The sequence below is a fragment of the Nocardia sp. MDA0666 genome, from assembly GCF_003023875.1.
In the GTDB taxonomy this organism is placed as follows: domain Bacteria; phylum Actinomycetota; class Actinomycetes; order Mycobacteriales; family Mycobacteriaceae; genus Nocardia; species Nocardia aobensis.
Genome location: NZ_PYHT01000016.1, coordinates 1 through 115,343 on the forward strand (window position 1 = coordinate 1; position 115,343 = coordinate 115,343).

71 protein-coding genes and 1 tRNA gene (1 of these 72 running past the window's edge) are annotated in these 115,343 nt (G+C 68.9%); 29 read left to right on the forward strand and 43 right to left on the reverse strand.

Annotation, left to right across the window (positions count from 1 at the left end; all coding sequences use genetic code 11):
* The 5 genes from C8258_RS21375 to C8258_RS21395 form a co-directional block, all read right to left on the reverse strand.
* Window positions 1-4,745: type I polyketide synthase (locus C8258_RS21375; RefSeq protein WP_146161300.1), on the reverse strand; the 4,745-nt coding region annotated here is incomplete at its 3' end.
* Window positions 4,746-4,747: 2 nt separating this feature from the next.
* Window positions 4,748-14,479 (reverse strand): type I polyketide synthase, encoded by a 9,732-nt coding sequence (locus C8258_RS21380; RefSeq protein WP_106956743.1) that lies wholly within the window; start codon window positions 14,477-14,479, stop codon window positions 4,748-4,750.
* Window positions 14,480-14,533: 54 nt separating this feature from the next.
* A complete protein-coding gene (locus tag C8258_RS21385) occupies window positions 14,534-20,020 on the reverse strand; it encodes a type I polyketide synthase (RefSeq protein WP_106956744.1) in 5,487 nt (1,828 codons plus the stop codon).
* On the reverse strand, window positions 20,017-33,672 hold the full coding sequence (locus C8258_RS21390; protein WP_255420436.1) for a type I polyketide synthase: 13,656 nt from the start codon (window positions 33,670-33,672) through the stop codon (window positions 20,017-20,019). Before C8258_RS21390 ends, C8258_RS21385 begins: the two co-directional genes overlap by 4 nt.
* 706 nt (window positions 33,673-34,378) lie before the next feature.
* Window positions 34,379-34,452, reverse strand: a tRNA-Met gene (locus tag C8258_RS21395).
* Window positions 34,453-35,070: 618 nt separating this feature from the next.
* Here C8258_RS21395 and C8258_RS21400 point away from each other — a divergent pair.
* Window positions 35,071-35,610 (forward strand): transglycosylase family protein, encoded by a 540-nt coding sequence (locus C8258_RS21400; protein WP_106956745.1) that lies wholly within the window; start codon window positions 35,071-35,073, stop codon window positions 35,608-35,610.
* Window positions 35,611-35,797: 187 nt separating this feature from the next.
* Here the strand turns inward: C8258_RS21400 and C8258_RS21405 are convergent, their stop codons facing one another.
* A complete protein-coding gene (locus tag C8258_RS21405; RefSeq protein ID WP_199195800.1) occupies window positions 35,798-38,812 on the reverse strand; it encodes a UPF0182 family protein in 3,015 nt (1,004 codons plus the stop codon).
* A 134-nt stretch (window positions 38,813-38,946) separates the two neighbouring features.
* Between C8258_RS21405 and C8258_RS21410 the strand changes: the two genes are divergently transcribed.
* Window positions 38,947-39,594, forward strand: a complete 648-nt coding sequence (locus C8258_RS21410) for a PPA1309 family protein (protein ID WP_369974795.1) — start codon at window positions 38,947-38,949, stop codon at window positions 39,592-39,594.
* Here C8258_RS21410 and C8258_RS21415 read toward each other — a convergent pair.
* A complete protein-coding gene (locus tag C8258_RS21415; RefSeq protein ID WP_199195801.1) occupies window positions 39,591-40,616 on the reverse strand; it encodes a PDZ domain-containing protein in 1,026 nt (341 codons plus the stop codon). The two genes, C8258_RS21410 and C8258_RS21415, sit on opposite strands and share 4 nt — an antisense overlap.
* Window positions 40,617-40,666: 50 nt before the next feature.
* On the opposite strand from C8258_RS21415, the gene C8258_RS21420 reads away from it, so the two are divergent.
* Window positions 40,667-42,160 (forward strand): zinc-dependent metalloprotease, encoded by a 1,494-nt coding sequence (locus tag C8258_RS21420; protein ID WP_106956748.1) that lies wholly within the window; start codon window positions 40,667-40,669, stop codon window positions 42,158-42,160.
* A gap of 30 nt (window positions 42,161-42,190) precedes the next feature.
* On the opposite strand, the gene C8258_RS21425 is transcribed toward C8258_RS21420, so the two are convergent.
* Window positions 42,191-43,171: a MaoC family dehydratase N-terminal domain-containing protein gene (locus C8258_RS21425; RefSeq protein WP_106956749.1), complete on the reverse strand. Its 981-nt coding sequence runs from the start codon at window positions 43,169-43,171 to the stop codon at window positions 42,191-42,193.
* Window positions 43,172-43,406: 235 nt separating this feature from the next.
* Here C8258_RS21425 and C8258_RS21430 point away from each other — a divergent pair, with 235 nt between their 5' ends.
* The gene (locus C8258_RS21430; protein ID WP_106956750.1) at window positions 43,407-44,312 is read left to right on the forward strand and encodes a TOMM precursor leader peptide-binding protein; all 906 of its coding nucleotides are present in this window, start codon (window positions 43,407-43,409) and stop codon (window positions 44,310-44,312) included.
* A gap of 116 nt (window positions 44,313-44,428) precedes the next feature.
* Here the strand turns inward: C8258_RS21430 and C8258_RS33705 are convergent, their stop codons facing one another.
* From C8258_RS33705 to C8258_RS21455, 4 genes are read right to left on the reverse strand one after another with little or no spacing between them, the layout of a single operon-like run.
* On the reverse strand, window positions 44,429-45,259 hold the full coding sequence (locus tag C8258_RS33705; RefSeq protein ID WP_369974797.1) for an NUDIX hydrolase: 831 nt from the start codon (window positions 45,257-45,259) through the stop codon (window positions 44,429-44,431).
* Window positions 45,260-45,268: 9 nt separating this feature from the next.
* Window positions 45,269-46,531 carry an adenylosuccinate synthetase gene (locus tag C8258_RS21445; RefSeq protein WP_106956751.1) on the reverse strand — a complete coding sequence of 421 codons (1,263 nt, stop codon included), beginning with the start codon at window positions 46,529-46,531 and terminating at the stop codon, window positions 45,269-45,271.
* Between the two features lie 36 nt (window positions 46,532-46,567).
* Complete coding sequence (locus C8258_RS21450; protein ID WP_233225236.1) at window positions 46,568-47,551, reverse strand: hypothetical protein; 984 nt, start codon at window positions 47,549-47,551, stop codon at window positions 46,568-46,570.
* Between the two features lie 5 nt (window positions 47,552-47,556).
* On the reverse strand, window positions 47,557-48,573 hold the full coding sequence (locus C8258_RS21455) for a hypothetical protein (protein ID WP_106956752.1): 1,017 nt from the start codon (window positions 48,571-48,573) through the stop codon (window positions 47,557-47,559).
* A 242-nt stretch (window positions 48,574-48,815) separates the two neighbouring features.
* Between C8258_RS21455 and C8258_RS21460 the strand changes: the two genes are divergently transcribed.
* A complete protein-coding gene (locus C8258_RS21460) occupies window positions 48,816-50,159 on the forward strand; it encodes an AarF/ABC1/UbiB kinase family protein (RefSeq protein ID WP_233225237.1) in 1,344 nt (447 codons plus the stop codon).
* Between the two features lie 121 nt (window positions 50,160-50,280).
* Here C8258_RS21460 and C8258_RS21465 read toward each other — a convergent pair whose 3' ends face one another.
* From C8258_RS21465 to C8258_RS21485, 5 genes are all read right to left on the reverse strand, one after another.
* Window positions 50,281-50,592 (reverse strand): WhiB family transcriptional regulator, encoded by a 312-nt coding sequence (locus C8258_RS21465; protein WP_083871097.1) that lies wholly within the window; start codon window positions 50,590-50,592, stop codon window positions 50,281-50,283.
* 620 nt (window positions 50,593-51,212) lie between these two features.
* Window positions 51,213-53,366: an ATP-dependent DNA helicase UvrD2 gene (locus C8258_RS21470; RefSeq protein WP_369974798.1), complete on the reverse strand. Its 2,154-nt coding sequence runs from the start codon at window positions 53,364-53,366 to the stop codon at window positions 51,213-51,215.
* A 99-nt stretch (window positions 53,367-53,465) separates the two neighbouring features.
* The gene (locus tag C8258_RS21475) at window positions 53,466-53,936 is read right to left on the reverse strand and encodes a MarR family winged helix-turn-helix transcriptional regulator (RefSeq protein ID WP_233225238.1); all 471 of its coding nucleotides are present in this window, start codon (window positions 53,934-53,936) and stop codon (window positions 53,466-53,468) included.
* Window positions 53,933-54,385, reverse strand: coding sequence for an EVE domain-containing protein (locus tag C8258_RS21480; RefSeq protein WP_106956755.1), 453 nt, complete (start codon window positions 54,383-54,385; stop codon window positions 53,933-53,935). The genes C8258_RS21475 and C8258_RS21480 overlap by 4 nt, the downstream gene beginning before the upstream one ends.
* A 41-nt stretch (window positions 54,386-54,426) precedes the next feature.
* Window positions 54,427-54,864, reverse strand: a complete 438-nt coding sequence (locus C8258_RS21485; RefSeq protein ID WP_106956756.1) for an SRPBCC family protein — start codon at window positions 54,862-54,864, stop codon at window positions 54,427-54,429.
* Between the two features lie 102 nt (window positions 54,865-54,966).
* Between C8258_RS21485 and C8258_RS21490 the strand changes: the two genes are divergently transcribed.
* A complete protein-coding gene (locus tag C8258_RS21490; RefSeq protein WP_269750196.1) occupies window positions 54,967-55,218 on the forward strand; it encodes a mycoredoxin in 252 nt (83 codons plus the stop codon).
* A 22-nt stretch (window positions 55,219-55,240) separates the two neighbouring features.
* Here C8258_RS21490 and nudC read toward each other — a convergent pair whose 3' ends face one another.
* Together nudC and C8258_RS21500 are read right to left on the reverse strand one after the other, a co-directional pair.
* Window positions 55,241-56,167: an NAD(+) diphosphatase gene (gene nudC, locus C8258_RS21495; RefSeq protein WP_106956757.1), complete on the reverse strand. Its 927-nt coding sequence runs from the start codon at window positions 56,165-56,167 to the stop codon at window positions 55,241-55,243.
* Window positions 56,168-56,234: 67 nt separating this feature from the next.
* Window positions 56,235-57,293 carry a TrkA family potassium uptake protein gene (locus tag C8258_RS21500; protein ID WP_036504378.1) on the reverse strand — a complete coding sequence of 353 codons (1,059 nt, stop codon included), beginning with the start codon at window positions 57,291-57,293 and terminating at the stop codon, window positions 56,235-56,237.
* Window positions 57,294-57,607: 314 nt separating this feature from the next.
* Here C8258_RS21500 and C8258_RS21505 point away from each other — a divergent pair, with 314 nt between their 5' ends.
* On the forward strand, window positions 57,608-58,000 hold the full coding sequence (locus tag C8258_RS21505; RefSeq protein ID WP_106956758.1) for a hypothetical protein: 393 nt from the start codon (window positions 57,608-57,610) through the stop codon (window positions 57,998-58,000).
* A gap of 13 nt (window positions 58,001-58,013) precedes the next feature.
* Here the strand turns inward: C8258_RS21505 and C8258_RS21510 are convergent, their stop codons facing one another.
* Both C8258_RS21510 and C8258_RS21515 read right to left on the reverse strand, forming a co-directional pair.
* A complete protein-coding gene (locus C8258_RS21510) occupies window positions 58,014-61,745 on the reverse strand; it encodes an ATP-dependent DNA helicase (protein WP_106956759.1) in 3,732 nt (1,243 codons plus the stop codon).
* The gene (locus C8258_RS21515; protein ID WP_106956760.1) at window positions 61,742-65,191 is read right to left on the reverse strand and encodes an ATP-dependent DNA helicase; all 3,450 of its coding nucleotides are present in this window, start codon (window positions 65,189-65,191) and stop codon (window positions 61,742-61,744) included. The genes C8258_RS21510 and C8258_RS21515 overlap by 4 nt, the downstream gene beginning before the upstream one ends.
* 351 nt (window positions 65,192-65,542) lie before the next feature.
* Here C8258_RS21515 and C8258_RS21520 point away from each other — a divergent pair, with 351 nt between their 5' ends.
* The 5 genes from C8258_RS21520 (at window position 65,543) to C8258_RS21540 (ending at window position 71,695) form a co-directional block, all read left to right on the forward strand.
* On the forward strand, window positions 65,543-66,295 hold the full coding sequence (locus tag C8258_RS21520; RefSeq protein ID WP_106956761.1) for an alpha/beta fold hydrolase: 753 nt from the start codon (window positions 65,543-65,545) through the stop codon (window positions 66,293-66,295).
* Entirely contained in the window at window positions 66,295-66,594 is a 300-nt protein-coding gene (locus tag C8258_RS21525; protein ID WP_106956762.1) for an MGMT family protein, read from the forward strand. Before C8258_RS21520 ends, C8258_RS21525 begins: the two co-directional genes overlap by 1 nt.
* 117 nt (window positions 66,595-66,711) lie before the next feature.
* The gene (locus C8258_RS21530; RefSeq protein ID WP_036504385.1) at window positions 66,712-67,449 is read left to right on the forward strand and encodes a VOC family protein; all 738 of its coding nucleotides are present in this window, start codon (window positions 66,712-66,714) and stop codon (window positions 67,447-67,449) included.
* A 105-nt stretch (window positions 67,450-67,554) separates the two neighbouring features.
* Entirely contained in the window at window positions 67,555-69,288 is a 1,734-nt protein-coding gene (locus C8258_RS21535; RefSeq protein ID WP_106956763.1) for an NTP transferase domain-containing protein, read from the forward strand.
* 109 nt (window positions 69,289-69,397) lie between these two features.
* Complete coding sequence (locus C8258_RS21540) at window positions 69,398-71,695, forward strand: arylsulfatase (protein WP_106956764.1); 2,298 nt, start codon at window positions 69,398-69,400, stop codon at window positions 71,693-71,695.
* Between the two features lie 10 nt (window positions 71,696-71,705).
* Here C8258_RS21540 and C8258_RS21545 read toward each other — a convergent pair whose 3' ends face one another.
* Entirely contained in the window at window positions 71,706-72,863 is a 1,158-nt protein-coding gene (locus tag C8258_RS21545; RefSeq protein ID WP_106956765.1) for a VCBS repeat-containing protein, read from the reverse strand.
* Between the two features lie 123 nt (window positions 72,864-72,986).
* The gene (locus C8258_RS21550) at window positions 72,987-73,433 is read right to left on the reverse strand and encodes a hypothetical protein (protein WP_106956766.1); all 447 of its coding nucleotides are present in this window, start codon (window positions 73,431-73,433) and stop codon (window positions 72,987-72,989) included.
* A 323-nt stretch (window positions 73,434-73,756) separates the two neighbouring features.
* On the opposite strand from C8258_RS21550, the gene C8258_RS21555 reads away from it, so the two are divergent.
* The 6 genes from C8258_RS21555 to C8258_RS21580 all read left to right on the forward strand — a co-directional run bounded on the left by C8258_RS21555 (window position 73,757) and on the right by C8258_RS21580 (window position 83,008).
* Window positions 73,757-77,569 carry a nitrate reductase subunit alpha gene (locus tag C8258_RS21555; protein WP_106956767.1) on the forward strand — a complete coding sequence of 1,271 codons (3,813 nt, stop codon included), beginning with the start codon at window positions 73,757-73,759 and terminating at the stop codon, window positions 77,567-77,569.
* Window position 77,570: 1 nt separating this feature from the next.
* Window positions 77,571-79,274 (forward strand): nitrate reductase subunit beta, encoded by a 1,704-nt coding sequence (gene narH / locus C8258_RS21560; RefSeq protein WP_106956768.1) that lies wholly within the window; start codon window positions 77,571-77,573, stop codon window positions 79,272-79,274.
* Between the two features lie 43 nt (window positions 79,275-79,317).
* Complete coding sequence (gene narJ, locus C8258_RS21565; RefSeq protein ID WP_106956769.1) at window positions 79,318-80,067, forward strand: nitrate reductase molybdenum cofactor assembly chaperone; 750 nt, start codon at window positions 79,318-79,320, stop codon at window positions 80,065-80,067.
* On the forward strand, window positions 80,064-80,801 hold the full coding sequence (narI, locus tag C8258_RS21570; RefSeq protein WP_106956770.1) for a respiratory nitrate reductase subunit gamma: 738 nt from the start codon (window positions 80,064-80,066) through the stop codon (window positions 80,799-80,801). Before narJ ends, narI begins: the two co-directional genes overlap by 4 nt.
* 57 nt (window positions 80,802-80,858) lie before the next feature.
* A complete protein-coding gene (locus tag C8258_RS21575) occupies window positions 80,859-81,815 on the forward strand; it encodes an LLM class flavin-dependent oxidoreductase (protein ID WP_106956771.1) in 957 nt (318 codons plus the stop codon).
* An 86-nt stretch (window positions 81,816-81,901) separates the two neighbouring features.
* Window positions 81,902-83,008 (forward strand): NADH:flavin oxidoreductase, encoded by a 1,107-nt coding sequence (locus tag C8258_RS21580; protein ID WP_106956772.1) that lies wholly within the window; start codon window positions 81,902-81,904, stop codon window positions 83,006-83,008.
* Window positions 83,009-83,062: 54 nt separating this feature from the next.
* Here the strand turns inward: C8258_RS21580 and C8258_RS21585 are convergent, their stop codons facing one another.
* Window positions 83,063-83,224, reverse strand: a complete 162-nt coding sequence (locus C8258_RS21585) for a hypothetical protein (RefSeq protein ID WP_199195802.1) — start codon at window positions 83,222-83,224, stop codon at window positions 83,063-83,065.
* 115 nt (window positions 83,225-83,339) lie between these two features.
* Here C8258_RS21585 and C8258_RS21590 point away from each other — a divergent pair, with 115 nt between their 5' ends.
* The 3 genes from C8258_RS21590 (at window position 83,340) to C8258_RS21600 (ending at window position 85,714) form a co-directional block, all read left to right on the forward strand.
* Window positions 83,340-83,855, forward strand: a complete 516-nt coding sequence (locus C8258_RS21590) for a DUF1772 domain-containing protein (protein ID WP_106956773.1) — start codon at window positions 83,340-83,342, stop codon at window positions 83,853-83,855.
* A 139-nt stretch (window positions 83,856-83,994) separates the two neighbouring features.
* Window positions 83,995-84,411, forward strand: a complete 417-nt coding sequence (locus tag C8258_RS21595; protein ID WP_036504404.1) for a YciI family protein — start codon at window positions 83,995-83,997, stop codon at window positions 84,409-84,411.
* A gap of 13 nt (window positions 84,412-84,424) precedes the next feature.
* The gene (locus tag C8258_RS21600; RefSeq protein ID WP_106956774.1) at window positions 84,425-85,714 is read left to right on the forward strand and encodes an RNA polymerase sigma factor; all 1,290 of its coding nucleotides are present in this window, start codon (window positions 84,425-84,427) and stop codon (window positions 85,712-85,714) included.
* Window positions 85,715-85,832: 118 nt separating this feature from the next.
* Here the strand turns inward: C8258_RS21600 and C8258_RS21605 are convergent, their stop codons facing one another.
* Genes C8258_RS21605 through C8258_RS21615 form a run of 3 tightly spaced genes read right to left on the reverse strand, consistent with a single transcriptional unit; the run spans window position 85,833 to window position 90,321 of the window.
* Entirely contained in the window at window positions 85,833-87,572 is a 1,740-nt protein-coding gene (locus C8258_RS21605; RefSeq protein ID WP_106956775.1) for an amidohydrolase family protein, read from the reverse strand.
* A gap of 39 nt (window positions 87,573-87,611) precedes the next feature.
* Entirely contained in the window at window positions 87,612-89,264 is a 1,653-nt protein-coding gene (locus C8258_RS21610) for a class I adenylate-forming enzyme family protein (protein ID WP_106956776.1), read from the reverse strand.
* Window positions 89,265-89,280: 16 nt separating this feature from the next.
* Window positions 89,281-90,321: an NAD(P)-dependent alcohol dehydrogenase gene (locus tag C8258_RS21615; protein WP_106956777.1), complete on the reverse strand. Its 1,041-nt coding sequence runs from the start codon at window positions 90,319-90,321 to the stop codon at window positions 89,281-89,283.
* A gap of 113 nt (window positions 90,322-90,434) precedes the next feature.
* Here C8258_RS21615 and C8258_RS21620 point away from each other — a divergent pair, with 113 nt between their 5' ends.
* The gene (locus C8258_RS21620; protein ID WP_063001431.1) at window positions 90,435-91,055 is read left to right on the forward strand and encodes a TetR/AcrR family transcriptional regulator; all 621 of its coding nucleotides are present in this window, start codon (window positions 90,435-90,437) and stop codon (window positions 91,053-91,055) included.
* A 23-nt stretch (window positions 91,056-91,078) separates the two neighbouring features.
* Here the strand turns inward: C8258_RS21620 and C8258_RS21625 are convergent, their stop codons facing one another.
* Window positions 91,079-91,414, reverse strand: a complete 336-nt coding sequence (locus C8258_RS21625; RefSeq protein ID WP_062963465.1) for a TfoX/Sxy family protein — start codon at window positions 91,412-91,414, stop codon at window positions 91,079-91,081.
* A gap of 137 nt (window positions 91,415-91,551) precedes the next feature.
* Between C8258_RS21625 and C8258_RS21630 the strand changes: the two genes are divergently transcribed.
* From C8258_RS21630 to C8258_RS21640, 3 genes are all read left to right on the forward strand, one after another.
* Window positions 91,552-93,252 (forward strand): metallophosphoesterase, encoded by a 1,701-nt coding sequence (locus C8258_RS21630; RefSeq protein ID WP_233225240.1) that lies wholly within the window; start codon window positions 91,552-91,554, stop codon window positions 93,250-93,252.
* Between the two features lie 107 nt (window positions 93,253-93,359).
* Entirely contained in the window at window positions 93,360-94,247 is an 888-nt protein-coding gene (locus C8258_RS21635) for a TIGR03619 family F420-dependent LLM class oxidoreductase (protein ID WP_106956824.1), read from the forward strand.
* Between the two features lie 7 nt (window positions 94,248-94,254).
* Window positions 94,255-94,671: a nuclear transport factor 2 family protein gene (locus C8258_RS21640; protein WP_106956778.1), complete on the forward strand. Its 417-nt coding sequence runs from the start codon at window positions 94,255-94,257 to the stop codon at window positions 94,669-94,671.
* Window positions 94,672-94,683: 12 nt separating this feature from the next.
* Here the strand turns inward: C8258_RS21640 and C8258_RS21645 are convergent, their stop codons facing one another.
* The 3 genes from C8258_RS21645 to C8258_RS21655 form a co-directional block, all read right to left on the reverse strand.
* Window positions 94,684-95,667: an alpha/beta hydrolase family protein gene (locus tag C8258_RS21645; RefSeq protein ID WP_106956779.1), complete on the reverse strand. Its 984-nt coding sequence runs from the start codon at window positions 95,665-95,667 to the stop codon at window positions 94,684-94,686.
* Window positions 95,668-95,837: 170 nt separating this feature from the next.
* Complete coding sequence (locus C8258_RS21650) at window positions 95,838-96,284, reverse strand: VOC family protein (protein WP_106956780.1); 447 nt, start codon at window positions 96,282-96,284, stop codon at window positions 95,838-95,840.
* A gap of 104 nt (window positions 96,285-96,388) precedes the next feature.
* Complete coding sequence (locus C8258_RS21655) at window positions 96,389-97,219, reverse strand: helix-turn-helix domain-containing protein (protein WP_106956781.1); 831 nt, start codon at window positions 97,217-97,219, stop codon at window positions 96,389-96,391.
* Between the two features lie 117 nt (window positions 97,220-97,336).
* Between C8258_RS21655 and C8258_RS21660 the strand changes: the two genes are divergently transcribed.
* Window positions 97,337-98,401: an aldo/keto reductase gene (locus C8258_RS21660; RefSeq protein WP_106956782.1), complete on the forward strand. Its 1,065-nt coding sequence runs from the start codon at window positions 97,337-97,339 to the stop codon at window positions 98,399-98,401.
* Between the two features lie 74 nt (window positions 98,402-98,475).
* Here C8258_RS21660 and C8258_RS21665 read toward each other — a convergent pair whose 3' ends face one another.
* The 6 genes from C8258_RS21665 to C8258_RS21690 all read right to left on the reverse strand — a co-directional run bounded on the left by C8258_RS21665 (window position 98,476) and on the right by C8258_RS21690 (window position 106,493).
* Window positions 98,476-99,192: a sirohydrochlorin chelatase gene (locus tag C8258_RS21665; protein WP_106956826.1), complete on the reverse strand. Its 717-nt coding sequence runs from the start codon at window positions 99,190-99,192 to the stop codon at window positions 98,476-98,478.
* Entirely contained in the window at window positions 99,189-100,415 is a 1,227-nt protein-coding gene (locus C8258_RS21670) for a uroporphyrinogen-III synthase (protein ID WP_233225241.1), read from the reverse strand. The genes C8258_RS21665 and C8258_RS21670 overlap by 4 nt, the downstream gene beginning before the upstream one ends.
* The gene (gene nirD / locus C8258_RS21675; protein ID WP_036504441.1) at window positions 100,412-100,804 is read right to left on the reverse strand and encodes a nitrite reductase small subunit NirD; all 393 of its coding nucleotides are present in this window, start codon (window positions 100,802-100,804) and stop codon (window positions 100,412-100,414) included. Before nirD ends, C8258_RS21670 begins: the two co-directional genes overlap by 4 nt.
* A gap of 65 nt (window positions 100,805-100,869) precedes the next feature.
* Window positions 100,870-103,425 carry a nitrite reductase large subunit NirB gene (gene nirB / locus C8258_RS21680; RefSeq protein WP_106956783.1) on the reverse strand — a complete coding sequence of 852 codons (2,556 nt, stop codon included), beginning with the start codon at window positions 103,423-103,425 and terminating at the stop codon, window positions 100,870-100,872.
* A 26-nt stretch (window positions 103,426-103,451) separates the two neighbouring features.
* Entirely contained in the window at window positions 103,452-104,930 is a 1,479-nt protein-coding gene (locus C8258_RS21685; RefSeq protein WP_233225252.1) for a NarK/NasA family nitrate transporter, read from the reverse strand.
* A gap of 315 nt (window positions 104,931-105,245) precedes the next feature.
* Window positions 105,246-106,493, reverse strand: coding sequence for an MFS transporter (locus tag C8258_RS21690; RefSeq protein ID WP_233225242.1), 1,248 nt, complete (start codon window positions 106,491-106,493; stop codon window positions 105,246-105,248).
* A gap of 65 nt (window positions 106,494-106,558) precedes the next feature.
* On the opposite strand from C8258_RS21690, the gene C8258_RS21695 reads away from it, so the two are divergent.
* Together C8258_RS21695 and C8258_RS21700 are read left to right on the forward strand one after the other, a co-directional pair.
* On the forward strand, window positions 106,559-107,239 hold the full coding sequence (locus tag C8258_RS21695; protein ID WP_106956785.1) for a FadR/GntR family transcriptional regulator: 681 nt from the start codon (window positions 106,559-106,561) through the stop codon (window positions 107,237-107,239).
* A gap of 170 nt (window positions 107,240-107,409) precedes the next feature.
* Window positions 107,410-108,876 carry an MFS transporter gene (locus C8258_RS21700; RefSeq protein WP_106956786.1) on the forward strand — a complete coding sequence of 489 codons (1,467 nt, stop codon included), beginning with the start codon at window positions 107,410-107,412 and terminating at the stop codon, window positions 108,874-108,876.
* Window positions 108,877-108,930: 54 nt separating this feature from the next.
* Here C8258_RS21700 and C8258_RS21705 read toward each other — a convergent pair whose 3' ends face one another.
* The 3 genes from C8258_RS21705 to C8258_RS21715 form a co-directional block, all read right to left on the reverse strand.
* The gene (locus tag C8258_RS21705; protein WP_036504447.1) at window positions 108,931-109,782 is read right to left on the reverse strand and encodes a TIGR02569 family protein; all 852 of its coding nucleotides are present in this window, start codon (window positions 109,780-109,782) and stop codon (window positions 108,931-108,933) included.
* Between the two features lie 170 nt (window positions 109,783-109,952).
* Window positions 109,953-111,152, reverse strand: coding sequence for an adenylyltransferase/sulfurtransferase MoeZ (gene moeZ / locus C8258_RS21710; RefSeq protein WP_036504450.1), 1,200 nt, complete (start codon window positions 111,150-111,152; stop codon window positions 109,953-109,955).
* A gap of 221 nt (window positions 111,153-111,373) precedes the next feature.
* On the reverse strand, window positions 111,374-112,378 hold the full coding sequence (locus C8258_RS21715; protein WP_233225253.1) for a DUF3152 domain-containing protein: 1,005 nt from the start codon (window positions 112,376-112,378) through the stop codon (window positions 111,374-111,376).
* A 402-nt stretch (window positions 112,379-112,780) separates the two neighbouring features.
* Between C8258_RS21715 and C8258_RS21720 the strand changes: the two genes are divergently transcribed.
* Window positions 112,781-113,443: a TetR/AcrR family transcriptional regulator gene (locus C8258_RS21720; protein ID WP_030515992.1), complete on the forward strand. Its 663-nt coding sequence runs from the start codon at window positions 112,781-112,783 to the stop codon at window positions 113,441-113,443.
* A gap of 216 nt (window positions 113,444-113,659) precedes the next feature.
* On the opposite strand, the gene C8258_RS21725 is transcribed toward C8258_RS21720, so the two are convergent.
* The 3 genes from C8258_RS21725 to C8258_RS21735 form a co-directional block, all read right to left on the reverse strand.
* Window positions 113,660-113,887 (reverse strand): DUF3107 domain-containing protein, encoded by a 228-nt coding sequence (locus C8258_RS21725; protein WP_036504454.1) that lies wholly within the window; start codon window positions 113,885-113,887, stop codon window positions 113,660-113,662.
* Between the two features lie 123 nt (window positions 113,888-114,010).
* A complete protein-coding gene (locus C8258_RS21730) occupies window positions 114,011-114,709 on the reverse strand; it encodes a ferritin-like fold-containing protein (protein ID WP_036504456.1) in 699 nt (232 codons plus the stop codon).
* 129 nt (window positions 114,710-114,838) lie between these two features.
* Window positions 114,839-115,343 carry the 3' end of an alpha/beta fold hydrolase gene (locus tag C8258_RS21735; RefSeq protein ID WP_106956788.1) on the reverse strand. It continues 545 nt past the right edge of the window, so 505 of the gene's 1,050 nt are visible here — the last part of the coding sequence; its start codon lies off the right edge, out of view — the gene reads right to left on this strand; the stop codon is at window positions 114,839-114,841.

Here is a 115,343-nt window from a genome sequence, read left to right on the forward strand (position 1 = left end):
TCCCACAGGCCGAAATCTATGGCGGTCGCGGGCAGACCCGCGGCACGACGATGAACAGCCAACGCATCCAGAAACACGTTCGCCGCAGCATAATTCGCCTGACCCGCCGCCAGCACCAAACCACCAGCCGACGACACCAACACGAACAACGACAACGACCGCTCACACGTCAACTCATGCAGAAACCACGCCGCATCCACCTTCGGCGCGAACACCGAATCAACACGCTCCGCCGTAATCGACTCCACCACACCGTTATCCGCAGCACCCGCCGCATGCACCACACCCACCAACGGAAACTCACCCGAAATACCGTCGACCAACTCGGACAACGCGTCACGATCCGACACATCACAGGCAACAACACGCACCCGCGCACCGAGCTCTTCCAACTCCTCACACAACCGCCCAGCACCAGGCGCAGCCGAACCCCGACGCGACGCCAAAAGAAGATGCGTCACACCGTGATTCACCACCAGATGCCGAGCCAGCAACGCACCCAGACCACCCGTCCCGCCGGTCACCAACACCGTGCCCGGCTGTAGGCGAACCGCGTCGCCGGCAGGGTGACGGGTCAAGCGCGGCACCGTGACGACCGCACCACGCACGGCGACCTCGGGCTCCCCCGGGACAGCGGCGGACAGCGACGCCACAGCCAATGGCTCGCGAGTCTCGTCGGAGCCGTCCGGGTCGTCCAGGTCGAGCAGGTGGAATCGATCCGGATGTTCGGCCTGCGCGGCCCGGACCAGCCCCCACACCGGCGCCTGCGCCAGATCCACCGTCTCCGAATCATTCACGGCCACAGCGTTTCTGGTGACGACGACCAAGCGTGACGCGGTGAAACGCGGATCGCTCAGCCACCGCTGCACGGTGTCGAGAACGCCGGTGACGACCTGCCGGGCCGCGGTCGGCGGCGCGCCCTCGCCCCGAGGACATTCGACGACGACGATCTGCGGAACGACCGGTTCCGTGGCCGCGTCCAGATCGGCGATCAACGCCTCGAGGTCGCGGTATCCGCGTATCTCCCCCGGATCGCGACCGGCGCCCAGCACCGCCACCCGGTTCGGGTCGAGGGGCACCGGCACACTCGGAACCGCGATCCACTCCACACCGAACAGATCCTGCGACACCCGGTTCGCGTCGAGATGCCGGGCCGTCACCGGGCGGGATACGAGGGCGGCCACCGACAGGACCGGTTCGCCCTGCGCATCGGCGATCCGCACGCCGAACTTCTCACCGTCCACAACGATCCGGACGCGCACCACCTCGGCCCCGGCCGCATGCAACGCCACGTTGTTCCAGGTGAACGGCAACGCCGGGGAGGTACCCCCTTCGCTGCGCAGGCCGTGCACGATCCGCACGTGCAGTGCGGCGTCGAACAGGGCCGGGTGGATGCCGAAGCTTCCGGCCTCCGCGGAGTCGGGCAGCGCGACCTCGGCGAACAGTTCGTTCCCGCGCTGCCATGCCGCTCGCAGACCTCGAAACGCGGGTCCGTAGCCGTAGCCGAGGTCGAGCAGTTCGTCGTAGACGCCGTCGATATCCAGCGGCCGCGCTCCGCTGGGCGGCCACGACCGGAGATCGAAATCGGGGACGACCCCACCCGTGGCGAGAGTGCCTTCGGCATGAATCACCCACGGTTCGTCCGTGGAGGGCCGCGAATGGATACTCAGTCGCCGCCGACCGGTGTCGTCGGCGGCGGCCACCACCACCTGCACCGACACACCGCCCTGGGCGGGCAGCGTCAACGGCGTGTGCAGCACGAGTTCTTCCAGCACATCGCAGCCCAGCAGGCCGCCGACGTGACCCGCGAGTTCGACGAATCCGGTGCCGGGCAGCAGGACCACGCCGAATACGCTGTGGTCGGCCAGCCACTCGACGGAATCCACCGTCCAGCGGCCGGTGAAGCTCACTCCGCCCGATTCCGGATGCGGTACGGCGGCGCCGAGCAGGGGATGTGACACGGCGTCGAGGCCGACGGCGGTGACCCCGCCCAGTTCGGCTCCCAGCCACGATTGCGCCAGCACCTGCCGCACGTCGAGCCAGAAGCGTTCGTGCCGGAAGGCGTAGGTGGGCAGGTCGATGCGCCGAGCTCCGGTCCCGGTGTACCAACCGGCCCAGTCGACATCGGCGCCGGTGACGAACAACCCGGCGACACCGGCCGACACTGTCGCGGCATCGGTACGGTCGCGGCGCGCCAATGCCACTACCGCCGGTGCACCGGTACGGGTGTCCTCGAGGCTCTGGGTGACCATGGGGGCCAGCACCGCATCCGGCCCGACCTCGGCGAAACGGGACACCCCCAACTCCGCCATCGCCGCCACCGCATCGGCGAACCGCACCGAATCCCGAACCTGATTCACCCAGTAGGACGGGTCGCACATGTCATCGGTCACCCTGGTACCGGTCACCGTCGATATCACAGCCACGCGCGGCCGCTCGAACACCACAGTGCTTATCGCCGAGGCGAACTCGGTGAGCATCGGCTCCATCAACGCCGAATGGAACGCGTGCGAGACGCGCAATCGCTTCGTCCGCCAACCACGACCGGAGCACATATCGGCCACCGCCAGCACATCGGCTTCGACACCGGACAGCACCACCGAGGACGGACCGTTCACCGCGGCGATCGACACCCCCGCGCTCAGCAGCGGCAATACGTCGGCCTCCGACGCACCCACCGCGACCATCGCCCCACCCGCAGGCAGCGCCTGCATCAGGCGACCACGCGCTCCCACCAGCACACACGCGTCCTCGAGGGACAACACACCCGCGATATGGGCGGCGGCAACCTCACCGATCGAATGACCCGCCACCACATCCGCACGGAACCCCCACGACTCGAGCAGCCGATACAACGCCACCTCGAACGCGAACAACCCCGCCTGCGCGAACACCGTCCGGTCGACCAGATCTTCGTCCGCCAACGCCTCCACCAGCGAAACAGTCTGTCCCAGAGCCGGATCCAACTCGGCCACAATGCGGTCGAAATGCTCGGCGAACACCGGATACACGCGCAGCCCGGCAGCCATCCCCGCCCACTGCGCACCCTGACCCGAGAACACCACACCCGTCGAACCCGGCACCACCCGACCCGACACCACACCGGACACCGACTCGCCCGCCGCCAGCGCACGCACTCCCGCGAGCAGATCCTCGCGGCCGCCGGCCAGCACGACGGCACGATGCTCGAAGACGGCACGCGTGGACGCCAGCGAGAAGCCGACATCGAGCGGATCCTGTTCTTCCGCAGCCGATTCCGGATTTCCGATGTGGGCCGCCAGGCGTGTGGCCTGATCCGCGAGTGCCGGACCACTGCGCGCCGAAATCACCCACGGCAGCAACCCGCCCACGGGTGCGGTCCCCGACGCCGGCTCGGCCACCGTGTCGGTCGCCGGTGCTTGTTCGACGATCACGTGCGCGTTGGTGCCGCTGATCCCGAACGAGGACACACCCGCGCGCCGCGGCCGATCCACCTCCGGCCACGGCACCGGCTCGGTCAGCAACTCGATACTGCCTTGCGCCCAATCGACCTTCGTACTCGGCCGATCCACATGCAGAGTCCTCGGCAACACACCGTGACGCATCGCCATGACCATCTTGATCACACCACCCACACCCGCAGCGGCTTGAGCGTGACCGATATTGGACTTGAGCGACCCCAACCAGAGGGGACTGCCGGCGTCCCGGCCCTGGCCGTAAGTGGCGAGCAGCGCCTGGGCCTCGATCGGATCACCCAAAGTCGTTCCGGTGCCGTGCGCTTCGACCGCATCCACATCCGTCGGCGACAGCCCCGCATTGGCCAGGGCCTGCCGGATCACCCGCCGCTGCGAGGGACCGTTGGGCGCCGTCAAACCATTGGACGCACCGTCCTGATTCACCGCCGAACCGGCGATGACCGCGAGAATTCGATGGCCGTTGCGCTGCGCATCGGAAAGGCGTTCCAAGACGAGAACTCCGACGCCCTCGGACCAGCCCACACCGTCGGCCGCGTCCGCGAACGACTTGCACCGGCCGTCCGGAGCCAAGCCGCGCTGGCGGCTGAATTCCACGAAGGTCTCCGGTGTCGCCATCAGCGTCACACCGCCGGCCAGCGCCAGATCGCATTCCCCGGACCGCAGCGATCCCGCGGCCAGATGCATCGCGACCAGCGACGACGAACACGCCGTATCGACCGTGACCGACGGGCCCTCGAAGCCGAACACATACGACACCCGGCCCGACGCAATGGATCCCGCATTCGCGTTGGCCGGATAGTCGTGATACATCATGCCGGTGAAGACGCCGGTCGCGCTGCCGCGCAGCGACCCCGCGTCCACACCGGAGCGCTCCAGAGCTTCCCACGACGTCTCCAACAGCAAGAACTGCTGCGGATCCATCATCGCGGCCTCGTTGGGGCTGATGCCGAAGAACGCGGGATCGAATTCACCGGCCGAATGCAGGAAACCACCCTCGCGGGTGTAGGTGCTGCCCGGCGTTTCCCCGGTCCGATCGTAGAGTCGCTCGACGTCCCACCCGCGATTCACCGGGAACTGCGAGGTGGCGTCGCCCCCCTCGGCTACCAGCCGCCACAGATCCTCCGGCGAATCCACCCCGCCCGGATACCGGCACGCCATTCCGACGATCGCGATCGGCTCCCGGAGGGCCGCGTCGAGTTTGCGATTGCGCGCCCGCAATCGCTCGGTTTCCTTGAGCGAGACCCGCAGCGCCTGCGCCAGCTTCTGCGTCTTGTCATCGGGATTCGTCATTCTCAGTCCTCTGATGAGCCGTTGTAGGCCAGGTCGATCAGGTCGTCGATGTCCAATTCGTCGATGGACTCGTCCACGACGCCTCGATCGGTGTCGTCTGTTTCAGCACGCGGTGTGTCACCGTCGCGCGCGAGTTCCAGGAGCGCGTCCAGCAGCCCCGCCGCCCGGAGCCGGGAGAGCGGGATCGTCCGAAGTGCCTGCCGAATCTCGTTCTCCGGCAATGTGTCCGGCTCATTCAGGTCGTTCTCGGTGAGCATTTCGACGAGATGGCCCGCGAGTGCCTGTGGCGTCGGATAGTCGAAAACGAGGGTCGCGGGCAGCGGCAGGCCCGTGACGGTTTTCAGGACGTTGCGGAACTCCACGGCGGTGACCGAGTCGAATCCCAGCTCGTTGAACGCCTTGTCCACATCCACGGCATTCGCGTGGGCGTGGCCCAGAATCGCTGCCACCTGCCCGCGCACGATCTCCACCAGCACGGCGGGACGTTCGTGGTCCGGGGTGTCGGCCACGCGGGCACGCAGTGCCGCGGCCGCACCCGACGCCGCGGTGCGTCGCTGCGGGACCAGGTCGGCGAACAGCGGTGGGACAGTTTCCGCACCGCGCAACGCATCCAGATCCAACCGGGCCAGCACCAGCGTCGCGGCATCGATGCGCGTGGCGGCATCGAACAGGGCGAGGCCGTGTTCGGCCGCCAGCGGCAGCACACCGGAGCGAGCTATCCGTTGCCGTGCGGCGGCATCGAGTTCGGCGGCCATACCGCCCTCGGCCTCCCACAGACCCCAGGCGAGGGATTGCCCGCACCGGCCGGATGCCCGCCGCTGCGCGGCCAGCGCATCCAGGCAGGCGTTGGCCGCGGCGTAGTTCCCCTGCCCGGCATTGCCGAATGGTCCTGCCACCGAACCGAACAGGACGAACGCCTTCAGCGGGAGGTCGCGGGTCAGGTCGTGCAACTGCAGGGCGGCGTCGACCTTGGGGCGCAGCACCGCGTCCAACCGGTCGGGGGTGAGCGAACCGATCGCACCGTCGTCGAGCACACCGGCCAGATGGAAGACGCCGGTCACCGGATGATCGGCCGGAACCGTGGACAATGCCGCGGCCAGGGCATCGCGGTCGGCGGCGTCACAGGCGGCGAAGTCGACTCGGGCCCCGAGGTTCTCCAGCTCGGCACGCAATGTCGTTGCGCCGGGGGCGGATTCACCCCGGCGGCTCAGCAGCAGCAGCCGGCGCGCACCGCGCGCGGTGACCAGGTGCCGGGCGAACAGGCCGCCGAGGTACCCGCTCGCACCCGTGACCAGAACGGTGTCGTCGGCGGTGAAGGGTTCGTCCGGGACAGTCGCCGCCGTGGGTGGGACTCGGGTCAGGCGGCCGGCGTAGGCCTGTCCGGCGCGGACGGCGATCTGTGGTTCGCCCGCGGCCACCACCCCGCCCGGCACGCCGGAGTCGGTATCGAGCAGGACGATCCGGCCCGGATGTTCGGTCTGCGCGGAACGTACCAGACCGCCCACCGCGGCGCCCGCGAGGTTCGTGATCGCCTCGCCCGCAACCGATATCGCGCCGCCGGTGCGGACCACCAGCACCGAATCGGCGAAGCGGGAGTCGGTCGTCCACGCCTGGAGGACGTGCAGCGCCTCATGCGTCGCCGCACGGACGGCGGTGGGATCGTCACCGGCCGGGCAGTCCCACACGACGAGGCCGGGGACGTCGTCGCCCAGCTCTGCCCATCGGGCCGTGGTCACCTCGGCATCGGGGAGCGCCACCGGTGTCCACCCGACCTCGAACAACGCATTCCGACCGGCGGCTCCCCCGGCGGTGAGCCGGGCCGGATCGATCGGCCGAGACGCGAGGTGCCGGACCGACGCCACGGGCATACCCGTCGAATCGGCGAGGTCCAGCGCGACGCCGTGGTCACCCTCCGGAGTGAGCCGGACCCGCAGCGAATCGCCCCCGCCCGCGTACACGGTGACGCCCGACCATTCGAACGGCAGTGCGATTTCCGTCGTGGGCATATCCGATGCCGAACGCACGGCGTGCAGCGCCGCATCGAGCAGTGCGGGATGCAGCCCGAATCCGGCCGCGTCGGCGCGCACGGATTCCGGCACCGCCACCTCGGCGTAGATTCCGCCGTCCTCGCCGCGCCAGACCGCGGTCAATGCCTGGAATACGGGCCCGTATCGGTAGCCCAGGGCATCGAGTGCGTCGTACACACCGTCGATGTCGACCGCAGTGGTGCCCGCCGGGGGCCAGGAGATCAGGTCGAAATCAGGCGCCGTGCCGGCTTGTGCGACAACGCCTTCGGCGTGCAGCGTCCAGGAGGGTACGGAATCGACCTCCCCGTCGGGGCAGGAGAAGATCCGCACGGCGCGGTGTCCGGTCTCGTCCGGTTCACCGACCGCCACGCGGATCGCGACGCCACCGGTCTCGGGTAGCGCCAGGGGCGCCCGGAGCACCAGCTCGTCGAGAGTAGGGCAGCCGACCTGCTCGCCGGCGTGCCGCGCGAGTTCGACGAATCCGGTGCCGGGAAACAACACCGTATCCATCACCCGGTGATCGGCCAGCCACGGCTGGGTCGGCACCGAGAGACGACCGCTGAGGGTGACGGCGCCGGAGTCGGGCTGCGACACCATCGCCGACAGCAAGGGATGTCCGGTGTCGACGAATCCCAGTGCCCGAGCACCACCGTCAGCGGCAGTGGTCCCGGCGTTCACCCAGTACCGCTGATGCTGAAAAGCATAGGTGGGCAGCTCGATTCGCCGGCTTCCGGTGCCGGCGTAGAGCCCGGCCCAGTTCACCTCGGCGCCGGTGACGAACAGCCCGGCCACACCGGCGATCACGCTCGTGGCATCGGCCCGGCCCCGATGCGCCAACGCCACCACGGCCGGGGCGTGGGGTGCTGCTCGTCCGTCCAGAGTCTGATCGACCATCGGATACAGCACGGCGTCCGGCCCGATTTCGGCGAAGCGGGACACTCCCATATCCGCCATGGCGGTCACCGCGTCGGCGAATCGGACCGCGTCGCGAACCTGCCCCACCCAGTACGCCGGATCGCACATCTCATCCACGACCTGCCTACCGGTCACGGTCGACACCAGTAGGACGGCGGGACGCGCGAACATGAGAGCCGCTATCGCCGAAGCGAATTCGCTGAGCATGGGTTCCATCAGCGACGAATGGAACGCATGGGAGACGCGCAGCCGTTTCGTCCGCCATCCGCGCTCGGCGCTCGCCTCGAGCACGGCGGTGACAGCGGCTTCGGCGCCGGACAGCACCACCGACGCGGGGCCGTTCACCGCGGCGATCGACACGCCCGCGCCCAGCAGCGGCAATACGTCGGCCTCCGACGCACCCACCGCGACCATCGCCCCACCGGCGGGCAACGCCTGCATCAGACGCCCGCGCGCGGCCACCAGCACACAGGCATCCTCGAGGGACAACACACCCGCGATGTGCGCGGCGGCGACCTCACCGATCGAATGACCGGCCACCACATCCGCACGCATACCCCACGACTCCAGAAGCCGGTAGAGCGCCACCTCGAACGCGAACAACCCCGCCTGCGCGAATACCGTGTGGTCGACCAGGTCATCGTCCGTCAGTGCGGCGGACAGCGAAACCTGCTGTCCCAGAGACGGTTCCAGCTCGCTCAAGATCGCGTCGAAGTGCTCGGCGAATACCGGGTAGGCACGGTGCAGTTCGGCGGCCATCCCGGCCCACTGCGCCCCCTGCCCCGAGAACACCATGCCGGTCGTCCCCGGCATCGCTCGGCTCGACACCACACCCGGGCCCGGCTCGCCGCGCCCCAGCGCTCGGATTCCGGCCCGCAGGGCGTCGCGCTCGGCCGATACGACCACCGCACGGTGGTCGAACATCGCTCTCGTCGCCAAGGAGAAGCCGATGTCGGCCGGATCATGTTCACGGGCGGCGAGATGTGATGCCAGCCGCCGGGCCTGGTCGGCGAGCGCCACACCGGTGCGCGCAGTCACCACCCACGGCAGTACGGCATCGGCCGGCACCGTCGTTACCGGTCGCGAACCGGTGTCCGGGGCCTGTTCGAGAATGACGTGCGCGTTGGTGCCGCTGATTCCGAACGAGGACACACCCGCGCGACGCGGGCGACCCACCTCCGGCCACTCGACCGGGTCGGTCAGCAACTCGATACTGCCTTGGGACCAGTCGACCTTCGTACTCGGCCGGTCGACATGCAACGTCTTCGGCAGCACGCCGTGGCGCATGGCCATGACCATCTTGATCACACCACCCACACCGGCAGCAGCCTGGGCATGACCGATATTCGACTTGAGCGACCCCAACCACAACGGCCGATCCGCAGCACGATCCTGACCGTAGGTGGCAAGCAACGCCTGAGCCTCGATCGGATCACCCAACGTCGTACCCGTACCGTGCGCCTCGACCGCATCCACATCCACCGGAGACAGACCCGCATTGGCCAACGCCTGCCGGATCACCCGCCGCTGCGACGGACCGTTCGGCGCCGTCAAACCATTCGACGCACCATCCTGATTCACCGCCGAACCCGCGATGAGCGCCAGCACCTGATGGCCGTTGCGCTGCGCATCGGACAGCCGTTCCAGCACGAGCACACCCACACCCTCAGCCCAGCCAACACCATCGGCCGCATCCGCGAACGACCTACACCGGCCATCGGGCGACAACCCGCGCTGACGACTGAACTCCACGAACGTCTCCGGCGTCGCCATCACCGTCACACCACCGGCCAACGCCAGATCACACTCACCGGACCGCAACGACTGCGCGGCCAGATGCATCGCCACCAGCGACGACGAACACGCCGTATCGACTGTCACGGCAGGGCCTTCGAAGCCGAACACATACGACACCCGGCCGGACGCAATGGATCCCGAGTTCGCACTGCCGGGGTAGTCGTGAAACGACATTCCGGCGAACACCCCGGTGGAGCTGCCCCGGAGCGAGGCCATATCGACACCCGATCGCTCCAGCGCCTCCCACGAGGTTTCGAGCAGCAACCGTTGCTGCGGATCCATCGCCCTGGCTTCATTGGGACTGATCCCGAAGAACTCGGCATCGAAATCGGCTGCCGTATAGAGGAATCCGCCGGTGCGGGCGTATGTCTTGCCCGGCGTGCCCGGCTCCGGGTCGTAGAGGGATTCGATATCCCAGCCGCGATCGACCGGCAGGTCGCCGTTGGTATCGACGCCGTCCGCCACCAGTCGCCACAGATCCTCGGGTGCGGACACCCCACCGGGATAGCGGCAACTCATCGCCACGATCGCGATCGGATCGTCGCCGGCGCGAGGGCGATCGGCTACGGTCTCGTCGACGCCGACGACGCCGGTCAGCTCCGCGGCGAGGAATCGGGCCACGACATGCGGGGTCGGATAGTCGAAGACGAGCGTGGCCGGGAGGTGCAGGCCGACCGCGGAACCGAGCTTCTTGCGCAATTCGACGCCGCCGAGAGAATCGACACCCAACTGCTGGAACGTGCGCCGCGGATCGACCTCGTCCGCCGACGTGTGCCCGAGAACTTCGGCGGTCACCGATCGAACGAGGTCGAGTGCCGCCGGCTCATCCACCGGAGCTCCACCCGCGATGCGGGCCGGCGCCCGGTCGCGAGCGGACGAGGGAGCGATGTCCCGTAGTAGTGCCGGAAGTTCGTCGCCGCGGTCGCGGAGGGCCGCCGTATCGATCCGCGCCGCCACCACCTGAGCGGAGTCGGTGGTGATCGCCAGATCGAACAACGCCAGCCCCTCGGCCACGGTCAGCGGGGGCAGACCCTGCCGCCGAATCCGCGCGACATCCCCGTCCGACAGTAGTGCGCCCAGGCCGGTCGCTTCCCACAGGCCGAAATCTATGGCGGTCGCGGGCAGACCCGCGGCACGACGATGAACAGCCAACGCATCCAGAAACACGTTCGCCGCAGCATAATTCGCCTGACCCGCCGCCAGCACCAAACCACCAGCCGACGACACCAACACGAACAACGACAACGACCGCTCACACGTCAACTCATGCAGAAACCACGCCGCATCCACCTTCGGCGCGAACACCGAATCAACACGCTCCGCCGTAATCGACTCCACCACACCGTTATCCGCAGCACCCGCCGCATGCACCACACCCACCAACGGAAACTCACCCGAAATACCGTCGACCAACTCGGACAACGCGTCACGATCCGACACATCACAGGCGACAACACGCACCCGCGCACCCAACGCCACCAGCTCATCACGCAACCGCTCGGCACCAGGCGCAGCCGAACCCCGACGCGACGCCAGAACAAGATGCGTCACACCGTGATTCACCACCAGATGCCGAGCCAGCAACGCACCCAGACCACCCGTCCCACCGGTCACCAACACCGTGCCCGATCCGAGCGCCCGGACCACCGTCGCCGCATCGTGGCGACGCAGCCGCGGAACCGACAGAGCTTCGCCCCGCAGCGCGATCTCGGGTTCTCCGCCCGTCGAAAAGGCGTATGTCGCAACTCTTCTCGCGCTCTGTTCCCAGACATCGTGATCCACGTCGAGAAGCTGGAAGCGGCCCGGATGCTCGGCCCGCGCGGCCCGCACCACACCCCACACCGGCGCCTGCGCGAGATTCACCGGGTCGGACGCATCGACGGAGACGGCACGGTCGGTCACCACGACCAGCCGCGAGCCGGTGAGCCGCGCATCGCGCAACCACAGGTGCACCGTCTCGAGCAGCTCGGCGACGATCCGCCGAGCCGCGAGCGGCGGCGCTCCCTCGAACGTCGGGCACTTCCACAACACGATGTCCGGGACGGCGGACTCGGCCGCGGCATCCAGGTCGGCGATCAGCGCCGCCGCATCGGGGTAACTCCGCACGTCCGCCGCGTTCCAGCCCACCACCGCGATGCGTTCCGGATCGACGGTGCGTGTCGAGCGCGCGGCAGCGGTCCACTCGACGCGCAGGAGCGATTCGGGGATCCCGTCGAGATTCCCGACCGGAGCAGCTGCGCCCACACCGGCTGGGCCACGGGAGGTTTCGAGCCAGAAGTGCCGGCGGTCGAAGGCATAGGTCGGCAGTTCCACCTGCCGCGGGTTCCGCCCGGTGAAGATCTCATTCCAGCGCACCGGCACTCCCCGGACGAACAGCCGTGCCGCGGCGGCCAGGATGTCGGCGGGTTCGTCCCGGTCGGCACGCAGTACGGGCACCGTGGCCGCGCCCTCGGGCAGGCAGTCGGCCGCGGCCGCGGACAGGACCGCGTCCGGCCCCACCTCGAGGAAGGTGTCCACGCCCTGCGCCCAGGCCGCGGCCGCGGCGTCGGCGAACCGGACGGGCAGGCGCACCTGATCGACCCAGTATCGCGGCGAGCACCACAGCTCGGGATCGGCCATCGCGCCGGTCACCGTGGAGATCACCGGAATTCGCGGCGGGTCGAACCGCAGGGTCTCGACCACCTCGGCGAAACGCTCCAGCATCGGTTCCATGAGTGCGGAGTGGAACGCATGACCGACACGCAACCGTTTGACGCGCCGCCCACGCGCTCGCAGGAGCTCGGCGAGTTCGTCCACGCGCTCCGCGTGGCCCGAGATCACTACTGCCGCAGGCCCGTTCACCGCGGCCACGTCCACGCCGTCCAGACCGTCGAGCAGTTCGGCGACCTCGGAAGCACCGGCCTGTACCGCGAGCATCGCTCCGCCGGAGGGCAATTCCTGCATCAACCGTCCGCGCGCCGCCACCAGCGCGCAGGCGTCGGACAGGTTCAGCACACCGGCCACGTGCGCGGCGGCGATCTCACCGATCGAATGCCCGAACACGACCTCCGGTGTGACACCCCATGTTTCGAGGAGCCGATGCAGCGCCACCTCGACCGCGAACAGCGCCGGCTGGGTCAGCCAGGTCCGGTCCAGGTCGGTTCCGGAGTCGATCGCCTCGCGCAACGAGCATCCGAGCAGCGGATCCAGGTGGGCGCAGATTTGGTCGAACACCTCCGCGAATGCAGGGAATCGCTGATACAGCTGCTGGCCCATCGCGGTCCGCTGCGATCCCTGACCGGCGAACATGACGGCCACCCGCGCCGGCTCCGCGACGCCGGTGGCGATTCCGGAACCCGGCTCACCGGCGGCCACCGTGGCCAGGCGACGCAGCATCGAGGCGTGGTCGTCTCCCAGCACCACGGCGCGATGGTCGAAGACCGCGCGGGTCGAGACCAGGGAATACGCCACATCGGCCACCGACAGGGCGGGATCGGCGATCAGGAATTCGCGCAGGCGCTCGGCCTGTGCCCGCAACGAGGTCTCCGACTTCGCCGACAGCACCCACGGAAATGCCTCGGCGACACCGCTTTCCGGGCCCACATCAGCGGCCTCGGCGGATTCGTCGGTGGCCGCCTGTTCGAGGATCACGTGCGCGTTGGTGCCGCTGATACCGAACGAGGACACCGCGGCCCGGCGGGGCCGGTCCGGTTCGGCCGGCCAATCCCGGCGCTCGGTGAGCAGTTCGACGGCACCGGCCGACCAGTCCACGCGGGGTGTCGGCTCGTCGACGTGCAGGGTGGGCGGCATCGCGCCGTGCCGCATGGACATGATCATCTTGAGTACGCCGCCCACACCCGCCGCGGCCACCGAGTGACCGATATTGGATTTCAGCGAGCCCAGCCACAGCGGACGGTCCGGCTCGCGGCCCTGCCCGTAGGTCGACAACAGAGCCTGTGCCTCGATCGGGTCACCCAGTACGGTGCCGGTGCCGTGTGCCTCCACCACGTCGACGTCGCCGGGCGACAGTCGCGCATCGGCCAGCGCCGCGCGGATCACCCGCTGCTGCGCGGGACCGTTCGGCACGGTCAGGCCGTTGGACGCACCGTCCTGATTGATCGCCGTGCCCCGGATCACCGCCCACACCCGATGCCCGCGCTGTCGCGCATCCGACAGTCGTTCCAGCACCAGCATTCCCGCGCCTTCGGACCAGCCGGTGCCGTCCGCGGCCGCCGCGAACGACTTGCACCGTCCGTCCGGCGCGAGCCCTCGCTGCCGGGAGAACTCCACGAACATTCCGGGTGAGCCCATGACCGTCACACCGCCCGCCAGCGCCATCGCGCACTCCCCCGAGCGCAACGCCTGTACCGCCAGATGCACCGCGACCAGCGACGAGGAACACGCGGTGTCCACCGAGACCGCCGGGCCCTCCAGCCCCAGGGCATAGGCCACGCGGCCGGAGACGACGCTGCCGGTGGTACCGGTCAGCAGGTAGCCGCGCAGGTCCACCGGGCCGTCGTGCAGCAGATCGGCATACTCTCCGTTCGCCGCGCCGGCGAAGACGCCGGTGTCGCTGCCCCGCACCGTCGACGGGTCGATACCGGCGCGTTCCAGCGCCTCCCACGACGTCTCCAGCAGAAGTCGCTGCTGCGGGTCCATCGCCAACGCCTCACGCGGCCCGATCCCGAAGAATTCGGCGTCGAATTCCGCCGCGTCGTAGAGGAATCCACCCGATCGGGTGTACGACTTCCCGCGCGCCTCGGGGTCCGGATCGTAGAGGCCGTCCACATCCCAGCCGCGATCGACCGGGAAGTCGCCGATCGCGTCGACACCGTCCGACACCAGGCGCCACAGATCCTCCGGAGACGCCACCCCGCCCGGAAAGCGACAGCCCGCACCCACCACCGCGATGGGTTCGGATTTCCGATCCTCTATCTCTCGCAGGCGTTGACGGGTGTGGCGAAGTTCGACGGTCAGCCGCTTCAGGTAATCGAGGTGCTTGGTGTCGTCGGCCATCTGAATAACCCAGAATCTTTCTACGCTAACGGAATTCGAGCCTGAAACCGGTGATCAGGCATCCAGTTCCCGGTCGAGAATCGCAAAGAGCTCCGCTTCGGAAGCGTTTTCCACATCGTCTTCGGGCAGGCCACCGTCGGGGTCGGTTCGAGCCGCCCAACTCGCGGCGACGGACTGCAACCGAGCCACGATCCGCCGCTTCTGCCCGTCGTCCCAATCGCCCAGTGCCAGCGCGGATTCCAAGTCGTCGAACACGGCGTCGATCGGCCGTGGCCGAACGTCCACGGGTGCGCCGGCCAGTTGTGTGTGCAGATGGCCGGCGAGCGCCTTCGGTGTCGGATAGTCGAAAACCACTGCGGCCGACAGCGACAGACCGGTGACGGATTTGAGCCGGTTGCGCAACTCGACCGCGCCGAGCGAATCGAACCCCAGATCCTGGAAGGTGCGATCGGGTGCGATCGCGGCCGCACCGTTGAGCCCTAGCACGGCCGCGATGTGGTCGCGCACGGTCTCGAGCACCATCTGCCGTTGCCGATCGGCGTCGAGTCCCGTAAGACGCCGCGGCAGTGGGGCAACCGCAGATGCGACTTCCTTCGTGGGGCGCGGGGCCGGCGGGGCCAGCGTCCGCAGCAACGGCGGCAGCATGCCGGCAGCGGCCCGGGCCCGGATCGCGGCGGTGTCCAGCGCCACGATCACCGGATGGGCCGTGCCGCGCGCGAGCGCCGCATCCCACCCGGCCAGCGCGGCCTCGTCCGAGAGGGCGGTGAATCCGGCCCGGTTCATCCGCGCCACATCGCTCGCGTCGAGGTGTCCGGCCATACCGCTCGTGCGCGCCCACGGGCCCCACACCACCGACTGGGCGGCCAGTCCACGGGCCCGGCGGTGGGCCGTCAGACCGTCGAGGAAGGTGTTCGCGGCGGCGTAGTTGCCCTGTCCCGGACCACCCACCGTGCCGGACACCGACGAGAACACCACGAACGCGGCCGGCTCGAGGTCCGCGGTCGCCTCGTGCAGGTACCAGGCGGCATCCACCTTGGGCGCCAGCACGGTATCGATGCGCTGCGGGGTCAACGAGGCGACAACTCCGTCGTCGAGCACGCCCGCGGCATGCACCACACCCGACAGTGGCCACCGTGCCGGCGCGTGGGCCCGCAGCCCGGCCACGGCGCCGGCGTCGGCGACATCGCAGGCGACCACCTTCACCTGCGCGCCCGCCCGCTCCAACTCGTCGCACAACGCCGCCGCACCGGCGGCCCGCATGCCGCTGCGGCTCACCAGCAGCAGCGACCGCACCCCGTGCGCGCGCACCAGATGCCGGGCCACAACGGCGCCCACGCCACCGGTGCCGCCGGTGATCAGCACCGTGCCCGCACCGAATACCGACGTGTCGCCGCCCGGCGCGGACGCCGGAGCGGAGCGGGTGAGCCGAGCGATGTGCGGGACACCGGCGCGCACCACCACTTCGGGTTCGCCCACCGCCAGCACCGTCGAGGCGAGGTGCTCGTCGACGCCGGAGTCGGTGTCGGCCAGCATGATTCGCCCCGGATCCTCCGCCTGCGCGGACCGCACCAACCCCCACACCGCCGCACCGGCGAGATCGGTCAGGTCCTCGCCCGGCAGCGCCACCGCGCCGCGGGTGACGACCACCAGGGTGCTCGACGCGAACCGGTCCCCAGCCTGCCACTCCTGCAGCACGCCGAGGACGCGGGCGACCTCGGTATGCGTGGCGGCCACGACGTCGGCGCCGGCGGTGCGCCCGGCCTCGACGACCACCACCGCGGGTACCGGCGCTTCCGGCTCCAGCCGATCCCACCACCCCACGCTCGCCTCGGCCGCCCCGGCTTCGGCCGTGGCCGGCGACCACACCAGCTCCAGTACCGGATCGGCGGCGGCCGCTGCCGCGAGCTGCGCCACCGGAGTCGCCCGCATGGTCACCGATCCCGACAGCACCGGCCGCCCGTGGCCGTCGGTGACTCCGATCGAGACCGACGATCCGCTCACGGTCAGGCGCACCCGCAGCAGCGACGCCTCGGTGGTGGCCAGCGACACAGACTCCCACGAGAACGGCAACACCACCTGTCCGCCACCGATCTCGAGCACATCTGCCAGCAGTCCCGCCTGCAGCGTCGCGTCGAGCAGTGCCGGGTGGATGCCGAATCCGTCGGCGCGGACACCGGTGTCCGCGCCGACGGCGATGTCGGCGAACACTTCCTCACCGCGTCGCCACAGGGCCCGCACCCCTCGAAAGGCGGGCCCCAGGGCGTAGTCGCGCGAGAGGAATTTGCCGTAGTCGATGTCGACGGCGGTGGCCGCGGCGGGCGGCCAGATCTCCGGAGCGGGCGCAGCCGCATCCGTGGTGGACAGCAGACCCTGGGCGTGCAGCACCCACTCGCCGTCGTGGTCGTGGGCACCGCGCGAGTAGATCGAGACCGGGCGCCGCGATGAATCGGATTCGGTTGCGCCGACGACTATTTGGATCGGCACACTGTCCGTCGCGGACAGTACCAGTGGCGACCGGAGCGTCAGTTCGTCCACGACGGGGCAGCCCGCCTCCGCGCCGGCACGCAGGGCGAGCTCCACGAACCCGGTCCCCGGCAACAACATGACCCCGCCGATGACATGGTCGGCCAGCCACGGTTGCGCCCGCGGCGACAGCTGACCGGACAACACGAGGCCGCCGTCCGCCATCGGCAACACCGCCTCCAGCAGCGGATGATCGATCGCGCGGAAACCGGCCGATTCGCCCCCGCCGGCGCCGGGCGCGGACGGGAGCCAGTAGCGCCGACGCTGAAAAGCGTAAGTGGGCAACGACACTCGCTGCACGTCCCGGCCTGCGAAGAATACGCTCCAGTCGACCTCGGCACCGGCCGTGTACATCTGCGCCAGGCAGTGCGCGAACTGCTCGACCTCGCCGCGCCCGCGACGCGCGGCCGCGACGACGGTCGGCTCCCCGTCGAGATCCTCCGGCAGGCATTGCGCGGTCATCGCCGTCAGCACCGCGTCGGGCCCGATTTCGACGAACCGCCGAACACCCGCGGCGACCAGGGAGTCGACTCCGGCCGCGAACCGGACGGGCTCGCGCACCTGGCGCACCCAGTAACCGGGGTCGAGCACTTCCTCGCCCGCGATCCGGCCGGACACATTCGACACGAGGGGAATCCGCGGGCGCTGGTACTCCACTTGCCGTGCGACGGACTCGAATTCGGCCAGCATCGGATCCATGCGATGGGAGTGGAAGGCATGTGAGACGGTCAGCTGTGCGGTCTTGTGGCCACGGTCGGCGAACCGCGCCCGATACGCCGCCACCGCGTCGTCGCCGCCGGAAATCACCACTGCGCCAGGCGAATTCACCGCCGCGACGGACACGCTCCGGTCTCCGGCGATCATCTCGGTCACCTCGGGTTCGGCCGCCGCGACGGCCAGCATGGCGCCACCCGTCGGCAACTGCCCCATCAGGCGACCGCGGGCGGCGACCAGACGGCAGGCGTCCGGCAGCGTCCACACACCGGCGATATACGCGGCGGCCAGCTCGCCGATCGAATGTCCGATCAGCACATCGGGTGTCACGCCGAACGAGTTCAGCAGCCGGTACAGCGCGACCTCGTAGGCGAACAGTGCGGGCTGGGTGAATTCGGTGCGATCGAGAACCGTGGCGTCTGCGCCGGTGACCATCACCTGCCGCAGCGACACCCCCAGCAGTGGATCGAACTGTGCGCAGATCTCGTCCAGCGCGGCGGCGAATGCCGGGAACGCCTCGTAGAGTTCACGTCCCATTCCGGCGCGCTGTGCGCCCTGGCCGGTGCACAGCAGCGCCGTCCTGCGCGTCACCGCCCGCCCCGTCACGACGGGCGAGCTCGCCGCACCCGGTTCCGCGAGGTCGGACAGCGCCGCGCGCAACGCGTCGCGACCGTCCGCGAGCACCGCGGCCCGCCATTCGAATCGGGTGCGGGTCGTGAGCAGGGAATAGGCGAGGTCGTCGACGGTGAGGTCGGGGTGTTCGTCGACCCATCGCACGAGGGCGGCTGCCTGCCCCCGCAAACCCTCCTCGGATTTCGCCGAGATCAGCACCGGGGTGAGGCCGGATGCGACCGCATCCTGTTCCGGGGCCGGATCCGCGGGTTCGGCAGCGGGCTCCGGTGCGGGCGCCTCCTCGAGAATCACATGCGCGTTGGTTCCGCTGGCGCCGAAGGAGGACACACCGGCGCGCCGGACCCGGTCCCCGGCCGGCCACGGCTCCGCGGCGGTCAGCAGTCGCACCGCTCCGGCCGACCAGTCGACATGCGGTGTCGGCGCATCGACATGCAATGTCGCGGGCAGCATTTCGTGCCGCAATGCCTGCACCATCTTGATCACACCGCCGACACCGGCCGCGGCCGAGGTGTGGCCGATATTCGATTTCAGCGAGCCGATCCGCAGCGGATCACCGGCCCGGTCGCGGCCGTAGGCGGCGATCAGCGCCTGCGCCTCGATCGGATCGCCGAGGGTGGTGCCGGTGCCGTGCGCTTCGACCGCGTCGACATCGGCAGGTGCCAGCCCGGCGTTCGCCAGCGCCCGCGCGATCACCTTCTCCTGCGCCGGACCGTTCGGTGCGGTCAACTGGTTGCTGGCGCCGTCCTGGTTGACCGCGCTGCCGCGCACCACCGCGAGGATGCGGTGGCCGTGGCGGCGAGCATCCGACAGTCGCTCGACCGCCAGCATGCCGAGGCCGTCGGAGAATCCGGTCCCGTTCGCCGCCGCGGCGAAGGCCTTGCACCGCGCGTCCGGGGACAACGCCCGCTGGCGGCCGAAGGCGATCAGCAGACCGGGATCCGACATCACGGTGACCCCGCCGACCAGGGCGAGCGAGACATCGCCCTGCCGCAATGCCTGGCAGGCCAGATGCAAGGCCACCAGCGAGGACGAGCATGCGGTGTCCACCGAGAGCGCCGGACCCTTTAATCCGAAGGTGAACGCGACGCGGCCGGAGAGCACACTGGCCGAAACCCCGAGGAACGCATGACCTTCCGTCTCGGCGGTGAGCCCCGGTGAACCGACGCGCGGCCCGTAGTCCTGGTGGATCACACCGGCGAACACGCCGGTGTCGCTGCCGCGCAGCGATGCCGGGTCGAGGCCGGCGTCCTCCAGCGCCTCCCAGGCCGCTTCGAGGAACAGGCGCTGCTGCGGATCCATCGCCTCGGCCGCGCGCGGCCCGATGCCGAAGAAGGCCGCGTCGAAATCGCCTGCGGTGTCGAGGAATCCGCCTTCCCGGGTGTAGACGGTGCCCGGTGCGTCGGGATCGGTGTCGAACAGGCGCTCGAGGTCCCAGCCCCGGTCGGCCGGGAAGGGGCCGATCGCGTCGGCGCCGGCGGCGACCAGATCCCACAGCCGATCCGGAGTGTCGGCGCCACCCGGATAGCGGCAGCTCATGCCGACGATCGCGATCGGTTCGCCGGCGCGGTCCTCCAAATCCCGGATCTGCTTCTTGGCGGCGCGCAGGTCGCCGGTCAGCTTCCGCAGATACCGGCTGAGCCGTTCCTCGTTGCTCGTATCGGGGGTGCTCATGCGGGGCCAAACTCCTCGTCGATCAGGTCGAACAGCTCACTGTCGGAAGTGAATTCGAGATCGTCGTAATCACCGTCCGACGACGTGCCCCCCAGAAAATCGCGCAGGCGCTCGCTGACGCCCCGCAGGCCGGCCACCGTCCGGTCGCTGTCGTCACCGCCGGTGATGATGCGCTCGAGCAGCGCCTCGAGCCGCGCGATGTCGTCGGGCGCCGCCGCCGAGGTCGGCGACTGCGGCGCCGTCACGGTGGTTTGCGCCAGCAGATAGTCGGCGACTTCGGCCGCCGTCGGATAGTCGAAGACCAGAGTCGAGGGCAGCGACAGCCCCGTCACCTTCGACAACCGATTGCGGAACTCCACGCCGCCGAGCGAATCGAAGCCGAGTTCGCTGAAACCGCGGTCGGCGCCGATATCGTCGGCCGAGCCGTAACCCAGTACCGCCGCGACGTTCTCGCGCACGAGATCGAGAGCGACCCCGCGCCGCTTCTCCTCCGCGACCTCGTGCAGACGCTCCCCGAGCGAGACGTCACTGCGCGAGGCGGTGGCCGTCCGGCCGGACGTGCGCACGAATCCGCGCAGCACCGCCGGTACCGAGCCGCTATGTGCCTCCATGCGCAGCGTGTCGGTGTCCAAGTACACCAGCACCGGCGCAGGTTCGGCCGCGGTGAGCGATTCGTCGAACAACCGCAGCCCCTCGGCGCGGTCCAGCGGAGCCAGCCCCAGACGTTCCAGCCGCGCCAGCGCGGTGCGGTCCAGCACCCCGGTCATGCCGATGTCCTGCTGCCACGGCCCCCACGCGAGCGACAGGGCCGGCAATCCCTCGGCGCGGCGCCGGACCGCCAGGGCGTCCAGGAAGCTGTTGGCGGCGGCGTAATTCGCCTGTCCGGCCGAGCCGATCGACCCGGCGATCGATGAGAACAGCACGAACGCGGACAGATCCATCTCTCGGGTGAGTTCGTGCAGATGCCACGCCGCCTCGGCCTTCGCCGCGAGCACCCGGTCGACGCCCGCGTCGGTGAGGGTATGGAACGCGCTGTCGTCGAGAACGCCCGCGGTGTGGACGACGCCGGTGAGCGGATGGTCGCGCGTGTCGTCGGTCAGCAGATCACGCAGTGCGGCACGGTCACTCACATCGCACGCGGCGATCCGCACCTGCGCGCCGAGCCCGGACAGGTCCGCCGACAGTTCCGCCGCGCCGTCCGCACGGTCACCACGCCGGGAGACCAGCAGCAGTCGCCGCACCCCGTGTGCGGTGACGAGATGCCGCGCCAGCAGGGCACCCAGTCCCCCGGTGCCACCGGTGATCAGGACCGTGCCGGCGCCGAACGACACCATCTCGGCCGGGTACGCGGACAGCGGCTCGAGCCGCGGCGCCAGGAAGCGATCGCCGCGAACCGCCAGCTGCGGCTCGCCGGTGGTGATCGCAGCCCGGACGGATTCGGCCGAAATCACCGTTTCATCCGTATCGAGCAACACGATCCGTCCGGGGTACTCGGTTTGGGCGCTCCGGATCAATCCCCACACCGCCGCCGCCGCGGCGTCGGGGATCTCGCCGGGCAGCGCCGCCGCACGGGTGGTCACCACGACCAGCTGCGACGGTGCGACACGCTCGTCGGCCAGCCACTCGCGCACCACCCGCAGCGCGCTCTTCACCCGATCGCCCGTGGCCGGAGATGAATCATCCTGTGTCACAGCATGTTCGGACCACACCACCACGTCGGGAGCCGTCGCACGGGCGGCGATCGCCGCCTGATCCGGATAACGCTCCTCGATGCCGGACACCCCCGTCGCGCCCAGCAGAACCGTACTTCCGTGCGTTGGGGTCGCCGGGACATCGACTGTCGTCCATCGCATTCCGTATCGCGCGGCTCGCCCGCCCGAGAGCGTGGCCCGGAACTGCTGGACGTCGTAGGAGCGCATGACCACTTCGTCGATGGTCACCACCGCATTGCCGTCCCGGTCGGTGGCCACGACACTGATCGCCTCGCTGCTGCGCCGAACCGCCATCACCCGCAGGGAGCCGACCGGCGCGGTGCGATGGATCTGCGTTGCGCCCCAGCGGAACAGGAGTTTGCCCTCGGCCGGATTGCCCTGGTGGTCCGGCCAGATCAGGCAGGCGAGCCCGGCATGCATGACCATGTCGAACAGCGCCGGATGCAGCCGGAACCGCTCGGCCGGAACCTCCCCGTCCAACGCGACCTCGGAGAAGACGGTGTCCCCGCTGCGCCAGGCCGCCTCGACGCCGATGAACGAGGGTCCGTATTCCAGTCCGGCGGCCCGCGCCACCTGCGCCGGAATCCAGTCGGTGTCCACCGGTTCGGCGTCGGCGGGCGGCCACGGCTCGGTGCGCAGCATGTCCACGAGTCCGATGTCGGTGAGCTGCTCGGCGCTCAGCACGCCGCTGGCGTTCCGGGACCACTCGCAATCGGGCGCCTCGGCCAGGCGGTAGTGGACTGTGAACGAACGGCGTCCCGTGGCGTCCGGTGCCCGCACCAGCACCTGGAGTTCGACCTCGCCCTCGGCAGGGGGCAGGATCGGCGCCTCGAGCGTCAACTCCTCCACCGCGGCACAGCCGATGCGCTCACCGGCGACCAGCAGCATCTCCATCAGCGCGGCACTCGGTACCAGCACGACACCGTAGGTGGTGTGGTCGGCGAGCCACGGATGGGTGCGCTGCGCGAGCCGCCCGGTGAACAGCCATTCGTCGCGGTCGGCCACCCGCACCACCTCGGTGAGCAGCGGATGCTCCGATGCGGCCGGACGATCCGCACGCGGCGGCTCGAGCCAGTACCGGCGATGGTCGAATGCGTAGGTGGGCAATGCGGTTCGTGACGCCGGGCGGCCCGCGAACAGCCGATTCCAGTCGACGGCCAGCCCGGCGGTGTGGGCATGGGCGAGCATCGTCAGGAACTGCTCGACCTCGTCGTGGTCGCGGCGGGCCGCCGCGGCGACCACGGACCGCTGCTCGACCTCCTCGGTGAGCGTCTGCCGCGTCATCGCCGCCAGCACCGCGTCGGGCCCGATTTCGAGGAACCGGCGCGCACCCGCGGCCACCAGTGCGTCGATACCCGGCGCGAACCGCACCGCGGCACGCACCTGCGACACCCAATAGCCCGGGTCCACGATCTCGTCGCCGGCGAGGGCACCGGAAACATTCGACACCAACGGGATTCGCGGCGCCCGGAAGGTGACGCCGTCCGCGACGGCACGGAATTCGGCCAGCATCGGCTCCATCCGAGCGGAATGGAACGCGTGCGACACCCGAAGACGACTGGTCTTGCGTCCCTCGCCGGAGAACTGCCGATCGAGCTGCGCGACGACGTCCTCGTCGCCCGAAATCACCACGGCGCCGGGGGAATTCACCGCGGCCAGGGATACCCGGTCACCGAATGCCTCGATCGCCGTGGCCACGTCGGCTTCGGGCGCGGCGATCGCCAGCATCGCCCCGCCCGTCGGCAGCGCGTCCATCAACCGGCCACGCGCCGCCACCAGTGTGCAGGCATCGTCGAGCGACCACACCCCGGCGACATATGCGGCGGCCAGTTCACCGATCGAATGCCCGATCAGTAGATCGGGGACCACGCCGAACGACTCGACGAGCCGGTACAGCGCCACCTCGAACGCGAACAGGGCCGGCTGCGTCAGCCGGGTCCGATCCAATACCCCGTCCGGTGCGGCTGCGTCCCGATCGTCCGCACGGCCGGTGAACATCACCTGCCGCAGCGAACATCCCAGCAGCGGATCGAATCGGGCACAGACCTCGTCCAGCGCCGCGGCGAAGACCGGGAACGCCGCGGCCAGTCCGGCGCCCATACCGGCGCGCTGCGCGCCCTGACCGGTGAACAGGAATGCGGTCTTTCCGGAGCGCGCCGAGCCGGAAACCACTGTAGGAGTGATATTTCCGGCCGCGAGCCGGGTCAGCGCGGTGAGCATTTCGTCGCGCTCACCGCCGAGCACCACCGCCCGGAACTCGTGATGGGTACGGGTGGTGAGCAGCGAATAGGCCACGTCCACGGGGTCGGCGCCGGCGTGGTCGTCCAGCCACTGCCGCAGTTTCGCCGCCTGTGCTCCGAGCGCGGTCTCGCTCTTGGCCGACACCAGCCAGGGCATCGGCAGGTGCGGGCCGTCGGCGACCGGCGCCGAGACCGGGGGGCGCGGGGCCGGTGCCTCCTCGACGATCAAGTGGGCGTTCGTACCGCTGACACCGAAGGAGGAGACGCCCGCCCGCCGAACGCTCTTCCCGGCCCGCCAGGGTTCCGCACGGGACAGCAGACGCACGTCTCCCGCAGACCAATCCACGTGCGGCGACGGCGTTTCCGCGTGCAGGGTCGGTGGCAGGGTTTCGTGGCGCAGCGCCTGCACCATCTTGATCACGCCACCGACACCGGCGGCCGCGACGGTATGACCGATATTCGATTTGATCGAACCGATGCGCAGCGGCTCGCGGTCCCCCCGGTCGCGACCGTAGGCGGCGATCAACGCGTTGGCCTCGATCGGATCGCCCAGTGGCGTACCGGTTCCGTGCGCCTCCACCGCGTCCACATCGGCGGGTGTGAGGCCGGCGGCCGCGAGGGCCTGGCCGATCACTCGCTCCTGCGAGGGGCCGTTCGGCGCGGTCAGGCCGTTGCTCGCACCGTCCTGGTTGACCGCGCTGCCCCGGATCACCGCCAGGATCTCGTGACCCTGCCGCTGCGCATCCGACAACCGCTCCAGCACCAGGACGCCGACACCCTCGGAGAACGCGACACCGTCGGCCGCTGCGGAGAACGCCTTGCACCGGCCGTCCGGTGACAGGCCGCGCTGCCGCGCGAAATCGACGGAGAGATAAGGAGTGGCCGCCACGGTCACACCACCCGCCAGCGCCAGCGACGTTTCGCCCTGACGCAGCGCCTGGCACGCCAGATGCAACGCCACCAGCGACGACGAGCAGGCGGTGTCGATCGTGACCGCCGGCCCCTCCAACCCGAAGACGTAGGCCACGCGCCCGGAGACCACGCTGTGGGTGGTGCCGGTCAGCCGGAAACCCTCCAGATCGCCGGTCACGTGATCGACATAGCCCGAGGCGCAGGCGCCCGCGAAGACACCGGTATCGCTGCCGCGCAACGTCATCGGGTCGATGCCGGAGTGTTCCAGCGCTTCCCAGGACGTTTCCAGCAGCAGCCGCTGCTGCGGGTCCATCGCCAGCGCCTCACGCGGGCTGATGCCGAAGAATCCGGCGTCGAAATCGCCTGCGGTGCCGAGGAACCCACCACCGCGGCTGTACACGGTGCCGGGCTTGCCGGGATCCGGGTCGATCAGCCGCGCCAGGTCCCACCCGCGATCGTCCGGGAATTCGGTGGTGGCATCGGTTCCCGAGGACACGAGATCCCACAACTGTTCGGGGCTGTCGACACCACCCGGGAATCGGCAGCTCATGCCGACGATCGCGATGGGTTCGTCCGCGCGGGCCCGCCGGGGCGCGCGGACCGGGCGGGCGGAGTCGGTGCCCTCGATCTTGGCGCGCAGCAGGGCGGCGACCGCGTCGGCGGTCGGGTGATCGAAGACCAGGGTCGACGGCAGCTGCACGCCGGTGGCCTTCGACAGCCGGTTGCGGAATTCCACGCCGCCGAGCGAATCGAATCCCAGGGCGTCGAAACGCGCCCCGGGGTCGACGTCCGCGGCGGAAGTGTGCCCGAGCACGGCGGCCGCGTGTTCGCGGACCAACTCGAGCACCACCTCCGCGCGGGCGCTGTCGGGAACCTCGCTCAGGCGGGCGGCCAATGCGCCGGATGCGGCTGCGGGCCGGTCGGTTTTCCGTTCCGCGGTCCGGGGCAGGAAGCCGCGCAGCGCCGCGGGCACCACACCGTGGCGGGCTTCGCGCCGCAGCTGCGCCGGATCGAACCGCATCGCCACCGCGTACGCGTCCCCGCGACCGATGGCGGTGTCGAACAGTCGCAGACCTTCGGCGTCGCCGAGCGGGCGCAGGCCGAGCCGCTCCCAGCGTGCGACCGCGCTGCGGTCGAGGTCGCCGGTCATCCCGCCGGCGGAATTCCACGGTCCCCACGCCATCGACACCGCGGGCAGCCCCGCGGCCCGCCGGGCGTGGGCCAGCGCGTCGAGACAGGCGTTGGCGGCGGCGTAGTTCGCCTGGCCGGCCGATCCGATCGTCGCAGCGACGGAGGAGAACAGCACGAATGCTGTCAGGTCACTGGTGAGTTCGTGCAGGTGGTGGGCGGCGGCGGCCTTCGCGTCGAATACCCGCCGCAGCTGTTCGGCGTCGAGTCCGGCCAGGGTGGCGTCGTCGAGCACACCGGCCGCGTGGATGACCGCGGTCAGCGGATGCTCGGGCGCGATCGAGCCGAGCAGACCGCGCACGGCCGCCCGATCGCCGACGTCACAGGCCGCCACCTCGACGGTGGCGCCGGCCTCCGCGAGTTCGTCGGCCAATTCCGTTGCACCGGGGGCGTTCTCGCCTCGCCGCGAGACCAGCAGCAGCCGACGGACGCCGTGCCGGGAGACCAGGTGACGGGCGACAAGCGCACCGAGACCGCCGGTGCCACCGGTGAGCAGAACGGTGCCGTCGCCGAACGCGGGCTCCTGCCGGTACTCGTCGCGCACCCGCGCCAGCCTGGGCACGAGTACCGCTCCGCGTCGCGCCGCGACCTGGGGCTCGTCGGCCGCGAGCACCGCATCGAGGACCGTCCGCGCGTCCCGGCCCGCGGCCGTCGAGTCGTCGGCGTCGACGAGGAGGAACCGGCCCGGATATTCGGATTGGGCGCTGCGGATCAGCCCCCGGAGGGCAGCGGCGGCGGGATCCGGTGTCTCGCCCGGCAGCGCGGCGCCGTTGCCCGTGGTCACGATCAACCGGGTCCCGGCCAGGCGTTCTTCGGTCAGCCAGGACTGCACCGTCGCCAGCACCGACTCCAGGTGCGTGCGGACGGCCGCCGGGTCGCCGGATGCGGATCCGATGTCCGGACGCCAGACGACGGTTTCCGGAATCGGCTGTGCGGCGGCGACTTCCGCGGGCGTCGCATAGCACGCGTCGATGCCGGCGAGCGGCTCGGAACCGAGTACGGCCATCCGGTTCGCGGAGACGCTCGTCGGCGCCGCCATGGGCGTCCACTGCAGCTCGTAGAGACCGGCGTCGTCCGCGGTCATGGTGCCGCGCAGCTGTAGCACGTCGTAGGGCCGCATGACGACCGCGTCTACGGAGACGACCGGCCGGCCCGAATCGTCCACGGTCGCCACCGAGATCGTCTCCGGCCCGGAGGCAACGGCGATGACACGCAACCGCGTCGCCTTGACCAGCGGCTGATGCAACCGTGCCCCACCCCAGCGGAACAACAGCCGGCCGGTGTCCGGGTCGCCGTCCTGATCGCGCCAGACGAGTCCGGCCAGACCGGCGTGCATCACCAGATCGAGCAGCGCCGGATGCAGATCGAACCGTTCCGGATCGGATGCGGCCACGGTGTCCAGGGCGATCTCGGAGAAGACCGTATCGTCCCGCTGCCACGCGGCCTCGACCCCGAGGAACGCCGGACCGTACTCGAGGCCGGATCCGGTGGCGATCTGCTCGGGAATCCAAGCGGTATCGAGCGTTTCGGCGTCGGCGGGGGGCCACGGCTCGTCGCGCAGGCGGTCCAGCAGCGCGTCGCCGCCCTCCCACGCGGGGGCCAGCACGCCACTGGCATTGCGCACCCACTCCCCCGCTCGACGGAAGTGGAAGACGAACGACCGTCGCCCGCTCGGATCCGGCTCCCGCACCGACACCTGGAGCTCGACCTCGTCGTCACCCGACGGCAGGATCGGCGCCTCCAGGGTGAGCTCGTCGAGGACACCGCATCCGATACGGCCGCCCGCGACCAGCAGGAATTCCACGAGGGTCGCGCTCGGCAACACGACGGTGCCGTAGGTCATGTGGTCGGCCACCCAGGGATCCGACGACAGCGAGAACCGGCCGGTGAAGACGAATTCGTCCGTACCGGCCACCGGCACCACGCCGGTGAGCAGCGGGTGGGCCGAGGGGTCGCCGGCGGTCTCCCGCGGCGGCAACCAGAAGCGCTGGTGCCGGAAAGCGTAGGTGGGCAACGGAACTCGACGTCGCGGCCGGTGCCCGAACAGGGGCGTCCAATCCACCCGCACGCCCGCGACGTGCGCGTGCGCCAGCATGGTCAGCAACTGCCGGATTTCGTCGTGATCGCGGCGCGCGGCGGCGGCCACCGTGGCGTCCGCGGTCTCCGGCAGGCTCCGGCGGGTCAGCGCCGCCAGCACCGCATCCGGTCCCAACTCCAGGAATCGGCGCACGCCCGAGGTTGCCAGCGTCTCGATCCCCGGCGCGAATCGCACCGCGGCCCGCACCTGCCGCACCCAGTACGCCGGTTCCAGTATCTCGTCCCCGGCGAGCTGACCGGACACATTCGACACCATCGGCAGCCGGGGCCGATGGTAGGTCAATTCCGCTGCTACCGACTCGAATTCGGCCAGCATCGGGTCCATCCGATGCGAGTGGAAGGCATGGCCGACCCGCAACCGCGTCGTCTTCGCGCCCCGCTCGGCGAATCGCGCCTCGATCCGCTCGATCGCCTCCTCGTCCCCCGAAACCACCAGGGCTCCAGGCGCGTTCACGGCGGCAACCGACACCCGGCCCGGATGCTCGGCAACGGCGTCGTTCACCTCCGCCTCGGTCGCCGCGACCGCCGACATCGCGCCACCGGCGGGCAGGGCGCCCATGAGCCGGCCCCGCGCCGCCACCAACCGGCAGGCATCCGCGAGCGACCACAGCCCCGCCAGATGCGCCGCCGCGAGTTCGCCGATGGAATGGCCGATCAGCACATCCGCTGTGACACCGAACGATTCGAGCAGGCGATACATCGCCACCTCGAAGGCGAACAGGGCCGGCTGCGTGAACTCGGTGCGATCCAGCAGTGCGGCGTCGCCGAACATGACCTCACGCAGCGAACGGTTCAGCACCGGGTCGAACTGCGCGCACACCGAATCCAGCGCCTCGGCGAAAACCGGGAACGCCTCGTACAGGCCCGCGCCCATACCGATCCGCTGGGCGCCCTGACCGGTGAACAGGAACGCCGTCCGCCCCGAACCGGCGACGCCGTCGACGATATCGATCCCCGGACGCGCCGCGGCGAGATCGGCCAGACGCGCGAGCACATCCTCCCGATCGCGGCCGAAAACCACACTGCGCGAATCCAAGTGCGCACGGTCGGCGGCCAGCGCCTGGGCGACCTCGGCGATATCGGCCTGCGGACGCTCCGACAACCAGGTGTGCAGCGTCGCCGCCTGTGCCCGCAGCCCCGCCTCCCCCCTGCCCGAGATCAGCAACGGGATGCTCGCGACGTCGGTAACCGGCTGTGCCGCAGCACTTTCGACACTCTGCGGGGCCGGCGCTTCCTCGAGGATCACGTGAGCGTTGGTGCCGCTGATCCCGAACGACGACACACCGGCCCGGCGCACCCGATCGCCGGTGGGCCACGGTTCGGCGTCGGTCAGCAGCCGCACCGCACCGGTCGCCCAGTCCACGTGCGGGGACGGCGTGGCGGCGTGCAATGTGCGTGGCAACCGCTCGTGGCGCAGCGCCTGCACCATCTTGATCACACCCGCCACTCCGGCGGCGGCCACGGTATGACCGATATTCGATTTCAGGGACCCGATCCGCAACGGTTCCCCACGGTCGCGTCCGTAGGCGGCGATCAACGCCTGCGCCTCGATCGGATCACCCAGCGTGGTGCCGGTGCCGTGCGCCTCGACGGCGTCGACGTCGCCGGCCGATATTCCCGCATTGGCAAGGGCCTGCGCGATCACCCGTTCCTGCGACGGACCGTTCGGGGCGGTCAGACCGTTGCTCGCACCGTCCTGGTTCACCGCACTGCCGCGGACGACGGCCACGATGTCGTGGCCCAGCCGCTGTGCGTCCGACAGTCGTTCCAGCACCAGCACGCCGGAACCCTCCGACCAGGCCACACCGTCGGCGGCGGCGGAGAACGCCTTGCATCGGCCGTCCGGTGCGAGACCGCGCTGCCGCGAGAAGTCGACGTACAGGTAGGGACTGGCCGCGACGGTGACACCACCGGCGAGCACCAGCGAACTGTCGCCCTGACGCAGCGCCTGACAGGCCAGGTGCAACGCCACCAGCGACGACGAGCACGCGGTATCGACCGTCACCGCCGGACCTTCCAGGCCGAACACGTAGGCGACGCGGCCGGAGATGACACTGTGCGACGTGCCGGTCAGCCGGAAACCCTCCAGGTCGCCGGTCACCCGTCCGGCATAGCCCGACGAGCAGGCGCCGACGAACACACCGGTATCGCTGCCGCGCAGCGAGGTCGGGTCGATACCCGCGTCCTCCAGGGCTTCCCACGATGTTTCGAGCAGCAGGCGCTGTTGCGGATCCATCGCCAGCGCTTCCCGCGGGCTGATCCCGAAGAACGCCGGATCGAAATCGGCTGCGCCACTGAGGAATCCACCGTGGCGGGTGTAGACCGTACCGGGTTTTCCCGGATCCGGATCGAAGAGCCGGTCCAGGTCCCATCCGCGATCGGTGGGGAATTCGCCGATCGCATCCCGGCCCGCGGCCACCAGATCCCACAGGTCCTGCGCGGATCGCACCCCGCCGGGGAAACGGGCGCTCATGCCGACGATCGCGATCGGTTCGTCCGCGGTACCGCGCCGCGCCGCCCGCCGGTGCCCGCGCTCGACGCCGGTGATCCGTTCCCGCAGCAGTGTGGCGACCGCGGTCGCGGTCGGATGGTCGAAGACGAGCGACGCCGGCAGGGGAATTCCGGTGGCCCGCGTCAACCGATTCTGCAGTTGCACGCCGCTGACGGAGTCGAAGCCGAACTCGGTGAACGGCAACGTGGGGTGGATCGCCTCGGCCGACTCGTGACCGAGGACGGCCGCGGCCTGCTCGCGAACGATGTCGAGAACGAGGGTGTCGTACTGATATTCGGGAACGTCCCGCAGTCGCCGCGCCAGCGGTGTGTCATCCCAGGCCGCCGTCTGTTCGTCACCGTCGGCCTCGGCCTCCGGAATCCGTCCGGCGGTCGCGGCGCGGGCGACCGGCGTACCGGACGCGACCGTGCGACGCTGAAACGCGTACGGCGGCAAGTCGACTCGCGATCCCCCCGGCACCAGCGCTCGCGGCGCCACGGGCATTCCGGCGCAGAATGCCTGGGCCAGCGAGGCCAGGAACCGTTCCGGCCCGCCCTCGCCGCGGCGCAACGACCCGACGACCGCTACCTCCGCGCCCGCACCGGCCGCTTCGGCGGTCACCCCCACACCCATGGTCAGCACCGGATGCGGACTCGTCTCGACGAAACCGTCGACACCGTCGGCGATGAGCGCGGTGACGGCATCGGCGAATCGAACCGGCTCCCGCAGGGACCGGTACCAGTAGTCGGCATCCAGTTCCGCGGTATCCACCCGATCGGCGGTCACCGTGGAGAACATCGGCACCGCCCCGGTGCGCGGGCGGATGGGCGCGAGTTCCGTGAGCAGCCGCGCGCGGACCCGCTCGACCGCCTTCGAATGTGATGCGTAGTCCACCGGAATCCGGCGGGCCCACACTCCGTCCCCCGCACAGGCGGCGACGAACTCCGCGACCGCCTCGACGTCACCGGCGATGACACTCTGGGCGGGCCCGTTCACCGCGGCCATCGACAGCCGATCGCCGTACGCGGCCAGGCGTTCGCGCAGCGCGTCCGCGCCGAGCCCGATCGAGGCCATCGCGCCCTGCCCGGCCAGTTCCTCGGCCACCGCCCGCGACCGCAGCGCCACCACCCGCGCGGCGTCGGACAGCGACAGCCCACCGGCGATGTGCGCGGCCGCGATCTCACCCTGCGAATGACCGATCACCACATCCGGTTCCACACCGGCCGCGCGCCACATCCGCGCCAGCGAGACCATCACCGCGAACAGCACGGGTTGCACCACGTCCACCCGGTCCAGTGGGGGCGCGTCGTGCGCACCACGCAGCACGGCCGTCAGCGACCAGTCCACGTAGGGCGCCAACGCCGCGTCGCATTCGGCGATCGACTCCGCGAACGCGCCGCCCGCGTCCAGCAGGCCCAGCGCCATACCCTCCCATTGGCTTCCCTGTCCTGGGAAGACGAAGGCGATCCGCCGTGGCGCGGCCCGCCCGACAGGGGGTTCGATCGCCACCGCGGGCGCGGCCGGGTCGGCCAGGGCCGCCAAGCCCGCCAGCAGGTCGTCACGGTCCCGGCCGACGACGCTGCCGCGCCATTCCATTCGGGCGCGCGTGGTCAGCAGGGAGAAACCCACGTCGGCCGCGGTCGGCTCCGGATGGCGCAGCAGCCATTCCCGCAGCCGGGCCGCCTGTGCCCGGACGCCGCCCTCGCTCCGAGCCGAGACCACCCACGCCACCGCGCCGGTGTCGTCGTCCGCCGTGGCCGGGCCGGGTCCGGGCGCCTCCTCCACGATCACGTGGGCATTCGAGCCGCCCATGCCGAACGACGACACCCCGGCCCGGCGCACTGCGGCCGCGGGCCAGTTCTCGGTATCGGTGACGACGCGTAAAGCCAAGTCGCCGAGAGGAATTCGCGGATTCGGCGTCTCGAAGTTCAGGCTGGCGACCAGTTCCCGGCGGGATAGGCAGAGCACGGTCTTGACCAGGCCCGCGATACCCGAAGCGCCCTCCAGGTGACCGATATTGGTCTTGACCGAGCCGACGGCCAGCGGGGTGTCGCGATCCGGGCCGTAGGTGTCACCGAGCGCGGCCGCCTCCACAGGATCACCGGCCGGTGTTCCCGTGCCGTGCAGTTCGACGTACTGCACCGACGGCGCGTCGACACCCGCCGCGGTCAGCGCCGCGCGGATCGCCGCCGCTTGCGCGTCACGGCTGGGCGCGCTCAGCACGCGACGCTCGTTACCGGTCGCGACCGCACTGCCGCGGATCACGGCATGGATCCGGTCGCCGTCGGCGATGGCGCGGTCCAGCGGTTTCAGCACCACCATGGCGCCGCCCTCACCCCGGACGAAGCCATCGGCCCGCGCGTCGAAGGTGTAGCAGGCGCCGAGTGCCGACTGTGCGCCGAACTGCTCGATCCGCTCGCTGCTGGTCGGCGACAGAATCAGATTCAGACCGCCGGCCAGCGCCAGCTCACTTTCCCCGCTGCGCAGGCTCTCGCAGGCCAGATGCACCGCGACCAGCGACGACGCCTGGGCGCTGTCGACCAGGACGCTCGGGCCGCCGAAACCGAAGTAGTTCGAGACGCGGTTGGCGATGATGCCGCGCCCGACTCCCCACAGCGAGTGGCGGCCGACGCCCGGGCCACCCTGCGAAGCGAGGAGTTCGGCGAAATCGCTCCCGGTACAACCCAAGAACACGCCGTGCCGCCGGCCGTCGCTCGGCGCGGCGGTCAGGCCGGCGTCCTCGAGCGCCTCCCAGCCCAGTTCCAGTGCCAGCAGTTGCTGTGGATCGATCGCCCGCGCTTCGTTGGGCGAGATCCCGAAGAAGTCCGCGTCGAAATCTCCTGCGGTACTCAGGAAACCGGCGCGCTCGGTGATGTTCTCCCGCCCGGCCGGCGCCGCGCCGATCGCGGCGCGCCCGTCTCTGAGCAGCTGCCAATAACCGTCGAGATCGGCCGCCCCCGGCATTCTGCAGGACATACCGACGATAGCGACGGCATTTGCCGATCCGGTCACCTCTGAAATTCCTTCCTCGATGAACGCGCGAACTCGCGAACGCCCTCACCATTGCCCGGGAGGGTACGAATTCTGCTTCTATACAACGTTTTTCGACGCGTTCACGGCCCAGCGAAGAGTCCCGAACGATATATGAGCGTCATCCACACGTAGCCGGATTCGCCTCGGAGCAGACGAGGCCGTCCGCTCCGATATGACGGATTCCGTACGGCAACCGATCCGCGCGCAACCGAAAACGGGAGCGCCGGAAGGTAGGCCGGAGTGTCGAGGCGCGCGGAGAAGAGGTAGTGCCCGAGCGGGATGCGTACGCCGCATCTACGCGACGGCGCCGTGATCTATCACAAGGATCCCTTTCGGGGTTCGTACAACAGCACAGGACTCATAGTTACTGAACAGTATTTGGCCGTTCCTGGTCTTACCAGCAGTGGGAATAGTGTGATGTGCGCCGCTGCCCTGCGATCGGTATCGAGGCCGAAAACCGCGCACTGCCTGCGGGTTCGCCGTGTCGGAGCGACAACGCCCCGGCGCCTCGCGCGCCGTGAACCGTCGACGCGCCGCCACCGGTCCGCGCCGAGTCGCTGTGAGGTCACACAGGGCCACAGCGAGAACACACAAAGCCCCAGCAGGAACACCCCGGCAGGAAAACAGACCCCGATGGAAACGAAAAAGGTCCCGGAACCTTCTGGTTCCGGGACCTCTTCACTAGTAGCGGGGACAGGATTTGAACCTGCGACCTCTGGGTTATGAGCCCAGCGAGCTACCGAGCTGCTCCACCCCGCGTCGGTGAACACAACATTACACACGAGTCGACAGACGTAGCAAATCCGGTGGTCAGGACCAGTTTCGACGAGCAATCGACGCGATCTCGACCATCGGCCGCCACAGCTTCCCGCCCGCGAAATACCGTCCGGCCACGCTCGCAGATCGCATCGCCACCGACCACCCAAATCTCACACACGAAGCCCGAATCGGACGAACCGGCGACTCGATACAGAAGCCTCGCAACACCTCGAATGGGGAGAACTCGCTTGGGAAACGCGCGCGTTTCCAAAAAGCGGGCCAGAAAAACGTGACCCAGACCACTATTTTCACGTGATTCACCGCACATAACGACCACATAACGAACGACCGGAATGCTCGAACACTGCATAGCCAACCTGCATCGACGCTCGAATCCGGTTATTCGCTTCATGCAATTGTCTCTGTTATCAAGACGTGATCTGCCGAGATCTGTTCGTTATGGTCGAGTGCGGCCCGGATCGAACCCGTGATGGGCATCCAGACCCGAACCGCTGCACACCGGCAACCCTGCCCCGCGGTTCGGGGATCCCCGACCTCCTGGGGGCAGGGACGCGGCGGAACATCGCCGGGCCGGCGGGCGCAGGGAGGGACACCACCATGAACAAGAACCGGAAGATCAGCAGTCGCGCCCTCGGCTTCGCCGCCGTCGCCGGCGCCCTTGTTGCCGTCCCGTTCGCAGCTTCCACCACTGCTTCGGCTGCGCCCGCCCACGACTGGGACGGTGTCGCGCAGTGCGAGAGCGGCGGCAACTGGAATATCAACACCGGCAACGGCTACTACGGCGGTCTGCAGTTCACGCAGTCCACCTGGAGCGCCAACGGCGGCAACGGCTCGCCGCAGAACGCGAGCAAGGACGAACAGATCCGCGTCGCGGAGAACGTGCTGCAGACCCAGGGCCCCGGCGCCTGGCCGGTGTGCGGCCAGTACCTGCGCTACGCGCCCGCCGAGGAGGCCCAGCCGGCCCCGGCCCCGCAGCCCGAGCCGGCCGCTCCGGTGCAGCTGCCGAACGATCGCCAGGACCTGATCAACAAGGCCACCGACGCCGGCCAGCAGGCCGCGCAGCGGTTCGGTGTGGGTCACCAGTTCCAGCAGATCCTCGAGCAGAACAGCGGTCTGATCGACTCCCTGGGCCGCTGAGCCGCGGCGCGGTAGTTCCGCGCACGCTGCGACCCGAACACATTCGGCGCTGCCATCCTCGTGATGGCAGCGCCGAAAGTCGTTGTGGGACGAATGTCGTTGTGGGACGAATGTCGTTGTGCAGGCCCTACACGAACGGCGCCCCGGATGATCCGGGGCGCCGTCGTCGTCGATCACCGGCCAGCCGCTAACCGCCGGCCTTGTTGTAGGCGTCGATGGCCTTCTGCAGGCCTTCCAGCGCCTTGCCCAACTGCCCGAGATCACCGGACTTCTGCGCGTCCTCGACTCCCTTCAGGGCGTCGTTGAGCTCCTTGACCGCAGCATCCTTGCCCGCCGACCCGGTCGTCGGCGGCGGCGCCGTCGAGGAAGGCGGCGGAGTGTTCTGGTTCGACGGCGGTGGTGAGGTACTGCCCTGCTGGCCGGGCGGGTTGATCGCCGCCTGCCCGGGCTGCTGGGTCGTCGCGGCGCCCAATCCGTCCTGGACGTCGTTGAGGGCATCGCCCAGCGTGGACTGATAGCCCACCTTGTCGCCGTAGGAGGCCAGGACCTTCACCAGCTGTGGGAACGACGCCGTGGTCGGCCCGCTGTTGCGCTCCAGATACCAGGGTTCGACGTAGAGGATGCCGCCCTCGCCGATGGGCAGGGTGAGCAGATTCCCGTATTTGATCTTGTTGGTGTTACCACCGGTCAGCAATGTCCGGTCGTTCGAGACCCGGGCATCGGTGGTCATCGACGTCTGGACCTGTTGCGGGCCGGGTGTCTGCGAATCCGTCGGCAGCTTGAGCACCGTGAACTTGCCGTAGTTCTCCGGATCCGACGCCACCTGGATGTAGGCCGCGAGGAACTGGCGTTTGAAGCCGACCATCGCACTGGTCAGATTGAACTGCGGCCGACCGGTTTTCGGATCGCCGATGAGCACGTAGTACGGCGGCTGATGGGCGTTGGTCGGGGTGTCGGAGGTCGGATCGTTGGGGACCGACCAGAACGCGTTGTTGGTGAAGAACTCGCGCGGATCGTTCACGTGGTAGCGCGCCAGCATCTCGCGCTGCACCTTGAACAGATCCTCCGGATACCGGAAGTGCGCGGCCAGCTCCGGCGAGATCTCGCTCTGCGGCTTCACCGAGTTCGGGAACACCCCGCGCCAGGCGTTGAGCACCGGATCGGTGGGATCCACGTCGTAGAGGTTGACCGTGCCGTCGTAGGCGTCGACCGTGGCCTTGACGGAGTTGCGGATGTAGCTGACTTCCTTGCGCGGCAGCGTGCGACCGGTGTTCTGGTCGATGCTGTCCTCGACCACGCCTTCCAGCGAGGTGCGTTGCGCATAGGGGAAGTTGTCCAGCGTGGTGTAGGCGTCGACGATCCAGAGGATGCGCCCGTTCACCACCGCCGGATACATGTCACCGTCGGTGGTCAGCCACGGTGCCACCTGCTGCACGCGGCTGCGCGGATCGCGGTTGTAGATGATCTTCGAATCCGAGCCGATGGCGCCGGAGAACAGGATGTTGCGTTCGGCGTACTTGGCGGCGAAGGCGAGCCGGTTGAACCAGTTGCCGATCGGGACACCGCCCTTGCCGGTGTAGGTGTACTGATCGGTGCCGGTGTCGTATTCGCGCGGCGGCTGGTTGTTCCCGCCCACGATGGCGTAGTCGGCATCGGATTTGGAGATCATCTCGCCGTAGTAGATGCGCGGCTGATCGACCGGGATGGCCTGCTTGTCCTTGGGCGTGAACAGATCGCTCACCGTCGACTTGTCGCCGACGTTGAAGACCGGATATCCGTACCCGCCGCTGGAGCTGCTGGTGCCGGCGCCGGTGGCGGCCTGCTGAGTTTCCTTCGGCGGGGCCACGTTCACCCGGTTGGCCGGGGACGCGACGAAGCCGTCGCCGTGGGTGTAGACGGTGTGCTTGTTGATCCAGTCGGTCTGGTTACCGGACAGGTTCTGCGGCACCAGTTCGCGGGCGGCGACGATGTAGTCCTGCTTCTCGCCGTTGATGGTGTAGCGGTCGATGTCCAGCGGGTCCGGGAAGCCGTAGAAGTTCTGCAGCTGCTGGCGCTGGATGAACGTCTGGGTCAGCAGATTCGGATCCAGCAGCCGGATATTGCCGATGGTCTGCTGATCGGCCGGAATCGATCCCGGATCCTTGGTCTGCGAACCCTTGTAGTCGACGTAGGAGACCTTGTCGTCGGTGAGCCCGTAGGCCTGCCGGGTCGCCGTGATGTTGCGTTCGATATAGGTCGCTTCCTTGGTGGCGGCGTTCGGGCGCACCTCGAACTGCTCGACCACCAACGGCCACACCGCGCCGACCAGGATCGACGACAGCAACAGCAGGGCGGCCGCCATCGCGGGCACGCGCAGATCGCGCAGCACCACCCCGGCGAAGAACGCGACGGCGCAGATGATCGCGATCGACATCAGGATCAGCTTGGCCGGCAGCACCGCGTTGATATCGGTGTAGGAACCACCGGTGAAGGTGGGCTCCTTGCGGGTGCTCGACAGCAGCGAGTACCGGTCGAACCAGTAGGCGACCGCCTTCAGCACCACGAACGTGCCCGCGATCAGCGCGAGCTGGATGCGGGCCGGGCGGGTCAGTGTGCCCTCACGACCGGACAGCCGCAGCCCGCCGAAGATGTAGTGCGTGACGAGATTCGCGAAGAACGCGATCACCACGGCCACGAACAGCCAGTTCAGCAGCAGCTTGTAGAACGGCAGATCGAAGGCGTAGAAACCGACGTCGATGTGGAACTGCGGATCCTTGATCCCGAACGAGCCGCCGTGCAGGAACAGCTGCACCGTGACCCAGCTCGACTGGGCGACCAGACCCGACAGCAGGCCGACCAGTACCGGGATGCCGATGCCGAACAGTCGCAACCGGCCCATCACGGTGGTGCGGTAGCGCGCGATCGGATCGCTGGGACCGGACACCGGGACGAAGACCGGGCGGGTGCGATAGGCGGCCAGCAGCGCCAGCCAGACCAGTGCCCCGACCACGACCGCGACGATGAGGAACAACAGCAGCCGGGTGACGAGCACCGTGGTGAACACTTGGCGGAAGCCGACCTCGCCGAACCACAACCAGTTGGTGTACGCGTCGGTCAACCGCGGGCCGACCAGCAGCAACGCCGCAATCACGAGCGCGGTGATCAGCAATATCCGGCTGCGTCGAGACAGCGAAGGTAAGCCTGTCGGGGGGCGCATGCCCACGATGCCACTCTCCCAGGTCCGGCGGCGTACCGAAGCGATTGTCGGCCGATACACCGCAGTCCGATGATGCGTCCGGTCCCTGCGGACCGTCTCTCGCGCCCCACTCTACGTAAAACGGGACGGCTTGGATCGCGATGGCTCCGGTATGCCGTGGCGGGGACGCGGGCGCTCGTGGTGGACGTACAGTGTCGGCCGTGACTGTGGACAATCCCTCCTCCGCCCTGTACCGCTGTATCCGGGACGTGGCCGAGTTCGCCGACGCCGAGGGCTGGGATCAGCCGCCGCAGTTGTTCGCGCTGGTACCGACCGCCGACCTGGTGGCCGCCGAGCCGACGCTCGAGGATCAGCTCGACGACGGGGCCGCCTTGACTCCCATTGCCCAGGAACCGCTTCCCGACGATCTGAGCGGCGATCCGATGGCCCTCGACGAATTCCTCGCCACCACCAGCTGGCCGCCCGCCGTCGAGGGGGTGGTGCTGGTCCAGCAGATCGTGGTGCTGCCGCCGAACGCCGAACACACGCTCGACGAGGCCATCGCACCGCTGCTGGCCGACCGCGACGCCGCCGACCGCGCCGGTCGCGACGCCGCGCAGACTCATCCCGAGCGCCGCGACGCCCGGCTCTACGCCGGTGTGCTGCGCGACGGAGTCGCGTTGTGCCTGTTGCAGTTACGCCCCGAAGAGGACGAGGCGTTCCCCGATCTGGATCTGCGCACCGCGCCGAATCTGGCCCCCAACCTGATCGACGCGCTGCGCCACACGCTCGAGAACGAGCCGGACTAACCGCAACTGGGGGCGGGACGTCCGGCGTTGATGTCGTCGAGCGACTGCACCGCGGTGGACAACGTGTCGACCTTCACCAGTTTCAGGCCGTCCGGGGTGCGCTGGCGAGCCTCGTTGCAGTTGTCGGCGGGGACCAGGAACGTCTCCGCACCGGCGTCACGGGCCGCGATCATCTTGTACTGGATACCGCCGATGGGGCCGACCTTGCCCTGCGGATCGATGGTTCCGGTACCGGCGACGAAGCGTCCGCCGTTGAGCTCGCCGGGGCTGAGCTTGTCGACCAGGGCCAGGCTGAACATCAGACCGGCCGAGGGGCCACCGATATCGGCGAGGTTGAAATCGACCTGCAGCGGACCGGCAGGCACCTCCTGCGGGGTGACGCCGAGGTAGGCCTTGTTCGAATCGTCCGGGCGCGCACCGAGTTTCACCTCGACCGTCTGTTCCACGCCGCCGCGGCGGATCACCATCGGGATCGTCGTGCCCGGGGCGGCGCCCTGCACCGCGTCGATCACGTCCTTGGAGGTCGTGATCGGTTTCCCGTTCACGCTCACCAGTTCGTCACCCTTCTGCAGCACCGCTTTGGCCGGGCCGTCGTCGGCCACCACGCGCACCTGGACCTTGGTCGGGTACTTCAGGAAGTTCAGCGCGGCCAGTTCGGCGTTGTCCTCGGACTCCTTGAAATCGGCCTGGTTGGACTTGTCCACCTGGTCGCGAGGAACGCCGGGCGGGTAGACCTCGGCGCGCGGCACCAAGCCGTAGCGGCCGTCCACCCACAAGCCCATCGCCTCGAATATATTCAGCCCGTCGCGAACGGACACCGTCGTCATGTTCAGGTGTCCCGAGGTCGGATCCACCGCGGCACCCTGCACCGCCACGACCTGCTTGCCCTCCACCTCACCGAGGGTATTGAAGGTGGGACCAGGGCCGAGAGCGACGAACGGCACCGTCACCGCACTGCCCACCACACCGAGGACGAGCACGGGCACCAGAGCCGCTATCAAGGTGATGATCCGACGATTCACCCGGCCCACAGTAGCGGCTCCACGATCACCATCCGCGTAGCCTTGGGGGCATGAGCGACGTGCCCTTCGGATTCTCGAACCGCGACGACGATCCCGACCGTGACAAGCGTGACGATCAGGCCGGTTCCGGAGCGAACAACCCCTTCGCCTTCGGTATGGGGTCTTCGGGCGCGGCCGGATTCGATCCCGCCGCCTTCGGGCAGATGCTGACCTCGCTCGGGCAGATGTTCTCCACCATGAGCCAGCCGGGCGGCCAGGCGAGCCCGGTCAACTACGACGTCGCCAAGCGGCTGGCTCGCCAGCAGTTGGGTTCGACGGTCGCGCCGATCTCCGACGGTGCGCAGCGCGCAGTCAGCGATGCCGCGCATCTGGCCGAGCTGTGGTTGGACGCGGCGACGACGCTGCCCGCCGGGGCCACCAAGACGGTCGCGTGGTCGCCCAACGATTGGATCGAGCAGACACTGCCGACCTGGAAGCGGCTGTGCGATCCGGTCGCCGAGCAGGTCTCGGGTATGTGGAGTTCGACACTGCCGGAGGAGGCCAAGCAGTTCGCCGGGCCGATGCTCGGCATGCTCGGGCAGATGGGCGGTCTAGCCTTCGGCTCGCAGCTGGGGCAGGCGCTGGGACAGCTCGCCCAGGAGGTCCTGACCTCCACCGATATCGGGCTGCCGCTGGGTCCGGCCGGAACCGCGGCGCTGCTGCCCAGCGCGATCAGCGAATTCAGCAAGGGCCTGGAGCTTCCCGAAAGCGAGATCCTGGTTTATCTGGCCGCCCGCGAGGCCGCCCACCAGCGATTGTTCGCCCACGTGCCGTGGCTGCGGCAGCAGGTGCTGGGCGCGGTCGAGGATTACGCGCGTGGCATCCGGATGGACTTCTCCGCGATCGAGGAGGCCGCGCAGAACATCGATCCGATGTCGCTGACCGATCCGTCGAAACTCGAGGAACTGCTGTCGCAGGGCACCTTCGAACCGCAGACCACCCCCGAGCAGAAGGCCGCGCTGGAGCGGCTGGAAACACTGCTGGCGCTGATCGAGGGCTGGGTTCAGGTCGTGGTGGCCGAGGCCGTCGGCGACCGGCTGCCCGGTGCGGGCGCGCTGGCCGAGACGCTGCGGCGCCGCCGCGCCACCGGGGGTCCGGCCGAGCAGACCTTCGCCACCCTGGTCGGCTTGGAGCTGCGTCCGCGCAAGCTGCGGGAGGCCGCCACGCTGTGGCAGCGGCTGACCACCGACGCGGGGATGTCGGCGCGCGACGCGGTGTGGGCGCATCCGGATCTGCTGCCCAGTTCCGAGGATCTCGACAAGCCGAGCGGTTTCATCGACGGTGTGATCGGGGGTGGCGCCAACGTTTTCGACGATCCGCTGGCGCAGCTGGCCGAGACCGAGGCGCGTGAACGCCGCGAAGGCGCTGCGGCGCAACAGGAGCGGCCGAACAAGGACGCGGACGGCGGCAAGGACACGGAAGGCACTGCCGCCCAGGGCGATTCCGCTTCGGGCGCGAATCCGTCCGACGCCGACGACGAGCGCGGCGACAACGAGGATCGCTGACCGTCTTCGGCGCAGTCCGGGCGGCGCGGTTCAGCCCAGTCGCGCTTCGGCGGTCGCGTAGCCGAACAGCTTGCGCCCCTTGGACAATGCGTCGACCACGACGGTCACCATGCGGCGACGTGAACTGAGCCAGCCGACCTGACCGCCGAACAGTATCGACGCCGGAGCGTCGGAGTCGACGGGCAGATAGTGCATCTTGGGCGCGTACTGCACCCGCAGTTTCGTCAGTGCGGTCGGATCGCCGAGCCAGCGGCCGAGATAGCCGGCGACCAGCCCGAGCGTCAGCATGCCCGGCACCGCCCCCGTCGTGGTGCCGGACCGGTGCGGATCCACGACGCCGGCGTGGCGCACCACATCGTCGGCCGCGACCGTGACGGTATCGGCGGGCAGATCCGCGCCGACCGCCAGCGGGCCGAGGTCGACGATCGGACGCGGTAGCGACGGTTGGATCCGGTCCCGTTGCGGCGTGCGCAGACGCCGCTGCGCCGGGACCGGTTCGAGATCGTGCGGCCGTTGGGGCGCACCGGATCGCGCACAGGTTCCGGGCTGGGTGTGCACCAGCAGGGTGGAGGAGCCGCTGGTCACGACCTGACCGTCGTCGTCGCGCAACAGGGTGGTCACCGAGACCACGTCGTAGTCGCGGTAGTGGCGGAAGGATTCGAATCCGATTTCGCAGCTGATGCGGTCGCCGGCCAGCAGCGGGCGCACGATTTCCAGCGTGCGGTCGGCGTGCACGACACACCCGCCGTGAAAACCCGGCACGAGTGCGTCCAGCGTGCGTTCCTCGGCGCGCATCCACACCGTGGTGGCGAAGGTCGGCGGGGCTACCAGGGCATCGAATCCGCGCGCGGCGGCGGCACGTTCGTCGCGGTGGATGGGGTCGGTGGCGCCTATCGCCCGGGCGTACTCGCGAATCGCGTCCGCGGCGATCGGCCCATCGCCGCGGGTTCGAAACCGATGTTCGCCGTGCAGCGACGCCACCGGTGGCACGCCGAGGGATGCGCTGACCATATTGCTCCTTTAACCGACCCGAATCGACCCGATTGTCGGCCGCCGGTGGCCGGGCGTTAGCATTCTCCGCGCCGGTCTGGAAAATTCACGGCGAGTCGTCGGCCGGATTTGTGAAACGGTGCGTTCACACTCACGCCGCGACATCACCCGAAGCGCCCTGTGGACAACGCCGAACCTGTGGATAACCAGCAGTTTTCCCGCGGCCGTGCCTCGGCCCGCCGACAATACTGAGCCCATGACGTTGTCACACGCACGTGGACCGATGTTGCATCCGCGGGTGGCGGTTCTGCGCCGGCCCTCGGGAGCGGTGCAATTGGGATGGGATCCCGAACGCGCGGTACTCCTGCACCCGCCCGCCGTCGACACCGATGCGGTCGTCGCGTTCGTCCGGCTGCTCGACGGTCTGCACAGCCATCCCCAGCTCCTGTGGGAGGCCGGGCAACTCGGCCTCGGTGGCGTGGCCCTGGAACTACTACGAGATATCGACGCGGCCGGACTGCTGATCCGGCCGCAGGCCCGCCGCACTCGCGTGCGAACGGTGCATGTGCACGGCCGCGGGCCCCTGGCGGATGCGCTGCACAGCGGTATCCGGCAACTGGGCATCACGCCGACGCGGTCGAGCGAATATCGCAGCGGCACATCGGATTCGCTGCCGACCTCCGATCTGGTGATTCTCACCGACGCGCTGGTCCCGGTGCCGGAGCTGGTCAGCATGCTGCTGGTGCGCCGAATCCCGCACCTGCAGGTCCGCATCCGCGACGGGCACGGTGTGATCGGGCCGCTGGTACTACCCGGCGGCACCAGCTGTCTGCGCTGCGCCGATCTGACCCGCACCGAATTCGACGCCGAATGGCCGCATCTGGCGGCGCAGCTGCTCGGCCGGACCGGCTACGCCTCCCCCGCCACCATTGCCGCCACCGCCGCCCTGACATTGCGCGAAATCGAATCGATCATCGAGGGCGCCGCCGACGACCCGCCCCGAACCCTGGACACCACACTGGAATTGGATCCGCACACCAGGCGCATCGCCCGGCGTCGCTGGACACCACACGCCGACTGCGCCTGCCGCCGAATCGCAGCCACGGGGGCAGGAGCGCCGGACGGCGCTCGCACGGTCTCCGTCGCCGGAGGACAGGTATGAGCGCGACGAAGGTGGCCCGGGCGGTGACAGAGTCTCGCCTCAGTGATACCGCCGATGTTGCGCACGAGGGCCGGGCCGTTGTCGCCTCGTCCGCGAGGTGGGTTGGTGTCGTCGGCTCAGCGCTCGTCGAAGGCCGAGTCGGTGAAAGACCAGACTGCCGCGGGGCGTCCGGTGGCCTTAATTCGCATCCGTTCCCCGGTGCGGGTGAGCCCGGGGATCGCGGCCAGGGTGCGGTTGAGGTTGCCCGGGTCGGGACGAGTGCCCGACAACGCGGTCGCGAGGGCGACCGCGCGCGTTGCGGGAAACTGCTCGCCGATCAGCGGGCGGGTGAACGCGAGGTCTTTCCACAGCATGTCGGCGAGTCGTACCCGGGCGACCTCGACGATCATGTTGTGGTCGAAGGCCAGCGGCGGAACGTCGTCGAACGGAACCCATCGCACACCGAGAAAGGGTGCGATGCTGCCGGTTTCACCATTGTCCGGTCCGTCGGCACCGCCGGAGACATCGCCGCTCATCTGCTGAGCACCAGCAGAAGCATCCGGCCCGGGCTGCTCGGCGATGGCGGACTCCCAGCCGTTCGATTGCTCGAAACCGGCCGAATCATCAGTTCTCGATTGCTCGGCACCCGCAGCTGCTGCGGCGTGACCGAGAACCGCCCACATCGCGATCGAGAGCGTCGGACCGCGTGGATCGCGATTCGGCTCGTCGAACGTGACCAGCTGCCCGACGGCGAGGATCGCATCGTCGGGCACACCCAGTTTGCTGTGTACCGCGCGGCGCGCCGCCGTCGCGAGCCGCTCACCGCGGCCGAGCAGCACACCCGGCAGGGCGAGCTCGCCCGCGAACGGATCCCACTGCCGGGGCGCCACTGCGAAGGTCACGGTCGTGTCGTCGTCGCCGAACCGAAGCGCGACGACATCGAGCGATACGGCGGATTGCTGCTCCACGGCGAACCATCATGCCGCAGCCGCGACCCGGGCCACGCGATCGGCACGATCGGGCCCGTGCCCGGTCAGCACCACGGGCGCGCCCAGCCGGCGTTCCAGGAATTCCGGAACATCCGCCGGCAGCGGTACGAGATCCGGAGTGCTGTGCGCGACGAGGCCGGTCAACCACCGCTGATGGTCCAGATCCCGCCAGGGACCGCAATCGAGCCGATCCCGATATCCGTCCGGGGCGAAATACCCTGCGGCGGTGCGCATATCGTCGCGGGCCGCCACCAGATCCAGATGGTTGACGGCGAGCGCGTCGATTCCCCCGCACGCCTCCACGGCATAGCGTAGCAGGATCGGATCCAGATGCCCGACGCGGAAGACGCCCTGATATGGGCCGGTGGCGTTGTACGGCTCAGGGATCGACAATGCCGCATCCTCGGTCGGAAAGGGGCCCGCGCCGTGGCGAGTCTGGTACGCACGTGTCACTCCAAGTACGGTGCCCGGTTGCCCGATGCGCGCCAGCATGGCGCGGGCATGGCGGGGCTCCACCGTCGACCAGGTGGTGTAGGGATGCAGGCCCCGCCACTCGTCGAGCAGCACGCCCTGGGCGCCCTCGAAGATCAGCCGGCCCGCGGCGGCGAATACCGCGAGTTGCTCACCCGGCACCAGCGCCACCGACCGCGCGAATTCCGTATAGGCCTCGATCAGGGCGTCGATCGGTTCGTGGCCGTGCCGCCCGCTCGCCAGCAGCGGTGCGAAGTGCCGCTCCAGCGCGATCAGTTTGCGGCGCAGGATATCCGGAGTGCGACAGTCCCGGACCAGGGGCGCATCGTGGTCGAGGGCGTAGCGCACGGTCTCCCCGATGCCCATCCCGCAGGAACCGTGCCGGGCGGCACCCCGCGCATCCTCGCGGCAGCGGTTGGCGGCTCCGTGGATCGGAGTGGTCAGCAGCGCCCGCTCGTCGACGAAGATCGAGCCCAGCGGATCGGCGAGGCCCAGTGCGGTCAGCGCTTCGGCCTCGGCGGCCAGGGCGATCGGATCCACGAGCACGTGCCGCGACAGAACTGTCGGTACGCCCGACAGCGTGCCCGATCCGAACTGCCGGAAGGTGTGTCGCCGGCCGTCGGCGATCACGGTGTGCGCGGCCTGCGCGCCACCGTTGAAGCGCACGACGGCCGCGACGTCCGAGCCGGCCTGTGGCGAGCACAGCCAATCCACGGTGGCGCCCTTCCCGGCGTCGCCGAATCCCAGATCGACCACGATCACATGCCGGTCGCCGAACATGGTGATTTCCCTTCGCTTTTCGGATCGGATTCGCGGTCAGAACCGGACGTCGTCGTCGCCCGGGGTCGCCGCCGGCAGCGCGCCCGCGGTGCGAGGACCGACGGGAGTACCGATCGGGGCCAGTGCGTTACCGACGACGTCGGCGGCGTCGGCGGACCCGATATCGCGCAGATCGGCCAGCCCGGCACCCAGATCCACGCGGTCCTCGCCGATGCCGATCGTCAGGGCGATGAGTTCGCACACCGCCGCCGGATCGTCCAGGCGCAGGACCCGCTCCCCGAGCACTCCCCGCCAGTGCTCGAGGATTTCCGGATCGGTGTAGTAGTGGGATTGATTCGGCAGGATGTAATACACGTGCCACCGATCGGCCAGCTCGCGGTAGATCGAGGGAACCGAAATGTCTCGGGGCACATCGTCGCCGATCACCCGGCGCACGTGCCCGGCGGCGAGGCGCGGCTTGTTCAGCTCGTCGCCCACGATGAACAGATACCCCTTGCGTCCGCGCTTGTCCCACGCATCGGTCGCCGTGTGCCGAGCCATGAAATACGCTGCCAGCTCGTAACTTTCGGATTTCTGCCCGCCTCCGCCGCCTTCGAGCAGAATCAGCCGCAACTGTTCGTCCATCCGATTGTCGGATTCGAACTGCCCGATCTGCAGCGGCACCCGATCACAGTCGGCATCGCCGATCCCGCCGAACAGAATCTGCGGATCCTCGGCGTACCCCTTGCGCTGCAGCAGTCCGTGCAGGGTAGCCAGCTTCTCCTGCATGATGCGCGGGACCCGCCCCATCGACCCGGTGACGTCGAACAGCACCGCGATCGGCAGCGAGGCCCCGTGCTCGGCGGAGTCGCGCGACTCACGCGCTCCGACGCCGAAGGGGTCGAGCAGCGGATGGGCGACCCATTCCGTACAGGGCTTGGCCCGCATGTCGGCGGTATAGCCGAAGTCGTCGAGTCCGCGGGCGGCGCGGAAGGTGCGGGCGGCGTTGTAGGCGCTGTCGTCCCACTGTCCGTATCCCATGGTGATCACTGTCCTTTCGGTAGTTCGAACGGCCGGAAGCGGCGGGGGCCGTACAGCCGGTCGAGCAGGTCGTCGAATTCGTCGAGCAGGGTGCGGGCGTCGGGCCGCAGCCTCGGTGCCGATTGCAGACATCCCTCGGCGAAGGCGCGCATCGGCGCGGGCGCGCGGGCGCCGAGCATGGTGAGCAGCAGCCGGTGGGCCAGATACACATCGGTACGCGGGCAGACCCCGGTGCCGATCTCGGGCGGATAGTCGATCGAGGCCGGCGTGGCGGCGGGCACCCGCCCGGGCCGGGTGGCGAACGACCAGCCCACCAGCACCACCCCGTGCAGTCGCGGATGGATGAGCACGTTCTCCGCGGAGACCGCGGTGTGCACCCAGTGCGCGGTCGCGGCACCGGCCAGGCAGCGCAGCAGCCGCCGGTGCATCCAGGCGTAGTCGCGCGGATCGAGCCCTCGCGGAAAGGCGGCGCGGACCTGGGTCAACGGCACGAACCCCTCGGTCAGCGCGTCGAGCACATCGATCGCGCGAACCTCGCCGGAGGCGGTATCGGTGTGGTCGACGGTGTCGATCAGGCGCGGAAAGTACGGCGCCAGCCACTCGTGCTCCCCGGTGAGTGCGGCGATATCCGTCAGCGCGTTCCGCTCGTTCGCCAGCAGCGAATTCGCGGCCGAGCGCCGTGCGATCTTCACCACTGCGGCCGAATCGGTGCGGTACACATCCGCGACGGAACCCCGGGCATGTATCGCGCCGAGGCGATACCGTCCCCGCACACCACACACCTCGAAGGCCTGCCCGGCCGCCAGCCAGCTCCGGTACAACTCGCCGAGGCGAACGAAAGCCGCGGTTGCCCGCTCGGCCTCGGCGGCGGGCACCCGATCCGGATGCAGCGCGGCGGCCAGCCGCAGATACGTCCGATGCGCGGTGCGGCGAGCGGCGGAATCCGTTGTCGCCGCGCCGAACAGATCTTCCGCGCGTCGCACCTCCCGAATGGCCGCCGCGACCTCTCGCGTTGTCGTCATAGTTTTAGTCTATACGACTAAAACACCTCCGGCCAGACCTCCGGGCCAACTTTTAGTCGAAGCCACTAAAACTTGTGGCGGCGGCCCGCCGACCACCACGGATGAGCCGTTTCCCATGCGCTCGCGCGCACCGATGATTACTGAGACCAGCCCCACTGTGACCGATGACACGTCTCGGTCCGGGGGTGGAGTTCACGCAATTCACATGGCACGCGACACGGTGGGTCAGCCATGATGGGGGTGTGTCTGAGATCGTGCGCCGTAGCTCATCCCGCAACGCCAAGTTGGCGAAGATTCCACTCGGTATCGCGGGACGGGCCGCTGTGGGGTTCGGCCGCAAACTCGCCGGCGGCGACAAGGGCGAGATCAATGCCGAGTTGAACCAGAAGGCCGCCGAGCAGATTTTCTCCGTTCTCGGCGAGCTCAAGGGCGGCGCAATGAAATTCGGGCAGGCGCTGTCGGTGATGGAGGCCGCCGTACCCGAGGAGTTCGGCGAGCACTATCGCGAGGCGCTGACCAAACTGCAGGCCGCGGCCCCGCCGCTGCCTGCCGCCGCGGTGCACCGCGTCCTGGATCAACAGCTGGGCACGGCGTGGCGCAAGCGCTTTCGCTCCTTCGACGACGCGCCCACCGCCTCGGCCAGTATCGGACAGGTGCACAAGGCCGAATGGTCCGACGGCCGCACGGTGGCGGTGAAGGTCCAATACCCCGGTGCCGACGAGGCGCTGCGCGCGGACCTCAAGACTCTCAACAGGATGGCCGGGATGATCGGCGCCGTCGTCCCCGGCGCCGACGTCAAACCCATCCTCGCCGAGATCACCGAACGGACCGAGGAAGAGCTCGATTACCGCACCGAGGCCGCCAACCAGCGCCGTTTCGCCAAGGCCTTCGACGGCCACCCGCGGTTCCTGGTGCCCAAGGTGGTGGCCGGGGCGCCGAAGGTGATCGTCACCGAATGGCTCGATGGCACCGCAGTGTCCAAAATCATCAAACGAGGCCAGGAGGATCCGGCGGGCACGGTCGAGCTGCGCAACCGCGTGGCAACGCTGATGGGTGAATTCCACTTCTCCTCCCCCGCCCTGGCCGGACTGCTGCATGCCGACCCACATCCCGGCAATTTCATGATGCTCGACGACGGCCGGTTGGCGGTGCTGGATTTCGGCGCCTGCGCGCCGCTGCCCGACGGGTTCCCGCCGGTACTCGGCCAGATGGTGGCGATGGCGGTCGAGGATCGGTTCGAGGAACTGACCGATCTGATGTACAGCAATGGCTGGGTGATTCCCGGCCGCACCGTCACGCATGCGGAGATCGCCGACTATCTGCGTCCGTTCACCGATCCCATCCGCGAGGATTCGTTCCACTTCACCCGCGAGTGGATGCAGCGCGTGGCGGGCAGGGCCACCGATGTGAGTAGCCCGGAGATGAAAACCGGTATGTCACTGCAACTTCCGGCCCAACACATCATGGTGTTCCGGGTGCTGATGGGTTCGATCGGCATCTGCGCACAGCTCGACGCCGAGGTGCCGTTCATGAGGCTGATGCACGACTGGGTGCCGGGCTACGCCGAATACCGCAGCGCCAGTTGATCCTTCGCCCCGCCGGGCGCCGAATATGGGACAAGCCCCGCATCCGACATCGGATGCGGGGCTTGTTCGTGTTCCCAGAAGTGGCCGAGGCGGATCCGCGCTCGGCCCGAACCGGCGCCGATCACGCCAGTGCGACCTTCCGCGGGCGGCCGCGCGGCCGCTTGCGGGCGATCACGACGCCCTGTTCGAAGATCTCGCCACCCCAGACGCCCCAGGGCTCACCGCGATCCAGGGCGGCGGCGAGGCAGCCCTTGCGGATCGGGCAGGAAGCGCACAGTGTCTTGGCCTCTTCCAGCTGGGTGGGGCTTTCGGCGAACCACAGGTCCGGGTCACCGACTCGGCAGGGCAGCGCGAGCGCGACACCGCGGGTGCGGGCCGGCCTCGAGGCCTGGGTCGATCGGCATGTCGCGCGAGTAACGGTCGCGGTGGACACGTCTTGCTCCTTCAGCTCGTGCAGCGGTCGTTTCGTTGTCTTCCGCGAAACCGGTGCCGGTGGCTGGAGGCCGAAAAAGAACTGTGGCCACGGTTTCGCTTCGGGCGATCCGTGGCCAGGAGGCTGCGGTAGCTGGTGCTACCTGAACCGACTTCGATGTCGGCTACTGATCACGGTCGCTGGGTGTGCGTTGCGGAGGCGGACTGCCTGCAGATTCGCCGTCATACGATCGGCTTCCACTGCGAAGGCGTCGGCTGCGTCGGTGTGGAAACCGATGTGTGCCTGATGCCAACCCCACTCGGACTTGTCTGCGGCAATTGCATATGCGGGCGCTTGCGGTCGAGCACCGATAATGCTGGCGACAGACAGACCGGTCCCCTGCAAGGCGAGGACCCCCCGGGAGGCGGACACGACAGAAACCACCGGTGCCACAACGCTTCTCGAAGCGAGAGTCACGATGTTGTTCATTTTGTCTACCTCCCTCCTACTCGTTATCCGACTGATCACTGTGCGCACCGGAATGCCCTCCCAGCGCGTGATCACCACCCTACGGGTGCGATACACAACCGCACAACCTATTTTTCACCTGCGGTTTTGTCATTCGCGGCACGCCCGCCGGATCACCGGTTGCGCACCCGTGATCGCACGATCGCCAGTAGCTCCGGACCGAACTGCTGCGACTTCTGTTGTCCGATGCCCGGAATCGCGGCCAGCGCGTCCTCGTCCATCGGCACCTGTTCCGCGATCGCGGTCAGCGTTTTGACGCTCACCACCGCGAACGGTTTGATCTGCAACTCCTCGGCCCGCTGCCGCCGCCATTCCTGCAGCGCGCCGAGCAGTTCGGTGTCGACCTCGGCCGGACAGCCCGAACACCGACCGAGCAGCGTGTCGGTGGAATTGAGCAGCGAACGCCCGCACACCCGGCAGACCGGCAGCCGGCGGCCGCGACCGCCCCGCGGCCCCGCCTGCTGAGCGACCATCGACGCCGGGGAATCCTCCGGCACCAGCCCGGTGAGGAATCGGCTGCGGCGCCGGTTGCGCCGCCGGCCGTCGGCGCGCGACAGCGCCCAGGACAACCGCAGATGTTCGCGTGCGCGGGTCACGCCCACGTAGAGCAGCCGCCGTTCCTCCTCCAGCGCGGCCTCGTCGGTCACCGCGCCGCCCTCACCGAGCACATGGGCGATGGGCAGGGTGCCGTCGGTCAGCCCGACCAGGAAGACCGCATCCCATTCCAGCCCCTTGGCGGCGTGCAGCGAGGCGAGGGTGACGCCCTGTACGGTCGGTGGGTGGCGGGACTCGGCGCGGACGGCCAATTCCCGTAGCAGCCCGGCGAATTCGAGGGCGGGATCGTGGGCGGCGAGTTCCTCGGTGAGCTGTACCAGGGCCACCAGCGATGACCAGCGCTCGCGAGCCTGCGCACCGGCCGGCTCCTCGGCGGTGAGTCCCAGCCGGGCGAGGACGGCGCGCACGAGCGTCACGACCTCGGGACCGCGGGCCTCGGGCAGGTCGTCGCGGGCTCCGGCCTGGCGCAGCGCCTGCACCGCCTGCCGGACCTCGGCCCGCTGGAAGAACCCCTCGCCGCCGCGGACCTGATAGGCAATGCCCGCCTCGGTCAGCGCCTGCTCGTACACCTCGGACTGGGCGTTGATGCGATACAGCACGGCGATCTCGGCGGCCGGAACACCCCGCCCGAGCAGGCCGGCGATGCCCTTGGCGACGGCGGTGGCCTCGGCGACCTCGTCGTCGTATTCGGCGAAGGACGGTTCCGGCCCGTCGGCGCGCTGCCCGACCAACTGCAGCCGGGTCCCCGCGATGCGGCCGCGCGCGGCGCCGATCACACGATTGGCCAGCGACACCACCTGCGGCGTCGACCGGTAGTCCCGTTCCAGCCGGACGACGGTGGCGTCGGGGAACCGGCGGGAGAAATCGAGCAGATAGGCCGGGCTGGCGCCGGTGAACGAGTAGATCGTCTGGTTGGCGTCGCCGACCACGGTCAGGTCGTCGCGATCGCCGAGCCACGCGTCGAGGACGCGCTGCTGCAGCGGGGTGACGTCCTGATATTCGTCGACGACGAAGCACCGGTAGCGACCGCGGAACTCCTCGGCCACGGCCGGGTAGTCCTCGAGCGCGGCGGCGGTGTGCAGCAGCAGATCGTCGAAATCGAGCAGCAGACCGTCCGGGGTGTTCTTCAACGTCTCGTAGCCGGTGTAGACGACCGCGATCTTGTCCGCCTGATACGGAATGTCGCGGTGGTGACGCTGGGCGGCGCCGGCGTAGTCCTCCGGCGCGATGAGCGAGGCCTTCGCCCATTCGATCTCGCCCGCCAGATCACGCACGTTCTCCGTCGCCGTCGGCAGGCCCACGCGCTGGGCGGCCTGGGCGACGACCGCGAATTTGGAGTCGATGAGCTTCCACGGCACATCGCCGACGATCTGGGGCCAGAAGTACTTCAGCTGCCGCAGCGCCGCGGCGTGGAACGTGCGTGCCTGGACCGTCTGCGCGTCACCACCCAGGCCGAGCGCGCGCAACCGGGCCCGCAGCTCACCGGCCGCCCGGGCCGTGAAGGTCACCGCCAGCACTTGGTCGGCGCGCACATGCCCGGCCGAGACCAGATGCGCGATGCGGTGGGTGATGGTCCTGGTCTTGCCGGTGCCCGCGCCCGCGATCACACACACCGGCCCGCGCGGCGCCCGCACCGCGGCGGCCTGCTCGGGGTCGAGCCCGTCGAGCCGCAGGCTGGTCGATGAGGTCGGGGCAGGCACGCGCTCCATCATGACAGGCACCACCGACATCCGCGCCGCCGCGACGACGCCCCTCGGTTGCCCGGTGTCACGGGCGCGCGGCGCGTTGCCCTCGGCCGGCGCGAGCGTCGCTCAACTCCGCGCGTCGCGCAGCGTCCGCAATGCTGCGGCGAAGCCGGCGGTCCGAGCCTGCAAGGGACCGAAGAAGGACCGGTCGCAGTCCTCCACCGCGACGATCGCGCGATTCACCAGTGCCACACCGGCTTTCGTGGGTACCAGGGATTTCGCGCGCCGGTCGTGCGGATGATCGCGCCGCTCGATCAGGCCCTTCTGTTCGAGGGCGCGCAGTACCTGGGAGGTCATCATCGGGTCGGTGGCGGCATGGGCGGCCAGATCGCGCTGCGTGATGGGGGTGTCGGCATTCGATCCGCCGAACCACGTCAGCGCGGCCAGGAGAACGAACTGCACGTGAGTGAGGTCGAACGGGGCCAGCGCCGCGCGTACCGCCGCCTGCCACCGGTTGGTCACCTGCCACAGCAACAGGCCCGGACTCTCGTCGGCACTACCGAATTGCGTTCGCAGCGAGTGAGTTTCGTCGCTCACCGGGCCGCCCTCGACCGCTCGCCCGCGTCCTCTCCCAGCATGGCCTGCGAGATGACCGCGAAATCGTGCGCGCTCAGTTCCACCACACCGCGCCGCAACACGATTCCCCAGTTGGGGACGCTGGTGAGATCGAGATCACCGCGTACCGTATCGATCGCGACGTCGTGCGCGTCCGGGCGATAGGTCACCGCGCGCCGCCACGGCCGGAAGCAGCCGCCCGGATCCTCCGCCTGCCACGCGGGCCCGTCGTCGACCGTGCCGATCGCGGTGAACGACTTGACCGGCTCCCCCTCGCGCATACCGGTTCTGGGCGAGTAGTAGACGAGCCCGTCACCCGGTCGCATCCGTTCGACCGCGGCACGCTTGCCGTGATTGGCCTGCACGATGCCGAGCGCCACCCCGCGACGCACGTGATCGCGGGAGACGACGGCCAGCCAGTACTTGTTCATGATGTCCTCCTCGAACGATTCAGTGAGTGCCCGGAACCGATTCAGTGGGCGCCCGGAACGACGGGGCGCGCCTCGGCCGTCTCGACCAGCGCCGCGAGGTCGCGATGGACGGAGTCGGCCAATCCGCCGCCCATCAGCGCCGACCACAGCCGGCGCAGCGGGCCGGTCATCGAGATGGTCACCGTGAGCTCGGTGCCCGCGGCCGTCCGCACCACGCGATGGGCGAAGGTCAGCCGAGCGCCGAACAGTCGCGAGACGTCGACGAACTCCTCATCGGTCAGCTTCTCGACCACGAACGCGACCTTCGGTCCACCTTTCGGCTTCAAGGTCCCCGTGGCGCCCTCGACGAAGGGACCGTCCAGCCGGACCCACTCGGTGTCGGCGTTCCATTCCGGCCAGGCGGCCATATCGGCCCAGACCGCGAAGAAGTCGGCGGGCGCGGCGGTGGATACGGCGTGAGCTGCGGCGATCTGTGTCATGTATTTAGTATGCGCGCTTACTATCTGTTTGACAAGCCCCCTCCGGCAAAGGTCACAACCAGCCGTGGGAACACGGAAAACCGATTGGATGTTCAATCAGGCGTGACTGCTACTGACCTGACCATGTACTCGACGACCTGGTGCGGATACTGCCGCCGCCTCAAGAAGCAACTCGACGAGGCGGGGATCACCTACACCGTCGTCGACATCGAACAGGACCCCGAAGCGGCCGAATTCGTCGGCAGCGTGAACGGTGGCAACCACGTGGTGCCGACCGTCAAGTACTCCGACGGATCCACTGCCACCAATCCGAGCCTCGCCCAGGTGAAGACCGCGCTCGCCGCGATCGGCTGACCGGCGGCGAGTCGCGGGCGAATCAGCCTGCCGCAGCCCAGGATTCGACGATGGTGCGGGCGATGGAGATGGAGCCCGGCAGCAGTAGCCGCTGCTGCTCGGCATTTCCGGTGTCGCCGGTGACCGAACCCCACGCACCCGCGGCCAGCGCCGTGCGCACCTCGTCGCGGGTGAACCAGTGGGCCTCGGCGATCTCGCCGTCGGAGAAGACCAGCGGCGCGTCGGGATCGGCGACCGCGGCGAACCCCAGCATGAGCGAACGTGGCAGCGGCCACGGCTGGCTGCCGAGATAGCGGATATCGCGCACCGCGACGCCGACCTCCTCGCGGACCTCGCGCTCGACGCAGCGTTCCAGCGACTCCCCCGCCTCCACGAAACCGGCCAGCAGCGAGAACATCTTCTCCGGCCAGTTCTGCTGACGGCCCAGCAGGACCCGGTCGCCGCCGTCGTGCACCAGGCAGATGATGGCCGGGTCGATACGCGGGAATTCCTCGTGCCCGGAAGCGTTGACGCGCGACCAGCCGGCATTGGACACCGTGGTCGGGCTGCCGTCGATGGCGCTGTAGCCGGCGCGGTCGTGCCAGTTCAGCAGCGCCAGTGCGGTGGACAGGATGCCGAGGATCACATCGTCGAGGTGCAGCGCGCTGCCCACCACCCGCAGATCCATCAGCTGACCGTCGAGTTCGCTGTCGCGAACCGCCCAGATGTGCGCGCCGTCGACCACACCCAGCAGAACCGCCTCCGGCGCCGGCTCGGCCGCATAGTTCAGCGCCGCTTCCAGGACGAGCTGATCACCGTCGATCCGGACCTGCCCCCGCCGGTTCATCCGCACCAGTTTGGCCTCGGCCCACCCTTGTTTCAGCGCCTGCTCGTCCGAGCGCAACGTCTCGGCCCGATCGAGGGCGGAACGCGACAGCAGGGGAAGACCATTCAGTTCGAATACCGACACGCTTCGAGCGTATCGCGCTGGTCGCGCGGGCCCGGAGGAGGAACCCTGCCGGGCGCCGCCGTCCGGGCTATTTGTGCACGCGGCGGATGTAGAGCAGTTTGTCGCCGGTTTCCAGGGCGTCCACCTCGGGCTCGTCGACCCGGATCAGCGTGCCCTCCCGGACCACGCCGAGCACGATATCGCGCAGATGCCGCGGCGAGCCGCCGACCTCGTCGGATTCCACGTCCCGCTCGGCGATCGCGAAACCGGCCTCGGGGGTGAGCAGGTCCTCGATCATGTCGACGACGCTGGGGGTGGTGGTCGCGATACCGAGCAGCCGGCCCGCCGTCTCCGAGGAGACCACGACCGAATCGGCACCGGATTGCCGCAACAGATGAGTGTTCTCGGCCTCGCGGATCGAGGCGACGATCTTGGCCTTGGCGTTGAGTTCCCGTGCGGTGAGCGTGACCAGCACCGCGGTGTCGTCGCGGTTCGCGGCGATGACCAGAGAGGCCGCGTGCTGGGCTCCGGCCAGCCGCAGCACATCCGATTGCGTCGCCGAGCCGTGCACCGTCACCAGCCCGGCGTTGGCCGCGGCCTCCAGCACGGTCGCGTCGGTGTCGACCACCACGATCTCGGCCGGTTGCACCCCGTCGCCGAGCATGGCGTCGACCGCGGTCCGGCCCTTCGTGCCGTAACCGACGACCACGGTGTGATTACGCACCTTCTGCCTCCATCGCTGAATTTTGAACGCCTGTCGTGACCGCTCGGTGAGCACCTGCAGGGTGGTACCGACCAAGACGATCAGGAACAGCACGCGCAGCGGGGTGATGACGATCGTGTTGACCAGCCGCGCCTGCTCCGTGATCGGGGCGATGTCGCCGTAGCCGGTGGTCGACAGCGAGACCGTCGAGTAGTAGGCGGCGTCGAGCAGGGTCAGCTCCTCGCCGCGGTTGTCGTGATATCCCGCGCGGCCGAAATAGACCACCAATGTCGCCGCCACCAGCAGCAGTACCGCGAACGCGACCCGGCGGGTCAGCGAGACCCAGGGACTGGTCCGGATCTCCGGAATACGCAGAATGCCGACCAGCGCGTAATCGGGGCGTTCCGTCAAACGGCCCAGACCTCGTGAGCTGTCACCGAACACGGCATCCCCCGGACATGTCGTTGCTCACCTGTGCCACAGATCGGCAGCGTACCGGCCGGATGCCGACTCCACGGACTGGGCACGCGAGTGGGAACTGCCCGGCGTGAGTGGGCGGGAGCGGAGGCGGCAGCGGAGCGTTTCCACGGAGCGACCCCACTCACGCCGAAAACAACACAGCGTGAGTGGGCGGGAGCGGAGGCGGCAGCGCGAGAGCGTGAGTGCGCGGGGGCGGATGCGGCAGCGTAGCGTCACCACGGAGCGACCCCACTCGCGGCGGAGAGAGCGCGGCAGCCGGGGCGAAGAAAGGACACAGCATGAGTGACGCCGGTCGAACCTCGCAGCGGCGAGCGGTGCTGATGAGTACCGCGCTGTTCGGCATGGGCGCCCTGCATTTCGTGGCGCCCAAGCCCTTCGATTCGATCGTGCCGCCCGCTCTCCCGGGCCGGGCCCGGACCTACACCTACGCGTCGGGTGTGGCCGAAATCGGTGTGGCGGCCGCCTTGGCGGCTCCGCGCACCAGGCGACTCGGCGGCCGGCTGGCGGCGCTGTTGTTCCTGGCGGTCTTCCCGGCCAACATCCAGTTCGCCGCCGATTCGGTGCGAAATCCGAAGGCGGCCAAGGCGATCAAGTGGGTGTCGGTGCTGCGGTTGCCGTTCCAGGTGCCGATGATCACCCAGGCCCTGCGCATCAGCCGCGACGCCGCCTGAGCGGCAACGACTTTCACCCGGGCGGGTAGTCCGGGTCGAAATCGGCGTCGGACACCGGGTCCGGCGGCAGCTCGTCGCCGTACTCCTCGTCGGGCGGAAGGTCGTCGGCGGGTTCCGGACCGGACCGATCCCGCGGGTCAGCCGGCGGCGCCCAGGCGGGCGCGACCTCGGCGATGAGATCGGCCAGCTCGGCCGGCCCCGGCAGTTCGGCGGGCGCGACCGTCCGGCCGCTGCGGACGTAATGGAAGGCGGCGCCGACCTTGTCGAGGACGAGCTCTTCGGCTTCCCCGGTCTGCGCGGCCATCATGCGGGCCCAGGCCACCCGGTAGACGGCCAGCTGCATCGCGACCGAGCGTTCTTCCGCGCGTGACGGTTCCGCGCCGGTCTTCCAGTCCACGACCAGCCAGCGGCCGCCGGGTTCGCTGAACACCGCGTCCATGCGGCCGCGAATGAGGGTGCCGCCGATGCTGGTCTCGAATCCCACTTCGACGTCGATGGGGTTGCGGTCGGCCCAGGGCGAAGCCAGGAACGCCTCCTGCAATCGGATCAGGTCGGCGTCGCCCGCACCGCTGTCGGCCGCGCCGGGCAGTTCGTCGAAATCGAGCAACCCGACCGCACCGAACCAGCGCTGCAACCAGGCGTGGAAGGCGGTGCCGCGCCGGGCCAGCGGGCTCGGCGGGTACGGCAGCGGCCGCCGCAGCCGGGCCGCGAGCTTGGTCGGATCGGCCCGCATATCGACCAGCGCGGTGGCGGGCAGCTGCGCGGGCAACTCCACTTCGTGGATGCCCTCGACCGTCGCGAAATGCTCGGTGAGCAGGGCGTCCACATCGTCGGCCCAACCTTCGGGATCCGGATCGTGGTCGGGTGCCGCGCCGTCCTCCGATCCGTTGCCGCCGGACGCCGTGCCGTCCGCGCCGGGGGTCGCCGGGTCGTGCGTCAGGTCGGCGAACAAATCCAGCTGGCGCGGGGATTCGAGTTCGCTCGTGGCGTCGTGGGCCCGGCGGGAGGGAACCGGGGGGATCTCGGCCCGGGCGGGAGCGGTTCGGCCATTCGCCGGCTGTGTGCGATGCTCTCGAGGTTCGGGCGGAAGGTGTGCGAGCGCGGTGCGGACCAGGGCCGCACCCGCTTCGACCGCTTGCCGCCGCACGCCGAGCGGGTCGCGGGGCCAGTCGGCTACGGCGGGATTGTCGGTGAAGGGATTGGGTGCGTCGGGGGGTGGTGGGTCGGCCCAGAGGTCGACGCGCACGGTGCCGTGTCCGGGGGACTGCGGATGTTCGGTCCACCGTTTCAGTTCGAGCAGGAAATCCGAGGGCCCCTTCGGCGTGGAACCGGTCTCGGCCCAGTGGTGGGCCGAAACGAACAGTGCGCGTTCGGTTCTGGTGAGCGCGACGTAGAACAGGCGGCGTTCCTCGTCGAGGCGGCGGCGGGCCAGCGCCTCCTTGTGCTGTTTGATCGCCCGTTCCAGATCCGTGCGGTCGTACAGTTCGGTGAGGTCGAGGACCGGAACCCCGTCGCACACGGGCGCGGAATCCGGTGTGTCGCCGTCGTTGTCGCGTTGCCGGTCGCCACGCAGCGAGGTGGGGAGTTCGGCGAGTGCGCCGAGCCAGGTCGCGGCGGCGTTCCCGGAGGGGAACAGGCCGCGCGATACGTGCGGTACGGCCACGACCTCCCATTCCAGCCCCTTGGCCGCGTGCACGGTGAGCACTTGGACGCGGTCGTGCGCCACCTCGACTTCGCCCGGCTCCAAACCGTTCTCGACCTCTTCGGCGGCGGCGAGGAAGCTCAGCAGGCCGGGCAGGGTCGCACGGTGGTCACCGGCATATCCCGCGACCACGTCGGCGAAGGCGTCCAGATGTTCGCGCCCCGCACCGGCGCCCGCGGCCGCGCGGCGGGTCTGGGTTTCCACACCGACCCCGATCGTGCGTTCCACATCGGCGACCAGTTCCGGCAGCGACTGACCGCTGCGTTCACGCAGCGCCGCCAGCTCCCGCCCCAGTGCGACGATGCGCGCGTGGCCGAGCTCCGAATACCGTTGCGCCGGACCGGGGTCGGCGATCGCATCCGCGATGCCGGCTTGTTCGGCGGGTTCGGGTGCCACGGCCCGCAGCGCATCCGTCAGCCCCGCGGCGTCGGTGATCGGTTCCGCGCGGCCCGGCGTCCCGGCGATCGACAGCTCCCGCGCCCGCGCCGACAACGCCTTCAGATCACTCACGCCCAACCGCCAGCGCGCGCCGGTGAGGATGCGCATCGCGGCGCTGCCGGCCGAAGGATCGGCGATCAACCGCAGGGTGGCGACGATATCGGCCACTTCCGGGGTGGCGAGCAGGCCGCCCAGGCCGACGATCTCCACCGGCAGCCCCCGGGCGCGCAACGCCTCGGCCAGCGGCGCGGCGTCGGCGTTGCGGCGCACCAGGACCGCGGAGGTCGGGGGCGGCCGTCCGGCGTCGGCACACTGCTCCCATTCCGCCGCGATCCGTTCGGCAACCCACTTCCGTTCGTCGGCAACGGTTTCGGTGAGAGCCAGCGCGACGGTTCCGGCCGTAGCCTGGGGCCGGGGGCGCAGCGCGTCGACGCTGACCCCGCCCTCGGCGCCGCGCAGTGGTTCGGCGACCAGATTCGCCAGATCCAGCGCCTCCGGCGGATTGCGCCAGCTCGTCAGCAGTGGCAACACCGGCGCGGCGACCTTCGGGGCGGCCGGAAAATCGGTGGTGAAGCGGGGCAGGTTGGCCGCCGACGCACCGCGCCAGCCGTAGATGGACTGCATCGGATCGCCGACCGCGGTCACCGCCGGGCGGGTGGCGAAATCCGTCTCCGGCGCCTCGCCGATACCGACCGCGCCGCGGTCACCGAACAGTGCCGCGAGCAGAATGCGCTGGGCGTGACCGGTGTCCTGATATTCGTCCAGCAGCACCAGGCGAAACCGCTCGCATTCCGCCGCACCGACCTCGGCGTGCGTGGCAGCCAGCCGCGCGGCCAGCGACATCTGCGAGCCGAAATCCAGTGCGCCCCTGCGCCGTAACTCCTCGCCGAGCCGCGCGACCAGCGGCAGCAGCGCCACCCGGTCCTGCTGGGCTTTGACGATCCCGCGCAGCTCCTGATTCGGGCCGCCGCGCTGGCGCGGACCGGGAGGCAGCGTTTCCACCAGCCGTTCCAGCTCCCGATGCGCCACCGCCAACTGCTCGGGTGCCACCAGATGTTCGGCGAGCTGACCGGACAGCGCGAGCACCGCCTCCGTGACCGATACCGGGGTGCGCTCGGTATCGAGATCGCCGTCCCACCCGGTGACCACGCGATGCGCGAGCTGCCACAGCTGGGTTTCGGTGAGCAGTGTGGCCGAGGGCTCCACGGGCAGCAGCAGACCGTGTTCGGACAGCAGCCGCCCGGCGTAGGAGTGGTAGGTGCTGATCTCCGGCTCGGATCCGACCAGGGTCGCGCGCAGCCGCCCGGTGCTGTCGATCTCGCGCAGCAGCGGCGATCCGGCCAGCCGCGCCAGGCGGGTGCGAATGCGAGTCGTCAACTGCTGCGCGGCTTTTCGGGTGAACGTCAGCCCCAGCACCGCGTCCGGTGCCACCAGCCGGTTGGCGACCATCCAGACCACCCGCGCGGCCATCGTCTCGGTCTTGCCCGCGCCCGCACCGGCCACCACGAGGGTCGGGCCGAGCGGTGCGGCGATGACGGCGGACTGTTCGTCGGTGGGTGGCGGCAGGCCCAGTGCGTGCGCCAACTGCTCCGGCGTGATCGTCATCGATCCGTCACCTGGCGGCCCGTGTCCTGCACGGGGCAACTGCCGGCGACCTGGCAGTGCCGGCAGCCGTCGTTGCGCATGGCCAGGAAGCCGGGCCCGCGGGTGGCTGCCGCCGCATCGTGAATGGCCTTGCGCCACTGGGCGATACCGTCGGAATCGAGGGCGGCCTGCAACCGCTCGGTGGCTCCGTCGCGGCTCGGTTTGGCCACGTAGACGAGTCGGGCGCCGCCCGGTTCGATCCGGTCGCCGTCCACCTCCGCCGAGAACCCGCCCGCCCCGGCGGCCACCTGGTAGGTCGCCAGCTGGGCGTGATCCTGCGCGGCCTGTTTGGAGATCGGGGTCTTGCCGGTCTTGACGTCGACGATGACGAAACGGCCCAGCGCGTCACGCTCCACCCGGTCGACGCGGCCGCGGATCCGCACCGGCACCTCGTCCGGGTCACGGGCCGGCAGAACGCAGTCCACCGGCACCTCGACACCGACCTCGGCCAGCTCGGCCCGGGTGTTGCGCAACCAGGCGAGGAAGGTGTCGACCATCGATTCGGTGCGGCGCAGTTCCAGCCGGGAGTGCCAGCTGTGCGGGCCGTCCTCCCCGGAACTCGGGTCGACGGCCTTCCAGGCCTTGACCAGCGCCGCCTTCACCTGTTCCTCGGTCACTCGCCCGGCCAGCGCCTGGACCAGCGTGTGCACCAGATTGCCCTTGACGGCATGCGGATTGTCCCCGTCGCTGCCGCCGTGTCGTTCCAGCGCCCAGCGCAGCGGACAGGTCTGCAACAGCTCGACCGTCGACGGCGACAACGCGACCGGCCCGTCACCGTCGTCCCACAGCGCCAGTTCCGAACTCGGGTCCGCGATGCCGTACCACTCGTCCGGATGGGCGCCGCGCACACCGGCCGCGGCCAGACGGGCCAATTGGGTGGCGGCCCGGTCCCGGCGGGCCGGATCGGCGCCGTCGTCACAGACCACGCCGCGCAATTCGGCGATCAGGGCCTGTGCGACCAGTGCGCGCCCCGGATCGACCGGCGGCGGAATACGTCCCGGCTCCCCCGGTTCCGCCTCCGGATCGAGTTCGGCCAGGAATCGGGACGGCACCAGATCGCGGTCGCCGGTGACGGATTCGACCGCTGTCACCAGCAGGCTGTGCCGGGCCCGGCTGCACGCCATCAGCAGCAGCCGGCGCTCCTCGGCGAGGATCGGCGCGGCCCGGCTGACCTGTTCCCCCGGATCGGCCACGCCCCCGATGAGGTCGACCAGTTCCTCGATGCCGAGCAGGGTCCCGCGCGGACGCAGGTTGGGCCAGATGCCCTCCTGCACTCCGGCGACGGCCACCACATCCCATTCCCGGCCGGCCGCGGCGTGCGCGCTGACGATCGCCACCGCGTCACCGGGTTCGGTCAGCGGAGCCGAATCCTGGTTGATCTCCTGCTGTTCCAGATATTCGACGAATCCCTCGACGGATGCGCCGGGCAGCCGGTCGACGTAGGCGGCAGCGGCATCGAACAGACCGACGGCGGCATCCAGGTCGCGGTCGGCCTGCACGGCACCGGCGCCGCCGCGCTCGGACTGCGCCACCCAGCGCTTCTCCAGCCGCGACGCGGTCCACAACGCCCACAACGCATCCTCGACCCCGGCCCCGCGCCGCAGCGCCCGCCGCGCCCGGTCGACCGCCCGCAGTACCCGCACCAGCGGCGCCACCTCGACCTCGGTGAGCCGATCGAGCAGGGTGCGATCACCGACTCCGGTGATGAGGTCGCGCAGTACGACCGCCGAGGACCGGTCGAGTTCGGAGTAGGGCGCGAGGGCCTCCGGCGACTCCTCGACTGTCGATGAACCGCGCGCCGGCTCGCCGTCGGCGCCCGGCTGCGCATCGTCGGGGCCGCCAACCCTCGACTCCGTCCGGGGATACCCGCGCTCGATCAGCGCGCGGCGAACGCCGCGGCGCAGTCGTCGCAGACTGATCTGATCGGCTCCACCCAGCGGCCCGAGCAGCAGATCGAGCGCATCGTCCTCGGAGAACATCTCCGGGCGCCCGCGTTCGACCACGAGCAGGGCGCGCAGCGACTGCAGCATCCACGCCGCGCCGCGCCGCCGGGCCAGCGGGGTGTCCGGTTTCGGTTGCAGTACCGGCACTCCCGCGGCGGTGAGCGCACGGCGCAGCGGGCCCAGCGACAGCGGCACCGAGCGCACGACGACCGCCATCCGCGACCACGGCACCTCCGCGGTGAGATGCGCCCGCCGCAGGTGGTCGGCGATCAGCGCCGCCTCCTTGGCCGGGGTGGTGAGAACCCGCACCAGCGCCTGGCCGTCGACGGCGGGATCGCCGAGAAGATGGGGTCCGCCGGTCCGCACGTCGAAGCGGTGTTCGGTCCGGCCCGGCATGCGGGCGGCGATCCGGGCGACCGCATCGTGCACCGCCGGGGCGCAGCGATGATCGTCGTGCAGGACGATCCGGCGTTCGGGTGGGGCGTCGGGTTCGGTGACGAAACGGGTATCCGCACCCCGGAAACTGAAGACCGCCTGATCCGGGTCGCCGGCCACGACGGTGGTCGCCGGGCCGGATCCGATCGCGCGAATCAGTTGTGCGGCAAGCGGATCCACATGCTGGGCGTCGTCGACCAGCAGGGTGCGGATGCGCTCGCGCTCGGCGGTGAGCAGTTCCTCGTCCTCGATCAGCACGTCCAGTGCGGCGCCGACCAGTTCGGCGGCGTCCAGGGCGGGGGCGCTGGCCTCGGGCGCTTGGACGCCGACCGACCAGCGCAACAGCATCGACTGTTCGTAGCGCTGCGCGAACGATCCGGCCGCCTCCCATTCCTCGCGTTCGTGCAGGCGCCCCAGTTCGATCAGATCCTCGGGTCCCAGATCGCGCTCGGTGGCGCGCAACATCAGGTCGCGCAGTTGCTCGGCGAAACCGTTGGTGCCGAGCGCGGCGTGCAGGCGCGGTGGCCACAGCACCTCGGCGCCGGACGACATGTCGGCGAGTTCGCCGCGCAACATCTCGCGCAGCACCACGTCCTGCTCGGCGCCGGTCAGCAGCCGCGGCGGCGGATTGCCGCGGGCGGCAGCGTGCGTGCGCAGGATCGCGAAGGCGTAGGAGTGCACCGTGCGCACCATCGGCTCACGTCCGGCGCCCGGCACCCCGCCGAGTTCGGGTGCGAGCGCGGTCAACTGCCGGGTGAGAGCGTTGCGGACCCGTAGCGCGGCCTGTTTGGAATGGGTGAGTACCAGCACCGATTCCGGATCGGCGCCCGCGACGATGCGATCGGCGGCGAGATCGGTGAGCAGCGCGGTTTTCCCGGTGCCGGGCCCGCCCAGCACCTGCCAGGGCCGCCAGCCCGGGTCCGCGCCCGACCCACCCGCGAACAGCGTTCGGACATCGGCACCCCATTCGCGTAACCGGGGTGCGGTCTCACTGCGGCGCACCAGTCGCACCGAGCTATCCGATCGCATCACACGCGCTATTTCAACAGACACCCCCGACAGGATCGAATTCCGTGACAGCAAACGCACCCCGTGCATCCGATGTGTCCGTGTTGTGATCGGCGCCACGCCTGCCCGGGCGATATTCACGAATTCGCACCGGTCTCTGCCTGCGGTCGATAATGCCTGGTAGAGAGCTTGTGCGTCGTGCCGCACCGCATCGCGTCGGGGCCGCTGCGAATATCGGGCCGAAAATCCCACCGCCGCAGTCGTTCCCCGGCGGTTCACCGGCGCGGCCAGCGCCCGGCAATCCCCGTGCCCGATTCTCGAGAACGGAACGCACCGGTCGCACCGCCGCGGCGCCGACGGCACAATGATCGGGTGCCCGACGCCCATATTCATCGATTCGGCCCCGCCGACGGTCCGCTCGTCCTCGCCCTGCACGGCCTGACCGGACACGGGCGGCGGTGGAGCGCGCTGGCCGACGGGCAGCTGCCCGAGGTTCGCGTCGTCGCTCCCGACCTGCGTGGCCACGGGCGGGCGAGTTCGCTGCCGCCGTGGACCTTCGAGCAGATCGTCGACGATCTGGTTCCGCTGCTCACCGAACCGGCGGTGGTCGTGGCGCATTCGTTCGGAGCGGCGGTCGCCGTCCATCTGTCCCGCCACCGCCCCGATCTGGTCCGCGCACTGGTGCTGCTCGATCCCGCGATCGGCCTCGATCCGGTTCTGCTTCACGACATCGCCGAGGCGGGGCTGGCGCGACCGGACTACGCCGACATCGCCGAGGCGCGCCACGACAAACTCGAGACGGCCTGGGCCGATGTGGACCCCGAACTCCTCGACGCCGAACTCGCCGAACACCTGGTCGATACTCCCGAGGGCCGGGTCACGTGGCGGATGAGCCTGCCCGCCGTCACGTCCTACTGGAGTCAGCTGGCGCGCGAGCTGGTCCTGCCGCCGCCGCACATTCCGACCGTGCTGGTCCGCGCCGGTAAATCCCCGTTCGTCACCCCCGCGACCGTCGAGGCGTTCGCGACGCTGCCGGATTTCACGTTGCGCGAATTCGATTGCGATCACATGGTCGCCCAGGCGCGTGCCGCCGAGACCGCGGCCGTAATCCGGTCGGTGCTCTGATGCCCACGACGGACGCCGAGATCGAACGGGTGCGGGAACTGGTCGCGGCCATCCCGCCCGGCCGGGTCGCCACCTACGGTGATATCGCGGCGGCGGCCGGACTGTCGACGCCGCGAACCGTCGGCTGGATCATGCGCACCGACTCCGCCGATCTGCCCTGGCATCGGGTGCTGCGCGCCGACGGCACCCCGGCGAGCCATCTGGTCCAGCGCCAGTTGCGCAGGCTGGCCGAGGAGGGCTGCCCGATCCGCGGCGACCGCGTGGACCTGGCCGCCGCCCGCCACCGATTCGACAACTGACGGCATCGTCGGCAATCCGACAGTGACGGCATCGCCGGATCCGGCTGTCGACCTCGGCGTCGGCCCGTCGATATCCGAATTCGCCCATTACTCCGGTTCGGCGGTTACCGTGGAGGAATGACCACCCGTCTGGCGTGCGTGGTGTTCGATGCGATCCGGCCACGGAACGTGGCGCGGTTCTGGGCGGAGTTGCTCGACTGGCAGATCACCGTGGACCGTCCGCACGCGGTCGAGGTGGCTGCTTCCGATCCGGATGCCGCCGATGTGTCGTTGATGTTCGTGCCGACGGCCGGACCCAAGTCCGGGAAGAACCGCATCCATCTCGATGTGGTGGGTCGTTCGCTGGATCATCAACGCGTACAGGTGGATCGGGCGCTGGCGCTGGGCGCGCGGCCGATCGATATCGGCCAGGGCGCGGTGCCCTGGACGGTGCTCGCCGACCCCGAGGGCAACGAATTCTGTGTTCTCGAACCGCGCGAGGAATATGTGGATACCGGCGCGGTCGCCGCGATCGTCGTCGACACTCCGCATCCCACCCGGCTGGCCCGGTTCTGGGAGACGGCCGCGGGCTGGCCGCTGACCCACGACGAATCGCGAATGGCCGGCATCCGCTCGGCCACCGGTCAGGGTCCGTGGCTGGAATTCCTGCGCACCCAGGTCGCGGCCCGCGAATGCGATCGCGTCCACCTCGATGTGGTCACCTATTCCACCGGTGATCCCGCGGACGAGGTCGCCCGGCTCACCGCAGCCGGTGCCGTCCCCTGCCAGGGCGCCGCGGTGCACCCACCGGCCCAGGCGATGCTGACCGATCCGGAGACGAACCGCTTCCGGTTGTTGCGTGCGCCCTGCGATTGACGTGGTCGCGAGCAGACGACGGGCCTGCGCCCGTCGTCGTGCCGTTCGCCGTCCGATGTGGGCGGTTTACCATCGGTCCATGATCAACCTCCCGGGTGAGCCGCTGTGACCACTGTCGACGCGATCGTGCTGGCCGGTGGGCGGGCGACCCGGATGGGCGGGGTGGACAAACCCGCGATCGCGGTCGGCGGGCGGGCGATGCTCACCGTGGCGCTGGACGCGGTCGCCGACTGTGTGCGCACGGTGGTGGTCGGCCCGCATCGGCCCGAACTGGCGCCCGAGATCCGGCAGGTGCAGGAGGTGCCCGCCGGAGCCGGCCCGGTCGCGGCCGTCGCCTGCGCGGTCCGCGCCCTCGAGGAATGTGATTTCCCGGCCGATCTGGTCGTGGTCCTGGCCGCCGACCTGCCCTTTCTCACCGCCGCCGTGATCGGCGAATTGATCGGGCACGCAACGACTTCCGATGCCGATGCGGTGTTCGCGACCGACGAATCCGGCCGTCCGCAATATCTGGTCGGGGTGTGGCGGCGGACGGCGCTGCTGTCGGCCCTGCGGCAGCTGGATTCGGTGACCAATCAGCCGATGAAGGCGCTGGTCCCGGTCGACACCCTGATGGTGACGCTGCCCGGTATCACCGATTGCGACACCCCGGAACAGGTGCGCGCGGCCCAGGCCGCCGCCCCGGCGTTGCCCTTGGCGCAGGCACGCGACCTGCTGCGCACCGCCATCACCCGGCTGCCGGTGCACGAGGCCCGGCCGGCGGCGGTGCGGGGTGCGGCGTTGGCGGCCCCGCTGCGCGCCGCCTCGCCGCTGCCCCGCTTCGATGTGTCGGCGATGGACGGTTACGCGGTGTCCGGCGAGGAACCGTGGCGCCTGCGCCACGATGTGGGCTTCGCGGGTGGTGAGCGACCGGTGGGCCTGCTTGCCGGTGAGGCGGTCCGCATCGCCACCGGCGCCCACGTCCCGGAGGGCACCGACACCGTGGTGCGCGACGAATTCGTCCGGCTCGACGACGGGCTGCTGCGGCGGCTACCCGAGGCGCCGATCCGCGACGATGTGCGCCACCGCGGCGAGGATTGGCACAGCGGCGACATCGTCGCCGCCGAGGGCACCCCCGTCAACGCGGCACTGATCTCCGTCGCGACCGCCGCCGAGGTGGTCACCGCGCAGGTCCGCGGACCCGTGCGGGCACGAATCGTGATGACCGGCGACGAAATTCGCAGCGAAGGTCCGCTGCACAGCGGCCAGACCCGCGATTCGGTCGGCCCCGTCTTCCCGGAGTTGTTGTCCTGGCACGGAATCGAATCGTCGGACCGGGTGCATCTGCGCGACACGCCCAACGGCTTCGACGATGTGCTCTCCGATACGACCGACGACCACCTGCTGGTCGTGGTCGGCGCGACCGGTGGTGGCGCGGCCGACCAACTGCGCGGTGCACTGGATCGGGCCGGGGCGCGAATTCTGGTGCACCGCTTGCGGATGCGACCGGGCGGCTCCACGGTGGTCGCCGAATTGCCCAGCGGCCCTGTGGTGCTCGGGCTTCCGGGTAATCCCTATGCGGCGGTCGCGACGCTGTGGGCGCTGGCCCCGGCCATCGTCTCCGGTCTCACCGGCCGCATACCGGCACGGGTGCGGACCGGACCGCTCCTGAACGCCGGCGACGTCTCGGGCCCGGTGCCGCGCATCCTGCCCGCGCGGGCGGCCGAGACGGGCGGCTGGGTCGCCGACGGCCATATCCGCACCGCACATCTGGCCGGGCTGCTCGACCGCGACGGTCTGGTCGTCGTCCCCGCCGGCGCCGTCGACGGCGAGCCGGTCGAATATCTGCCCCTGCCCGGCTGACGCCGCGCGGACCGGGAATTCCGCCGACCCCTGTCCCCGGCCGGCACCGGTTGCGCGCACAGTGCGCCGAACCCTGGTGGCAGCACGCCGCGGCGGGTTCCCTGGTCGTATGCCAGTGCCCGAGTATGCCCGCGGATACGATGCCTTCACCGGCGAGATCGGCCGTACCACCGCCGAATCCTCCCCGGCGTGGGACCATCCGACGAGCGCCCCCGCGGGAGCGCCGAACATCATCGTGGTGCTGGTCGACGATATGGGCTACAGCGATATCGGCCCGTTCGGCTCCGAAATCGAGACGCCGACCTTGAACCGGCTGGCCGAACGCGGCGTCCGGCTCACCAATTACCACACCACCCCGCTGTGTTCGCCCTCGCGCGCGGCCCTGCTGACCGGCCTCAATTCCCATCGCGCCGGATTCGGCTTCGTCGCCAACGCCGATCCCGGCTACCCGGGCCTGCGCCTGGAACTCGCCGGCGATGTGCTGACCCTGCCGGAGATATTGCGCGCCGGCGGCTACGCCACCTACGCGGTCGGCAAATGGCACCTCGTGCGCGACGCCACGATGAACCCTGCGGCACACCGTGATTCGTGGCCGACACAGCGCGGCTTCGATCGGTACTACGGTTCGCTGGAGGGTTTCAACTCGTTCTTCTACCCGAACCAGATCGTCTCCGACTCCTCCGTGGTGGATATCGAGCAGTACCCGGACGACTACTACGTCACCGACGACCTGACCGACAAGGCGATCACCTACCTGAAGGATCTGCGCGCCCACGACGCGGACAAGCCGTTCTTCCTCTATTTCGCCCACGTCGCCATGCACGGCCCGCTGCAGGCCAAGGACGTCGATCTGGCGAAATATCGCGGACGATACGCACAGGGCTGGGACGCGGTGCGGCAGAGCCGATTCGCCTCCCAGCTGGCGCAGGGACTCTTCGCGCCGGGAACCGAACAGCAACCGCGCAACACCGAACCGGGTTATGAAGCGCAGGAATGGGATTCGCTGAGCGCCGAGCAGCAGCGCCGCTTCGCCCGGTACATGGAGGTGTACGCCGCGATGGTCGACAGCATCGACCAGAGCCTCGGGCGTGTCCTCGACACCGTCGAGCAGTTCGGCGAACTGGACAACACGATCGTGGTGTTCACCTCCGACAACGGCGGCACCGCCGAGGGCGGCCCGGTCGGCACCCGCAGCTATCTGGCCGAATTCGCGCACGTCGACGATCCGGACTGGGTGGGCGATGTCCCGCACGACGAGGATCTGATCGGCACCGCCCGTCTCGGCGTGCACTATCCGCGAGGCTGGGGGCAAGCGTCGAACACGCCGTTCCGGTTCTACAAGGGACAGACCTTCGCCGGCGGGGTACGGGTGCCGTTCATCATCTCCTGGCCGAAGGGACTGCCGGACAACGCGATTCGTGACAAATACGTATACGTCACCGACTTGGCGCCGACCCTGCTGGAACTGTCCGGAGTGTCGCGTCCGTCGGTGCGAAACGGACTGCCGGCCAAGGATTTCGACGGCGTTTCGGCGGCGCCGGTACTGCGGGACCTCGATGCCCGCTCCCGGCATGTCGAGCAGTATTCGGAAATGACCGGCCATCGCGGCTTCTACCGGGACGGCTGGAAACTGCTCGCGTTGCACGAACCGGGCGGCGAGGTGGACGCGCCGAACTGGCAGCTATTCGACGTGCGGACCGATCCCACCGAATTGCACGATGTCGCCACCGAATTTCCCGGCAAGGTGCGTGAACTGGCCGCGGCGTGGGACGAGGCGGCCTGGCGCAATACCGTCTTCCCGCTGCTGACCCGCCGGGATCTGGCGCGCCGGCGCCCCGAGGAAGCCCGGCTGTCCGAGCCCTTACGCATCCTGCCCGGGACGCCGACGCTCGAGCGGTATCGCTCGCAACGCCTCATCGCCTACCGCGATTTCACCGTCACCGCCGAACTCGCGGGCTACCACGCCGGCGGCGAAGGGGTACTCGTCGCTCACGGCGACCCGCAGGGAGGCTATCTGCTCTACATCGAGGACGGCCGAATCGTGTTCGGCTTCAACTCGTTCGGCCGGTATACCGAGGTGTCTGCGCTCATCGCCCCCGGCGCCCGGGAGGTCACCCTGGCCGCGACGGTACGGCCGCGCCTGCGCTGGGACTTCGCCCTCTCCGTCGACGGCACCTCCGTCGCCGCCCTCACCGACCAGGTCCAGCTCGTCGGCATGGCCCCCTGGACCGGTATCTCGGTCGGCGTGGACGCCCGCGGCCCTGTCGCCTGGGACCTGCGACAGCGCCGCGGGGCGTTCCGCTACACCGGGTCACTGCGTGCCGTCACCTACACCCCGGGGCCGCTACAGGTACCGGAGCAGGTGGTGCGGGCGGTGGAGTCGGAGGCAGAACTCGTGGCCGAATAGGGGGACCGGGTTACGCCGGATAGTCGACGGCCGGCCCGAAAGTGCCGTCCCCGTTGCCGTCTCGCAGTGTGATGTTGCCCGTGAGGGTGTTGCCGATGACCACGTCGAGTTTCCCGTCACCGTTGAAGTCGGCGAGCGCCGGAGTGGACAGCGGGACCAGACCGCCGGAGGGGTAGACGGCTGCCGGCGGGTCGAAGGTGCCGTCGCCGCGGCCGTGCAGGACGGCGATGCTCGAGGTGCCGCCGTTGGCTACGACCAGGTCGGGTTTGCCGTCACCGTCGACGTCGGCGACGTCGAAGCACTGCGGCAGCAGTCCTCCGGTCGGGTAGGCGACGGCCGGCGAGAATGTGCCGTCGCCCCGGTTCGTGAGGACCGAGACGGTCGCGTTGACGAGGTTGGAGAACAAGATGTCCGGTTTGCCGTCCCCGGTGACATCGCGCGCCATTCCGTACCACGCGGTCGACGCCCCCGAGTCGAAAGTGACCGGCGCGGCGAAGGTTCCGTTCCCGTGGCCTCGGTAGATCTGGATCGTGCTGTTGACGTAGTTGCCGCGCAGCAGGTCGAGATTGCCGTCACCGTCGAAATCGGCGACATCGGCCGAACCGGATCCGACACCACCGGCGGTGGATATCGTCACCGCAGGCGAGAAGGTGCCGTCGCCGTGGCCGCGCAGCAGCGACCACGACGGCGCTTGGTTCGAGGTGGCGAGATCGAGGTTTCCGTCGTGATCGAAATCGGCGGCGACCAAGGCGCCCGGCGCGAAGTCGGTGGCGTAGTTGACCGCGGGCGCGAAGGTGCCGTCGCCGCGGCCCAGCAGGATCGAGACGTCGCTCGAGGCGAAGTTCGTGACGGCCAGATCCACTGTGCCGTCGTGGTCGAGGTCCGTGATGGCGACGTAGTCGGCTTGGCCGCCGGTGGCGTAGTGCACGGCGGGCCGCAAGCCACCTCCCGGCTTGCCCAGGAAGACCGACACACCCCCGCCGAGAAGGTAATCACTGAAGACGACATCCGGCACACCGTCAGCGTTGATGTCGGCGATCGCCGGTACCGCCGGTCCCATCAGATTGGGCGGTACCGGATCCGCTTGCGCCACAGTGCCTGCGACCACCGCGTGAGCGGCGAGTGCCAGCGGCACGAGAACGCTGACAACGGAAATAGAGCGCGACATCGGTTCTCCTGTTGTTGGATTCGGGGGCAGCCTATGGTCTTCCCGCCCTTGGCGGCATCGCTGTGGCTACCCTCGATCTCCTTCGACGAGAACCTGATCGGCATCGCTCGTCGCGGCGGAGAGCTACTCCGCGCGCACGTATCGAGCCGCTGCCGCGACCGCGCCCATATCGATGACCACACCTGGATTCGCCTGCTGGACTTCGAGCATCTCCAACGCCACGTCGATCACCGTCGTCCGGCGGGCCGAGGTGATCAGCTCCTGCCGGATGTAGGCGCTCAGCGGCATTCCGGCGGCGCCCGCGCGACGCGCGAGAACGCTCCAGGTTTGCGCCGGAAGGTCGTAGTCACGGATCACGGCCATGGCGTCGGCGTCGATGCCGGAATCGTGACGGCCGGGACGCTCGGCATCCAGAAATTCCACGACAGCGTCCAGTGGAACGCGCCGACCAGCGAGCCCGATCAGTTCGCCGCGAATATGGGCGTTCATGGAGAGACCTGCTGCGCGCGCCCGGCGCCGCAGGACGTCGGCCGTCGGGGTGGGCAGGTCATCGGTCGGAATCATCGCCATCGTGACACCGTAGCCACGTGGCCGGGCGGGCGGTGCGATATTCGGCGCCGCGCGGATGTGTTAACAAATGTAAAACGCCCGCGAAGCGCCGGTTTCCAAAGCATCACCGAGCGCGTGGACGGCGGCTCTGCGCCGACGGCCCGGCACCGCGGGAATCGGTATCGCCGCAGGTCGGGTTGGAATCACCCCGCGCGACCGGCAATTGCCCAGTGACCGGCACGTTTCCCCCACCTCACAGCTCACCGGCGGCTCGCGCGCGGTGTGAGCGGATCGTTTTGCCGCCCCCGCGAGCGTCCTTACTCTCGGACTGGTCAGCCCGGTTCATGTGTCTCGATGGGGGCGTTGTGGTCATATCGCACAAAAAGGGTTCGGCCCCCTCATCAGAGTCGAACGGCGTAGCCGCGGTGTCGAACGGCGCACCCGAGTCGGCGGCCGATGCCTTGCTGAAGGTGGGCCGCTACTTCCAGCGCGGGGAGGTGTCGGGTGATCTTCGCACCGTGCACAAGGTCGGCGGGCGTGAGGCCGACGAGTTCTACCGCGACCGCTGGGCCCACGACAAGGTGGTCCGGTCCACGCACGGCGTCAACTGCACCGGCTCCTGCTCCTGGAAGATCTACGTCTCCGACGGCGTGATCACCTGGGAGTCCCAGCAGACCGACTATCCCTCGGTCGGCGCCGACAAACCGGAGTACGAGCCGCGCGGCTGCCCGCGCGGGGCCTCGTTCTCCTGGTACACGTATTCCCCTGCGCGCGTACGTTATCCGTATGTGCGCGGAGTCCTGCTCGAGATGTACCGCGAGGCGAAGGCCCGGTTGAAGGATCCGGTGCTGGCCTGGGAATCCATCGTCGAGGACCCCGAGCAGGCCAAGACCTACAAATCCGCGCGCGGCAAGGGCGGATTCGTGCGCGCGGAATGGTGGGAGGCCGCCGAAATCGCCGCCGCGGCACACGTTTACACCATCAAGCAGTACGGGCCGGACCGCATCGCGGGTTTCTCACCGATCCCCGCGATGTCGATGGTCTCGCATGCGGTCGGCGCCCGGTTCATCTCCCTGCTCGGTGGTTCGATGCTGTCGTTCTACGACTGGTACGCCGACCTGCCGGTCGCCTCGCCGCAGGTGTTCGGCGACCAGACCGACGTCCCGGAATCCGCGGACTGGTTCGACGCCGGCTATCTGATCATGTGGGGTTCGAACGTCCCGGTCACCCGCACCCCGGACGCGCACTACATGACCGAGGCCCGCTATCGCGGCCAGAAGGTGGTGGTGGTCTCCCCCGACTACGCCGACAACACCAAATTCGCCGACGAATGGGTCCCCGCCCGCCCGGGCACCGACGCCGCGCTGGCGATGGCGATGGGCCATGTGGTGCTGCGCGAATTCTTCGTCGACCGGTCCACCGCGCGATTCGACGACTACATCAAGCGCTACACCGATCTGCCGTTCCTGATCACGCTGGACGAGCGCGAGGGCGGCTGGAACGGCGAGGGCGAATATCGCGGCCACACCTGGCTGCCCGGTAAGTTCCTCACCGCCGCCGACCTCGCCGCCGCGGGCCTCCCCGGTTTCGACGTGGACAACGCCGAGCACAAGACCGTTCTCCTGGACGGCGACGGAAATCCCGTGGTGCCCAACGGCACCCTCGGCGACCGGTTCTCCGAATCCGGCGCCGGGCGATGGAATCTGGACCTCGGCGACGTCGATCCGCTGATGACTCTGTACGGCCGCACCGACGATGCTGCGGCCGTACAGTTCCCCCGCTTCGACGGCGAGACCGGCACGGTCACCCGTTCGGTGCCGACCACCGTCGTCGCCGGACGCCGCGTCACGACCGTCTTCGACCTGCTGCTCGCGCAATACGGCGTCGGGCGCCCGGAACTGCCGGGCGACTGGCCCACCGGCTACGACGACCCGAGTGCGCCCTACACTCCCGCCTGGCAGGAGTCGATCACGGGAGTGCCTGCGGCACAGGCCATTCGCATCGCCCGCGAATTCGCCGACAACGCCGATCGCTCCGGCGGCCGGTCGATGATCCTCATGGGCGCCGGGACCAATCACTGGTTCCACTCCGATCAGATCTATCGCGCCTTCTTCACCCTGACGCTGCTCACCGGCTGCCAGGGCGTCAACGGCGGCGGCTGGGCGCACTACGTGGGCCAGGAGAAGTGCCGCCCGGTCACCGGCTGGTCCACGCTGGCATTCGGCCTGGACTGGCAGCGGTCGCCGCGGCAGATGCAGGGCACGGTGTTCTGGTATCTGACCAACGACCAGTGGCGCTACGACCCCTTCACCTCCGAATCCTTCGCCTCCCCACTGGGTTCCGGCGCATTCGCGGGGCGCACGGCCGCCGACAATATCGCGCTGGCCTCGCGGCTGGGCTGGATGCCGACGTATCCGACGTTCGACCGCAATCCGCTGGATCTGGTCGACGCCGCCGAGGCCGCGGGCCAGACGCCGCAGGACTATGTCGTGGGCAACCTGAAATCCGGCGATCTCGAGTTCGCCTGCGAGGATCCCGACGCGCCCCGGAACTTCCCCCGCGTGCTCACCGTGTGGCGGGCCAATCTGCTCGGCTCCTCGGGTAAGGGCAACGAGTACTTCCACCGGCATCTGCTCGGCGCGGATTCCAATCTGCAGGCCGACGATTCGGCCGGGGTGCCACCGCAGGAGGTGCGCCGACCGGAACAGGCGCCGACCGGAAAACTGGATCTGCTGGTGTCGCTGGATTTCCGGATGACCTCGACGACCCTGTTCTCCGATATCGTCCTGCCCGCCGCCACCTGGTACGAGAAACACGATCTGTCCTCGACGGATATGCATCCGTTCGTGCACGCCTTCTCCCCCGCGATCTCCCCGCCGTGGGAGGCCAAAACCGATTTCGAGGCCTTCCACCGCATCGCGCGCGGCTTCTCCTGGCTGGCCGAGAAACATCTCGGCGTCCGCAAGGATCTGGTCGCCGTTCCGCTGCAACACGATTCGGCCGACGCGCTGGCGCAGGCGCGGGGGCGGGTGCTGGACTGGAAAGCCGGTGAATGCGAACCCGTTCCGGGCCGGACCATGCCGAAACTCGTTGTCGTGGAACGGGACTACCCGAAGCTGGCCGAGAAGATGGCGGCGCTGGGCCCGCTGATCGAAACGCTCGGGGTCACCACCAAGGGCGTCACGACCGTCCCCGACGCCGAGGTCGAGTATCTGCGCGGAGTCAACGGCACCGTGGTCTCCGGCGTCGCGCAGGGCCGCCCGTCGCTGGCCAAGGACGTGCACGCGGCGGAGGCCGTCCTGGCGCTGTCCGGTACCACCAACGGCCGGTTGGCGGTGGAGGGCTTCCACGCGCTGGAGCGCCGCACCGGCACCCGGCTCGCGGATCTGGCGGCCGAGCACGAGGGCAAGCGGATCACCTTCGCCGATACGCAGGCGCGGCCGGTGCCGGTGATCACGTCACCGGAATGGTCCGGATCCGAAACCGGCGGCCGGCGGTACTCCCCGTTCACCATCAACACCGAACGGCTCAAGCCCTGGCATACGCTCACCGGACGCCAGCACTTCTATCTCGATCACGACTGGATGATCGAACTGGGCGAACAACTTCCGATCTTCCGGCCACCGCTCGACATGTCGGTGCTGTTCCGCGAACCCGGCGTCGGGGCGGTCGGCGAGCGGGGCGTCACCGTCCGCTACCTCACTCCGCATTCGAAGTGGTCCATCCACTCCGCATATCAGGACAATCTGCATATGCTCACCCTCTCGCGGGGCGGGCAGGCGATCTGGATGTCGGATCGCGACGCGGCGAAAATCGGTGTGGCCGACAATGATTGGATCGAGGCGGTCAACCGCAACGGTGTGGTCGTCGCCCGGGCGATCGTCAGCCACCGCATGCCCGAGGGCACCGTCTTCATGTATCACGCCCAGGACCGCGCGGTCGACGTACCGCGCATCGAGGGCACCCCGGACATGCGGGCGGGCCGAGGCAAACGGGGCGGCATCCACAACGCGCTCACCCGGATCATGATCAAGCCCACGCATCTGATCGGCGGATACGCCCAGCAGTCGTTCGCCCTGAACTACCACGGGCCCACCGGAAATCAGCGTGACGAGGTCACCACGATCCGGAGACGCTCACAGGAAGTGGAGTACTGATATGCGTGTCATGGCACAGCTGGCCATGGTGATGAACCTGGACAAGTGCATCGGCTGTCACACCTGCAGCGTCACCTGCAAACAGGCCTGGACCAACCGGGGCGGCACCGAGTACGTCTGGTTCAACAACGTGGAAACCCGGCCGGGACAGGGATATCCGCGGCAGTACCAGGATCAGGAGAAGTGGAAGGGCGGCTGGACGCTGGACCGCCGCGGCCGCCTCACCCTGAAGTCCGGGTCGCGCATGAAGCGGCTGCTCAACATCTTCGCCAATCCGGATCTGCCGACGGTGTCGGACTACTACGACCCCTGGAGCTACGACTACGACAATCTGCTGTCGGCGCCGGCCATGGACACCACCCCGGTGGCACGGCCCAAATCGCTGATCACCGGCGAGGATACGAAGGTCACCTGGGGCGCGAACTGGGACGACGACCTCGGCTCGGGACCGGAACAGGTCGGCCGCGATCCGTTGCTGGCGCGGCTGTCGGACCAGGTCAAGCTCGAGTTCGAGCAGACCTTCATGTTCTATCTGCCCCGCATCTGCGAACACTGCCTGAACCCGTCCTGCGGTGCCTCCTGTCCCTCGGGTGCGATCTACAAGCGTGCCGAGGACGGCATCGTGCTGGTCGACCAGGACAAATGCCGCGGCTGGCGGCAGTGCATCACCGGCTGCCCGTACAAGAAGATCTACTTCAACCACAAGACCGGCAAGGCCGAGAAATGCACGTTCTGCTATCCGCGTGTGGAGGTCGGTATCCCGACCGTCTGCTCGGAGACGTGTGTGGGGCGGCTGCGCTACATCGGCGTCATGCTCTACGACGCCGACGCGGTCCTCGAGGCGGCCTCGGTGACCGATCCGGAGCAGTTGTATCCGTCGCAGCTGGGCGTATTCCTCAATCCGCACGATCCGCGGGTGATCGCCGAGGCCGAACGCGCCGGAATCTCGCCGGAATGGATTGCCGCGGCGCAGGATTCGCCGGTCTACAAGCTGATCGTCGACTACAAGATCGCGTTGCCGCTGCATCCGGAATACCGGACCATGCCGATGGTCTGGTACGTGCCGCCGCTGTCGCCGGTGGTGGATGTGCTGTCCGAGACCGGGCACGACGGTGAGGATGCCGGAAATCTGTTCGGCGCCATCGATTCGCTGCGCATTCCGGTGGAGTATCTGGCCGAGTTGTTCACCGCCGGGGATATCGGGCCCGTGCGCGCGGCATTGCAGCGGCTGGCCGGGATGCGGTCGTTCATGCGCTCGATCAACCTCGGCCAGGAACCCGATCTGGCGATTCCCGGCGCGGTGGGCCTGGAACCGGAGGAGATCGAGGCGATGTACCGGCTGCTGGCCATCGCCAAGTACGAACACCGGTACGTGATTCCGTCGGGCGCGACCTCCCGGGCGCACGAGCTGGATTCGCTGGCGACGGGGTGCAGTCTGGACGGCGACGGCGGGCCGGGGATGACGGCCTTCGATGTGACGTCGGAGAAGTTCGCGCTCGTCGACGCCAATTCGGCTGCGCCGGAGCAGAAGTCGTCGCGGATCAATCTGCTGAATTGGGACGGCGGGTCGACCGAGGGGCTGGTGCCGGAACGCAACGGCAACGGTGCCGCCGACGGGCATCCGGAGACGAACGGGCACGAGAACGGTCCCGCACACGACGTAGTCGACGACACGCTGCCCGAACCGAGCGGAGCGAGCCGATGAGGATGTGCCACCGCCTCGGTTCCGCACGACGAGAGGTGCGGTCATGGGACTGCTGACGTTACGAAAGCGCCCCGCGCCGGTCGTCCCGATGTCCGAACGGGATCGCCGGCTGATCTGGCGGATCTCAGCGCTCCTCCTCGATTACCCCGGCGCGGACACGCTGGCGATGCTCGCCGATTTGTCCGAGGCGGTGGCCTCGCTCCCGGAGCCGGTGCGCGCCGATCTCGATCGGCTGCTCACCCACCTGACCGGCACCGCACCGCTGACCCTGGCGCGCGACTACGTCGACACCTTCGACCTGCGCCGGCGCGCCAGCCTGCATCTGACCTATTACGCCTACGGCGACACCCGCAAGCGCGGTATGGCGCTGCTGCGGTTCAAGCACGCCTATCGGCACGCCGGGGCGGAGTTGTCGGATCGCGAACTGCCCGACCATCTTCCGGTGCTGCTGGAGTTCGCCGCCACCGTCGACCCGATCGGCGGTGAACGACTGCTCGGCGAACACGTGCCGGTGCTGGAGATGTTGCGGCTGTCGCTCACCGACAGCGATTCACCGTATGCCGGCGCCCTCGCCGCCGTCCTCGCCACCCTGCCCCCGCCCACCACGGCAGATCGCCGCCGGATCGCGGAACTGGCCGCGCAGGGACCGCCGGACGAGGACGTCGGGCTGGAACCGTATTCGATGAACGGCGAGTCGACGCATCCCGCCATGAACCCCGACCTGTATTCGCCGCCCGTCGCCGGAACCTCCGCCACCGCAGGGCTTTTCGCCGGATCCGGAGATCGACGATGACATCCACCGTCTGGGCCACCCTGCCCTACATCGCCTTCACCTCGTTCGTGCTGGGCCATCTCTGGCGCTACCGCAACGACCAATTCGGCTGGACCACACGGTCTTCGCAGATCTACGAATCCCGGCTACTGCGCCTGGGCAGCCCGCTGTTCCACTTCGGCATGCTCGGTGTGATCGGCGGACATGTGCTGGGCGTGTTGATTCCGGAGTCGTGGACCGACGCCGTCGGCATCTCCGAGCACCTCTATCACGTGGTCGCCGTCTCCGCGGGTACGGTGGCGGGCGTCGCGGTGATCGCCGGTATCGCGATCCTCGCCTATCGCCGCGTGCGTGTCCCGGCCGTGCGCAAGGCGACCACCACCAACGACAAGTTCATGTACGTGCTGCTCGCCGCCGCGCTGATCACCGGGCTGCTCAATACCGTCGGCAGTAATCTGCTGTGGGGCACGTACAACTATCGCGAGACCGTATCGCCGTGGTTCCGAAGCCTTTTCACGGCCCATCCGCAGCCGGACCTGATGGTCGGCACCCCCTGGACCTTTCAGGCGCACGGGCTCATCGTGCTGACGCTCATCGCCGTCTGGCCCTACACACGGCTGGTCCACATGTTCAGCGCCCCGGTCGGCTATCTGGTGCGCCCGTACGTGGTGTACCGCAGCAAACCTGTCGATATGGCGAACAAGAAGAAGTACGCGCGGGCCTGGCAGAGCCCGGTGCTGCCACCGTCGCGCTGATTCGCCCGTTCGGCAGCCCTTGACCTGGAGCGCACTCCACGGACTAGCTTCGCCGGTATGAGCGATTCCCTCGGGCCCGCACCGAGTTTCGGCATCAAGACGACACCCGCGCACGTCGGCTACGCGGACATCCTGCGGGTGTGGTTGGAGGCCGACGACATACCCGAGATCGAGCATGCCTGGTTGTACGACCATCTGCTGCCGCGGGCGGCGGTCGGGCTGGCCGGGCACGACGGCGATTCGACGGGGAGCCTGTCGGCGGGCCCGGTCCTCGAGGGCTGGACGCTGCTGGCGGCGCTGGCGGCGCGGACGCGACGACTCCGGCTCGGATTGCTGGTGTCCAACAACCGGATTCGACATCCGGCGCTGCTGGCGAAGATGGCCGCCACCGTCGACGTGATCTCGGGTGGGCGACTGGAGTTCGGGATCGGCGTCGGCGGGTTCCCGCGCAACGATCCCCGCTTCGCGACGATGGTGGCGCCCGAGTACGCGGCGTACGGCATTCCGGTCGGCACGTGGCGCGATGCGGTGAGCAGTTTGGGCGAGGCCTGCGTCCTGATCCGGCGGATGTGGACCGAGGAGGTGTTCGACTTCCCGGGCGAACACTTTCCTCTCACCGGCGCCCAATGCGATCCGAAACCCGTCCAGCGGCCCCACCCGCCGATTCTGCTCGCCGGTGCGGGCGCGTCGACGCTGCCGATCGTGGCCGCCCACGCCGATCTCTGGAATGTGATCGGACCCCCGCTGACCGGTGTCGACACCCTCCGCGAACACAGCCGTACACTCGACGACCACTGCGCGGCGATCGGCCGCGATCCCGCACACATCACCCGTTCGGCGCAACTGCCCATCTCCTACGACGCCCCCGGCCGCATACGCGAGACGCTGCTCGAGCTGATCGACGCCGGTTTCACCCACCTGGTCCTCAACCCGCCCGCCCCGTACCCGGACGGAGTCGCCCACTGGATCGCCGACGAAATCATCCGCCCGACCCTGGACGCCGCCCCGCACTGAGCGGTTCTCCTCCGGAATTCCCGTCGCGGCGCCGTTGTTGCCGGGATCCGAGGGCCGAGTTGTCGAATCGGAAGGGAATGTGCCGCATGTCACAGGGTTTGGTCGAGGAGCCGGGGATTCGCCTGGACGAATTGTTCACCGAATTTCACGCGGGATCGTTGCGGTTGCGGAACCGGTTCGCGATGGCTCCGATGACGCGGGCAAAATCGCCGGACGGTATTCCGAATGGGGAGAATATCGACTACTACCGCGAACACGCGGCCGGAGGTGTCGGTCTCGTCATCACCGAGGGGACCTACGTCCGGGGGCCGGCGGCCGGGCCGATCCGGAAGGTGCCGCGGTTCTACGGCGACGAGAGTGCGGCCGGGTGGCGGGCGGTGGTCGAGGCCGTGCACGCCGAAGGAGCGGCCATCGTGCCGCAGCTGTGGCATACCGGCGTCGATCGCGGGAACGAACCCCGCTTCGAGCCGGAGACGCCGACCGTGAGCCCCTCCGGAGTGGACTTCACCGGAGCGCCGGTGGGACGTGCGCTGACGACCGGCGACCTGGACACGCTCGTCGACTCGTATGTGGAGTCCGCGCTCCTGGCCCGGGAGCTGGGATTCGATGGCATCGAACTGCACGGCGCGCACGGCTATCTGCTCGATCAATTCTTTTGGGCCGCAACCAATCACCGTGACGACGACTACGGCGGCTCCCTCCGGCGGCGCGCCGCCTTCCCGGCTCGGGTGGTCGCCGCCGTGCGCGCGGCCGTCGGACCGGATTTTCCGATCATCTACCGCTTCTCGCAGTGGAAGGGCGTCGACTACAGCGCGCGCATCGCCGAGAGCCCGGCGGAACTCGAAGAGTTGCTGACCCCGCTCGTGGAAGCGGGTGTCGACATCTTCCACACCTCGCTGCGTCGGCACTGGCTACCCGAATTCACCGACGCCGCCGACGATCTCAGCCTGGCCGGCTGGACCAAGAAGATCACGGGGCTGCCGGTGATCACCGTCGGTTCGGTCGGCGTGGACAGCGTCTTCCGCGGCGACACCATCGACGAAACGCAGGCGCAGCGCTTCACCCTGCTGCGCGAGCAGTTCGAACGCGGCGAATTCGATGTCGTCGCGCTGGGCCGGGCACTGCTCGCCGACCCGGAATGGGTGAACAAGATGCGGGCCGGGCGACTCGCCGATATCACTCCGTTCCGCTGACCTCGGCCGCTCCCGGCGACACTCCCCGGACCACTGCCGCTTCGATGGCTCGTTTCATCTCCGCGGCGCCGTATTCGATACGGATCCGGACTTCGGGGGCGCGTTGGCGACCCGGCCGGGTAGCAGGCGCTCGTGCACGGCGCCGATATCGCGCAGTACGTCCCAGATGTGTTGCGGTGGTGCGTCGATCGCGATGTCGTGGCGGATGGTGGCCATGGATCGACGCTACCCGGGGCCGGCTCCGCCGGAAACCGGATCTCGTAGACGCTCGCGTATGGGAGCGAGCGTCCGGACCATGGGAACGCTCACCGTTTCCCGGTGTACTGAGTGCATGACAGCGACCACCGCCACCGCCACCTCGACCACCTCCGGCTTCGCGACCGGCTCCCTGATCGGCGCGACCGTCACCACCGGCCTGCTGGCCGGTGTCTTCTACGCCTACGCCAGCTCGGTGATGCTCGCCCTGCGCCAACTCGACGACCGCACCTTCGTGGACGTGATGAACCGCATCAACACCGTCATCGTCAACCCGGTCTTCATGCTGAGCTTCCTCGGTTCGGTCGCCTTCACCGGCCTGGCCGCCGTGCTGTACTGGCGCACCGATCAGCGCGCCGTGCTGTGGTGGGTCCTGCTCGCCCTGGCCCTCAACGTGATCAGTTTCCTCATCACCTCGGGCGGCAACGTCCCCCTGAACAACCAGCTGGCCGACACCTCCTCGGGCGATTTCGCCACCCTCCGCCACCAGTTCGAAGGCCCCTGGATCACCCTCAACATCCTGCGAGCCCTCGCCAGCACCGGCGCCCTCGGCGTCCTCGCCTGGGCCCTGCGCACCACGAACAAGGGGTAGGGGGCCCAACGACCTGCGATAATGCGGGCGGGAAAAAACTTTCGGAAAATTTCGGTGGCCGTGTCGATCCATAGTGGTTGTCGTTCGACCTAGGGGTGAGAGGGTCCGGAGGGGATCCGCGAGACGAAGGAGACACACCATGAAGTACATGCTGATCATGCGCGCCACGGACGAGGCCTACGCGAGTATGGGCGAGGTCGATTTCGGCACCATGCTGGAGACGATGGGCAAGTTCAACGACGAGTTGATCCGGGCGGGCGTGCTGCTCGCGGCGGAGGGGCTCGACCCCGCCGAGAGTGTGGTGGTCGATTACGACGGGGAAACCCCGGTCGTCACCGACGGTCCGTACGGCGAGACGAAGGAACTGTTCGGCGGGTTCTACCTGCTCAACGTGGCCTCGAAGGAGGAGGCGGTCGAGTGGGCGAAGCGGATGCCGGTCATCGTCAAGGGGTGCAAGACCGAGATCCGGCGGGTGCCCACGATCGACGAATTTCCGCAGGACAACGTCTGGATTCAGAAGGAGCGGGCGTGGCGCGAGGCCACCGGGCAGCTCTGAACGGAACATCCGGATGACGGCCGATCCCACCGGACGCGAGGCGGTCGCCGCGGTGTGGCGGATCGAATCCGCGCGCATCGTCGGCGCGCTCGCCCGCTACACCGGCGATTTCGCCCTCGCCGAAGATCTGGCGCAGGAAGCACTGGCCGAGGCGCTGGTCACCTGGCCGCGGGAGGGGACACCGCACAATCCGGCCGGTTGGTTGCTCACGGTGGGGCGGCGGCGCGCGATCGACACCTTCCGCCGCCGGTCCGCCCTCGACGATCGCTACGCCGCCCTCGCCCACGACTTGGGTGAGGGCGGCGCGCTGACCGGCGGGCCCGGTGCGGATCCGATGCGTTCGGGAGCGGAACCGCTGTGGGATCCCGATCGCATCGACGACGACGTGCTGGCGCTGATCTTCACGGCATGTCATCCGGTGCTCTCCCGGGAGGCGCGGGTGGCACTGACACTGCGTGTGGTCGGCGGTCTCACCAGTGACGAGATCGCCAGAGCATTTCTCGTTCCGGCCGCGACGGTTCAGGCCCGGATCACCCGGGCGAAGAAAACCCTTGCCGCGGAACATATTCCGTTCGAAGTACCGGAGGCGGGTGAGCGTGCTGCCCGGCTGAATTCGGTGCTCAGCGTGATCTACCTGATCTTCACCGAAGGTTCGTCGGCGAGTTCGGGCACCGAACTGATCCGCTTCGATCTGGCCGGGGAAGCACAGCGACTGGCTCGGGTGCTGTCCCATCTCGTGCCGGACGAACCGGAGGTGTACGGACTGCTGGCGCTGCTCGAGCTGACCGCGGCCCGCTTCCCGGCGCGGACGGGCCCCGACGGCGAGCCGGTGCTGCTGGAGCATCAGGACCGGCGGCGCTGGGACCGTGCGGCGATCCGGCGCGGCCGCGCCGCCCTGACCCGCGCCGGACAGGTCGGCCGCGGGCTGGGCTATTACGGCGTGCAGGCCGCGATCGCCGAATGCCACGCCGTCGCCGGCTCGATCACCGACACCGACTGGGAGCGCGTGGTGAGCCTCTACGAAGCGCTGGGCCGCCTCGCCCCGTCACCGGTGGTCGAGCTGAACCGGGCGGTCGCGGTCGCCATGGCGCAGGGTCCGGACGCCGGACTCGCGATCGTGGACGGTCTGCGCGCCGAGGGCGCACTGCCGAATTCCCACCTGCTGCCGACGGTCCGGGGCGAACTGCTGACCCGCCTCGGCCGCACGAGCGAGGCCCGCGAGGAGTGGGAGCTGGCGGCGCGCTGGTGCGGCAACGACCGAGAGCGAGCCGTCCTGCACCGCAAGCTCGACCAGCTCGGCTGAGCACCACCCGCATCCGGGCGGAGATTCGACACGTCCGGCGCTAGCCTCACCGGCGCAAACCCCACCGGCGATACCGGTATCGCGGAAGCGAACCCGGGCGGTCCGTCGGCCGACCGTGTCAGGCGGCGGCGAGAAAGCGCCCGGTGCGCTGCGACCCCAGCACCGGCGCGGCCACACCGTTGCCGAAAACATAACGGCCACCGACGAATACGGCATTCACCGTGTCGTCGTTGCGATTGACCATGCGCGACAGATTGCCGAAGTACGGCATCGTCTGTTCGGTGTAGCGCTCGAGTCCCGCATCCAGCCGGGCCGGGTCGATCACCACCGCGTCGGCGCGGTCTCCGACGCGCAGATGTCCTGCGTCGAGCCCGTACCAGTCGGCCAATTCCCCGGTGAGCCGGTGCACCGCGTGTTCCACCGACATGAACGGGCGCCCCGCCAGTTCGGCATCGCGCACCCGGCGCAGCAGCCGCAGCCCGAAGTTGTAGAAGGCCATATTGCGCAGGTGCGCACCGGCGTCGGAGAAACCCAGCTGCACGCCGGGGTCGGCGGCGAAGCGATCCAGCACGCGCGGCCGATGGTTGGAGATCGTGGTGCGCCAGCGCACCTTGGGCCCGTACTCCACCACCAGATCGAGGAACGCGTCGACCGGATGCACTCCCCCACGTTCCACGCCGACCTGACCGAAGGTCTTGCCGACGACCGAGCTGTCCGGACATTCCACGATCTCGGCGTCGAAGAAGTCGCGATGCCACACCCGCGGGCCGAACTTGCGGTCGTAATCCTTGCGGAACTGACGGCGATAGCTTTCGCTCTGCAACATCCGGTGGCGTTCGTCCAGCTGATTCGACAGATGCAATGCCGCTGCGCCGGAACCGAATTCCTCGAACACCACCAGGTCGATACCGTCGGCGTACACCTCGAACGGCACCGGCAGATGCTGGAAACGGAAATCACCGCCGACTGCGTTGATCGCCCGCGCCAGGGCCGGAAACACATGCGCCACCAGGGGAATCGCCTTGATATCGGCCGCCGAGAGCAGACTCACCTTGAGCGGCGGCTGCCCGATACCCAGACTCGACAGCGCCATCGCCACCAAGCTCTGCGGTCGCGCCACATCCGGCCCGCCCTGCAGAGCGCGCCGCCGAGCCCGCAGGATCGCGTTGAGCTGATGCCGTTCGCGCATCGTGGCGTAGGTGGAGGGCAGGGTGCGGGACCGGCAGGTCTCGCCGTCGAGTTTGTCGAACATCAGCTGCTGCGAGGACATACCGACGAAACCGGCGTCGAGGGCCTCGTCGAGATGCCGGCGCATGGCGGTCAGCTCGCCGGCCGTCGGCTTCACCTCGGTGCGGGTAGCGCGGTCCAGCCCCATCTCCGCGGCGCGGATATCCGAATGTCCCAGGAACGCCGCCACATTCGGCCCCAGCGGCGAGGCGTCCAGGGCCGCGGCGTATTCGTGGGCATTGCGCCAGGTCTTCACGTCACCGACAGCGTCGATCACATGTCCGCGCGGGATGGCCTCCACCCGGCCGAACAGGTCGCCGGCGGTTTCGGCGCCGACGTGCACAGTGGACAGCGAACAGGAACCGAGCAGGACGGTCGTGACGCCGTGGCGCACCGATTCCGACAGCGACGGATCCAGCAGGACCTCCACGTCGTAATGGGTGTGGATGTCGAGCATCCCGGGGATCACCCATTTGCCGGTGGCGTCGACGACGGTCTCGCAGCCGGACTCGTCCAGGGGTTCGGCCGAGACGGCGGCCACCCGCCCGTCGCGGATGCCGACGTCGCGCACCGCCGACGGCGCGCCCGTGCCGTCGAACCAGGTACCGCCCTTGATGATGCTGTCGTACATGACAGTCCCTCTTTCACCCACCCGCCCCGGCGGGGCGCGTCAGATCTCTATCTCGCGCCGCACGACCTTGCCGGTCGCGTTGCGCGGCAACGGTTGTGCCGTGATCACCCAGCGGGCCGGCACCTTGAAGTAGGCGAGCCGCTCGGCGGTGAAGGTCCGCAGTTCGTCCTCGGTCACGCCGGCGGGATCGGCGACCACCACGACGGCCGCCACCTCCTGCCCCAGATCCGCATGCGGCACACCGAGTACCGCTGATTCCAGCACCGCGGGATGCTCGTCGAGCACGTTCTCGATCTCGGTCGGGTACACGTTCTCCCCGCCGCGCAGGATGAGATCCGACCGCCGTCCCGACAGGCGCAGCCGTCCCTCTTCGATCACACCGAAATCGCCGGTGTGCAACCATCTTTCGGCATCGATGGCGGTCGCGGTGGCGGCCGGGTCGTTCCAGTAGCCGAGCATCACGTACGGGCTGCGCACACAGATCTCGCCCTCCTCGCCGTCGGGCAGCGTCGCGTTGTCCGGATCGCGGATCTCGATGCTCACGCCGATGATCGGCATCCCGACGGTGTCGGGGTGGGCGGCCAGCACCGGCGGCGTGGCAACCGTTGCCGCGGTGCCGCTTTCGGTGAGGCCGTAGCTCGTGGTGAGCGCGACCTCGGCCATCGGAAGTTCCCGGCGCAGCCGTTGATGGAAGGCCGGCGAGGACGGGGCGGCGTTGAGCGAGAACGCCACCAGACTCGACAGGTCGTAACGGGACAGGTCGTGGTCGAGCATGCGGCTGACCATCGTCGGCACCGCACCCCAGTTGGTCACCCGTTCCCGCTCCATCAGCGACAACACCCGCTGCGGGTCGAAGCTGCCGGTGTTCATCACCACGGTCGCGCCCGTGGCCAGCCGCGGAATGATCAGATTGTGCAGGCTCGCGATATGAAACAGCGGTGACGTCAACAGGAATCGGCGATCGCTGGGCCCCGGTCCGAGCTGTTGGCCACGGAAGGCGGCCGCCATGGCATCGGTGAATCGGTGATAGTCGCAGACCGCCAGCAGGTTTCGCTGGGTGTGCACCACACCCTTGGGCCGTCCGCTGGTGCCGCTGGTGTACAGGATGACCGCCGGGTCGTCCTCCGCGATCGACACCTCCGGCGCCGGGCCGGGAGGGTCGGCGATCAGCCGCGGCAGATCGGATTCCATGGTGAGCACCGGAATGTCGCTGCCCACCTCGACCAGCAGGGCGGCGCGCTTGGTATCGGCGACGACCACCGTCGGGCGGGTGTGCTCGAGACCGTAGGCGATCTCGCGCGGCGCCCACCACGCGTTGTAGCCGACCGGAATCGCGCCGAGCACCTGCGCCGCCCAGAACGTCGTCACCCATTCGGGCGTGTTCGCGGCGAGGATGCCCACCCGGTCACCCTTGCCGACACCGTATCGATCGGCGAGTGCGCGCGCGAGAGCCGTTGCCGCGGCACCGTGTTCGGCGAATGTGATCCGGCGGTCGGGGGTCACCAGATAGTCGTGGTCACCCCAGGCCGTGCCCGCGTGGAACAGCTCGGCCATACTGCGCCGCCGATCGCGCATCACCGGAATCGGCGCGCCCAGTATCTCTTCGACCACCATCTCGAACCGGCCACCGGGACCGGTGAGGTCGGCGGTGATCCGGGCGGCGATGGCCTGCGGGTCGGCAGCTCGCGTCATAACCTTCACTTTCTGCTTACGGGATGAGCACGGCGCGACCGCGGATCAAGCCCCGGTCGAGTCGTTCGAATGCGGCCGGGCCCTCGGCGAGGTCGAAACGTTCGACCGATACGCCGATGGCGCCGCGCTGCGCGAGCGCGACCGAGGCGTACAGGTCACTTCTCGTGCCGCCGTAGGACTTTCGGACGGTGGCGCCCCACGGCAGGCCTGGTCCACCGGCGGGTCCGGCGTCGATGCCCGGAATTCCGCCGTCGAGTCCCACCATGCGATAGGCACCGTTCGGCGCAACCGTTTCGACGGCCAGTTTCGCGGTGGCGTCGTTGCCGACGAAGTCGAAAACCGCCTCGGCGCCCCGGCCGTCGGTGAGGTCCAGGATGCGGGCGGCGGTCTTCTCGTCGGCCGGCAGGGCGAGGTCGGCACCGCATGCCGTGGCGAGCTCCAGTTTCTCCGCGGAGATGTCGACCGCGATGATGCGGCAGGCCGTAATGGCCTTCAGGATCTGCACCGCGACATGTCCGAGCCCGCCGATACCGATCGCGACGGCGGTGGCGCCGGGCCGCAATTGGTCGGCCGCCCCGCGGATGGCGTGATACGGCGTGAGCGCCGCATCGGCCAGCGGCGCCGCCATCGCGAAGTCCAGCTCGCCGATGGGCACGAACGAATTCGCCGGAATACGAACGTATTCCGCCATCCCCCCGTCCGGCCCGAGTCCCGGGCAGGGCGGCATCGCGGTGCGCCCCGCCGCGAGGCAGACGTTCTCGTTACCGCTCACACATTCCCGGCACACGCCACAGGACCAGCACAGGTAGACCAGGCCCCGCTCCCCCGCGCGACGACCGTCGACCTCGGTGCCGACCGCCTCGATCGTGCCGGCGATCTCGTGCCCCATCGTCAGCGGATCCTCGCGCAGCGGGAACGGCAAGCCGAGCACGAAGGAATCCGAATGGCAGATTCCGGCCGCCCCGACCTTCAGCAGCAGATCGGTGGGTCCGATCTCGGGGATCGGGACCTCGCGTAGCTCCAGCGTGCCGGGCCCGGTCAATTGCAATGCGCGCATGTCCTGTTTCCTCACCGCGGCGTTCGGCGCAGCGCCGGACGTGACGTGGCACACACGGTAGCACTCACTGGACACGGCGTCCAGTGAGTGTGCGGGCGTCTATCATCGACGTCATGCCTTCGGAATCGACCGCCCGGCGCGGGTCGCTGCGCGATGAGCAGAAGCGGGCGACGCGGATGCGCATCGTCGAGGAGGCGCGGCAGTTGTTCGCGCGTGAGGGCTATCTGGGAGTGCGCGTCGACGACATCGCCGCCGCGGTCGGCTGCAGCCGGGCCACCTTCTACCTGCACTTCACCGGTAAGACCGAGGTGCTGCGGGCGATCGCCGAACAGGGCACGCTCGCCAGCGTCCAATTCTTCTACCGGGATCTGGACCGGGTCCTGGCCACCGGCTCCCGCGCGGAGTTCACCACGTGGATGCGCCGGGCCATCGAGTGGTTCTTCGACAACAAGGATCTGCTTCCCGCCTGGGACGAGGCGACCGCCCTGGAACCGGAGTTCCGCGACCTCGCGCGGGAGGGCATCATGCAGCTCGCCGACGGGATGCCGGACTATCTGGCGCGCTGGCCCGAGGGCCGCCGCGACGAAGCGCGCCTGCGCATCGAACTACTCGTGGCGCAGCTGGAACGCTTCTTCACCCGATGGGCGATGCAGGGCACCATCGAGGTCACCGCGGCCGCGGCCGCCGAAGTCCTCACCGATATCTGGTTCCCCGCCCTGCAGGCACCCGAATAACACAGCGGGACAACGTCTTCCGGTTATTTCGGCGGGAGCGTACGGGCGTATCCGAGCCCGCGATCCAGCCAGGTGTGCAGCACCTCGTCGTCGTCGAGATATTCCGGCGCCACCCGCAACCAGTTCCGCATCTCCCGGCCGCCCATCACCATCGGCGCGACCGCGGAACCGTCGATGAGCTCCTCGGCCTGCGCCGGATCGACCCGGACCAGCAGGCCGCCCTGACCGCTGGCCGCCACCGCCATATTGCCGCCGACCAGGAAGGCCAGCCCGCCGAACATGCGCTTCTCGACCGTCTCGGTCACCGCGGGCCCGAGCAGGTCCCGGATCCGATCGGCCAACTCTTCGTCATAGGCCATACGGCATTCTCACACCGGGCACCGACAGATCCGGACCGATCCCGCGGCGGCCGGTTCGAAGAATTCACCGAGAATTCGCGCCCTTGGGAACCCGCAGCGGTTGCTCCGGTGCGATGGTTGGACCAGCATCCAACCTCATGCGGAATCGCTTGAATCCTGCCGGTGACATCCCCGATACCGGAATCCCCGAGCAGCTGGCCGCCACCATGACGATGGCCGAACAGCACGAATGGCACCGGGGATATCTGCGGCGGCATGCGGTGTCGCGGCGGAACTTCCTGCGCGGTTCGGCCGCAGCCGCCGCGGTGGCCGCCGTCGGCACCTCACCGTTCGCGGGGCGGGCCTATGCCGATCAGGCGCAGCTCGCGGTGGGCGGCCGCCACGTCGGCTTCGGCCCGGACGCCGCCAGTCAGCTGCGCTTCGCCGCGCAGCTGTCGCGTAATCCCAGCGGCGCCAAGGTCTTTCTCGATCACGGACCGACCCCGGCGCTCGGCGCGAGTGTCGAGGCGGAGGTGCGCGATCTGGTGACTCAGATCCCCACGAGCGACAGCGGCGTACTCGCCGCCGAACAGTTCTATGTGCACGCGCCGGTCGACGGCCTGCCCGGACGGCTGCCGCATTTCTACCGCTGGCGCACCTCCGACGGATTCGTCGGCGACATCCGCGCCGCGTCGACCGCGATGCCGAGTGTGCGCAACGCGGTACTTCCCTTCCGGTTCACCATGATGGGCGATCAGGGCACCGACGACACACCCACCCAGCCGGCGGGCGTCGCCCCCGGCGACTACGACGACAAGTACTACAAACCCGACAACGACCCGGCGGTCCCGCACGCGGACAACGTGATGCGCCAGATCGTGGCCTGCAAGCCGGATTTCCATGTGCTTGCGGGCGATATCGCCTACGCCGACCCGTCGGGCGCGGGGAAGAAGCCGCGCTACGTCGCCGCCGGCGACAAACTGCCCGACGGATTCGACAAGTTCAATCCGTACGTGTGGGACGTGTATTTCGGCGCCATCGAAGCCAGCGCCTCGACCACACCGTGGATGTTCGCCACCGGCAACCACGACATGGAGGCCGCCTACGACACCCACGGGTACGGCGGACACCTCGCCCGCCTGGACCTTCCGGCCAACGGGCCCGCGGGCTGCCCGTCGGCCTACTCGTTCACCTACGGCAATGTGGCGGTGCTGTCGCTGGACGCCAACGACGTCTCCTACGAGATCAAGGCCAACACCGGCTATTCGGGCGGCGCCCAGACCGGTTGGGTGGAGCGGACTCTCGCGGAGTACCGCGCGAATCCGGATATCGACTTCATCGTCTGCTTCTTCCACCACTGCGCGTACTCGACCACCGATTCCCATGCCAGCGACGGCGGCCTGCGCGATGCCTGGTGTGCGCTGTTCGACCGCTACCAGGTCGATCTGGTGCTGCAGGGGCACAACCACATCTTCGAGCGCACCGACCCGATCCGGGGCGGCCGCCCGACCAAGGCGGCGGGCGACAATGCGATCGTCTACCCGGATGCGGACGGCACCGTCTACTACACCGTGGGCGGCGGCGGCCGTCCCCGCTACGGCTTCCAGCCCGGCTCCCCGGAGACCTACCGCGGCCACGAGGTGCCCGACACCGCGGTGCCCAACAGCTATGTGTGGACGCCGGCGGGCACCAAACAGGACGAGGCCGCGCCCTGGTCGCGGGTGCGCTTCCGCAACTACTCGTTCATCCGGGTCGATGTGCGACCGGGATTCTTCGCCAGCGAGATGGACGTGGTGGCCGTCGACGAGTACGGCCGCGAATTCGACAAGGTGACCTATCGCCGGCAGGTGGGCCGCTGACCCGCGGCACGGGCCGGGTCAACCCATCGGCCCACTGAGTCGTCCCGCAGGGCCGCTGACCGGGCCGCCGGCCCACCACACCGCGACCGGCGGCCACCATGGCGGTCATGCGTTTCCATTTCGCCGAGGCGGGCGGGGACCCCGCGCACTGGGTGGACCTCGCCCGAGCCGCGGAACGGGCCGGTTTCACCGGCATCTGCCTGGCGGACAGCCTGGCCTATCCGCGCGACGGTGACCCGCGCTACCCCTACACCACCGACGGGCGGCGAGAGTTCCTGCGCGGCAAGCCCTTCGCCGAGCCGATGATCGCCGCCACCGCGATCACCACGGCCACGTCCACACTGCGGGTCACACCGTTCGTGCTGAAATTGCCGGTGCGCCCGCCCGTCCTGGTGGCCAAACAGGCCGCGACGCTGGCGGTGCTGAGCGGCGACCGGCTGTCGCTGGGCGTCGGAATCAGTCCGTGGCCACAGGATTTCACCATGATGGGCGTGCCGTTCGAGCGCCGCGGCGCACGCCTGGACGAGGGTATCGACATCGTGCGCGGCCTGTGCGGCGGCGGTGAATTCGCCTATCGCGGGCAGATCTACGACCTGCCCGCCGTGGAGATCACTCCGGTCCCCACCACACCGATTCCGATCCTCGTCGGCGGCCACAGCGAGGCCGCGCTGCGGCGTGCGGTCCGACGCGGCGACGGGTGGATGCACGCGGGCGGCGACCACGGCGAACTGTCCGTACTCCTGAGTCGCCTGGCCGAATTGCGTTCGGAATACGAGACATCCGCGTCGGCGCGAACCTCCGAATTCCAGATCCACGTCGTGGCGCGCGACCCCTTCGACACCGAGGGCATCGCACAGCTGGCCGCCTCGGGTGTCACCGATGTGATCGTCGGATTCCGCAGCGTCTACGACGCCACGCCGGATACCCGCAGCCTCGCCGAGAAGGTCGATGCGATCACCCGCTACGGCGAGACCGTCATCGCCGCGCACCGATAGGAGAATCATGGCCGACCATCCGGCTCGCGCGGCGGGACTGGCATCCCAGCACGCCGTCCGCACCAAGGACCGCACCACCTGGCTGGACCTGTTCGCCCCGGACGCGGTAGTGGAGGATCCGATCGGCCGATCGCCGTACGACCGCGCCGGGAACGGCCACCGCGGCCGGGACGCCATCGCCGCGTTCTGGGACACCGCCATCGCCGAGAGCGATATCGCGTTCCGGATGCGCGACTCCTACGCCTGCGGCGCCGAGGTCGCCTTCGTCGGCACCATCACCAGCGTCCGCCGGGAGATCACCGTCGAGGTCGACGGGGTGTTCACCTACCGGGTGGACGCCGACGGCCGCATCGCCGCCCTGCGCGCGTATTGGGAACTCGACCGGGCTCGCCGCACCACGTCCGAGCCGGGTACGGCCGGCTGACCGGAATCCGGCCTACACTCCCAGCGCCGGGGCGAAGACCGACCACGAATCGTGCAGATCGTCCTGCCAGTACACCCACGCGTGAGTGCCGTTGCGGTGCACGACAGTCGCCGGAATGCCCAGGGCGGCAAGGCGACCGGTGAGCTGTCCGGTGCACGAGTCGACGACGCTCTCCATCACGCCGCCGATCGCGACCCGGTTGGCCAGCGCGCCCGCATTGCCGCCGATCGAGGGATCGGCGAGGGTGTCGTGCAGGCCGGGCACCCCGTTGCCCGAGGAAATGTAGAGGGCCGTTCCGCGCAGACGATCGGCGTTCGCCACCGGATCGTGCGCAGCCCAGTCCGGATCACCCGGCACGCCCCACATATTCCCGGCATTCGCCCCGAAGACGCCGAGCTGCGTATACACATACGCCTGCGGTATCGGGCCATTGGTCAGCGGGCACCCGCTGTAGGCGCCGACCGCCTGGTACAGACCCGGCGCCCCGATCGCCAGATCGAGAGACGAGGTCGCCGACATCGAGGTGCCCGCGACGGCATTGCGGCCCGTCATCTGGAACCGCGAGTTCAGCAGCGGCGGCAGCTCCTGGGTCAGGAACGTGGTCCACTCGTTGCGGCCCAGCACCGGATCGTCGGACTTCCAGTCGGTGTAGTAGCTGGCCCGCCCGCCCATCGGGACGATCACGTTCACCGGTTTGTCGGCGAAGAATTGCGCGACGTCGGTGCGGTTGGTCCACGGTCCGCCGTCCTCACCGCCGTCGACGGCGTTGAGCAGATACAGCGCCGGCGCCGCGAAATCCGGATGCGACATCCACACGGTGATCTGCTTGTTCATCGCCGGGGAATAGACCACCACCGAATATTGGCGACCGCCCAGCGGATGGACGTCGACGATGGCGGGCCCGCCGGGATCTGCCGAGGCTACCGCGGGCACAATCGCGGCAATCGAGGCGAAGGCGGCGAACAGGACAGCAAAACAGCGCGGAAGCCGGTGCATACGCGGAGTATTCCACCCTGTCGCGATCCCCGCAGCACACTCGGCGGGTGTGTCCACCGGGAGACCGGGCCGTCCGCATCCTGCGGGCTATCCAATCGCGCGGCTGCCACGGCCCGGCCACTCCGACGTCACCACCGGGAAGGTCCGGTGGTGACGTCCGCGGAAGCGGTTCAGTGCGCGGCGACGGCGTCCCGGATCGCGGCGATATCGATCTTCGACATGGTCTGCAGCGCGGCGCCGGCCGCAGCCGCGTGCTCGCCGCCCATCAACGCCGGCAGTTCGGCCGGCACGACCTGCCAGGACAGGCCATAGCGATCGGTCAGCCAGCCGCACGGCCCCGGCTTGCCGCCGGCGGTCAGCGCCGCCCACAGCCGATCCACCTCGTCCTGCCCGTCGACCACCAACTGAACCGAGGCGGCATCGGTGAAGGGATGGCCGGGTCCGCCGTTCATCAGCGTGAGCGCGTGTCCGTCCAGATCGACCTGTACGACGAAGGCCGAGCCGTCGGGGTTGCGGGTGATGCCGGTGATGCGGGCGCCGGGGATGTGCTCGGTGTAGAACCGGGCGGCTTCCTCGGCGGCACTGTCGAACCAGAGGAAGGTGCTGATGTCGGTCATGATCGCTCCTGGGGTGTGTTTCCGACTCGCTGTCACCCCTTGGTCGAGGCCGATCTCGCACATTCGACACAGTTCGCGAATTTTCTCGAGATTTTTTCGCCGGCCTATTCGGCGGCGAGACGATCCAGTGCCGCCCGGCTCGCTTCGTCGGCGGCGCGGTAGATGATCAGCCGCTGATCCGGGTCCTGCAGCGGCATCAGCGCTTCGTAGGCGACGGTGACCGCACCCACCCGCGGATGATGCATCGTCTTGCGCCCACGGCCCTGCACCCGCACATCTCTGCGCTCCCACAGTTCGGCGAATTCGGCACTGCCCGTGCGGAATTCGTCGATCAGCTCGGCCAGGACCCGGTCGTCGGGATGGGCGGCCCAGGCGGCACGCAGGCCGGCGATCCCCTCCCGCACGGTCCGTTCGCGATCGGCGTAGAAGTTGCCCATCCCCGGATAGAGCAGGCACAGCCACATGGAGTTGCGCTGCCGGGGCGGCAGCGTGTCGAAATCCAGCAGCAGCCGCGACATCTCGCGGTTCCAGGCCAGGATGTCGTAGCGGTGGTTGAGCACCATCGCCGGTATCGGCGCCAGATCCGCGACCAGCCGGACCAGCTCCGGTGAGGCCGTGGTCGCCGGTTTGCCGTCGTCCGGGGGTCGCTGCCGGGCCAGATCGAACAGGTAGATGCGTTCGTCCGGTGCCAGGCGCAGGGCCTGCGCGAGCGCGTCGAGCACCTCCGGCGAGGGCCGCAAACCACGCCCCTGTTCCAGCCGCACGATGTAATCGGTGCTCACGCCGGCCAGCTCGGCGACCTCCTCGCGGCGCAGGCCCGGGGTGCGGCGGGAACGGCGGCGCAGCGGCAGGCCGAAATCGCCGGGATCCAGTCGTTCGCGCCGGGTGCGCAGAAAGGCCCCCAGTTCCTGTGTCACTTCCACCGTGCCGGTCATCGCTGTCGATCCTACGACGAGGCTGGTACCGGCGATCCCAGGAAAAACCTTCCCTTACCGCGTTCGTCCCGGCCGCGCAGACTTGCCGTCGAGATCGAATCCACACAGGAGGAAGATATGGCGCTCACTCTCGACACCTATCGACTGCTCGGCCGGTCCGGCCTGCGGGTCTCACCGCTCGCACTGGGCACCATGACCTTCGGCGCCGACTGGGGCTGGGGCGCCGAACGGGACGAGGCGCGCAAACTGTTCGACGACTACGTCTCGCGCGGCGGCAATTTCATCGACACCGCCAGCGTCTACACCAACGGCAGTTCCGAGCGGCTGCTCGGCGAGTTCACCCGCGACAATCGCGAAAGCCTGGTGCTGGCAACCAAATACACGATGCTGCGGCGGCCCGGCGATCCGAATTCCGGCGGCAACAACCGCAAGTCGATGTTCGCCTCGGTGGAGGCCAGCCTGCGCAACCTGAACACCGACTACATCGATCTGCTGTACCTGCACGCCTGGGACTTCACCACTCCGGTCGAGGAGGTGCTGCGCGGCATGGACGATCTGGTCCGGCAGGGCAAGGTGCTCTACGTCGCCATCTCCGACACCCCGGCCTGGCAGGTGGCGCGCATGCAGACCATCGCCGACCTGCGCGGCTGGTCCCCACTGGTGGCGCTGCAGGTGGAATACAGCCTGATCGAACGCACCGTGGAACACGACCTGTTCCCGATGGCGCGGGAACTCGGGCTCGGCGTGATTCCGTGGTCGCCGCTCGGCAGCGGCGTGCTGACCGGCAAATACACCACCGCCGATCTGGACGCCTCGGCGGCGGGATCGCCGGAGGGCAGTCGTAAGAACGTGGCGCTGGCCAACGGTTCGCTCACCGAGCGGGGCCTCGCGATCGCCGAGGTGGTGAAACAGGTCGCGGCGGAACTGGACCGGACACCGGCCCAGACGGCACTCGCGTGGACGCTGCGGAATCCGGCGGTGACCGCCCCCATCATCGGCGCCCGCACCCCCGCTCAGCTCGCCGACAATCTGGGCGCCCTGGATGTGGAATTCGATGCGGCGCAACTGGAACGGCTGGACGCGGCCAGTGCCGTGGAACCCGGATTCCCGCACAATATGCTCGCCCGTGAGATGACCAACACGGTGATCAACGGCGATCTGACGATCACCCCGCGCAGCTGAGCGAGACGCGCACCGGCCGGGTACCGCACCGATCTTTCACGGTCACGGTGCGGACCCCGCCGGGAGCGTTCGAATCAGGCTGCGGTGGTGAGGAATTCGGCCGCCGCAGTGCGGTATCGGTCGGCCAGCAGGCGCACCACCGCCGGATGCACGCCGAGCGGCTCGGCGACTCCGTCGGCACCCACCTCGCGCAGGCGCTGATGGAACAGTCCGTGCGCCAGCAGATACGAGGCGACGAACACCCGCTCGGCACCGGACTTCCGCAGGGCGGCAACGACATCCGGCACCCGCGGCTCGCCGGTCGCGATATAGGCCGTGCGAACCGCGACGTCCAGCTCCTGCGCCAGCATGGCCGTCGCCTGCCGCACATCGTGGCGCGCACGCGCGTCGGAGGATCCGGCCGCGGCAACGATCACCGCATCGCCGGGACGCATACCGGCCTCGTGCAAACGCATCCGCATCACCCGCGCCAGCATCGGGTCCGGGCCCATGGCCGGGGTCACCACCACATCCGGATGCCCGCTGTCCCGGACTTCGCGCGGGACATCCTGGTAGACGTGGTAACCGGAGGCGAGAAACGCCGGAACCACCACGGCCGGAATGCCTTTCAGCTCGTGCAGCACCTCGGCGGGAGTCGGGCCGAGCACGTCGACGAAAGCGGTCCGTACCGGCACGTCGGCGCCGGTACCTCCCATTTCCGCACGCACCGCATCGGCCAGCGCGGCGATCATGCGCACTCCGGTGGCACTCCGGGTGCCGTGCGCCACCAGCACCAGCGCGGGGACGGTCACCACACCCCCGCCATGGGCGCGGGTCGCTGCGGACGCAGCGACGGGGCGTACCCGCCCGGCGGGCGGGTGTTGTTGTCCATGCATTCGGCGGGGTCGAGAGCGAGCCGATAGCCGCGCTTGACCACCGTCTGAATCGCCTTCGGTGTGCCGAGACCCGCACGCAGCCGGGCGATTCCGGTCTCCACGGCGTGGGTGTCGTCCCCACCGCCGGGCAGCGCCGCGAGCAGATCCTCCCGGGACACCACCCGGCCGGGCTGGCGGGCCAGCGCCCGCATCAACGCCATCGGCGCGGGAGCGAGCTGACGCACCGAACCGTCCACCACGACACAGCCGCCGCGCACACTCAATTCGTGCCCGGCGGCGTGAATCCGGTTGGCGCGGCGAGGAAGTTCCTCGGCGACGTGGCGAGCCAGCGCACCGAGGCGCGCGCGGCCCGGCATGGACGTCGGCACCCCGAGTTCCTCCAGCGGTGCGGCGGTGATCGGGCCGACGCACGCCGGCAGTACCCGGGAACGCATCGCCTGCAGGACACCCTCGAGCAGCCCGGTTTCCTTCGCCCGCATCAACATCGAGGCCACCGCCGGTGCGCTGGTGAACGTGACGCAGTCCAGCGCGGAGGTGACCACGCCCTCGATCAGGCGGTCCATCGGCACACGATCGTCCGGCGGCACCCAGCGGTACACCGGCACCGGCACGACGTCGGCGCCGGCGCAGCGCAACACCTCACAGAAGTCGGGTACCGGCTCCCATTCGGTGGTCGCACCGTGCAACTGCACCGCGATGCGCACACCCTCGACCCCCGCCGCCAGCAGGTGATCGAGCACCTCGGCGGACGATTCGGAGGCCGGCGACCACTCCTCGCGCAGTTCGGCGGCCCGGATGGCGCCCTTGGCCTTGGGGCCACGGGCCAGCATGCGCGTGGAAGCCAAAGTGTCCCGGAGGTTTTCGGCCAGGCCCCACCCCTCCGCCGCTTCCATCCAGCCGCGGAAGCCGATGCCTGTGGTGGCGACGGCGATCTGCGGCGGATCGGCGACCAACTGCCGGGTCACCCGCTCCAGTTCGGTGTCGTCGGACAGGGGGATGATACGAATCGCCGGGGCGGAAACGATATTCGCGCCTCGGCGACTCAACAGCGTGGCCAGTTCGTCGGCCCGGCGGGCGGCTGTCACACCGATGGTGAAGCCGTCCAGGGGTTTCAATTCGGTGGGTCGCGCTTCGCTCACGGTGTACCGCCGTACTGGACCGGTTCGTTGGTCACCGCGACGACCCCGTCGACGACGCGCACGCCGTAGACGGGCAGTGCGACCGAGTCGTCGTCCAGGCAGCGGCCGTCCAGCAGCGAGAACGACTGCTTCAGCAGCGGCGAGGCGACGACCGGCACACCGGCGCGGTCACCGACGATGCCGCGGGACATGACCGCCGCCCGCCCGAACGGATCGATATTGCCGACGGCGTAGAGCGTGCCGTCGGGCAGCAGGAAGAGCGCGGCCTGCCGTCCGCCCCTCAGCAGTACCGCCACGCCGCGGCCGGGAATCAGATAATCGAGCCGGCAGGCCGAGGTCCAGCCGGTGGTGGTTGCCGGTGCGAAGCCGGGTGTGTCGATAACGGTCATCGGTAATCTCCTCCGAACGCCTTACCTAATAGGTACCGGTGTCCTGTTTCCGCATGATTACGTGGCTATTTCCCGGGCGTGGCAGTTGCGGCCGGCATGGCCGGAAGATCGGGCATACCGAGCAGAACCGGCGTCTTGCGTTCCCCGCTCTCGTCGAAGGCGATCGTGGGATCGGCCTCCTCCGGCGCGTTCACGAAGGTGACGAAGCGCGAGAGCTTCGCGGGATCCTCCAGCACAGCGGCCCATTCGTCCTTGTAACCGGCGACGTGGCGGGCCATGCTCTCCTCCAGATCGGCGGCGATGCCGAGGGAGTCCTCGCAGACGACCTGCTTGAGGTGTTCGATACCGCCCTCGAGCGCTTCCTGCCATGGCGCGGTGCGCTGCAGCCGGTCCGCGGTGCGGATGTAGAACATCAGATAGCGGTCGATGTAGCGGATCAGCGTCTCGTCGTCGAGGTCACCGGCCAGCAGCACCGCATGCTTCGGAGTCAGTCCGCCGTTGCCGCCGACGTAGAGGTTCCAGCCGTTCTCGGTGGCGATGACGCCGACGTCCTTACCGCGCGCTTCGGCGCATTCGCGGGCACAGCCCGAGACCGCCAGCTTCAGCTTGTGCGGCGAGCGCAGTCCCCGGTAGCGCTTCTCCAGCAGCACCGCCATGCCGACCGAATCCTGCTGGCCGTAGCGGCACCAGGTGGAGCCCACGCAGCTCTTCACGGTGCGCAGCGATTTGCCGTAGGCATGGCCGGATTCCATCCCCTTGTCGACCAGTCGCTGCCAGATCTGCGGCAGTTGCTCGACCCGCGCACCGAACAGGTCGATGCGCTGACCGCCGGTGACCTTGACGTAGAGGCCGAAATCCTTGGCGATCTGGCCGATTTCGATCAGCTGCTCGGGCGTCACCTCACCGCCGGGCATCCGCGGCACCACCGAATAGGTGCCGTTCTTCTGCAGATTGGCCAGGAAATGGTCGTTGGTGTCCTGCAGTGCGGACTGCTCACCGTCGAGGATGTGGTCGCTCGAGGTCGAGGCGAGGATGGAGGCGACGGTCGGCTTGCAGATATCGCAGCCGATTCCGGTGCCGTGCTTGGCGATCAGTTCCGAGAAGGTGCGGATGCCGGTCACCTGCACGATCTCGAACAGTTCGGACCGCGACTGGGCGAAGTGCTCGCACAGCGCCTTCGACATCTCCACGCCGGACTGCTCGAGCAGCTTCTTGATCATGGGAACGCAACCGCCGCAGGAGGTTCCGGCGGAGGTGCAGCTCTTGACGCCGGCGATATCGCAGGCGCCTTCGTGAATAGCTCCGACGATGGCCCCTTTGGACACGTTGTTGCAGGAGCAGATCTGCGCCTCGTCGGGCAGGGCGTCCGCGCCCAGTTCGGCGCCCGCGGGCGAGATCAGCGCCGCCGGTTCGGCGGGCAGTTCGCTGCCGACCAGCGGGCGCAGCGCCGCGTACTGCGAGGCGTCGCCGACCAGGATGCCGCCCAGCAGCGTCTTCGCGTCGTCGGAGATCACCAGCTTGGCGTAGGTGCCCTTGGCGGCGTCGTGCAGCACCACCGACAGCGCGCCCTCGGTGGTGGCGTGTGCGTCGCCGAAGCTGGCCACGTCCACGCCGAGCAACTTCAGCTTGGTCGACAGGTCGGCGCCCGGGAATTCGCCGGCGCCGCCGACCAACCGGTCCGCGACGATCTCGGCGGTGGTGTAGCCGGGAGCGACCAGGCCGTAGCAGGTGCCCTCCACGGCCGCGACCTCGCCGACGGCGTAGATGTGCGGATCGGAGGTGACCATGCCGAGGTCGGTGAGCGCACCACCGCGCGGCCCGATCTCCAGTCCGGCGTCGCGGGCGATCTGATCGCGCGGGCGCACACCGGCGGAGAACACCACCAGCGAGGCGTCGATCACCGACTCGTCGGACAGCGAAACCCGCAGGCCCGCACCGTCTTCGGCGGGCTCGATGGCCGAGGTGCCGACACCGGTGTGCACGTGCAGGCCCAGATCGGTGACCAGCTTCTCCAGGATCGCGCCGCCACCCTCGTCGACCTGAACCGGCATCAGCCGCGGCGCGAACTCGACGACGTGCGGCGTCATTCCCATGAGCCGCAGGGCATTCGCCGCCTCCAGGCCGAGGAGCCCGCCGCCGACGACCACACCGACCGCACCGGGGCCCGCGTTCTGCGCGGCGGCCCGGATGCCGTCGAGGTCCTCCAGGGTGCGGTAGACGAAGCATTCGGGACGGTCGTGGCCCGGCACCGGCGGCACGAAAGCATACGATCCGGTCGCGAGAACCAGTGCGTCGTAACCGATCACGTCGCCGGAGGAGGTGGTCACCTTGCGGGCGGCGCGATCGATCTCGTCGGCGCGCACGCCGAGGCGCAGATCCACCAGCGCGTCGCCGGCGTACTCGTTACCGGGCAGGGCGAGCGCGCTCTTGTCCCAGGCGCCGACGTAGGACGACAGGCCGACGCGGTCGTAGGCGGCCTGGTCCTCTTCGCTCAGCACGACGACCTGCCATTGCCCGGCCTCGTCGCGGGAGCGCAGCGCCTCCACGAACCGGTGCCCGACCATGCCGTGGCCGACGACCACCACGGTCTTGCGCTGCGTGGGTTCGACTGTCGTGTTCATGACTGTCCTCCGATGCTTTCCGATGGTCAGGCGCGAGCCGAGGTGGTGGACTGGGTGGAATCGGATTCGGGCGACCGTTCGGCCTCGAGCACCAGGGCTTCCGCCTGGGCGACGACACCGGATTCGGCACGCGCCGAACGCATTCCGGGCCGCCGCAGGAAGACCGACCAGACGACGATCGCGCAGACGACGTAGAAGCCGAGGAACACCCAGAAAGCGGTGGTCGCGGAGTTGGTGGAGGCGTAGGAGGAGCGCAGCACCAGGTTGATGGCCACACCACCCAGGGCGCCGATCGCGCCGACGAAGCCGATCAGCGCGCCCGAGGTGTTGCGCGACCAGGCGGCCTGCTCCCCGGCGCTCACCGGAAGGCTCTTGGACTTCGCGTCGAAGACGGACGGGATGATCTTGGTGACCGACCCGTTGCCGATTCCCGAGAGCACGAACAGGGCGATGAATCCGCAGACCAGGGCGACCATGGTCGCACCCGTGGCCACGCCGCCGTTGTGGTCGGCGGCCACACTGGACACCGCGACCACGACCGCTGCGACCATCATTCCGGCGAACCCGGCCAGCGTGACGCGGCTGCCGCCGAAGCGGTCGGCCATCTTGCCGCCGTAGGGGCGGGCCAGCGAACCCAGCAGCGGGCCGATGAAGGCGATCTGCGCGGCGTGCAGACTCGCCTGGGCGGCCGAATCACCGCCGGCCTTGAAGCCGATCTGCAGAATCTGGCCGAAGGCGAAGCTGAAGCCGATGAACGAGCCGAACGTGCCGATGTAGAGGAAGGCGATCGCCCAGGACTGCGGGACCTTCAGCGACTCCAGCATGTAGGACAGATCGGCCTTCTGGTTGCGCAGATTGTCCATGTAGAGCGCGGCGCCGAGACCGGCGACCGCGATGAACGCGAGGTAGACCAGGCAGACCACCGATGCGTAGGAGTTGCCGAGCGTGGCGATCACCAGCAGGCCGATCAACTGGATCACCGGGACGCCGATATTGCCGCCGCCGGCGTTCATACCCAGCGCCCAGCCCTTGAGCCGCTGCGGGTAGAAGGCGTTGATATTGGTCATCGAGGAGGCGAAGTTGCCGCCGCCCAGGCCGGCGAACGCCGCCACCACCATGAACGTGGTGTAGGAGGTGCCCGGCTGGTTGATGAAGTACAGCGTCAGCAGCGTCGGGATCAACAGCATCAGGGCGCTGAAGATCGTCCAGTTGCGGCCGCCGAAGCGTGCGGTGGCGACGGTGTAGGGGATGCGCAGGATGCCGCCGACCAGGGTCGGCATGGCGACCAGGAAGAACTTTCCGGCGGCGTCGATGCCGAACTTGTCCGTCGGCATGAACAGCACCATCACCGACCAGATCGACCACACCGAGAATCCGACATGTTCGGCGACGACCGACCAGATCAAATTGCGACGGGCGATCTTCTTGCCGCCGGCCTCCCAGGCCGCGACATCCTCGGCATCCCAATGCTCGATGTCGTGGTTACGCGTCAGCGTGCTCAACAGGGCCTCCTGAAATCCGGTTGGCCCCAAGGTAGAAAACGGGTATTGCCGCGATGCTGCGCCACATGACGCACAAATCAACGGTTGCTCACGTATTCGGCGATTTCCCGGTGAGAACCGGGTCTTTGTTTCGCCCATATGACACAACGGTTTCCGTGCGTCACAAAGTGCCGACGCTCACACGATGAGTCGGTGAGATCGCTGGCGGCGAGTGGTCCGGGCCACATTACGCGCCCGTCGGCTCACATCATGGCCACAAGCTCACCGCGGCGCAACCCGAGCGGTGAAATAGCCGAGAGGTCGCGCCGCGGGCACCGATCAGTGCCAGGTGTCCTCGAGCATGCGCGGCTTGCACGCCTGCCAGGCGCCGGCCACCAGCACCAGTACGGCAACCGCCAGCAGCGCGAAGGGCGCGCCCCAGCCGCCGACCACACTGTGCAATACACCGAACAGCAGCGGACCGACGCAGGCGACGGTGTAGCCGACGCCCTGCGTGAAGCCCGACAGCGCCGCTGAACCGGCCTGGGTGCGGGTGCGCAGATTGATCAACGTGAGCGCCATCGGGAAGGTGCTCGGCCCCAGCCCCAGCAGCAGCACCCACAGCCACGGTGCGCTCATCGGGGCGATCAGCAGGCCGGCGAAGGCCGCGAAAAACGCTATCGCGCAGCCGATCACGACGGGGAACGGATTGCCGATGCGGGCGGTGAACGACGGTGCGGTCAACGCGGCCGCCAAGCCCATGAAGGAGAAGAAGGCGACCATCGTGCCGCCGAAGCTCGCGTCGGCGCCCGCGTCGGCGAAGAGTTTGGGCAGCCAGGTGAACATCGAGTAGGTGACCAGCGAGGTCATGCCGAACATGGCGGCCATCCCCCATGCCAGCGGCGACCGCCGGATATTGCCCGCGCGCGCGGGCTGTTCGCCCGGCACCTCGGCCACCGCGGTGGTGTCCGCGCGATCGTGACCACGCCGCCCCCGCAGCACACCCAGCCAGGGCACCGCGGCCGCGAATCCGAGCAGCGCCCACAGCCCGAGCGAGACCCGCCAGCCGGCCGCATCGGCCACCGGGACCGCGATCAGGGCCGGCACCACGGTGCCGATCTGCACCATCGTGATGTACACCGAACTCAGTACCGCCAGGCGATCGGCGAAATACCGCTTGACCAAGGGCGGAATCACGACATTGCCGATGCCCATACCGGCCAGGGCCAGCCCGGACAGGCTCAGCAGCTCCCAGGTGTCGGGCACCAGCGCCCGGGTGAGCTGCCCGGCCCCGGCCATACACATGGCGACCAGTGCGGTGCGTTCCAGGCCCAGCCGGCGCACGAAGATCGGGGTGATCAGCCCGGCCAGCGCGAACATGGCGGTCGGGATCATGCCGAAGACACCGACGATGGCGGTGGAATAGCCGATGTCGGCGCCGATCCGCTCGGCGAGCGGGGTGAAGGCGGTGACCGCCACGCGCAGCGTGAGCGCCGAGACGACGATGGCGACGAGGACGAGGATCCGGCCCTCGGCCAGACCGCGGCGCCGGATGTCGGTGGTCGACTGCAGATTGGTAACCGTCACCGCGAAATCATAGGATGATTGGATGAAAGCGGGCAACAAATGTGAGGAGGGGTACTCTATTGGCCGTGCAACCAGTCCGGCGCACCAGCCTCATCGCTCAGGTCACCGAACAGCTGCGCGCTGAAATCCGTTCGGGGCGTTGGCCGATCGGCTCGCGTATACCGACCGAACCGGAACTCACCGAGCTGACCGGCACCGGCCGCAACACCGTGCGCGAAGCGGTGCAGGCGCTCGTGCACGCCGGCATGCTCGAACGCCGGCAGGGTTCGGGCACCTACGTCATCGCCGCCTCCGATCTCGGCGGCACCCTCACCAAATACTTCGCCGACGCCGTCGAACGCGACGTGCTCGAACTGCGCCAGGCCCTCGATGTGCAGGCCGCCCGGCTGGCCGCGCTGCGCCGCGATGACAACGACGTGCAGACCCTGCTGCGCCTGCTCGACCGGCGCAGCCAGGCCTGGGATACCGACAGCACCGCGGCGATCGACGCGGACGTGGCCCTGCACCGCGCCATCGTCGCCGCCAGCCACAACACCGTCTACTTCGAGTTCTACGATTCGCTGCTGCCCGTGATCGAGGACGTGATTCGTTCTCGCACAACCAAATACGGCAACCAGTATCACGACGAACACGCCGAGCTGGTACATGCCGTGATCGACGGCGACGCCGACCGGGCCGCGCGCGCCGCCAACTGCTTCCTCGGCTCGCTCATCGCCGAATACCCCGAACGGTCCGCCGGCAGGTAAACGATTCGTCACCGTCGTGCCGGAAGCGGGGTGAGCGAGTGTTGCTGCGAACGTCACGGAGCGTGAATCGGACGTAATTTCGCGTTCCTACCGTGGATACGACCGCCGGACCCCGACCTCCGGGTCCCCGAGATGAGGGCGGTCGCAATCCCTTCGAGAGGAACGCGCCGATGACTACCACCGACGCCGCGATATCGGCCACCGCCGCTCCCGACTTCCACCATCAGGCCCGCGGTCGCTGGCTCGAGCACTGGGAGCCCGACAACGAAACCTTCTGGGAGAACGGCGGAAAGCGCACCGCCCGTAAGAATCTCGCCTTCTCGGTCTTCTCCGAAAACCTGGGATTCAGTATCTGGGTGCTGTGGGCCAGCGTGGTCACCGCCATGGGTTCGGCGGGCTTTCATTATCTGAGCGGACCGGACGCCGTGGCCAATTCGCTGCTGCTCACCTCCACACCCACCCTCGTCGGCGCCGCGCTGCGCGTGCCCTACACCTTCGCCATTCCGAAATTCGGCGGCCGCGCGTTCACCGTCTTCAGCGCGGGCATGTTGCTGCTGCCGACGCTGGGGCTGGCCTATTTCGTCAATCAGCCCGGCACGCCGTTCTGGGTGTTCATGCTGCTGGCCGCGCTCGCCGGCGTGGGTGGCGGCAATTTCTCCTCGTCGATGGCGAATATCAATTTCTTCTTTCCCGAGGGGAAGAAGGGCGCCGCGCTGGGAATCAACGCCGCGGGCGGCAATATGGGGGTCGCGCAGACCCAGCTGCTGGTGCCGCTGATCATCACCCTCGGCACCCATCTCATGGCGAAGGATCCGGCCGGTTACCGGTTCGGCATCACCCTCGCGGTGCTGGTGTGGATTCCGTTCATCCTCATCGCCATGTTCGGCGCGCTGCGGTACATGGATTCGATCACCGGCGCGAAATCCGACGGCAGTTCCTATCGTCTGGCGCTGACCAACCGGCACACCTGGATCATGGCGGTGCTCTACATCGGCACCTTCGGATCGTTCATCGGCTTCTCGTTCGCCTTCCCCACCCTGCTCAAATCCACGTTCCCCGACCTGGCGAAGATCGGCTGGATGTCCACGATCGGCAACCTCGCCTTCCTCGGCGCCTTCGTCGGATCGCTGAGCCGGCCGTTCGGCGGGTGGATCGCGGACCGATTCACCGGCGCGCGGATCACGGTCTACGTCTTCACCGGCATGGCCGGCGCCACCGCGTTGATCGTGGCCGCGCTCTCGGTGAAGAACTTTCCGCTGTACCTGATCTCGTTCCTGCTGCTGTTCGTGCTGTCGGGCATCGGCAACGGTTCCACCTACCGGATGATCCCCTCGATCTTCGGGGCCGAGGCCAAGCGTCGCGCCGCCGAATACGGCCAGGACCCGGCGACCGCGCTGGCCGCGGCCAAACGGCAGGCGGGTGCGGCGATCGGCGTGGTCGGCGCGGTGGGCGCGGCCGGCGGGTGGGTGCTGCAGCAGGCGCTGCGGGAATCCAATATCCACTTCGGCGGGATGGCACCGGCCTTCTGGGCCTACGCCGTCGCCTTCCTGGTGATGGGCGGGCTCACCTGGTGGTTCTATCTGCGCTCGTCGTTCGCCGTCGCGCGGGTGCCGTCCCTGGCCCACGCGGGCGTCTGAGGGCTGGACTCACGACATCGCGGGCTCGCCGGTCGATTCCGATCGGCGGGCCCGCTACAGCATCAAGCGGATCATGTCGGCGGTGTGCGCCAGACCGGGAAACGCCTCCGCCGTCGACCGCGGATGCAGCGCATGCACCGCGAGCCGGAACATGACCGCGCGCAACAACATCTGCGGCCACTCCGGCAGATCCGACCACCGCTCGAGCAGACCCGGATCCGCACCGCCCCAGGACAGCGCGTCGACCACGATCACCCCGGCCGCCCAGGACGCGGGCCGCCAGTACGGGGTGATGTCGGTGAGTCCCGGAGCCTGGCCGTTGGTGAACAGCACCGTGCCGAACAGATCACCGTGCACGAGCTGCGACGGTATCCGCACCGGTTTCCGCAGCGTCGCGAGTTGCGCCAGCATATCGATGCTGTGGCGGCCGTCCGGCGTGGTCACCGGCAGCATGCCGCCGGCCTTCAGGCTGCGCAGCGGAACCGTCTCCCAGGCGGCCCGGTCGGCGGCGACGAAGACATCGACATCGACCCACGGCGCGATCGGCTGCTGGGCCAGGAAACGCGGCCGCTCCAGCCGCGCGGTGGCGTAGTGCAGGCGCAACGACACCGACACCACCTCGTCGTGGCGCGGTTCCGGGGTGCCGTCCATATAGGTATCGGCACGCCAGCCGGACACCACGTAGCGACCGTCGGTGGCGCGCACCGGCCGCGCCAGCCGCACTCCGTCCACCTGCAGTGTTTCCCGCACCTTCGCCGACCACGCCGCCCGGGCGTGATCGGCCACCGGGCTGAGCACCACCTCTCCGCACCGCCACCCACCGTCCCAGTCGCCCAGCGCGACCGGGGACACTTCGCGCAGCCCGAAAGTGGCCCGCACATGCTCCGGAGGTTCGACAGATGTCACGGCCGTACCGTAACCCCGGCGGCCCGCCTCCCCGCGTATTCAGGCCATACAAGTCGCGAGCCGCATGCGTCGGTCACAGGTCCTGCGTCGGAAACCTATCCGGTTTGGGCGTGCCCGACGAGTTACCCATGTACTCGCGAAATCGGTCGTCTCTGTGCGGAGACCTTCTCTCAGTAAACCGGCAGGCTGGGGTCGACCTGGTTGGCCCAGGCGACGATTCCGCCTTGGAGGTGGGTCGCGTCGGAGAATCCGGCGCGCTTGAGGGCCGCCAGGGCCTCCGCGGAGCGGATGCCGGTCTTGCAGTGCAGGACGATCGGGGTGTTCTGCGGGAGTTCGGCGAGAGCCTCGCCGGACAGGATGCGGTCCTTGGGGATCAGGGTCGCGCCGTCGATGCGGACGATGTCCCATTCCACCGGTTCGCGGACGTCGATGATGGCGACGTCCTTGCCCGCGTCGAGCATGTCCTTGAGTTCGCGGGCGGTCACCGTGGAGCCGACCGCGGCGGCCTGGCCCTCCTCGGAGACCACACCGCAGAACGCCTCGTAGTCGATGAGCTCGGTGATGGGCTGACGCTCCGGATCGCGCCGCAACTTGATGGTGCGGTAGTTCATATCCAGTGCGTCGTAGACCATCAGCCGGCCGAGCAGGGTCTCCCCGATGCCGGTGATCAGCTTGATCGCCTCGGTGACCATGATCGAACCGATCGACGCGCACAGCACACCCAGCACACCGCCCTCGGCGCAGGACGGGACCATGCCCGGCGGCGGCGCCTCGGGGTACAGGTCGCGGTAGTTGATGCCGCGCTTCTCACCGTTCGGACCGTCGGGGGCGTCCTCCCAGAACACCGAGACCTGGCCCTCGAACCGGTAGATCGACCCCCACACATAGGGCTTGCCGGCCAGCACGGCGGCGTCGTTGACCAGGTAGCGGGTGGCGAAGTTATCGGTGCCGTCGACGATCAGGTCGTACTGCGCGAACAGATCGACCGCGTTCTCCGGCTCCAGCCGGAGCTTGTGCAGCACCACCTCGACGCCGGAATTGATCTCCAGAATCGAATCGCGCGCACTGTCGGCCTTGCTGCGGCCGATATCGGATTCGCCGTGAATGATCTGCCGCTGCAGATTCGAGGCGTCCACCTCGTCGAACTCCACGATGCCGAGCGTGCCGACGCCGGCGGCGGCCAGATACAGCAGCGCCGGCGAGCCGAGACCACCGGCGCCGATCACCAGCACCTTGGCATTCTTCAGACGTTTCTGCCCGTCCATCCCGACGTCGGGAATGATCAGATGCCGGCTGTAGCGGGCGACCTCATCCCTGGTCAGCTCCGCGGCCGGTTCGACCAGTGGCGGCAGGGACTGTGGTGATGACACGTCGCAGACTCCTCGAATCGAATTCGCCGATAGGGCTGATGTGTGCAACGCGGCGAATCGGGCCGTTCTTCCCTGTGCCGCCTCTCCGCAACTTTAACGTGCCGCCGACTGCCGCGAGATTTGCGTGCCGGGCCGGCGGTTGGCTGCTCACTCGGCCTAGCCCGTTCCCGGCGAGTTACCCATGTACTCCCGAGATCAGCGGTGGCGTTGGCAAACCGTTGTCACCCGCGCGGATACGGCCAAGGGTTGAAACGGCATTTCTTCCCGTCCATCGGCACCACGCCCTGCGGGTCCAGGGTCGCGATGTCGTTGTTACGGGTGCCGAAGGTCTGCTGCATCATCACCGGCGCCAAGCCGCCGTCGATCTCGCACGGCTGGTGTTCGTGGTAGCCGATGGCGTGGCCGACCTCGTGATTGATCTGGTACTGGCGATAGGAGCCGATATCGCCCTCGAAGGCGGTGGCGCCGCGCACCCAGCGCACCTCCGAGAGCACCACGCGGCCGAGATCGGAGTTGTAGCAGGAGGAATCGATCGGAATCTCGAAACCGCAGGCCGATTTGGTGGTCTGCCGGGAGGTCAGCGAGACCCGGAAATCCGGTTCGCCGGTGTCGATGCGGCGGAAACCGAAGCGCGGGTCGTGGGTCCAGCTCTTGGGATTGGCCAGGGTCGCCTCCACCATCTTGGCGACCGAATCGTCCCCACCGAGCGAGGTGGTGTCGACACCGTTCTCGACCTCGACGGTGTAGGTGAACTGATGCTCCTGACCGGCCCCGACCTGCGCCGTCGTCCCGGGCACGATATGCCAGGTGCCCGCCGCGGTCTCCGTGAACGCCCCGCCCGCGGGGAGTGCGCCGGAGGGCGGATCGCCGGCGAACTTACCGTCACCCTTGGGCGGTGCGCCGATGATGCCGGCCTTGCTGGTGTGCTGGCTGAGCCGGCCCAGCGCGGGAGTGGAACCGCCGGAGCTGTCGGTACCCCCCTTGACGGCGTCCACGACGACCAGCACGGTGATGATCACCAGCACCGGCAGTGCGTACGCGCGCCAGCCGTAGGTGGAAACGAACCGGCCCAGCGCGCTCTGCTTCTTCGTATCCCGTTCCGGCCGTGGTCGATTCGCCGCATCGTGGGCACCGGTCGGATCCCATTTCGCGCGCAGCGGCTGATGGGAACGATCGCCGTGGCCGTTGCCGGAATACAGGCCGAGCGGATCGTAGAATTCGGGGATTTCCGTAGGTTGCTGCCGGTCACGCCGGCCGGCGCCGACCGATTCCGCGCGCGCGGCCAGCACGCCTGCGGGGCGAGGCGAATCGGGCCCGCCGGTCGGTCTGCCCCCTTGATCGCTCACCCCAACAGATTCTCACAGGCCGTTCTGTGGCACGTACATACCTGCAGTTGACCGGCCGAGGTTGCGAGAAATCTCACGACTGTGCGAGATTTCTCACGGCGCCCAGTTACTGACAGGTTGCCAATAGGTGTGGAAGGTTATTCGAATACCACAACGGCAGGAACGGGATCGGCTTCCCAGCCAGTGCACCCGACCCGCAGCGGGCTGCATCACGAACGAGTATCGTTCGTTGAATACCGTGCACATCCACGTTCCCGCCGGGAATCGACTGGGAGAACCGAAATGACTGACCTCGTGGACCGGATGACGTCCTCGCGACTGTCGTCCGAGGCCATGGCACCGAGCAAGCGCGGAACCCGCCTACCCCGGGAGGCGCGCCGTGCCCAGTTGCTCGCCGCGGCCAGCGAGGTTTTCGTGCTCCGCGGCTACCACGCCGCGGGCATGGACGAGATCTCGCAATGCGCCGGCGTCTCCAAACCTGTTCTGTACCAGCACTTTTCGAGTAAGCTCGAACTGTATCTGGCGGTCCTGCAGAACTATATCGACGCCCTGGTGTCGAGCGTCCGCCAGGCGCTGCGGTCGACCACCGACAACCGGCAGCGCGTCCGTGCCGCCGTCGCGGCGTACTTCGACTTCGTCGATCACGAAACCCAGGGTTTCCGACTGGTTTTCGAATCCGACCTGACCAGCGAGCCGCAGGTGCAGCGGCGCGTCGAACAGGCCACCGAAGCCTGTGTGGACGCCGTCTTCGACCTCGTCGCCCACGATTCCGGACTGGACCCCTACCGCGCCCGCATCCTGGCCGTGGGACTCGTGGGCGCCAGCCAGATCACCGCGCGCTACTGGCTCGAGGCGGACCGGCCGATCCCGAAGGAAGAGGCCGTCGACACCACCGTCCAGCTCTGCTGGGGTGGTCTGTCCCGCGTGCCGCTCTCCCAGCGCTGAGAGCTCCTCCGCCTCTCCGCGTATTTTGCGTACAAGTGAGTGCCGCGTAGGTTTCTGCCCGGTCCTGCGTTGAGAGCGCAGCCGCCTTCTGGGCGTGCCCGGCGAGTACCCATGTTCTCCGGAAATCAGGCAAACGTTTCGGCCCCGGCTTGCTTCGACAGCAGGCCGGGGCCTTTCGTTCGTCATGCCCGCAGCTACTTCGGCCGCGGTCGCCTTCTACACCGCGGCGAAACCCACGCGGCCGCTGGTGGAGGTGCCGATTTCGACGTAGGCCACCTTCGAGGCCTGGATCAGGTACTTGCGACCCTTCTCGTCCTCGAGGGTCAGCACACCACCCGAACCGCTCAGCGCGCCGGATACCAGCGCCTCGACCTCCTCGGGGGTCTGCGAGCTGGCGATCACCAGTTCCCGCGGGCTATCCGAAATGCCGATCTTGACCTCCACGGCCAACCTCCTAGAGTCCAGATGCTGTCGCTGCCCAGGCTAGTGCAGCGCGAGGGCCGACGACGATGCGCCTGCCTGTGCTGTCAGCGAACAGCCGACGGTCCGGCGGCCGTCGCGGGCGGCTCATCCCAGGCTCAGCACCCGCATCCGCTCGGCATGCGAGTTCTGCATCCGCTCGAACAGCGCCGCCACCCCGTTGAGGTCGCCGGTCGCGGTGAGGACCAGTTCGGTCAGCTCGTCGCGCTGCGCCATGACGTACTGCGCCTGGGTGATGGCCTCACCGAGCAGCCGGCGGCCCCACAGCGTGAGCCGGTCGCGCTCGGAGCGGCTGACGGTGACCGCCCGGCGCACCTCCTCGATGACGAATTCCGAGTGGTGGGTTTCGGCCAGCACGTCGCGCACAACCGCGGCCACCTCCGGCGCCAGCGCATCGGCGAGCACCGCGTAGAAGTCGGCGGCGATACCGTCGCCGACGTAGAACTTCACCATCGACTCGAGCCAGTTCGAGGGATCGGTCGAGGCGTGGTAGTCGTCCAGGGCCCGCACGAACGGCGCCATCGCGTCGAAGACGTCGACGCCGCGGCCCTGCAACGCGCGCTCGAGCGTGGCGAAATGCTCCATCTCGGCAGCCGCCATCTTCGCCACCGCGACCTTGCCCCGCAGCGTGGGCGATAGTTTCGCCTCTTCCGCCAAGCGGTAGAACGCGGAGATCTCACCGTAGGCGAGCACCGCGAACAGATCGGTGACACCGAGATGGTCGGCGGGGATTCGATGATCGGATTCGGTCGAAACACCCAGCGCGCCAGACGTGTTTGCACCCATGGCCACCACCCTAATAGGTCGACGCCCGGAGGGGGCGGCGGCGCGACGCCGAAAAGAGTTCCCCCACGAGCCGCGCTTCACACCGGCATGTCCGAGCCGAGGAGTAACTGCTTTCCCGCCACGGCCTGCTCATGCCTGGTCGCCCAGGAATTTCTCCAGGTAGCTCCAGGTGGTGTCGCGAGCGATCAGGATGCCCAGATGGCTGCCGGGTGAGGTCTCGTACCGCACCTCGCGGGCGCCGGTCAGCGTCCGCTGCCCGTGCGCCACCGCCGCCGCGGGGGTGATGACGTCGTCGGTCCCGCCCACGAGCAGGACCGGCGCGGTGATCTCCGCCAGCGCGATCGGTCGGGCGCCGACGTGCACCACACCCTCACCGATGTCGTTGGCCAGCATGAACCGGCTCCACAGCTGGTTGTAGAAGCGGCCGGGATAGCCGGGCAGCTGCGACTGGAACCGGTCGATGGTCTCCATCCGGGCCAGCGTCGCGGAATCGGTCAGATTGCTCGCCAGGAACATCGGCCGGCGCAATTCCCGGTCCCAGGCCGCGGCCCGGTAGGCGATGCGGGTCAGCGGCGCCGGGACGCCACCGGTCGCGCGGATCAGCGTCGAGACGGTGCGCCCGCCGTCGATCCGG

Bases quoted from the DNA above. Each gene is read 5' to 3' on its own strand.
- C8258_RS21380 (WP_106956743.1), bottom strand. From the start codon at position 14,479: ATGGCCGACGACACCAAGCACCTCGATTACCTGAAGCGGCTGACCGTC.
- C8258_RS21385 (WP_106956744.1), bottom strand. From the start codon at position 20,020: ATGAGCACCCCCGATACGAGCAACGAGGAACGGCTCAGCCGGTATCTG.
- C8258_RS21400 (WP_106956745.1), top strand. From the start codon at position 35,071: ATGAACAAGAACCGGAAGATCAGCAGTCGCGCCCTCGGCTTCGCCGCC.
- C8258_RS21410 (WP_369974795.1), top strand. From the start codon at position 38,947: ATGGCTCCGGTATGCCGTGGCGGGGACGCGGGCGCTCGTGGTGGACGT.
- C8258_RS21420 (WP_106956748.1), top strand. From the start codon at position 40,667: ATGAGCGACGTGCCCTTCGGATTCTCGAACCGCGACGACGATCCCGAC.
- C8258_RS21425 (WP_106956749.1), bottom strand. From the start codon at position 43,171: ATGGTCAGCGCATCCCTCGGCGTGCCACCGGTGGCGTCGCTGCACGGC.
- C8258_RS21430 (WP_106956750.1), top strand. From the start codon at position 43,407: ATGACGTTGTCACACGCACGTGGACCGATGTTGCATCCGCGGGTGGCG.
- C8258_RS21445 (WP_106956751.1), bottom strand. From the start codon at position 46,531: ATGTTCGGCGACCGGCATGTGATCGTGGTCGATCTGGGATTCGGCGAC.
- C8258_RS21450 (WP_233225236.1), bottom strand. From the start codon at position 47,551: ATGGGATACGGACAGTGGGACGACAGCGCCTACAACGCCGCCCGCACC.
- C8258_RS21455 (WP_106956752.1), bottom strand. From the start codon at position 48,573: ATGACGACAACGCGAGAGGTCGCGGCGGCCATTCGGGAGGTGCGACGC.
- C8258_RS21470 (WP_369974798.1), bottom strand. From the start codon at position 53,366: ATGATGGAGCGCGTGCCTGCCCCGACCTCATCGACCAGCCTGCGGCTC.
- C8258_RS21480 (WP_106956755.1), bottom strand. From the start codon at position 54,385: ATGAACAAGTACTGGCTGGCCGTCGTCTCCCGCGATCACGTGCGTCGC.
- C8258_RS21485 (WP_106956756.1), bottom strand. From the start codon at position 54,864: ATGACACAGATCGCCGCAGCTCACGCCGTATCCACCGCCGCGCCCGCC.
- C8258_RS21505 (WP_106956758.1), top strand. From the start codon at position 57,608: ATGAGTGACGCCGGTCGAACCTCGCAGCGGCGAGCGGTGCTGATGAGT.
- C8258_RS21510 (WP_106956759.1), bottom strand. From the start codon at position 61,745: ATGACGATCACGCCGGAGCAGTTGGCGCACGCACTGGGCCTGCCGCCA.
- C8258_RS21515 (WP_106956760.1), bottom strand. From the start codon at position 65,191: ATGCGATCGGATAGCTCGGTGCGACTGGTGCGCCGCAGTGAGACCGCA.
- C8258_RS21525 (WP_106956762.1), top strand. From the start codon at position 66,295: ATGCCCACGACGGACGCCGAGATCGAACGGGTGCGGGAACTGGTCGCG.
- C8258_RS21530 (WP_036504385.1), top strand. From the start codon at position 66,712: ATGACCACCCGTCTGGCGTGCGTGGTGTTCGATGCGATCCGGCCACGG.
- C8258_RS21540 (WP_106956764.1), top strand. From the start codon at position 69,398: ATGCCAGTGCCCGAGTATGCCCGCGGATACGATGCCTTCACCGGCGAG.
- C8258_RS21545 (WP_106956765.1), bottom strand. From the start codon at position 72,863: ATGTCGCGCTCTATTTCCGTTGTCAGCGTTCTCGTGCCGCTGGCACTC.
- C8258_RS21550 (WP_106956766.1), bottom strand. From the start codon at position 73,433: ATGGCGATGATTCCGACCGATGACCTGCCCACCCCGACGGCCGACGTC.
- C8258_RS21555 (WP_106956767.1), top strand. From the start codon at position 73,757: ATGTGTCTCGATGGGGGCGTTGTGGTCATATCGCACAAAAAGGGTTCG.
- narH (WP_106956768.1), top strand. From the start codon at position 77,571: ATGCGTGTCATGGCACAGCTGGCCATGGTGATGAACCTGGACAAGTGC.
- narJ (WP_106956769.1), top strand. From the start codon at position 79,318: ATGGGACTGCTGACGTTACGAAAGCGCCCCGCGCCGGTCGTCCCGATG.
- narI (WP_106956770.1), top strand. From the start codon at position 80,064: ATGACATCCACCGTCTGGGCCACCCTGCCCTACATCGCCTTCACCTCG.
- C8258_RS21575 (WP_106956771.1), top strand. From the start codon at position 80,859: ATGAGCGATTCCCTCGGGCCCGCACCGAGTTTCGGCATCAAGACGACA.
- C8258_RS21580 (WP_106956772.1), top strand. From the start codon at position 81,902: ATGTCACAGGGTTTGGTCGAGGAGCCGGGGATTCGCCTGGACGAATTG.
- C8258_RS21585 (WP_199195802.1), bottom strand. From the start codon at position 83,224: ATGGCCACCATCCGCCACGACATCGCGATCGACGCACCACCGCAACAC.
- C8258_RS21590 (WP_106956773.1), top strand. From the start codon at position 83,340: ATGACAGCGACCACCGCCACCGCCACCTCGACCACCTCCGGCTTCGCG.
- C8258_RS21595 (WP_036504404.1), top strand. From the start codon at position 83,995: ATGAAGTACATGCTGATCATGCGCGCCACGGACGAGGCCTACGCGAGT.
- C8258_RS21600 (WP_106956774.1), top strand. From the start codon at position 84,425: ATGACGGCCGATCCCACCGGACGCGAGGCGGTCGCCGCGGTGTGGCGG.
- C8258_RS21605 (WP_106956775.1), bottom strand. From the start codon at position 87,572: ATGTACGACAGCATCATCAAGGGCGGTACCTGGTTCGACGGCACGGGC.
- C8258_RS21610 (WP_106956776.1), bottom strand. From the start codon at position 89,264: ATGACGCGAGCTGCCGACCCGCAGGCCATCGCCGCCCGGATCACCGCC.
- C8258_RS21615 (WP_106956777.1), bottom strand. From the start codon at position 90,321: ATGCGCGCATTGCAATTGACCGGGCCCGGCACGCTGGAGCTACGCGAG.
- C8258_RS21620 (WP_063001431.1), top strand. From the start codon at position 90,435: ATGCCTTCGGAATCGACCGCCCGGCGCGGGTCGCTGCGCGATGAGCAG.
- C8258_RS21625 (WP_062963465.1), bottom strand. From the start codon at position 91,414: ATGGCCTATGACGAAGAGTTGGCCGATCGGATCCGGGACCTGCTCGGG.
- C8258_RS21630 (WP_233225240.1), top strand. From the start codon at position 91,552: ATGCGGAATCGCTTGAATCCTGCCGGTGACATCCCCGATACCGGAATC.
- C8258_RS21635 (WP_106956824.1), top strand. From the start codon at position 93,360: ATGCGTTTCCATTTCGCCGAGGCGGGCGGGGACCCCGCGCACTGGGTG.
- C8258_RS21640 (WP_106956778.1), top strand. From the start codon at position 94,255: ATGGCCGACCATCCGGCTCGCGCGGCGGGACTGGCATCCCAGCACGCC.
- C8258_RS21645 (WP_106956779.1), bottom strand. From the start codon at position 95,667: ATGCACCGGCTTCCGCGCTGTTTTGCTGTCCTGTTCGCCGCCTTCGCC.
- C8258_RS21650 (WP_106956780.1), bottom strand. From the start codon at position 96,284: ATGACCGACATCAGCACCTTCCTCTGGTTCGACAGTGCCGCCGAGGAA.
- C8258_RS21655 (WP_106956781.1), bottom strand. From the start codon at position 97,219: ATGACCGGCACGGTGGAAGTGACACAGGAACTGGGGGCCTTTCTGCGC.
- C8258_RS21660 (WP_106956782.1), top strand. From the start codon at position 97,337: ATGGCGCTCACTCTCGACACCTATCGACTGCTCGGCCGGTCCGGCCTG.
- nirD (WP_036504441.1), bottom strand. From the start codon at position 100,804: ATGACCGTTATCGACACACCCGGCTTCGCACCGGCAACCACCACCGGC.
- nirB (WP_106956783.1), bottom strand. From the start codon at position 103,425: ATGAACACGACAGTCGAACCCACGCAGCGCAAGACCGTGGTGGTCGTC.
- C8258_RS21700 (WP_106956786.1), top strand. From the start codon at position 107,410: ATGACTACCACCGACGCCGCGATATCGGCCACCGCCGCTCCCGACTTC.
- C8258_RS21720 (WP_030515992.1), top strand. From the start codon at position 112,781: ATGACTGACCTCGTGGACCGGATGACGTCCTCGCGACTGTCGTCCGAG.
- C8258_RS21730 (WP_036504456.1), bottom strand. From the start codon at position 114,709: ATGGGTGCAAACACGTCTGGCGCGCTGGGTGTTTCGACCGAATCCGAT.